At 38.8% G+C, this 115343-nt stretch carries 99 protein-coding genes, 2 pseudogenes, 1 CRISPR repeat array and 2 other annotated features (1 of these 104 running past the window's edge); of the genes and pseudogenes, 80 read left to right on the top strand and 21 right to left on the bottom strand.

Annotated elements, in window-relative coordinates; all coding sequences use genetic code 11:
• Positions 1-1354: the 5' portion of a PucR family transcriptional regulator gene (locus LI951_RS03925; protein WP_202065554.1), read on the bottom strand. The gene continues 281 nt to the left of window position 1, outside the view; only the first 1354 of its 1635 coding nucleotides appear in the window; its start codon is at positions 1352-1354; its stop codon lies beyond the left edge, outside the window.
• A gap of 119 nt (positions 1355-1473) precedes the next feature.
• On the opposite strand from LI951_RS03925, the gene LI951_RS03920 reads away from it, so the two are divergent.
• The 3 genes from LI951_RS03920 to LI951_RS03910 all read left to right on the top strand — a co-directional run bounded on the left by LI951_RS03920 (position 1474) and on the right by LI951_RS03910 (position 5986).
• Entirely contained in the window at positions 1474-2685 is a 1212-nt protein-coding gene (locus LI951_RS03920; protein WP_229441348.1) for a pyridoxal-phosphate-dependent aminotransferase family protein, read from the top strand.
• Positions 2686-2827: 142 nt separating this feature from the next.
• Entirely contained in the window at positions 2828-4072 is a 1245-nt protein-coding gene (locus tag LI951_RS03915; protein WP_229441347.1) for an MFS transporter, read from the top strand.
• Between the two features lie 642 nt (positions 4073-4714).
• Complete coding sequence (locus tag LI951_RS03910; RefSeq protein ID WP_202065551.1) at positions 4715-5986, top strand: dicarboxylate/amino acid:cation symporter; 1272 nt, start codon at positions 4715-4717, stop codon at positions 5984-5986.
• A 164-nt stretch (positions 5987-6150) separates the two neighbouring features.
• On the opposite strand, the gene LI951_RS03905 is transcribed toward LI951_RS03910, so the two are convergent.
• The 3 genes from LI951_RS03905 to LI951_RS03895 form a co-directional block, all read right to left on the bottom strand.
• Entirely contained in the window at positions 6151-6384 is a 234-nt protein-coding gene (locus LI951_RS03905) for a hypothetical protein (RefSeq protein WP_202065550.1), read from the bottom strand.
• Positions 6385-6457: 73 nt separating this feature from the next.
• Complete coding sequence (locus LI951_RS03900) at positions 6458-9094, bottom strand: YfhO family protein (protein ID WP_229441346.1); 2637 nt, start codon at positions 9092-9094, stop codon at positions 6458-6460.
• A 298-nt stretch (positions 9095-9392) separates the two neighbouring features.
• Positions 9393-10085: a PRD domain-containing protein gene (locus tag LI951_RS03895; RefSeq protein WP_229441345.1), complete on the bottom strand. Its 693-nt coding sequence runs from the start codon at positions 10083-10085 to the stop codon at positions 9393-9395.
• Between the two features lie 85 nt (positions 10086-10170).
• Between LI951_RS03895 and LI951_RS03890 the strand changes: the two genes are divergently transcribed.
• On the top strand, positions 10171-10983 hold the full coding sequence (locus tag LI951_RS03890; RefSeq protein WP_229441344.1) for a MerR family transcriptional regulator: 813 nt from the start codon (positions 10171-10173) through the stop codon (positions 10981-10983).
• A gap of 81 nt (positions 10984-11064) precedes the next feature.
• Positions 11065-11586 carry a GNAT family N-acetyltransferase gene (locus LI951_RS03885; RefSeq protein WP_229441343.1) on the top strand — a complete coding sequence of 174 codons (522 nt, stop codon included), beginning with the start codon at positions 11065-11067 and terminating at the stop codon, positions 11584-11586.
• 104 nt (positions 11587-11690) lie between these two features.
• On the opposite strand, the gene hisJ is transcribed toward LI951_RS03885, so the two are convergent.
• The 7 genes from hisJ to mscL form a co-directional block, all read right to left on the bottom strand.
• Entirely contained in the window at positions 11691-12521 is an 831-nt protein-coding gene (gene hisJ, locus LI951_RS03880) for a histidinol-phosphatase HisJ (RefSeq protein ID WP_229441342.1), read from the bottom strand.
• Between the two features lie 15 nt (positions 12522-12536).
• The gene (locus LI951_RS03875; RefSeq protein ID WP_229441341.1) at positions 12537-13784 is read right to left on the bottom strand and encodes a glutamate-5-semialdehyde dehydrogenase; all 1248 of its coding nucleotides are present in this window, start codon (positions 13782-13784) and stop codon (positions 12537-12539) included.
• The gene (proB, locus tag LI951_RS03870; RefSeq protein WP_202065521.1) at positions 13777-14592 is read right to left on the bottom strand and encodes a glutamate 5-kinase; all 816 of its coding nucleotides are present in this window, start codon (positions 14590-14592) and stop codon (positions 13777-13779) included. The genes LI951_RS03875 and proB overlap by 8 nt, the downstream gene beginning before the upstream one ends.
• A gap of 199 nt (positions 14593-14791) precedes the next feature.
• Positions 14792-16036 carry a DUF1015 domain-containing protein gene (locus tag LI951_RS03865; protein ID WP_229441340.1) on the bottom strand — a complete coding sequence of 415 codons (1245 nt, stop codon included), beginning with the start codon at positions 16034-16036 and terminating at the stop codon, positions 14792-14794.
• A complete protein-coding gene (locus LI951_RS03860) occupies positions 16036-17223 on the bottom strand; it encodes a phosphoglycerate dehydrogenase (protein ID WP_229441339.1) in 1188 nt (395 codons plus the stop codon). Before LI951_RS03860 ends, LI951_RS03865 begins: the two co-directional genes overlap by 1 nt.
• A 1-nt stretch (position 17224) precedes the next feature.
• Positions 17225-18316, bottom strand: a complete 1092-nt coding sequence (gene serC, locus LI951_RS03855) for a 3-phosphoserine/phosphohydroxythreonine transaminase (protein ID WP_229441338.1) — start codon at positions 18314-18316, stop codon at positions 17225-17227.
• Positions 18317-18901: 585 nt separating this feature from the next.
• Entirely contained in the window at positions 18902-19315 is a 414-nt protein-coding gene (gene mscL, locus LI951_RS03850) for a large conductance mechanosensitive channel protein MscL (protein ID WP_229441337.1), read from the bottom strand.
• 203 nt (positions 19316-19518) lie between these two features.
• Between mscL and yfmF the strand changes: the two genes are divergently transcribed.
• The 7 genes from yfmF to pgsA all read left to right on the top strand — a co-directional run bounded on the left by yfmF (position 19519) and on the right by pgsA (position 24978).
• On the top strand, positions 19519-20787 hold the full coding sequence (yfmF, locus tag LI951_RS03845) for an EF-P 5-aminopentanol modification-associated protein YfmF (RefSeq protein WP_202065503.1): 1269 nt from the start codon (positions 19519-19521) through the stop codon (positions 20785-20787).
• Complete coding sequence (gene yfmH, locus LI951_RS03840) at positions 20780-22075, top strand: EF-P 5-aminopentanol modification-associated protein YfmH (RefSeq protein ID WP_229441336.1); 1296 nt, start codon at positions 20780-20782, stop codon at positions 22073-22075. Before yfmF ends, yfmH begins: the two co-directional genes overlap by 8 nt.
• Positions 22076-22125: 50 nt before the next feature.
• On the top strand, positions 22126-22254 hold the full coding sequence (locus LI951_RS03835; protein ID WP_229441335.1) for an SDR family NAD(P)-dependent oxidoreductase: 129 nt from the start codon (positions 22126-22128) through the stop codon (positions 22252-22254).
• Between the two features lie 37 nt (positions 22255-22291).
• Positions 22292-22582 (top strand): SDR family NAD(P)-dependent oxidoreductase, encoded by a 291-nt coding sequence (locus tag LI951_RS03830; RefSeq protein WP_420705911.1) that lies wholly within the window; start codon positions 22292-22294, stop codon positions 22580-22582.
• Positions 22583-22678: 96 nt separating this feature from the next.
• The gene (locus tag LI951_RS03825; protein WP_229441333.1) at positions 22679-22846 is read left to right on the top strand and encodes an SDR family oxidoreductase; all 168 of its coding nucleotides are present in this window, start codon (positions 22679-22681) and stop codon (positions 22844-22846) included.
• A gap of 31 nt (positions 22847-22877) precedes the next feature.
• Positions 22878-23774 (top strand): helix-turn-helix domain-containing protein, encoded by an 897-nt coding sequence (locus tag LI951_RS03820; protein WP_202065492.1) that lies wholly within the window; start codon positions 22878-22880, stop codon positions 23772-23774.
• Between the two features lie 625 nt (positions 23775-24399).
• Entirely contained in the window at positions 24400-24978 is a 579-nt protein-coding gene (gene pgsA / locus LI951_RS03815) for a CDP-diacylglycerol--glycerol-3-phosphate 3-phosphatidyltransferase (protein WP_229441331.1), read from the top strand.
• A 73-nt stretch (positions 24979-25051) separates the two neighbouring features.
• Here pgsA and LI951_RS03810 read toward each other — a convergent pair whose 3' ends face one another.
• The gene (locus tag LI951_RS03810) at positions 25052-26593 is read right to left on the bottom strand and encodes a DUF1958 domain-containing protein (protein WP_229441330.1); all 1542 of its coding nucleotides are present in this window, start codon (positions 26591-26593) and stop codon (positions 25052-25054) included.
• A 953-nt stretch (positions 26594-27546) separates the two neighbouring features.
• On the opposite strand from LI951_RS03810, the gene LI951_RS03805 reads away from it, so the two are divergent.
• The 17 genes from LI951_RS03805 (at position 27547) to LI951_RS03725 (ending at position 45375) form a co-directional block, all read left to right on the top strand.
• Positions 27547-28413, top strand: coding sequence for a VOC family protein (locus LI951_RS03805; protein ID WP_229441329.1), 867 nt, complete (start codon positions 27547-27549; stop codon positions 28411-28413).
• Positions 28414-28686: 273 nt separating this feature from the next.
• Positions 28687-30375 carry a patatin-like phospholipase family protein gene (locus tag LI951_RS03800; protein WP_229441328.1) on the top strand — a complete coding sequence of 563 codons (1689 nt, stop codon included), beginning with the start codon at positions 28687-28689 and terminating at the stop codon, positions 30373-30375.
• Positions 30376-30378: 3 nt separating this feature from the next.
• Positions 30379-30594, top strand: a complete 216-nt coding sequence (locus LI951_RS03795) for a YdbC family protein (RefSeq protein WP_202065479.1) — start codon at positions 30379-30381, stop codon at positions 30592-30594.
• Positions 30595-30610: 16 nt separating this feature from the next.
• Complete coding sequence (locus LI951_RS03790; protein WP_229441327.1) at positions 30611-31495, top strand: YicC/YloC family endoribonuclease; 885 nt, start codon at positions 30611-30613, stop codon at positions 31493-31495.
• Between the two features lie 490 nt (positions 31496-31985).
• Positions 31986-32273 carry a hypothetical protein gene (locus LI951_RS03785; RefSeq protein WP_202065473.1) on the top strand — a complete coding sequence of 96 codons (288 nt, stop codon included), beginning with the start codon at positions 31986-31988 and terminating at the stop codon, positions 32271-32273.
• A 337-nt stretch (positions 32274-32610) separates the two neighbouring features.
• Positions 32611-33228, top strand: coding sequence for a guanylate kinase (gene gmk / locus LI951_RS03780; RefSeq protein WP_202065471.1), 618 nt, complete (start codon positions 32611-32613; stop codon positions 33226-33228).
• A gap of 5 nt (positions 33229-33233) precedes the next feature.
• Positions 33234-33539 (top strand): DNA-directed RNA polymerase subunit omega, encoded by a 306-nt coding sequence (gene rpoZ / locus LI951_RS03775; RefSeq protein WP_202065469.1) that lies wholly within the window; start codon positions 33234-33236, stop codon positions 33537-33539.
• Positions 33540-33915: 376 nt separating this feature from the next.
• Positions 33916-36342, top strand: coding sequence for a primosomal protein N' (priA, locus tag LI951_RS03770; RefSeq protein ID WP_229441326.1), 2427 nt, complete (start codon positions 33916-33918; stop codon positions 36340-36342).
• Between the two features lie 73 nt (positions 36343-36415).
• On the top strand, positions 36416-36910 hold the full coding sequence (gene def, locus LI951_RS03765) for a peptide deformylase (protein WP_202065464.1): 495 nt from the start codon (positions 36416-36418) through the stop codon (positions 36908-36910).
• The gene (gene fmt, locus LI951_RS03760) at positions 36903-37844 is read left to right on the top strand and encodes a methionyl-tRNA formyltransferase (RefSeq protein WP_229441325.1); all 942 of its coding nucleotides are present in this window, start codon (positions 36903-36905) and stop codon (positions 37842-37844) included. The genes def and fmt overlap by 8 nt, the downstream gene beginning before the upstream one ends.
• Entirely contained in the window at positions 37845-39209 is a 1365-nt protein-coding gene (rsmB, locus tag LI951_RS03755; RefSeq protein ID WP_229441324.1) for a 16S rRNA (cytosine(967)-C(5))-methyltransferase RsmB, read from the top strand.
• 14 nt (positions 39210-39223) lie between these two features.
• Positions 39224-39967 carry a Stp1/IreP family PP2C-type Ser/Thr phosphatase gene (locus tag LI951_RS03750; protein ID WP_229441323.1) on the top strand — a complete coding sequence of 248 codons (744 nt, stop codon included), beginning with the start codon at positions 39224-39226 and terminating at the stop codon, positions 39965-39967.
• A 3-nt stretch (positions 39968-39970) separates the two neighbouring features.
• A complete protein-coding gene (gene pknB, locus LI951_RS03745) occupies positions 39971-42148 on the top strand; it encodes a Stk1 family PASTA domain-containing Ser/Thr kinase (protein WP_229441322.1) in 2178 nt (725 codons plus the stop codon).
• A gap of 329 nt (positions 42149-42477) precedes the next feature.
• Entirely contained in the window at positions 42478-43377 is a 900-nt protein-coding gene (gene rsgA, locus LI951_RS03740) for a ribosome small subunit-dependent GTPase A (protein ID WP_229441321.1), read from the top strand.
• A gap of 120 nt (positions 43378-43497) precedes the next feature.
• Positions 43498-44151 carry a ribulose-phosphate 3-epimerase gene (gene rpe / locus LI951_RS03735; RefSeq protein ID WP_202065449.1) on the top strand — a complete coding sequence of 218 codons (654 nt, stop codon included), beginning with the start codon at positions 43498-43500 and terminating at the stop codon, positions 44149-44151.
• Positions 44148-44786 (top strand): thiamine diphosphokinase, encoded by a 639-nt coding sequence (locus tag LI951_RS03730; RefSeq protein WP_229441320.1) that lies wholly within the window; start codon positions 44148-44150, stop codon positions 44784-44786. Before rpe ends, LI951_RS03730 begins: the two co-directional genes overlap by 4 nt.
• A 319-nt stretch (positions 44787-45105) precedes the next feature.
• Entirely contained in the window at positions 45106-45375 is a 270-nt protein-coding gene (locus tag LI951_RS03725; protein ID WP_229441319.1) for a hypothetical protein, read from the top strand.
• 299 nt (positions 45376-45674) lie between these two features.
• Here the strand turns inward: LI951_RS03725 and rpmB are convergent, their stop codons facing one another.
• Entirely contained in the window at positions 45675-45863 is a 189-nt protein-coding gene (rpmB, locus tag LI951_RS03720; protein WP_202065437.1) for a 50S ribosomal protein L28, read from the bottom strand.
• Positions 45864-46147: 284 nt separating this feature from the next.
• Between rpmB and LI951_RS03715 the strand changes: the two genes are divergently transcribed.
• The 20 genes from LI951_RS03715 to cas2 all read left to right on the top strand — a co-directional run bounded on the left by LI951_RS03715 (position 46148) and on the right by cas2 (position 69697).
• Entirely contained in the window at positions 46148-46336 is a 189-nt protein-coding gene (locus tag LI951_RS03715) for a hypothetical protein (protein ID WP_229441318.1), read from the top strand.
• The gene (locus LI951_RS03710; RefSeq protein WP_229441317.1) at positions 46336-46515 is read left to right on the top strand and encodes a hypothetical protein; all 180 of its coding nucleotides are present in this window, start codon (positions 46336-46338) and stop codon (positions 46513-46515) included. The genes LI951_RS03715 and LI951_RS03710 overlap by 1 nt, the downstream gene beginning before the upstream one ends.
• Positions 46516-46554: 39 nt before the next feature.
• Positions 46555-46875: a LytTR family DNA-binding domain-containing protein gene (locus LI951_RS03705; RefSeq protein ID WP_229441316.1), complete on the top strand. Its 321-nt coding sequence runs from the start codon at positions 46555-46557 to the stop codon at positions 46873-46875.
• 226 nt (positions 46876-47101) lie between these two features.
• Positions 47102-47464, top strand: coding sequence for an Asp23/Gls24 family envelope stress response protein (locus LI951_RS03700; RefSeq protein ID WP_202065407.1), 363 nt, complete (start codon positions 47102-47104; stop codon positions 47462-47464).
• A gap of 72 nt (positions 47465-47536) precedes the next feature.
• Positions 47537-49216 (top strand): DAK2 domain-containing protein, encoded by a 1680-nt coding sequence (locus tag LI951_RS03695; RefSeq protein WP_202065405.1) that lies wholly within the window; start codon positions 47537-47539, stop codon positions 49214-49216.
• 455 nt (positions 49217-49671) lie between these two features.
• Entirely contained in the window at positions 49672-51711 is a 2040-nt protein-coding gene (gene recG, locus LI951_RS03690) for an ATP-dependent DNA helicase RecG (RefSeq protein ID WP_229441315.1), read from the top strand.
• Positions 51712-51974: 263 nt separating this feature from the next.
• A complete protein-coding gene (gene plsX, locus LI951_RS03685; RefSeq protein WP_229441314.1) occupies positions 51975-52970 on the top strand; it encodes a phosphate acyltransferase PlsX in 996 nt (331 codons plus the stop codon).
• 283 nt (positions 52971-53253) lie between these two features.
• Positions 53254-53493 (top strand): acyl carrier protein, encoded by a 240-nt coding sequence (acpP, locus tag LI951_RS03680; protein ID WP_202065398.1) that lies wholly within the window; start codon positions 53254-53256, stop codon positions 53491-53493.
• Between the two features lie 448 nt (positions 53494-53941).
• Complete coding sequence (gene rnc, locus LI951_RS03675; RefSeq protein ID WP_202065396.1) at positions 53942-54631, top strand: ribonuclease III; 690 nt, start codon at positions 53942-53944, stop codon at positions 54629-54631.
• 431 nt (positions 54632-55062) lie between these two features.
• Positions 55063-58641, top strand: coding sequence for a chromosome segregation protein SMC (gene smc, locus LI951_RS03670; protein WP_202065393.1), 3579 nt, complete (start codon positions 55063-55065; stop codon positions 58639-58641).
• Positions 58642-58658: 17 nt separating this feature from the next.
• On the top strand, positions 58659-59486 hold the full coding sequence (locus LI951_RS03665; protein WP_229441313.1) for a Cof-type HAD-IIB family hydrolase: 828 nt from the start codon (positions 58659-58661) through the stop codon (positions 59484-59486).
• Positions 59486-60667 carry a signal recognition particle-docking protein FtsY gene (ftsY, locus tag LI951_RS03660; protein WP_229441312.1) on the top strand — a complete coding sequence of 394 codons (1182 nt, stop codon included), beginning with the start codon at positions 59486-59488 and terminating at the stop codon, positions 60665-60667. The genes LI951_RS03665 and ftsY overlap by 1 nt, the downstream gene beginning before the upstream one ends.
• A 934-nt stretch (positions 60668-61601) precedes the next feature.
• Positions 61602-62324: a CRISPR-associated endoribonuclease Cas6 gene (gene cas6, locus LI951_RS03655; protein WP_229441311.1), complete on the top strand. Its 723-nt coding sequence runs from the start codon at positions 61602-61604 to the stop codon at positions 62322-62324.
• 16 nt (positions 62325-62340) lie between these two features.
• A complete protein-coding gene (gene cas8a1, locus LI951_RS03650; RefSeq protein ID WP_229441310.1) occupies positions 62341-64029 on the top strand; it encodes a type I-B CRISPR-associated protein Cas8b1/Cst1 in 1689 nt (562 codons plus the stop codon).
• Positions 64029-64901, top strand: coding sequence for a type I-B CRISPR-associated protein Cas7/Cst2/DevR (gene cas7i, locus LI951_RS03645; RefSeq protein WP_229441309.1), 873 nt, complete (start codon positions 64029-64031; stop codon positions 64899-64901). The genes cas8a1 and cas7i overlap by 1 nt, the downstream gene beginning before the upstream one ends.
• Positions 64888-65670, top strand: coding sequence for a CRISPR-associated protein Cas5 (gene cas5, locus LI951_RS03640; RefSeq protein WP_229441308.1), 783 nt, complete (start codon positions 64888-64890; stop codon positions 65668-65670). Before cas7i ends, cas5 begins: the two co-directional genes overlap by 14 nt.
• 11 nt (positions 65671-65681) lie before the next feature.
• On the top strand, positions 65682-67895 hold the full coding sequence (gene cas3, locus LI951_RS03635) for a CRISPR-associated helicase Cas3' (RefSeq protein WP_229441307.1): 2214 nt from the start codon (positions 65682-65684) through the stop codon (positions 67893-67895).
• A 17-nt stretch (positions 67896-67912) separates the two neighbouring features.
• Positions 67913-68401, top strand: a complete 489-nt coding sequence (cas4, locus tag LI951_RS03630) for a CRISPR-associated protein Cas4 (RefSeq protein ID WP_229441306.1) — start codon at positions 67913-67915, stop codon at positions 68399-68401.
• A 21-nt stretch (positions 68402-68422) separates the two neighbouring features.
• Positions 68423-69415 (top strand): type I-B CRISPR-associated endonuclease Cas1b, encoded by a 993-nt coding sequence (gene cas1b, locus LI951_RS03625; protein WP_229441305.1) that lies wholly within the window; start codon positions 68423-68425, stop codon positions 69413-69415.
• 3 nt (positions 69416-69418) lie between these two features.
• Positions 69419-69697, top strand: a complete 279-nt coding sequence (gene cas2 / locus LI951_RS03620; RefSeq protein WP_229441304.1) for a CRISPR-associated endonuclease Cas2 — start codon at positions 69419-69421, stop codon at positions 69695-69697.
• Between the two features lie 183 nt (positions 69698-69880).
• A CRISPR array of direct repeats spans positions 69881-71211; the repeat unit is 30 nt; unit sequence CTTTTAATCTAAACAGACTGTAATGTGAAT.
• 545 nt (positions 71212-71756) lie between these two features.
• On the opposite strand, the gene treP is transcribed toward cas2, so the two are convergent.
• Complete coding sequence (gene treP, locus LI951_RS03615; RefSeq protein ID WP_202065377.1) at positions 71757-73754, bottom strand: PTS system trehalose-specific EIIBC component; 1998 nt, start codon at positions 73752-73754, stop codon at positions 71757-71759.
• Positions 73755-74080: 326 nt separating this feature from the next.
• Between treP and LI951_RS03610 the strand changes: the two genes are divergently transcribed.
• The 4 genes from LI951_RS03610 (at position 74081) to gshAB (ending at position 81273) form a co-directional block, all read left to right on the top strand.
• Positions 74081-76756, top strand: coding sequence for a glycoside hydrolase family 65 protein (locus LI951_RS03610; protein ID WP_229441303.1), 2676 nt, complete (start codon positions 74081-74083; stop codon positions 76754-76756).
• The gene (pgmB, locus tag LI951_RS03605; protein WP_229441302.1) at positions 76753-77403 is read left to right on the top strand and encodes a beta-phosphoglucomutase; all 651 of its coding nucleotides are present in this window, start codon (positions 76753-76755) and stop codon (positions 77401-77403) included. The genes LI951_RS03610 and pgmB overlap by 4 nt, the downstream gene beginning before the upstream one ends.
• Positions 77404-77598: 195 nt before the next feature.
• Positions 77599-78312, top strand: coding sequence for a trehalose operon repressor (gene treR, locus LI951_RS03600; RefSeq protein WP_202065364.1), 714 nt, complete (start codon positions 77599-77601; stop codon positions 78310-78312).
• A 690-nt stretch (positions 78313-79002) separates the two neighbouring features.
• The gene (gene gshAB / locus LI951_RS03595; protein WP_202065362.1) at positions 79003-81273 is read left to right on the top strand and encodes a bifunctional glutamate--cysteine ligase GshA/glutathione synthetase GshB; all 2271 of its coding nucleotides are present in this window, start codon (positions 79003-79005) and stop codon (positions 81271-81273) included.
• Positions 81274-81448: 175 nt separating this feature from the next.
• Here gshAB and LI951_RS15355 read toward each other — a convergent pair.
• Positions 81449-81840, bottom strand: a pseudogene (locus LI951_RS15355) (transposase); the annotation flags it as partial.
• Positions 81841-82193: 353 nt separating this feature from the next.
• On the opposite strand from LI951_RS15355, the gene LI951_RS03590 reads away from it, so the two are divergent.
• From LI951_RS03590 to LI951_RS03565, 6 genes are all read left to right on the top strand, one after another.
• Positions 82194-83000 (top strand): carbonic anhydrase, encoded by an 807-nt coding sequence (locus LI951_RS03590; RefSeq protein ID WP_229441301.1) that lies wholly within the window; start codon positions 82194-82196, stop codon positions 82998-83000.
• Between the two features lie 444 nt (positions 83001-83444).
• A complete protein-coding gene (locus tag LI951_RS03585) occupies positions 83445-84122 on the top strand; it encodes a response regulator transcription factor (RefSeq protein WP_202065344.1) in 678 nt (225 codons plus the stop codon).
• Between the two features lies 1 nt (position 84123).
• Positions 84124-85116, top strand: a complete 993-nt coding sequence (locus LI951_RS03580; RefSeq protein ID WP_202065343.1) for a sensor histidine kinase — start codon at positions 84124-84126, stop codon at positions 85114-85116.
• Between the two features lie 117 nt (positions 85117-85233).
• On the top strand, positions 85234-85989 hold the full coding sequence (locus tag LI951_RS03575) for an ABC transporter ATP-binding protein (protein ID WP_202065342.1): 756 nt from the start codon (positions 85234-85236) through the stop codon (positions 85987-85989).
• Positions 85990-85994: 5 nt separating this feature from the next.
• Positions 85995-87980, top strand: coding sequence for an ABC transporter permease (locus LI951_RS03570; RefSeq protein ID WP_229441300.1), 1986 nt, complete (start codon positions 85995-85997; stop codon positions 87978-87980).
• Positions 87981-88150: 170 nt separating this feature from the next.
• Positions 88151-88843, top strand: a complete 693-nt coding sequence (locus tag LI951_RS03565; RefSeq protein ID WP_202065339.1) for a glucosamine-6-phosphate deaminase — start codon at positions 88151-88153, stop codon at positions 88841-88843.
• Positions 88844-89277: 434 nt separating this feature from the next.
• Here LI951_RS03565 and LI951_RS03560 read toward each other — a convergent pair whose 3' ends face one another.
• Entirely contained in the window at positions 89278-89727 is a 450-nt protein-coding gene (locus LI951_RS03560; RefSeq protein ID WP_202065337.1) for a YueI family protein, read from the bottom strand.
• Between the two features lie 349 nt (positions 89728-90076).
• Here LI951_RS03560 and LI951_RS03555 point away from each other — a divergent pair, with 349 nt between their 5' ends.
• The 15 genes from LI951_RS03555 to LI951_RS03490 all read left to right on the top strand — a co-directional run bounded on the left by LI951_RS03555 (position 90077) and on the right by LI951_RS03490 (position 107592).
• Positions 90077-91024, top strand: coding sequence for an ABC transporter permease (locus LI951_RS03555; RefSeq protein WP_202065333.1), 948 nt, complete (start codon positions 90077-90079; stop codon positions 91022-91024).
• Positions 91021-91989 carry an iron chelate uptake ABC transporter family permease subunit gene (locus LI951_RS03550; RefSeq protein ID WP_202065323.1) on the top strand — a complete coding sequence of 323 codons (969 nt, stop codon included), beginning with the start codon at positions 91021-91023 and terminating at the stop codon, positions 91987-91989. The genes LI951_RS03555 and LI951_RS03550 overlap by 4 nt, the downstream gene beginning before the upstream one ends.
• The gene (locus LI951_RS03545) at positions 91986-92744 is read left to right on the top strand and encodes an ABC transporter ATP-binding protein (protein WP_202065314.1); all 759 of its coding nucleotides are present in this window, start codon (positions 91986-91988) and stop codon (positions 92742-92744) included. Before LI951_RS03550 ends, LI951_RS03545 begins: the two co-directional genes overlap by 4 nt.
• A gap of 283 nt (positions 92745-93027) precedes the next feature.
• The gene (locus LI951_RS03540; protein WP_229441299.1) at positions 93028-93990 is read left to right on the top strand and encodes a siderophore ABC transporter substrate-binding protein; all 963 of its coding nucleotides are present in this window, start codon (positions 93028-93030) and stop codon (positions 93988-93990) included.
• 89 nt (positions 93991-94079) lie between these two features.
• Positions 94080-94309, top strand: a binding site (T-box leader).
• Between the two features lie 111 nt (positions 94310-94420).
• Positions 94421-96064 carry a peptide ABC transporter substrate-binding protein gene (locus LI951_RS03535; protein WP_236671768.1) on the top strand — a complete coding sequence of 548 codons (1644 nt, stop codon included), beginning with the start codon at positions 94421-94423 and terminating at the stop codon, positions 96062-96064.
• A 76-nt stretch (positions 96065-96140) separates the two neighbouring features.
• Positions 96141-97379, top strand: coding sequence for a peptidase T (gene pepT / locus LI951_RS03530; RefSeq protein ID WP_229441298.1), 1239 nt, complete (start codon positions 96141-96143; stop codon positions 97377-97379).
• 106 nt (positions 97380-97485) lie between these two features.
• Positions 97486-97716 (top strand) — a binding site (T-box leader).
• Between the two features lie 248 nt (positions 97717-97964).
• Positions 97965-99332, top strand: coding sequence for an anthranilate synthase component I (gene trpE, locus LI951_RS03525; RefSeq protein WP_229441297.1), 1368 nt, complete (start codon positions 97965-97967; stop codon positions 99330-99332).
• Entirely contained in the window at positions 99329-99919 is a 591-nt protein-coding gene (locus tag LI951_RS03520; RefSeq protein WP_229441296.1) for an anthranilate synthase component II, read from the top strand. Before trpE ends, LI951_RS03520 begins: the two co-directional genes overlap by 4 nt.
• Positions 99903-100916, top strand: a complete 1014-nt coding sequence (gene trpD, locus LI951_RS03515; RefSeq protein WP_229441295.1) for an anthranilate phosphoribosyltransferase — start codon at positions 99903-99905, stop codon at positions 100914-100916. Before LI951_RS03520 ends, trpD begins: the two co-directional genes overlap by 17 nt.
• Entirely contained in the window at positions 100913-101677 is a 765-nt protein-coding gene (trpC, locus tag LI951_RS03510; RefSeq protein ID WP_229441403.1) for an indole-3-glycerol phosphate synthase TrpC, read from the top strand. Before trpD ends, trpC begins: the two co-directional genes overlap by 4 nt.
• Positions 101674-102294 carry a phosphoribosylanthranilate isomerase gene (locus tag LI951_RS03505; RefSeq protein WP_229441294.1) on the top strand — a complete coding sequence of 207 codons (621 nt, stop codon included), beginning with the start codon at positions 101674-101676 and terminating at the stop codon, positions 102292-102294. The genes trpC and LI951_RS03505 overlap by 4 nt, the downstream gene beginning before the upstream one ends.
• The gene (gene trpB / locus LI951_RS03500) at positions 102276-103469 is read left to right on the top strand and encodes a tryptophan synthase subunit beta (protein ID WP_229441293.1); all 1194 of its coding nucleotides are present in this window, start codon (positions 102276-102278) and stop codon (positions 103467-103469) included. The genes LI951_RS03505 and trpB overlap by 19 nt, the downstream gene beginning before the upstream one ends.
• Positions 103466-104233 carry a tryptophan synthase subunit alpha gene (gene trpA, locus LI951_RS03495; RefSeq protein WP_229441292.1) on the top strand — a complete coding sequence of 256 codons (768 nt, stop codon included), beginning with the start codon at positions 103466-103468 and terminating at the stop codon, positions 104231-104233. The genes trpB and trpA overlap by 4 nt, the downstream gene beginning before the upstream one ends.
• A gap of 568 nt (positions 104234-104801) precedes the next feature.
• Positions 104802-104930, top strand: coding sequence for a hypothetical protein (locus LI951_RS15070; RefSeq protein ID WP_267491696.1), 129 nt, complete (start codon positions 104802-104804; stop codon positions 104928-104930).
• 286 nt (positions 104931-105216) lie between these two features.
• A complete protein-coding gene (locus LI951_RS03490; RefSeq protein ID WP_229441291.1) occupies positions 105217-107592 on the top strand; it encodes a tetratricopeptide repeat protein in 2376 nt (791 codons plus the stop codon).
• Here LI951_RS03490 and LI951_RS03485 read toward each other — a convergent pair.
• The 3 genes from LI951_RS03485 to LI951_RS03475 all read right to left on the bottom strand — a co-directional run bounded on the left by LI951_RS03485 (position 107589) and on the right by LI951_RS03475 (position 110649).
• Positions 107589-108626, bottom strand: a complete 1038-nt coding sequence (locus tag LI951_RS03485; RefSeq protein ID WP_267491695.1) for a KamA family radical SAM protein — start codon at positions 108624-108626, stop codon at positions 107589-107591. The genes LI951_RS03490 and LI951_RS03485 overlap by 4 nt on opposite strands.
• 11 nt (positions 108627-108637) lie before the next feature.
• Positions 108638-109567: a tyrosine-type recombinase/integrase gene (locus tag LI951_RS03480; protein ID WP_229441289.1), complete on the bottom strand. Its 930-nt coding sequence runs from the start codon at positions 109565-109567 to the stop codon at positions 108638-108640.
• Positions 109568-109701: 134 nt separating this feature from the next.
• Entirely contained in the window at positions 109702-110649 is a 948-nt protein-coding gene (locus LI951_RS03475) for an N-acetylmuramoyl-L-alanine amidase (protein ID WP_229441288.1), read from the bottom strand.
• 145 nt (positions 110650-110794) lie between these two features.
• Here LI951_RS03475 and LI951_RS03470 point away from each other — a divergent pair, with 145 nt between their 5' ends.
• The 3 genes from LI951_RS03470 (at position 110795) to rpsI (ending at position 112604) form a co-directional block, all read left to right on the top strand.
• Positions 110795-111376, top strand: a complete 582-nt coding sequence (locus LI951_RS03470; protein WP_202065276.1) for a GNAT family N-acetyltransferase — start codon at positions 110795-110797, stop codon at positions 111374-111376.
• A gap of 393 nt (positions 111377-111769) precedes the next feature.
• Positions 111770-112198, top strand: coding sequence for a 50S ribosomal protein L13 (gene rplM, locus LI951_RS03465; RefSeq protein WP_236671774.1), 429 nt, complete (start codon positions 111770-111772; stop codon positions 112196-112198).
• A gap of 13 nt (positions 112199-112211) precedes the next feature.
• Complete coding sequence (gene rpsI / locus LI951_RS03460) at positions 112212-112604, top strand: 30S ribosomal protein S9 (protein ID WP_202065265.1); 393 nt, start codon at positions 112212-112214, stop codon at positions 112602-112604.
• On the opposite strand, the pseudogene LI951_RS03455 reads toward rpsI, so the two are convergent.
• Positions 112593-112962 (bottom strand): annotated as a pseudogene (locus tag LI951_RS03455) (tyrosine-type recombinase/integrase); the annotation flags it as partial. The gene rpsI and the pseudogene LI951_RS03455 overlap by 12 nt on opposite strands.
• On the opposite strand from LI951_RS03455, the gene LI951_RS03450 reads away from it, so the two are divergent.
• Positions 112955-113305, top strand: a complete 351-nt coding sequence (locus LI951_RS03450) for a hypothetical protein (RefSeq protein WP_229441287.1) — start codon at positions 112955-112957, stop codon at positions 113303-113305. The pseudogene LI951_RS03455 and the gene LI951_RS03450 sit on opposite strands and share 8 nt — an antisense overlap.
• A 495-nt stretch (positions 113306-113800) precedes the next feature.
• Positions 113801-113932 (top strand): hypothetical protein, encoded by a 132-nt coding sequence (locus LI951_RS15065; protein ID WP_267491459.1) that lies wholly within the window; start codon positions 113801-113803, stop codon positions 113930-113932.
• A 59-nt stretch (positions 113933-113991) separates the two neighbouring features.
• Here LI951_RS15065 and LI951_RS03445 read toward each other — a convergent pair whose 3' ends face one another.
• Positions 113992-114096 (bottom strand): type I toxin-antitoxin system Fst family toxin, encoded by a 105-nt coding sequence (locus LI951_RS03445; RefSeq protein ID WP_420705910.1) that lies wholly within the window; start codon positions 114094-114096, stop codon positions 113992-113994.
• Between the two features lie 977 nt (positions 114097-115073).
• Between LI951_RS03445 and LI951_RS03440 the strand changes: the two genes are divergently transcribed.
• Positions 115074-115223, top strand: coding sequence for a listeriolysin S family TOMM bacteriocin (locus tag LI951_RS03440; protein WP_229441285.1), 150 nt, complete (start codon positions 115074-115076; stop codon positions 115221-115223).
• Positions 115224-115343 lie beyond the last annotated feature (120 nt).

Here is a 115343-nt window from a genome sequence, read left to right as displayed (position 1 = left end):
CAAAAAGACTCCGCATCCCTTTTTGGTGATAGAATGTGACAGACGAAGACGAGTTTTGCGATTTACGTTCTTCATAAGCAGTTTTTGCTTCGATAAACGAACTAGCTAAATCATTAATACTTTCATAGACTGTTCCGACCCCAAAGGTAATTTTAAAGGGCAGGCAAGCAGCCAAAGCATCAGCGGTTTCCGTTAAATCAGCCTCCAACTGTTCACATTTATGTTGGACTAAGATAGCAAAATGATTGCTGCCTTTTAGATTGAACAGGCAGGTGTCTTTGATTCGATGAGGAAGCTGTTCGGTAAACCATTGATAAGCCAATTCACTTTCTTCTTTTTGGTATTTGACTTTTGTTGCTTGTGTTATTTCTGTGGGCTGACAGGCAACATAGATCACCCGATAATGCCGGGCTTTAACTAAACCAAAGGTCTTCCCGAGGTCTAACCAATCTTTTTGTTGTTGTTTTGTTGACTGCTGGTATTCAATCATACGAGTTAGAAATTCAGTTTTCAAATCTTCTAAAGATTCTTGGACTTTTTGATTTTTATACAGCATGAAAGAAAGTACTAATGCAGCTTGTTCTATGGCAAACTCAGAAACAGGAAAAGGAATAGCTTCAGGATTCAAGACAACCAAATAATAAGGAAAGTAGCTGGATGTTTCAATCGCAAAATAAGAAATTTGAGATGTTTTTTGATTCAAGTCAGTAATAGGAATAGTACCACTTTTCTCGCCGGTGAAGACTCCTATTTTCTTGGTGAGTTCATGGATATAATACTCTGCAGGCTTAGACATTTTTGTAAAATGTTTGGAATGAGCGATCACCTTTTTAAAAGGATTTAAAAGAATAATTGGTGTATTTACAATTTGACCGAAGTCAGCAATAAAGCGGGCGATACTAACGTCATTAATTAAGGATGAAGAAAAACGTTTTTGAATGTCTAAGGCATAGCTCAACTGTTCGGTCTTGGTATTCCAGAGAACATTTAACAGCTGATGCATTAGTCTTCCCAAGGGGATAGTTGCAGGAATTTCAACAATAGGAAAGCCTAAAGTCTGTGCATAGGCAATCACTTCTATATCAACAGTATCTAAAAAGCGCCCTATTTTGATGCCGAGACCAGATGCATTTTTTGCAACGAGAGAGTCGATTAAAGGGAATAGCTCTTTTTGATTATCTTTATAAACCATTGCAGTGGTCAATATGAATGTCTTCTCTGGAATATAATGAGCAATATCCGGCGTTTCAGTGATTTCAATACTTTCAACTGGTTTTTGGGTACTAGTTTTATCTGTTAATAAGCGTAGTCCTGAAAAACGAGGAATAGCTAATAAGTCAGTTAATTTTTTCATAAGGAGACTCCTTTTGATTGGTTTTTGATCAAAATGCACAAAAAACGTGCAGAAGTTAGCTCTATTGTACAATAATGATGGAAGCGTTGACAAGCGAATATAGAAATGGGGAGAAAAAAATGTATAAAGAATTAGCAATACCACAACGAACGATTATGACACCTGGACCTGTGGAAGCTCATCCTGTAGTTTTAAAAGCGATGACTAGTCGAATTTTAGGTCAGTTTGATCCTATGTTTTTAACAATTATGGATGAAGTAAAGGAAATGATTAAACAGCCTTTTGGTACGAAAAATAAAGAGGCTTTTGCGGTAGATGGAACCTCAAGATCTGGACTGGAGGCAGCACTAATTGCTTTAATTGAGCCGGGAGATAAGGTATTGATTCCTGTCTATGGACGATTTGCTTATCTCTTAGGGGAAATTTGCGAGCGTGCGCAGGCAGAAGTCCGCTATATGGAGAAAGAATGGACGACCCCATTTGTGCCAAATACTGTCATAAAAGAGATTGATGATTTTCAGCCGAAAATTGTGGCGATGGTTCATGGTGAAACAGCAAATGGTCAGATGCAGCCGCTGCAAGAAATAGGGGCTTATTGTCGCCAAAAGGATGTCTTCTTTGTTGTCGATATGGTTGCGACCTATGGCGGGGTTCCTTTATTTGTGGATGAATGGTTTGTTGATCTGGCAATTGCAGGTACTCAGAAATGTCTCAGTGTCCCTTCAGGCTTATCCTTAGTTACATATAATGATCGGGTAGCGGAAGTTGTGAATGCTCGTTATCAGAAAGAACTGGGATTGAGTAAAACTGATCGCAACGAACGACACATTAGCAGTAATTATTTGGATTTAAGTCAGCTGCAAAGATATTGGAGTGAAGAAAGAATCAATCATCATACTGAGGCGACTAGTATGATTTATGGTTTACACGAAGGATTGAGAGTGCTGCTTGAGGAAGGGCTTGAAAATGCCTATGCACGCCATGAAAAAAATGATCGAGCGTTAATTGCAGGACTGAAGGCAATGGGTCTATCTTTTTATGGTGAAGTCGAAACAAAAATGCCAACGGTGACGCCTATTTTGATACCAAATGGAGTCGATGGTGAAGCTGTCAGAGAAGAAATGCTGACTTCTTTTGGTGTAGAGATTGCGAGTTCCTTTGGGGATTTAAAAGGGAAGGTTTGGCGAATCGGGAATATGGGTTATAGCAGTCGTAAAGAAAATATCCTTCATGTTCTTGCAGTTCTGGAAGGTGTCTTATTGTATTACGGTGCTGAAATTCAAGCAGGAAAAGCAGTAACCGCTGCACTTAACTATTATCAAGCGAATTAGCACTTATGCACAATAGAAATTAGTACTTTGTGAAAAATGTCAAATGAAAAATGTTAAAGGAAGACGTAAACTAAAAGCATGTTAAAGCGTTTTCTTGAAGAGGTGCACAAACTTTACAAGAGCTAATGATGGAGGAGAAAATATGGAGATCAACAAAGAACAAACAGGTTTTGCTTACTGGAAACAGATTATCGTCTTATTGTGTTCAGGTTGGGTAACAATCTGGATTTATCGGTCCGCATTATCACCAATTTATCCGCAAATAAATGAGTCACTTGGTGGTAATATCTCGGACACGGCATTAGGATCTATTGCAAGTTTTTATTTTTTAGGGTATGTAATTATGCAGATACCTGCAGGGTTTTTAGTTGATAAGATAGGAAAGAAAAAAGTCTTGATTCCCGGTTTTGTGGTGTTTGCTTTAGCAGCATTTTTGATTTCGCAAGCATCATCAATTACGATGATTTATACAGGGAGTTTTTTAGCTGGGATTGGCTGCGGCTCTTTTTACGGGTCAGCTTACTCACTGACTTCACAAAATATACCTAAAGAGAAGAAAAGCTTCTCAACAGCAATCGTAAATAGCGGTTCAGCTGTTGGATCTGGGTTTGGAATGATTCTATCGAGTTTTTTAGTTATTCAGATGAAAATGCCATGGCAAACAATGATGTATTTGTCTGCATTTCTGATTGTATGTATGACAATTGCTTTTTCCTTAATTATTCGCAGTAACAAAGATGATGTCGCCTTTTTGGAACGGGAAGCGATAGCTGAAGTCAGTGAAGCACCTAAGGAAAAAGTTTCTCTAACAACTTTGTTTTCTTTACGGATGCTGTTCACCTATGTGTTATATTTTGCGACATGCTATGCTTACTATATGACTGTGACTTGGCTGCCGAATTTCCTCGGAACAGAACGAGGATTTGAAGGGGTTGCAATTGGTTTTTCTTCTTCTCTAGTAGCTTTTGCATCTATTCCGGGTGCATTGTTCTTCAGTCGTTTGGCAGATAAATATATGCATAAAAAAGTGACATTTATTGTTATTTTAGAAATACTTGCTGCTTTAATGCTCTTAGTTACGGTTCAAGCAACGAACGCAACTTTCTTGATGATTGCCTTGATTTTATATGGATTTTTAGGAAAGCTGGCAGTTGAACCGATTATCATTTCATGGTTAGGTGAAAATGCACCTAAAGTAGGTGTTGGTACGACTCTAGGTGTCTTTAACTTTTTCGGTATGATGTCTTCGGTTATTGCACCAACACTGACAGGTTCTATTTCTGACGCTACAGGTTCTAAAGTTATGGGCTTTTATATAGCAATCATCCTATTAATTGGCGGAACATTCTTATTCTTATCATTCAATGCGAGGAAAGCAGCAGAATAAAAAGGCAACTCAAAAAAGTCTATGAAAAGCTTTTGATTTAATCATCTATATACTTGGCAGTAAGTGACTATCATTAAGTATTTTGATGACAAAGGGTGTAATAAGCAAGTGTGTTAAAAGACTTGCTTGCAGCAGTGGTGATACTATTGTAAAGTGTTCGCTTCGCTGCCTCAGACAACAATATTGATCTAATGTCAATATCTTGTCCACCCATTCATTGGATGAATAATTACACATTCAAAGATTGTTGTTCGCATACGATCCCACTAGTGTGTTGGCTAAATTAAAACTAAGAGATGCTTTTAATCCAAGAAACGTGCAGCTAGCACGGGAGCAACTCGGCAAAAAACGCCGATTTCATCCCTAACTGGAGTCAAACTAGCCGTAAAAATTATAGAAATAGCTAGTAATTCTCCAGCTGCTTTTGAAGCTGCTCGTTCTTGTTATTGAAGCATACACGTTGATATGTTCTATCAGTGAACATCATTTATAAACGATCTTTTATTATAATTTATAATTTGGTCAGAGCATTAGGTAGAGGCAGAAAAGATAAAAGCAGCTATAAAGCTCTGGGTATTCAAGCTTTATAAGTGTTTTGTAGAATAGGATTTGAATGACTAATAAAAAAGTGGGGAGCTTCACATGAAAAAAAGAAACAGAAAAATCAGTTTAATCAATCAAATAATGATTGCTACTGTTTTAGGGGTACTATGCGGGTTTCTTTTTCAAGGAGCAGTAAGTGATTTGAAAATTGTAGGTGAACTTTTTCTGCGATTAATTCAAATGTCTGTGGTTGTATTGATTATGGGCGCAGTCATTGAAGCAGTTGGTGGATTAGAAGCAAAAGAATTAGGAAAAATTGGGCTTAAGGTATTTCTATGGTTTATGGGCTCAACAATTCTAGCTGCTATTATAGGTATTCTTTTTGGACTTCTCTTCAAACCAGGTGTCGGTCTAACGACTGCAGCTTTACAAGAAGAAGTTGTGGGGATGGCAGATGCAAGCTTGCAAGAAATTATTCTTGGGTTCATTCCCTTGAATATTATTGAAGCAATGGCAGAAGCAAACATGATTCAAGTAATTATTTTTTCTTTACTGTTCGGATTGGCCTTAAGTTTAATTAAAGAAGAAAAAACCAATCAGCTTATTCTGGAGTGGATTATCGCTTTTAACAATGTAATCTTAAAAATGGTTACTTTGATTATGAAGGCAGCTCCAATTGGAATCTTCTGTCTAATCGCTTCGGTGGTTGGTGAAGCAGGGATTCAAGTTTTAGGTACCCTAGTTCGATTTTTAGTAACTTTAGGTATTGCTTCACTCATCTTTTTAGTCATTTGGCTATTGATCACTGCTTGGTATTGTAAAGTAGGAGTTTTTCGTTTGGTAAAAAACATGTGGCGTATGTCCGTGATTTCTTTTACGACAACTTCTTCTGCAGTTTCGCTACCCGTCCAAATTGAAGACAGCCGAGAAAAATTGGGGATTAGTGATCGGATATCCAAGCTGGTTGTTCCATTAGGAATGAGTTTAAACAGCAATGGTTTGGCAATGTTCCTGTCTCTTTCCGTAATTACCTTTACACAGTTTTATAATGTTGAATTAAGCGTCGGCAAGCTTATCCAAATAGTTCTTTTGTCTACTTTGGCTTGTTTAGGAACGATTGTTGTTCCGGGAGGAGGCTTGGTTGCATTAGCCACTGTTATGCCAATGCTGGGATTACCAACAGAAAGCATCGCCTTGTTGGCAGGAATAGACTGGTTTTCCGGAATGTTCCGAACTTTGTTGAATGTGGATGCAGATGTTACTGTGGCAATGATCATTGCTTGTGACGAAAATGAATTAGACTACGCAATATTCAATGGAGAAAAAAGATTTTCAGATGATGCCAAGGAATTTAAGATAGGAGATATATAAAAAAATACTGTAGACTGCCCATCAAAAAAAGATGGGTGGTTTTTTGATGATGTTTGGTTAATTTAAGCAGCTTTGTAATAGCGATAATGAAACTTCATAGGTGTCATTATTTGCATATTTTCATTGATATCGTTCATTGTTATAATATTCGATGCATTGAATAATCATAGTGATAAGCGCTTTACGGTCTGTAAACTCATGGATATAATACTTTTCCCGCTTAAGCCCTCAAACAAGCCTTCTAATTTCTGATTTGAAGTTTTTGTGAGTAGTATACAGCTTGAGCCGGTTTGATAATCACTTTGGGCTGCTCCATTTAAACTGATTTTATGACTAAGATAGCTCTCTACAATTTTTAAGTGCTCTTCTGGCGCGTACTTCATTTGTATCTTTCCCATATAAAATACCCCTATCTAGGGTTTAATTATTTCTTTGTCCTAGATAAGGATAATACACTATAATGTTCTGTTATTATTTCACCCGTCTATTTCGCTGTCTTCTGCGTGCTCTCTTTCTTTTTGGTTTTTCAATGGTGGTTACAAAAAGGATAAAGGCGCCTGTACAGAATACAAAGAATAAAGCACCTGTTTTGAAGCCTTCTGGAAGATAGACCAGTTTAAGGGTATGCTTGCCGGCACTGACAGGAACACTGATAAACGCATTTTTAAATACTTCTATTGGTACTTTTTTTCCATCAATATAAGCTGTCCATCCTTTATCATAAGGGATGGTTGTAAGAACCATTTGATCTTCTTCTGCTGAAAAAGTACCGGTTGCTTTTCGGCCGCTGACTGTTAAATTCACACTATTGTCTTGAATCTCCTTCACAGCAGATTCAAAAGCAGCCGTATCAAGACCAACAACTTTTGGTTCCATAAAACTGACTGCTTCAGTTCCATAAAAACTGACAGTAAATGTGACAGTTGTTGGAACTTCATAGTAGCCGATATTGTAATATTGACCGGTGATATTAATCTGTGATTTCTGGGTGGTGCCGTTGACCATCATTGTAGCAGTGGAACTTTGCAGCTGACCGAAATCTGTTGGAAACAGGCTAAGATAAGCTTGAGTATTAGCAGGAACATTAACGGTCCAGGTAATTTCTTTTGCAACATTGCTTTGTGTTTCACGATACGTTACAGAAGAAGCATTTTCTTCGATTTTTACATTTTGCTGATTTGTAATTGTCGGTGTATAAAATGTGAAAAAGTTCTGCTGTTGTTGAGAAAGAGCATTAATCAGATTTGATTGACTAGTCAGGTTATCCGTTTCTGGCTGCTCTATGTCATAGATTGATTCATTTGCCAGAAAACCTAAAGGCAGAGCATAACTGTTTTCATACAAGCCATATTCTCCAGAACGGGCTGTTTCCGTATAGCCGAATTTTAATGGATTGTCCTTGGATAGATTGTATTGTATACCCATCAGCGCATCCATGAGCAGAGTATTATTTGGATAGCGCGTATTCAAGCTGGTTCCTCTTGAGCGAAATCCAAGTGTATTCAAATAGGCTGATGAATTTCGGTTACGTATGGAAGAAAACAGGCTGATTCCGCTGTAGCCGTAATTAATACTGTCATTTGAAGAAACGGGGTTCAAATTTTCCAGTCGATAAAACGAATCATTTTCCTCTTTTGTCTGATCTACCAGTTTTTTGATATCCGGATAAGGTTCGGTGTACAAGCTTCTGGAAGCATAGTTCCAATCATCCAGCACGCCGTTAATCATGGCGCTTGTGTTAATAAACGCCTCTGCACAGACGACCAGCAGCAACAGAATGGATAAGTAGCGGCCAGGTATTTTCTTCAACTGATAAAACGCAATTCCTGCTGTATAAAGAATCAAAAATAAAACAGTGATAACAAACGTAGTGAGTGAGATATAATCATAACTTCCAGTGGGTGCTGAACCTTCTGCGAGTGCAAAAAGGGCAATAACCAAAATGGCTGTCCCGGTGAAAATTCCCAGATCGTCTGTTTTAAATTTTTCCCAGCCATAGCCGGCCAGTAGGACAATCAGAAATGAAAACAGGAAGCTGTAACGAAATAGGAACATATTTGGTGCGTGCATTCCGTGCCAGAAAAGATTCAGCGGGACAATGTAAAAGCTGGCAATCAGCACAACAAACAAGCTACCAAAAAGCAGTTTATTTTTTAATGGTGTCTGCCGGGTGACAAAGTAAAAAATACAAAACAGCAAAGGAAGAAGCCCTGCGTAAATAAAAGGGATAGAACCATATTTTGTCGTATCATAAACACCGACCATGTTTTTCATGACAATATCCCAGAAGGCTGTTGCTTCTGTTTTAAATTTAGTTACTTCCGTCAGCGTTTCACCATTAAAACGTAAATCAAAAATTGTTGGCAGTATGATAATCATAGACGCTCCGCCGGCAAGTAATGAAGTGATTCCATAAGGCAGAATGGACTGTTTATATTGTTTCCAGTTAGTAAACAACCGAACAATGAAATAAAGGAACGAAAAAATACCAATCATAAAGCCCATATAGAAATTTGAAATAAACAGCAGCAGATAGCTGACAAACAGAAGTGTGATTTTTTTCTGATCCATAACACGGTGGATGCCCCAAATAATCAGCGGCAAATAGACAAATGCATCCAGCCACATGATCAGCTCAGAATGAGCTGTGGCAAACGACATCAATGCATATGGGACACTTAGTGTGACATGTGCCCACTTTTTAATGTCAAATGTATGAGAAGCCAGAAACCAGAAAGACAGTCCTGCAGATCCTATTTTTAACAGAGTAATCAGATACAAGGCATCAGGCATATTTTGATTGCTGAAGAAAAAGACAAGCGGAGTAAACAGCCCGCCCAGATAATAAGAAATCAAAGATAAATAGTTCAGCCCTAAAGAGGCATTCCAGGTATAAAAAATACTTTGTTTTCCATGAAGCATGTTGTTGAAGCTCGCATGAAAATTTGAGAACTGAGAAAAAGCATCACTGGCAAGAACACTTCGGCTGCTGCCGGGATAAATACCGATACTTAGATATACAAAGACCATTATAAAAAAAGGGATAAAGAAGCTGGCAGCCATATAACGCCAATTTTCCTTAATAAAATTCTGTAGTTTATTTTTCATTAAAAGACCTCACAGCACAATTAGTATTCGTATCATCTAGTTTAGCATATTCAAATAAAATATAGCTAATAGAAGGAAAATTTCATAAAATATTCAAGAATTTTAAGCTGTATATGAAAATACTAGAATCCAAAGTTAAGTAAATCTTGAGAAACGAAGATCAAGATCCATTTTTTCTTGGCTTTCTGTTTGAAGAGATCAAGTGAAAGAAAATTAACAGCCGCAGAGTCAGTCTATATGTCCACAGCTGTTTGTTTATAATTGATGAGGAAGTTCAATGAGTCAGGTAACAGAGTTTTCATACTGTCAATGCACCTAAAGATTTTATAAGATGCAGGACTAGATAGGCGATGTCATTATTCGATAAATCAAAATCATAGGTTTCAGTAATAAATTTTCGAATATTTTCAGCAATACTGAATGCTTCCCGATGATTTTCCTCTAAAAAAAAATAAAGGTCATTATCTGATGTACTGTAGTCTATTTCTTTTTGTTGGATTTTGAGGGCTAGAAACTTAATATGATGAAGGAAGCTGGTGCGGCTGGATTCAAAAAACTGCGTTGAAACCTTAAGGCGGCAACTAATAATTTCCAGAAGGGAATGAATCAGTTCAATAAAGGACAGAATGTTTTCCGGCTGATTGGAATATTGCCAATTAGTGCGCAATACTGCTTCCAAAAGGCGAAGAAAATCATGATTGGCTAAAGAGCATTCAGAAATTAAATTGATTTCTGCAAAAGCCTCTTTTGTAAACAAATACTCTTCGTTGAATAAAAGTCGGATTATTTTTAGATAAGGCTCAGGGAATTGAAAATGGTTGTCAGCTTTATAATATGTATAAGCGCACAGTTCCCTTTTCAGAATATCACTTCTGTGCAACAAATATTTTTTCTCATAAAGAGTTACTAACCTCTCAATCATAGTTGCCTTCATTCTATCAGATTGTATGTTGGAAGGATTCATCTCAACTTTTTTTAATTGTTTTTGCATAATCGAAACCCCTTTCATATTAAATAGTGTAAACTGTATAGTAACCAGACAGTCAAGAGATGAATTTGAACAGGAGAGTAAATAAATGCAGAAAGAGGAAAAAGGCAATTATTTATCTATCGGAGAATTTGCCAAACGGTCCGGAATAAAAAGGAAAACATTAATTTATTATGATCAGATTGATTTGTTAAAACCAAGAGTTGTCCACAGCAACGGTTATCGCTATTACCATTATCATCAATTGTATACAGTGAATATGATTCATTTTTTTAAGGAAATTGGTATGTCGCTGGAAGAAATCAAAGAATATAATAAAATGAAAGCTGCCAGTCAGATTAGCGATCTGATTCAAAGACAGAGGGAAGAAGCCAGACAGAAACAAATGTTTTACCGTCGAATGGAACAAATGCTTGATTTGCAGCTTCAAACTCTGGAAGAAACGGAAATGTTTGAAGAGAAAAAGATATCTGTAAAGTATTCTGATGAGGTTCCTTTATTTTTCAGCAGTCATGTAAAATGTTTTTATGAAGGGGCAAGATCAAGATTTTCAGTTTCTTTAAATGATTTTTATCAGGAATGTATTGCAGCTGGTTATGAATTTCCTTATCCTTCAGGAATGCTTGTCATGTCAGAAGGAAAACAGGAGATAAGAGCTTCTGAGACCAAATACTATATCAAAATTCCAGAATCTGCTGATTTTCGACCAGAAGGAAATTATTTAACATGTTATTCCAGAGGGGTCTTTGATTACGAAGAAGGGTACAGAAAATTACTTGCTTTTGCTGCAGAACGTAATCTCTCACTTAAAGGAAATCTCTATGTGGATTTTATTCAAAACGAGCTGGTAGCTCCAAATTTTGATGATTTCATTCTTAAAATGATGATAAAGGTAAAATGATGGAAATTTTTTAAAGTCAAAATAGTACATATTAAAATAACAGGCTGTGCTATACTATTTTGAAAAAAGGATGGGATGGTTATGGGAAAGATTCAATTGGTTGCTCCTTCTATGGAGTATGAAGAACAAATCAGAGAGTATAGAAATGAGTTTTTAGCGAATGGCGATAGTATGGATGGGACTTCATTTTTACGTGAATATGAAGATATTCAGGACTGGCTGGACTTTATTGAACGCAATACCCGAGAAGAAACGGTGACAGAAGGTTTAGTACCGGCAACTGAATTTTTAGCCGTTCGAGTGAGTGATAATAAATTGGTCGGAATGATTGACATTCGTCATACATTAAATGATTTTCTGCTGAAATTTGGCGGTCATATCGGGTACAGCGTTCGCAGAAGCGAATGGAATCAGGGCTATGCCAAAGAAATGTTGAAACAAGCGCTGTTTTTTACTCAGAAACTCGGACTGGAAAAGGTTTTGGTAACTTGTAACAAAACGAATATCGCTTCTGCAAAAGTGATTCAGGCGAATGGTGGATTATTGGAAAATGAACTGCTGGAAGACGGTGAACCTGTGCAAAGATATTGGATTGATCTTTAAAAAGAAAAACTGAAAGTTTTTTTACGTGAATGAAAAAAGAGACAAACAAAGAGCTGCTCCCCAAACGATTGAAATTTTGGAAGCAGCTCTTTCCTGATTTTTCATTAATTCAGCCATTGTTCGACTTTTGCATAACCTTGACCCACAGTCTCCAAAGAATGGGTGTCAGAACCATAAATAAAAGGAATGCCCAAAATAGAAGCTTTTTCAAGAATCCATGCCTGTGGATAACTTTGTTGATAACCTGTTTTAATGAAGCCGGCAGTGTTTAAATCAAGCTGATAATTCTCCTTTTTGACTGCTGCCAAAAGCTTGTCGAGAACGGTCAGACTTTTTACCGAATAATCAGTTGCTTCATCAAAGAAATGTTCGAATTTTTGGCATAGAGAGATGTGTCCGAGTCGAGTGGGCTTCCACTTTCCGAGATCTGCCTGCAATGATGCAAGAACCCTTTGATAGTAAAGGGTTTGCGCTTTTTGGAATGATCCGTAAAAGTCACAAATTCCGTCCTGATATTCTTCAAAAGTATAATCGATGCCTCTTAAGCCGTTTTTCCCTGGAAGGAAATGAACAGAGAGGATACCGTCGTCTGTCAAAGGACCATATTCATTTAAAAAGTCGGTCGTCCATGCTTCATACTCGGAGAAATAATCCAGTTCGAAGCCAATGTGGATAACTATTTCAGAAGCATATTTTTTTCTTAATTTTTCCATTTTTTTAAAATAGTTATCCACATCATTTAAAGCCATAGAAGCAGTTGTCCACATTTCCGGTTCGCCGGCAGCAATTTCTGTAATTGAAGGAGGCAGAGGAGCATGTTCTGTTATGCTGTATTCTTTAAAGCCAAGTTGTATGGCTTTTTGAATAAGCTGTTCCGTATCTTCAACTATTCCGTGTGGACAGTATTCTGTATGGGTATGTCCATCGTACTTCATTTTTGCCCTCCGTTCTTAGTGACGGTATTGACCATCTCCGTAAACAATATATTTTGTGGATGTCAGCTCTTCCAGTCCCATTGGACCTCTTGCGTGAAGCTTTTGGGTGCTGATTCCTATTTCTGCTCCGAAGCCAAAGACAAAGCCGTCTGTGAAACGGGTCGAAGCATTGGCATAAACAGCAGCAGCATCTACCTGCTTCAAAAACTGCTGAGTTGCAAAATAGTTGTCACTGACAATACTTTCTGAATGTTTGGTATTGTATTTATTGATGTGCTCAATCGCTTCATCAAGAGAATTTACCACTTTTACAGCAAGAATATAGTCTAAAAACTCGGTTGCCCAGTCTTCTTCAGTTGCCGGCACAGATTGCTTAAAGATAGCGAGTGCTTGTTCATCGGCCCGCAGTTCCACACTATACTCATTCAATGCTTTTTCAATAACTGGTAAAAAGTCTGCAGCAACATCCTTGTGAATTAGTAGTGTCTCCGCTGCATTACAGACGGAAGGACGCTGGCATTTAGCGTTGACAATAATATCTGTGGCCATTTTGAGCTGAGCATCTTTGTCAATGTAGATATGACAGTTGCCTGTCCCAGTTTCAATGACAGGAACTGTAGCTGTTTTCAGGACAGCATTAATGAGACTTGCTCCTCCGCGAGGAATCAATACATCCAGATAGCCGTTTAAAGTCATCAATTTTTGAGCTGTTTTTCTGGAAGTATCATCGACAAATTGAATGGCGAAAGGAGAAAATTTCTGAGCTTCCAAGGCTTTCTGAAGAATATTCACCAGAATTTGATTGGAATGGAACGCTTCTTTTCCTCCTCTGAGGATCACCGCATTACCGGACTTGAAGCACAAGCTGGCGGCATCCGTTGTCACATTAGGTCGTGATTCATAAATGATACCGATAACGCCAAGTGGAACACGTTGTTTGCCAATCATTAATCCATCTTCATTTTTCCACATTTTCTCCACTTCACCAATTGGGTCATCAAGTGCGGCAACCTGACGGATTCCATCTGCCATATCTGAAATACGTTCCTCTGTCAGACGCAGGCGGTCCTGCATGGTTTCAGTAATGCTGTTTTCTTCTGCCTGAGCCAGATCTTTTTGGTTTGCTTCCAAGATAACAGCAGTCTTTTTTTCTATTTGATCTGCCATAAACAGCAATAATTCATTTTTTCGTTTTGTGTCCAGCTGTCCCAGCTGATAGGCTGCCTGTTTTGCCTGTTTTCCAAGTTGAATCAAATCAGTCATTCTTTTTTCTCCTTTCGATAAATAACGTGCCAATTGTTTCTCCTGCTAAAATATCAAAAATTATTTTGGGCTGCTTTCCATTTGCCAAAACCATCATACTGTTGTGCTCAAGTACCCGTTCTGCCGCTTTCAATTTACTGTACATACCGCCTGTGCCGAAACGGCTGCCTTTTCCTCCTGCCTGTTCCAGCAGCGTGTTATTAATCTGATTGATTTCAGAATAGAGTATGGCAGATTTATTTGTTACAGGATTATCAGAAAAGAAGCCGTCAATATCTGAGAGCATTACCAGTGCATCTGCATTAATCAGCTGTGTTACGATGGCAGAGAGCTGATCGTTGTCGCCAAATTTTGTCAGGTGATCCAGTTCATCAATTGCAACGGTGTCATTTTCGTTGATGACTGGAATAATGTTCATATGAAGCAGCTGCTCCATGGTATTCACAACATTTCGTCGACTTTCCGGGAATTCAATCACATCTCTAGTCAATAACAACTGTGCAATCTGCTGACTGTAGGTAGAAAAGCGCCGGTTATAAATATTCATCAGCTCAGCCTGTCCGACAGCTGCAACCGCTTGCTGTTCCGGAATGGTTGGCGGGCGCTGGTCCATATTCAGTTTGTGCAGCCCTACTCCAATCGCTCCAGAAGAAACCAGAATGATTTCTTTCCCCTGATTTTTTAAATCGGTCAGTGTAAATGCCAGCTGATCGATGGCACTTAGATTGATTGTTCCGTTGGGATAGATTAATGTACTGGTTCCCACTTTAATAACGATTCGATTTGCTTTTTTTAATTGTCTGCGCATAATAATCCTCCGCTGTTTTTGATAAACCAGCTGTATTCTGACAACGACTGCGGCTGATAACATTAAGTGAATGATGGGGCCTCTCTGAGTTAATTTTCCGACAGTTTTCTTATGTATTTGCTGTTTATCTTTTAGATGGTAAGAAAGCCGGGACTATAAATTACAGGCCCAGCTTCCAGTTGTCTTCTATTTTACTGCTTTATTGCTGTTTTGTCTCTAGATCATGTAAAAATAGTCCGCTTAATAGTTTTGGTTCGAACCACGTTGATTTTGGCGGCATAATTTTTCCCGCATCTGCAACATTTAAAAGGTCATCCATCGTGGTCGGGTATACGGCAAATGCAGCTGTCCACTGCTTGCTGTCCACCAGTCTTTCAAGCTCAGTCATCCCGCGAATTCCGCCGACAAAGTCGATACGTTTATCGGTACGGACATCCTGAATGTCAAAAATATCAGCAAATACATACTTTTGAAGCAGTGAAACATCCAGTCCATCTACCGGATCCTCTGATAATATCTGAGGTTTGGCTTTCAGTTCATACCACTGCCCATTTAAATAAAGCCCAAAATGTTTTGGCTGAGCAGGTTTCCCTTTATCAGTAGTGCTAACGGTAAAGTTTTCTTCAAGCTGTTCCATAAAATTTTCAGGAATCGGAGCATTCACAATCCGATTGTAATCTAAAATTTCCAGTTCTTCTTTTGGAAAAATGACTGACAGGAAATAATTTACTTCGTCTTCATCGCCAATTTCAGGATGAGCTTCCTTAATTTTCTTCCCAACCTTTACAGCTGATTCTGTCCGATGATGCCCATCTGCAATATACAGTGCCGGTACTTCCGTTTCAAAGGTTGTAACAAATGTTTGAATGACTGCCTCGTCATTGATTACCCAAACTTTATGAGTCACGTCATGAAAGCTGGTGAAGTCGTAAACAGGTGAATGATTCTGCTTCCAGTTGTCCATGGTTTGTTGAATGTTCTGGTGAGCCCGGTAGGTAAGGAAAATCGGGCTGGTATTTGCATCACAGGCTTCGATATGTCTAATTCTGTCTATTTCTTTTTCCGGACGGGTAAATTCATGTTTCTTAATTTTTCCCTCTTCGTACTCCTCAATGGAAGTACAAGTGACGAGACCTGTTTGAGAACGTCCATTCATAATCAATTCATAAAGATATAAGGCAGGCTGTTTTTCTTCAATCAGCCATTGCTCAGATAAAAATTTCCTCAGATTTTCTGCTGCTTTTGCATAAACCTGATCATCGTAAGGAGACAGAGTATCAGGCAAATCAATTTCTGCTTTATCAATATGAAGATAAGAATAGGGATTATCTTTTCCAAGTTCACGTGCTTCTGCAGAATTTAATACGTCGTAAGGCAATGTGGCGATCTGTTCGCCATGTTCTGCAGAAGGACGAATACTCTTAAATGGATGAATTCGGACCATTAATAGCTCACCGCCTCAATATTTTTAATCGTTCTGACTTTTATGATATGCTCTGCCTGTTGAATTTTTTGAGCGGCATCATGAATTTTCTGTTCGTCTGTTTCAGCAATATCAACCAGCGTATAAGCATAGTCATCACGGCTTCGGTTAATCATTGTATCAATGTTAATACCTAAGTCTGCGATTCCTGTTGAAATCTGTCCCAGCATATTTGGTACATTTTTATGAATAATAGTGAAACGGTAAGGTGAATTAAATGCCATTTCCACTGTAGGAAAATTGACAGAACGCTTAATATTTCCAGTCTCAAGGAATTTTTTTAACGTACGGGCTGCCATTTTTGCGCAGTTGATTTCCGCTTCCTCTGTAGAAGCACCCAAGTGCGGCAGCACCATGATTTTTTCGTTAGCCAGCAGTCTTTCATCGGCAAAATCAGTGACGAAATTATTGATCTCGCCTGTGTTAACTGCATCAAGCACAGCCTCTGTATCAACCAGCTCGCCACGTGCAAAATTCAGAAGCACCGCAGTCTTCTTCATTTTTGCCAACTCGTCTTTTCCAATTAGATGATGGGTATTTTCAGTTAACGGTACATGAATGGTGATGAAATCACAATTATTGAAAATTTCATCCATATTCTGAGCACGTTTCACCCGACGTGAAATACTCCAGGCAGTGTCTACAGAAACAAAAGGATCATAGCCGGTAACATCCATTCCCAGACGATAAGCATCATTTGCAACCATAGCGCCAATAGCACCAAGTCCGATGACGCCCAGTTTTTTACCCTCCAGCTCTGTTCCTGCAAATTGTTTTTTCTCGGCTTCTGCCTGACTTTCGATATCCGGACCTGAAAGCGTCTGAACCCAATTTGCGCCTTTGAGAACAGGGCGAACAGACAGCAGCAGGCAGGCAATAACCAGTTCTTTTACTGCATTAGCATTGGCGCCAGGTGTATTGAATACAACGATACCGTTTTCAGTACATTTTTGTACAGGAATGTTGTTTGTACCGGCACCGGCTCTAGCGACACCGAGAATAGAGTTCGGAAAATCGTAATTATGAAGTTTCTGGCTGCGCAGGATTACTCCAGCAGGTTGCTCTGTTTGATTGACTGTAAACAGAGGGTCTTCAAAACGAGCTAATCCTTCCGGGGCGATGGCATTGAATGTTTTAATATCGAACATCTTAGTTGTTTCCTCCATTTTCTGCTTCAAATTTTTTCATAAATGCTGTGAGAGCTTCTACACCTTTTTTTGGAAAAGCGTTGTACAGACTGGCACGCATGCCTCCTACGGAACGGTGTCCTTTTAGGTTTTCAAATCCTTCAGTGACTGCTTCCTGATTGAATTTTTTATCTAAATCATCACTTCCGGTAATAAACGGAATATTATTGATAGATCGATCTTTCGGATTTACAGGGGAAGAAAACAAGGCAGAAGCATCAATTTCATTATATAAAAGAGCTGCCTTTTCTTTGTTTCGTTTCTCCATTTGTGAAACGCCGCCGTTTTCTTTGATCCATTCAAAGACCAGCTTTGCCATATAAATTGCATAGGTCGGCGGTGTATTGTACAGGGAATCATTTTTGGACTGAATATTATAGTCCAGCATGGCACTCAAAACCTCGGACTGACCAATCAGATCTTCTCTGACAATGACCACGGTTAAGCCGGCAGGTCCGATGTTTTTCTGTGCTCCTGCGTAGATTAGTCCGAAGTCGGCAACATTGTAGTCAATGGACAAAATGTTGGAAGACATATCCGCAACAATCGGCACATCACCAGTATCGGGCAACCTATAATAGGCAGTCCCTTCAATGGTGTTGTTTGTTGTGATATGAACATAGGCTGCATCCTGCGGCACATCTTCTTTTTTGATCTCAGGTATATAAGAAAAGTTTTTATCTTCGCTTGAAGCAATGACTTCAACGTTCACATTTCCAATTTTTTTTGCTTCACTTATCGCTTTTTTAGACCATGAACCGGTATTAACATAGATCGCTTTTTTATTTTGAGCAAGATTTAGCGGAACCATTGTAAACTGCAGACTGGCTCCTCCCTGTAAAAACAGAACTTTGTAGTTGTCAGGGATATTCATCAATTCTCTTAACAGTGCTTCTGCCTGCTGAATAATGGTCTCAAACAAGGAGGAACGATGGCTCAACTCCATAACGGACATTCCGCTGTTTTGATAGTTTACCAATTCGGATTGTGCTTTTTCCAAAACACTTTTTGGTAAAACTGCTGGGCCTGCTGAAAAATTATAAATTGTTTTCATACATTTCTCTCCTTCTTCTTACCGTTTGGACGATAATAAATGTGAAAATCATTATAACAGAAAGCTAACATTAAAAAAAGATTAAAAACGATTGTTTTTTTGTAATTTTCGAAAAATGTTCGGTTAAATACTGAAAACAATCTGAAAATGCAATAAAACCAATTTCTGTATGCTAATGTATAGGATTCATTTTTAGAGAAAAGCTAGTCATAATGGTGAAAAATAGAGGCAGTTCATTCGAATTAAGGTGAGTAATTTTTTTATCAGTCCTTTTATTATCTGAACTTGAAACAGATAATAAAGTCTTTGAATTATTCAATATCTCAACAGAATAAATGTAAATTTATCTAGAAAAGCGGTTGATTTTACAGAAGTTAAAGTTTCGTTTCAGAAAAATCCTTAATTCCAAAAAAAATCATCACAATTTTTTCACAAATAGAATCTATACTGGGAAGTGTTAGAAAGACAAAATAATTTTTAAGTGTATAACTCCTAAATTAAACAGCTGACGACCGGTGGGTTGTCAGCTGTGTGTGTTTTAAGCTGGAAGACCGCCTGTTCGCGTAATGAACGGACGGTCTCTTTCTATTTCTCATCACTATTATTATTTTGATTTTGTGCAGCCAGCAAATCACGAATTTCCTGTAGATAGTCTTCTGCTGTAGGAGAATCGATTTCTTCTTTATTCTGTCTATTCATTTTATTTGCTGCTTTAACAATCAGGAATAGTACAAAAGCTGTGATAACAAAGGTAATAATGGCACTAATGACATCACCAATATAAAAAGGTACACCTCTAATTTTAAAGATCATGGAACCGAAGGCATCATCTGCACTGCTCTTGCCGGTTATTAATAAGATAATTAAATTGACAATAGGGGTAATCAGCCCCTCAACGATCTTAGTGACAATAGCAGTAAATGCACTCCCTATCACAACCCCAACAGCTAAATCAAGAACACTGCCTCTCATCATAAATTCTTTGAATTCTTTGAACATTCTATCTCCTCCTCTGTGACATTAGTATACCCAAGTTTAGAAAATTTTTAAATGAATAAAGTCTGGAGCCTTCAAAGAGCCGGAAGCTATGCTATAATTGAGAGTAGACACAGGAAGTTAAAAAAGTATTTAATTCCCTTGTTATTCTTGAATTTAGGATAGAATTTGATTAAGATAAAACAACAAAAGAAAGGTCTGAAATAATGACAGTTAAACTAGCTAAAGGTGTGAACCTTCATGTTCTTCCAACTGAAAAATATAAAACGATACGCATTTTTATGCGTTTTAATACAAAATTAGATCGTAAAACCATTACTAAACGTACATTGTTGTCCAGTTTGATGGAAACAAACAGTCTCAATTACCCAGATCAGACTCTGATGAGTGAAAAGCTGGCCGAATTATATGGAGCCGGCTTTGGATTGAACGTAAATAAAAAAGGAAATCTGCACTGGCTGAATCTTTCCATGAGTATCGTCAATGATAAATATCTAAATGATACAGATGTATTGGGAGAGGCTGTTTCCTTTATTAAAGAAATTGTGTTTTTTCCACATATTATTGAAGATCATTTTGATCAGGAAACATTCGACAGGGAAAAAGAGAATACCGCTGCTTATTTGAAGAGTGTGAATGAAGACAAACAAACCTATGCGGCATTGTCACTGCAGAATCTTTACTTCAGTGACTCAGAAGATCAGCGAATTCCGAGCTTTGGAACACTGGAAGATCTTGAAAAAGAAACTGCGCAAAGTATGGCTGCCTATTATAGTCAAATGATTCGTGAGGATCAGGTGGATATTTTTGTTCTTGGTGATGTGGAAGAGAAACAGATTCATCAATTGTTTTCAGCACTGCCTTTTACTGACCGAGAAGAAGGGATAGGTGAAATTTACTATCATCATTCCATTAGCAATGTTATTAAAGAACGTTCAGATCAGGAAGAGTTGGCACAATCCAAATTGAATATCGGTTATGATACGAATATTTTTTACGGAGATCAGGATTATTTTTCCCTGCAGATTTTTAACGGTGTTTTTGGCGGATTTCCGCATTCCAAACTGTTTATGAATGTTCGGGAAAAAGAAAATTTGGCCTACTATGCATCCAGCAGTTTAGACACCTTTCGTGGGATGCTGACTGTTCAGACAGGGATAGATGGCAGAAATCGCGAGAAGGTATTGCGTCTGGTGGCGACGGAGCTGGAAAATATGCGTCGAGGACAGATCACGGAAGAAGAACTATCTCAAACAAAAGCTATGCTGAAAAATCAGTACCTGCTTTCACTGGACAACGGGGCTGCAGTTTTGGAATCGGCCTACATGGATTTCCTTCTGCCTGAAACACAATTATCAGCGGAAGAGTGGATTCGTCGGATGGAGGCTGTCACGATTAAAGACATACAGAAGATTGCTGAAGGAATAAGCATGCAGGCAATTTTCTTTTTGGAAGGGGAGCAGAAGAATGGATAAAAAAGTCTATCCGCAGATTAACGAAGTTCTTTATACAGAACGTCTGGATAACGGCTTAACGGTATATTTGCTGCCTAAAAATGACTATCATAAAACATATGGACTGTTTACGACGAATTATGGTTCGATTGACAATGAATTTGTTCCTCTCGGAGAAAATAAATTCACTCGTGTTCCTGATGGTATCGCTCATTTTCTGGAGCATAAGATGTTTGAGAAAGAAACCGGGGATGTCTTTCAGGACTTTGGCAGACAGGGAGCTTCTGCTAACGCATTCACAAGCTTTACTAAAACCAGCTACCTATTTTCAACAACAGATCAGGTGAAAAAGAATTTGGAAACACTGCTTGATTTTGTTCAGGAGCCTTATTTTACTGAAGAAACAGTAGAAAAAGAAAAAGGAATTATCGGACAGGAAATTCAAATGTATCAGGATGATCCAAACTGGCGGTTGTTTTTTGGTATTCTTGGCAATCTTTATCCCAAGCATCCGCTGCATATTGATATTGCAGGAACTGTTGAAAGCATCGATAAAATTACGGCGGAAGATTTGTATACATGCTATCATACCTTCTATCATCCTAGTAACATGACACTGTTTATTGTAGGGAAAATGAATCCGGATGAAATGATGTCCTTTATCAGAGCAAATCAGGGAAAAAAGAGCTTTGCGAAAGCTGTGCCGATCAAGCGCCATTTTCCTCAGGAAACAGCTGCGGACATTGTTCGGGAAAGCTCCATTGAAATGCCGATACAGCGTACAAAAATACTGGTAGGTTTAAAAGGGCTGGAAGATCTTCCAACAGACGGTCTGCAGTTGATAAAGTATAAAACATCTGTGAATCTGCTGCTTCAGCTGCTGTTTGGAAATACATCAAAAAATTATCTTTCTCTTTATAATGAAGGTCTGCTTGATGACAGCTTCAGCTATGAATTTAATTTGGATAGAAGCTTTCATTTCGCTGACATTGGCGGAGACAGCGATCGTCCGGATGAACTGGCTGAAGCGATTGAAAAGATTTTACTGACTTATGGAGAAAGTGCTGAATTAACGGAAGAGAATCTGAATCTTTTAAAGAAAAAAATGATCGGAAAATACTTCCAGTCACTGAATTCACTGGAGTATATTGCCAACCAGTTTTCTCAGTCTTTGTTTGGTGATGTAACACTATTTGATATGCTATCTGTGATTGACCAAATTCAGCTGTCAGATATTAAAGAAGCGGCAGAGACTTTTATCAGAGAAGATGGGCTAAGCAGATTTTACATATATCCTAAGGAGCAGTAACTTTTTAATTGCAAAAGGATTGTAAAATATAAAAAATCGGAGCGATACTGATGAAAAATGTATTGATTATGGGTGCAAGCGGAGGCATTGGAGCAGCTGTTGCAAAGAAACTGGCGGCAGAAGGCTGGTCTCTGTGTTGTCACTACAATAAAAATAAAAAAAATAGAAAATTTGATTGAAAACTTTCAAAATTGTTATCCTCAGCAAGATTTTTTTGTGTTATCCTTAGATATGTTGGATGAGCAGCAGCTGCCGTCTTTTTTTAACGGTCTGTTTCAAGTGGATGCCATTGTTTTTGCAGGTGGATTTACCTGTTATGGTCTATTAACAGATCCGGCAGAGACGGAAATTTCGAGCTTGCTGAACATTCATTTAAAAGTACCCATTTTGATTTGCCGAAAGCTGCAGAATAAATTGAGCCAAAGCGGTCACGGACGAATTGTGTTTATAGGTTCTGTCTATGGTCAGTTAGGCAGCAGTATGGAAGCTGTTTACAAGCTGTGTTAAGGGTGAGCAGGAAGCGTTTGTCCAAGCTTACAGCAAGGAAATTACAAGTCTGGAATTACTGTGAATGCAGTAGCTCCCGACGCAGTGGAGCCAGCAATGAATCAACAATGGACAGATGAAGAAATAAAAGAAATAGAAGAGAATATAGCATTGGAGAGAATGGCCCGGCCGGAAGAAATTGCTGGAGCTGCAGCATTTTTACTCTCTGATCAAGCTGATTATATAACTAGAGCGACTATTCCTGTCAACGGCGGATGGTATTGAGGAATTTAGAAAGACTGGAGAAGATGAACGAGTGGCCAGCGTTAACATAGGACAAAAATTAAGAGAAGCACGACTACAAATGAATATGTCGTTAGATGAGCTGCAGCAAATTACCAAGATTCAAAAGCGCTATCTAATGGAAATTGAAGAAAATAATTTCGATTCTATGCCCGGAACTTTTTATGTCCGTGCGTTTATTCGTCAATATGCCAGTGCTGTAAACCTTGATGGTGAAGAGCTCATTAATCATTTTGATGGCAAGGATCTTCCAGAAGAAACTGAAGCTGCGACGGAATATCAGACACTGGAAGAATCGAGATTGCAAATTTACGAAGAAGAGCATGATAATCGTCTGCTTAAGAGTTTGCCGGCAATTATTCTGTCGCTATTTGGGTTGGCAATTGCCATTGTTGTTTTTTATATTATGTGGCAGGATCAAAAAGCAAATCCGATTATTGAACCGCCTGCTTCCAGCATTGTGGTGGAACGATCTTCAGAGGAAAGCTCGTCTGTTGAAAGTACCAGTACGGAGCCGCCGGAAAGTAGTTCATCTGAACCGGAGCAGAGCTCAACAACAGAAAGCTCTAAAGAGAAGCAGGCAGTTGTAACCTATCAGAATGAAGCAAACAGAATTGTGAATATGACTGCGACAGATGTACCTAAGCCAGGTAAATTTTCATTTACAGCTACTACAGGTAATTGCTGGGTTGGGGTGATTATTAATGGCGCCTATATGTTCCAGTCAACAATTCCAGCCGGACAGACACAGGAATATGAGATTCCTGCGGATGTAACCAGTCTGACAATTGCATTGGGTGCTTCAGAGTACATTGATATGAAGCTGAATGGACAATCAATCCTATTTAATCCTAACAATACCGGAATCGGTGAAAGAAATATTATTTTGACTCTTGCGTATCAGCAATAAGAAATTTAATCATGGAGAGGTTGTTCCAAAAGCATTCAGCTCCGAGAACCAAGGGCAGAAACGCTCACTACTTGTAAGCTATAAACTGTAACGAGTGTTTATGCAAGAAAACATCAAATAGTAGGATGGTATGCGAAGCGACTCTCTGATGAATGTGCAGAGATTGAAACACTGGAACACACTTATTTGTTTTAGGGGGGACTGTGACAGAAGTGTTCTGTCTCAAGAAATAAGTCGAACTATACGAAAATAGCTACTCATATTTTCAGTATAGTTCGACTTATTTCCGAATAAACGGTGTTCCAGTCTTTGTATGATTCGAGCATTCGAAGAAGCGTAGGAGCAAGTTCCTCCATGCTTCGAGGATCGAAACGAAGTCCTTCAATTCTTAATGGCTCTGCCGTTTAGAAAGTGATGAGATCGAAACGAAGTGTAGTGTAGTGAGCACCGCAGACGCAGAAAAATGTATACAGCTTAACGTTTTGTCTCGAGAATCGTTAGACTCGTAGAGACAGCAGTTCTTCTACGCTCCGCATACTGTTCTACTATCATAGGATAAAAAGGGTTTATCGTGACAGTGAAGAGTGAATAACGTAAAATAGAAATGGAAAGTGAGGGGAAAAATTTGAATTTGCCAAATAAATTAACAGTACTTAGAATCTGTATGATTCCAGTATTTATTTTAGTCGTCAGTCTGCCATTAGATTGGGGAACACTGACAGTCGGAGATACGACTCTTGAAATCACACAATTGACAGCTGCAATTATTTTTGCTGTTGCCAGCGTAACAGACTGGTTGGACGGAAAGATTGCCAGAGCTCGGGGATTAGTAACGAATTTTGGGAAATTTGCAGATCCTTTGGCTGATAAAATGCTGGTTATGACCGCGTTTATTGTCTTGGTTGGACAGGGCAAAGCAGCTGCATGGATTGTTGCAGTTATTGTCTGCCGGGAACTTGCAGTAACAGGACTTCGTTTGCTTTTAGTTGAAGATGGTGAAGTGATGGCTGCAGCTTGGCCGGGAAAAGTAAAAACAGCTACACAAATGGTTGCCATTATTCTGTTGTTTATCAACAATATTCCATTTAATCTGATTGGAATTCCGGTAGATGTACTTATGCTTTATCTATGTCTGATATTTACTATCTATTCCGGAGTTGACTATTTTATAAAGAATTCAAAAGTGTTTAAAGGATCAATGTAGGAAAATATGCAATAAAAAAGAAGTGTTCGTCTGATTAGAGACGGAGCACTTCTTTTTTTAATCTCTTATTGTTTTAAAATGGCAGCCATTGTCCGGCAACAAAGGTGAATGTTGCAGCAGCTACAGCAATCAGCAGGCAAGTAACTCCAAGTATAAAAGCTGTTTGTTTTCTAGCTGTTGCCCGTTTGCGTGTTTGTTTTAATTTGCTGCTCTTCGTTTGAGAATATATCAACAACAGAATGGATAGAATGAGAAAGACTATACTGATTGCATACTCTTTCCATCTTTGCCTTATTTTACCAACAAAAGAGGTTGGAGAGGCAGCATTCTTTCCCTCCTTATCAGCACCAGTGTCAGCTGCGTCTGTATCAGTGTTTTCAGTTTTCTTTTCCTGATAAGAGATACTTGGCGCAGGCAAACTTGGAGAAACCTTCTCCAGCTGGTTTGACAAAAGCAGCTGCTGATTGTCAGAAAGTATAAATTCGGGCTGTGTCCCTTTTCGCAGCAGTCCATAAAAATCCTGTTCTAAAATAATTTCTTTATTATTAACGGTCTGAGTGCCAGCGGGTAGAACTATTTTATATTCAAAGTTGTTGAAGCCATAGTCAAACAAAGCATTCCCAAATATATGCCGATAGTTTTCACTTTCAGGATCTTCCCAGCTGCCAACGCCAAGAACCACTTCAATCAGCCGCATATCCCCTCTTTTTGCTGTTGCCGCATAGTTAAATGCAGCTTCCGGGCTTGCCCCTGTTTTTAACCCGTCTTCCCCTTCATAACCATAACTGCTGCCGGGAATAGAACGGTTTGAGTTTTCCAAAACTTCTGCGTACTCTGTATTTTCCATAACTGTTACTTGAAATTTATTTGTATATTCCAGAACCTCTGGGTGGTCTTTTAATAAATGATAGAACATCAAAGCAAGGTCTCTTGCAGTGGATGTATTATCTGCCTCAGGATCAATTCCTTCTGGGACATAGTAACCGTTAAATGCACTGGCGGCAGCTCCACTTGGGTTATAAAAGGTAGTGTTGGTCATTCCTAGTGTTGTGGCTTTTTCGTTCATCATTGTGATGAATGCTGCGGCATCGTTGCTTGTTATCAAGTTGGCGAGCATCACAGTTGCAGCATTGGATGAAGCCAGCGTTGTCATGTAGAGCAGGTCAGTAACTGGATAGGCTACTCCTGCGACAATTGTTGTGTTGCTTAGTTCATAAATTTGTGAAATTGCGGCATCACTTTCTGTTGCTGTCACTTGGGTATCCAAAGTCAGTTTGCCTTCTTTAATTGCATCAAGCACCAGATAGACAGTCATCATCTTGGCAATACTTGCAGGATACCAAGCTAAATCTGCCTGATCTGCCCAAATAACTTGCCCGGAATTTGCTTCAATCACAATGGAGGCAGCAGGACGATAAACATCATCCACTGTATACCCGGCATTGCGGGCGATAGACATAATATCCTCAGCAATACTCTCTTGCTGAGTGGTGGTGGTTTCTGTTTCTGGAGCAGTTCCATCTTCAGCAAAGCTGACTAGGGGAAACAGCGCCGTAATTGATAGAATAAATAAACTAGATAATACCATCAAATGACTCAATTTACTTTTATGCATAATAACTCCTTTTCTTATTTGAAACCAGCTCATCATTAATACTTAAAAATGAACTGCTTCTATTTTTCAGGTCCGATGACCGTTATTTCTAAGCGATAGAATCGCTAAAAACTAAAGGCACTCCTTTTCTTATTTGAAACCAGTTCATCATTAATACTTGAAAATGAACTGCTTCTATTTTTCAGGTCCGATGACCGTTATTTCTAAGCGATAGAATCGCCAAAAACTAAAGGCACTCCTTTTCCTATTTGAAACCAGCTCATCATTAATACTTGAAAATGAACTGCTTCTATTTTTCAGGTCCGATGACCGTTATTTCTAAGCGATAGAATCGCTAAAAACTAAAGGCACTCCTTTTCCTATTTGAAACCAGCTCATCATTAATACTTGAAAATGAACTGTTTTTATTTTGCAGAATCGTGAGGTCCTACATTCTTTTTTTACTCTAAAAAGTATTTTTATTGGGCTAAACTCCTATGATTTATTGTTCTGCTTGTCATGCTATTTCATTTTATATTCGTCAAAACACAAAATTTTTTAAATCGTACTGTAAGGAAGTCTATACCATTATAATGCATTCCAGTCTTATAAAACCAGTTATTTTAGAAAAAAATGAACGATCAACTGATTAAATTTTCTAAATACATCGCAGATAAAAAGACTGTCTTCTATTTACTCTAATAAGTTGAAGAGGATGGATGTATCTTCTAAAAACTTCTTTTCACTTCCCTTAAAGGAAACAGCTATAACTAGAGACTGATTATTTCACTGCTTCTGCTTATCTGAACATCTATAGTTCTATTTTAAATGAAAATAGAAGAAAATTGGGTACTTTTTTGCAATTAATCTAATTAAGGTACAAAAAATTTGTAGAAGCCGGAAGCAAAAAGTTTTAACTTACTAAAAGTAAGTGATATAATTAAGTTAAGTTAGAGATATTAGGAGGCGGTCTCATGATGGCACAAACATTTACAATTAACAATGCAGCCCATATAGGAACTGTTGGGCTGAAAGTAGCCAATCTATCAAAGCAAGTGGCTTTTTATACAGAGATTATCGGTTTGGATATACTGGGAAAAGATGATGACAGTGCAGTATTGGGTATTAAAGGCAATAGTACAGAATTGCTGAAGTTAAAAGAAGTACAGAATCCCAATATGAAAGCAAAAAAGGCTGGTCTATATCACACAGCTTTTCTTCTGCCGACAAGAAAAGATTTGGGCAATACACTTTTTTCCCTGTTGAAAAACAATACTGCAATTATTGGGGCGTCTGATCATGGTTATAGCGAGGCTGTCTATCTGGAAGATCCGGAAGGTAACGGGATCGAAATTTATAGCGATAAACCGGAAACAGAATGGGATGTTCGCCCAGACGGACAAATTATCGGTATCACAGTCGAAATGGATGCAGAAGGTGTTTTGGCAAGTCGTGATGAAAAAACAGATAAATTCCCTGTAGGTACAAAAATAGGGCACATTCATCTTTCTGTTTCAGATCTGGAGCAAACTGAAAATTTCTATATGAACACATTAGGCATGGGGTTGAAAGATCACTTTGGTCAATATGCCAGCTTTTTTGCAGCAGGAAGCTATCATCACCACATTGGAACAAATGTCTGGACAGGAAGAGGATTGCCAGCTCCTGATGAAAAAGATCTTGGACTCGATTTCTTTACGATACTTGTTCCGGATAAAGCCGCTTTGACTAAGGTAAAAAGGAATGTGGAAAAGAATGGAGAAATAATCATCAGTGAGACGGAAGCTTCTATTTTGCTGCCGGACCCAAGCGGAATTAACGTACGAATTGAAATAGAGTAACAAGCAGGTAAAAGTATGTAATTCAGGAACTGTTATCCAAGAGAGGGCAGTTCCTTTTTCATAATCTAAAGAAGCGTCTATCTAATTTATTTATTTTCATAATTAAGATATGCTAATTGAAAAATAAATTTATTTTCAGAAATAAATTTTACAAGTTAAATAATAATGTAAATAACTGCAGGTCGAATACTCTGGATTTTATAAAGAATAATAGGGTGCAAAAAGAGTAATTCCTTTTTTTCTGCTATACTTTAGTGGAGGAGGTGTGTCATCGTGAATGTACTAAAACTGGTTCCTTCTGATAAGTATGATATTGCTTCAGCTATTCAGGTCAGCACTTTGCCATTACCTTTCTATAAAGAACATTCTGCTGCGCATCAGCAGTTTTTGGAACAGTTGGAAATAATGGAGGCAGATCATTATGTCGTGCTGAAAAACAGTCAGCCTGTGCTGTTTGCGACAATATCAGGAGAAAGTATTGTCAACTTAATGACGAGAGATATTTCCTGGATGAATTGGAAACTGATTTTCGATGGATTGGAACTCATCGGTAAAACAAGGTTTCAATCTGAAATACGAATGACATTTGCGCAGCCGTTATCACATATGGAACAAGCTGTATTGGAGAAGCATGAGTATATTTTTACTGATGACGGGACAGCAAGCAGGAAACTTCATTACCATACGGCACTGGTTTTGGGTGGCGGTGGAGCAAGAGGCGCGTATCAGATCGGGGTCTGGCAGGCACTAAAAGAACTTGAAATTCCATTTGAGCTGATTACCGGAACATCAGTCGGTGCATTAAACGGGGCTTTGATTATTCAGGATGATTTTGAACGGGCCAAAGAAATGTGGGAAAAAATTGAGACTAAGAAAATCCTTTCTTTTCCAATGAAGGTGTTATCGAAAAATACATTGTCTGAATTATTGGGACAAATCGCTTCCTTCACTTTGGCAGCCATACAATCAAAGGGAGTTTCAACTCAACCTTTACAGCAGTTGCTGGATGATACTTTTTCAGAAGAAAAGCTCAAATCGGCAAAACAGGAATTTTATATAGTAACAACAGAGCTGCCTGGTGTGACCGAGCGGGTAATTCATTTCAATTCTTGTAAGAATAACCAGCAGAAACAATGGCTTTTGGCATCATCTTCTTTTTTTCCGGCAATGGCTGCTGCAGTGATTGATGAAAAATTTTATATTGATGGCGGTTATAGAAATAATGTTCCGATAGATGTTGCTTTTCAAAATGGAGCTACAGAATATATTGTAGCAGATGTAAAGGGACCGGGCTTTTCAAAACGAACGGAACTGCCGGACTCGCAACCGAAAATTGTGCTGAAAACCCCATGGACATTGGGGAATGTGCTGTTGTTTGATGGGATACGTTCAAAGGTAAATATCCAGCTGGGCTATTTGGAAACCATGAAAGCATTTCAAAAATATAGCGGTTATTGGTATACTTTTGATGAAGATTTAAAAAAAGCAGTCTCCATTCAGAAAAGCTTTTTCCGCTATATAAAAAAGAATTATTCACTGTCTTTGTGGAAAAACGGGGAATCCCGAAAGAGAATCTATCAGAAATTGCGTAGATATTATAAAGACAGGGTGTATGAGGAAAATATCAGTCTTGTTTTACTGGAGCTTCTTGGAAAACAAAGAGATATTCCTCCAAATAAGCTTTATACAGTTACTGAATTTATTCAACTGCTGGAAAAAGACGGAGAAGAAAGCCTGCCGGAAAATTCTTTTGACGGGATGATTTCTGTTCAGGAATGGCTGGGAAGATATTATGATGAATTTTTTCTTTTATCGGATAAGAGACAATTTCAGTTGATGACAAATTTTTTAAATGTAGAAGCTGAAGAGAAACAACGGCGTTTGTCAGTCTTGTTTGAACGACTGCCGGCTATGGTGCTGGAAGTATTGATGAACGAATATATACAAAAAGGGAGAAGATAACTATTGGCTGAATTTTCATATGAAATCGTAGAAGAAATTGCAGTACTTTCCGAAAATGCGAAAGGCTGGCGGAAAGAACTGAACTTGGTGAGCTGGAATGAACGTCCGCCTAAATTTGATCTGCGTGACTGGGCGCCTGGTCATGAAAAGATGGGTAAGGGCATTACACTGACAAATGAGGAATTTGAAACCTTGCGTGAAACACTGAAATCCATGTAGAAAGGACACCCTGTCAATGAAAAGTATGACTGGATTTGGGAAAGAAAAAACAGAATGTGAACACTATGAAATTGATGTAGAAATAAAAACCGTTAATCACCGTTTTTTGGATATGCAGCTTAGAATGCCGAAAGAGGCCAATTCTTTTGAACTGGCAATCCGACAAAAAATTAAAGAACGGCTTCAAAGAGGACGGGTAGAAGTCTTTATCAATCTGAAAAAAATAGGGGAAGGCAGTAAAGCAGTTCATGTTCACTGGTCATTAATCCATCAGCTGCTGCAGGAAATTAAAGAAGAAATATACACTCAATACGGAGAAAATACATTTGATCCGTCAGCAAGTCTGAATCAGCTGTTGAATAATTCCGACTATGTTGAAATAGTCGAAGGAAAAGAAACAGATGCAGAGCTTGAGTCTTGTTTACTGGTTGCTGTTGAAGCAGCTATTAATAAAGTGGACAGCAGCCGATATCAAGAAGGTGAAAAGATTAAACAAATTTTGTTTGAGTATTCAAATGATTTTTCCAATCTGGTTGCTCGGCTTGGAGAGTTTACAGAATTATATGAATCTGATTATCGTGATAAATTTGAACAAAAGCTGCGTGACTGGCTGGAAACATCTGTGGATGAAACCAGACTTCTGACTGAGATGGCTATCCTTCTGGAAAAAGGAGATATTCATGAAGAGCTGGACCGGCTGGCAATTCATATTAATAAATTAGAAGAATTGTTAGAGCAGGAAGAGCCTGTTGGAAGGGAACTGGATTTTCTTATTCAGGAGATCAACAGGGAAGTAAATACGATTGGTTCAAAATCCAGTCCGATAGAAATCAAAAATTATGTGGTACAGTTGAAAACAATTTTGGAAAAGATCCGTGAACAGATTCAAAATATCGAATAGGAGTGAGGGTGTGACAAAGCTTCTCCATGCGACGAGTAATCGCAGGAGCACATGCATGAACTTAACTGTGACGAGTAACCGTAGGAGCACGTGTATGAACTTAACTGCGACGAGTAATCGCAGGAGCACGTGTATGAACTTAACTGCGACGAGTAATCGCAGGAGCACGTGTATGAACTTAACTGCGACGAGTAACCGCAGGAGCACGTGCACGAACTTAACTGCGACGAGTAATCGCAGGAGCATCAAGAACCAGTCAGGTATTATCTACTCTGACAGGTCAATCGTAGTGATTTATGACAATAAGGCGGAATATCCGAAAATTGTCAAAGAACACTATTCATAGAATGAATAACTGAGAATAGATACACTCCGCTGCGCTTCGATCATATCAACTGATTTGGTTTTAGGGGACTCAGACATACTTATGTTACAGTCCTTTTCCTTTAACGCTATAATTAAAGAGCAGAATGATAATGAGGTGAGAAGAATGACAAAATATTATGATATAACATTTCATGAATTGAGCGGAAAGTCAGTAATTAAAAGAGAGGTTCTGACTGAGAAAGAACCCTTTGAAGCATGGCAGGATGCCTGTGTTTCTTATACAGATCAGGTGTTGAATATTCAAGTCAATGAGGATAAGTTTATAACGATGGACCGACGTTACATCGTTCGAGTGGATGCAGAGGAAGTTGACGGACCCGCTGAAAAACAAATGAAACGCCGCGATGAATTGATGGGTGTGGTCAATATATTGTCCAATATGGGGATTTAGTTTGAGGAAGAAATGGCTGGAACAGCTGTGAGCCGAGCAGGTCAAACAGTGCTTCAGCTGTTTTAAACTGAGTTTCATTTCTTTGAATAAACTTTCTCATTTAGTTGGAAATTTTTTCACTCAGTGCTTCAGCAGGTACCGGAATTTGTACATAGTTGTTTAGCACGGATTCTATTTTTTTCATGTATATTTCGATGGAATGGTTATGGGTGGAATGCGTGGTTTGTATGAAAGAAATGATTTTCTTAGAAAACCTTAATAAGAAAGCCTTGAAAATTGTTGAAAAAAAGTGCATTATAGAAATAATGACAAAGAAACCATTTGAAAGGAAGTCATCATGACAGAGCGTGGGTTACTAATAGTATTGTCTGGACCTTCTGGTGTTGGCAAAGGCACGGTTCGAAAAGCAATTTTTGAAAGTGAAGAACATGATTTTCAGTATTCTGTTTCCATGACAACTCGGGCAATGCGTGAGGGAGAAGTGGAAGGTGTGGACTACTATTTCCGTACGAGGGAAGAGTTTGAAGCAATGATTGAAGCCGGAGAGATGCTGGAATATGCGGAATATGTTGGTAATTATTATGGCACACCGCTCTCCTATGTAAACCAGACATTGGATGAAGGGAAAGATGTCTTTCTTGAAATTGAAGTGCAGGGAGCTAAACAGGTAAGAGATAAAGTTGGCAAAGCCGGTGTGTTCATTTTTTTAACGCCTCCAGACTTGGCTGAATTGAAATCCCGTATTGTCAATCGCGGTACAGATGATCTGTCTGTAATTGAGAAACGAATGCAGGTCGCAAGAGAAGAGATTGAAATGATGGCATTGTATGACTATGCTGTAGTAAATGATGAAGTATCACTTGCTGTGGAACGAATCAAACGGATTATTGCAAGTGAACACTTCAGAGTAGACCGAGTGATCGGCAAATATATTAATATGTTAAAGGAGATGTAGCCAAAATGATGCTAAAACCGTCTATTGATTCATTATTGGAAGAAGTTCCGTCGAAATACTCTTTGGTTATTCTGGCAAGTAAACGTGCTCATGAATTGGAAGCCGGAGCGCAGCCGACCATTGAAAGCTTTGAATCTGTAAAAAGTGTTGGTCGTGCATTGGAAGAAATTGATGCTGCAATGGTTATCAATGATCCAAATCCTGAAGAAAAACGCGAGCGTATCCGTGCAGCGAAAGAAGAGCAGCGAATGGCGAAAGATCAGGAACAGAGAGAACTGGAAGAGCGCATTCGGGAAGAAAGCAAGTTATAAAATAGAACTAGTTGGCTGGGGCAATTACTGACTCCCAGCCGTTTTTTTTATTTAAACTAATTCAGTGAGAATACCTAGGACATGTCTGAAAATTCAAGCGGCGAATAGTTTGATGATTTTTATCGAACTCATCGTCATAAATACCCGCTTATGAACCACATAAGCTGTGTTTTCTTCCTTGATTTCAACAAAAATCACTGAAAAATTCGAATGCCATTAACTTTTCAGACACGCCCTAAAACTAATTGGAATTAGGCTGCAGCTGCATAAAGCACTGTGTCTTTTTATTAAGAAACGGCGGAGCAGCAAGACAAAAGTCGGATTCTTTAGTACAATAAGCAAAGAGATTTTCAGTACATAGAAAGGAAGGATCAGAATGAAGAACGCTGCACAAATAATTGTAGACATTCCGGCGATGCAGACAGATCAGCCGTTTACCTATCTGATTCCTTCAAACTTAAGCAGTCAGATAGTTGTGGGCATGAGAGTGGAGGTTCCCTTTGGTCGGGGAGATCGTCATGTTCAGGGCTTTATAGTTGGTCTTGGACAGCTTTCTGATGAACAGCTCTCTGAGTATGAATGGAAAGAGATTATTTCAATCCTCGATTTAAAGCCCGTTTTGGATGAAGAAATGCTGGAACTGGCAGAATATATGAAAACTAAAACATTTTCCTTTAAAATTACATGTTTACAGACGATGCTGCCAAGTGTTATGCGTGCAGCCTATCATAAATATATTTATCTGACTGATGAAATTGCGGAAGAACTTCAAGATGAGCTGTTTTATGGTCTTGATGAAATTCCATGGGAAGAAGCAGTTGAGAGAAACATTCTGCCGAAACTGATGCAGCTGCGTGCAGAGCAAAAAGTTGATATTCGCTATGAAGTCCAAACGAAAAATAAAGTAAAAACAGTTCGGTATATTCAGGCAGCGATGGATTTTGAACGGCTTCAAGAGGAAAAGGAAGCATTGCGCAAAGGAGCCAAAAAAAAAGAAGAGCTGTTATATTATTTACAAAGCCTGGGACAGGAGCGGACAGTCGCTGTAAAAGAAATGAAGGATCTGGGATTCAGCACGGCTGTATTAAACGATGCGCAGAAAAAAGGCTGGCTGCGGTTTATAGAAAAAGAAACTTACAGAGATCCCTTTGCTGACCGGGAATTTGAAAAGACAGAAGCACTGCTGTTGAATGAAGAACAGCGGACAGCAGTAGAAGAAATCACGTATTCCATGAAAACAGAATCATCTGATACATATTTACTGGAAGGAATCACCGGAAGCGGGAAGACGGAAGTTTACCTTCAGGTGATTGCTGAAGTGCTTGAACAGAAGAAAACAGCGATTATGCTGGTACCGGAGATTTCATTAACACCTCAAATGGTTCAGAGATTTAAAAGTCGTTTTGGGGAACAAGTAGCAGTGCTGCACAGTGGATTGTCTCATGGTGAACGTTATGATGAATGGCGGAAAATTGAGCGGGGAGAAGCACAGGTAGTGGTTGGTGCGCGTTCGGCAATATTTGCCCCGTTATCTGATCTAGGGGTCATCATCATTGATGAAGAACATGAAGCCAGCTATAAACAGGAAGAAACGCCCAGATATCACGCCAGAGATTTAGCTATTTGGCGGGGAGCATATCATCATTGTCCTGTCATCCTGGGAAGTGCCACTCCTTCACTTGAATCCAGAGCTCGTGCACAGAAAAAAGTCTATAGGCATTTGCTGTTGACCCAACGTGCAAACAGTGCAGCGTCACTGCCTCAGATTGATGTGATTGATATGCGCTCAGAGGTCAGACAAAAGAATATTTCAACCTTTTCTCAGCTGCTTCAGAATAAGCTTCAAGAGAGATTGGAGCGTAAAGAACAAAGTGTGCTGCTGCTCAATCGGAGAGGATATTCATCCTTTGTTATGTGCAGGGACTGCGGCTTTGTTGTGCCTTGTCCAAACTGTGATATCTCACTGACGCTGCACATGGATACAAAAACAATGAAATGCCATTACTGTGGACATGAGGAAGGGATTCCCCATCAATGTCCAAACTGCAGCAGTGATAAAATCCGCTACTATGGTACGGGTACGCAGAAAGTAGAAGAAGAACTGCAGCAGCTTTTACCCGGGGCACGAATTTTGAGAATGGATGTTGATACGACGCGTCGTAAAGGAGCACATGAACGGATTCTTTCTGCTTTTGAGAATCAGGAGGCGGACATACTACTTGGTACGCAGATGATTGCAAAAGGGTTAGACTTCCCTAATGTCACACTGGTAGGGGTTTTAAATGCAGATACCGCGTTGAATCTGCCTGATTTTCGTTCAAGTGAACGAACGTTTCAACTTCTTACACAGGTCAGCGGCAGAGCAGGGCGGGCAGAAAAACCCGGTGAAGTAGTGATTCAGTCCTTTAATCCGGACCACTATGCGATTCAGCTGGCAAGAATCCAGAATTATGAAGCCTTTTATCAAAAGGAAATGCAGATTCGTCATCGAGGCGATTATCCGCCGTTTTATTTTACAGTTCAGATTACAGCCAGCCATCCGGAAGAAAATGTTGCTGCCAAGCAAATGTTTTCGATTATGAAAGAGCTTCAGGAAGGACTTTCAGATCAAAGTCTTTTGTTGGGGCCGACACCTAAAGCAATTATGAGGATAAATAATCGCTATTACTATCAAATGATTATCAAATATAAAAAAGAGGCTCGGCTTCAGGAGCTGCTGGAGAAAATCTTAACGGATACGCAGGCAGGAGCAGCCAAAGGGTTGAAAGTATCGATTGATGCAGAGCCGATGAATTTTATTTAAGTTTTCATAAGAAGTGCAAAAGCAGGAAATATTCAATTAATGACGAAATAGATGTTAGAAAAGAGGAAAGCGAATGCGTTATCCAATCGTGCTTTACCCTGATAACAAGTTGACCGCAAAAGCAAAACCAGTGACACTGATTACAGATGAGATTATACAGCTGTTAGATGATATGTATGACACCATGACAGCCCATGACGGCATCGGGATTGCAGCTCCGCAGATAGGAAAGAACCTTCAACTTGCAGTCATTGAAATCGATGAAGAAACTGGACGTTTTGAGCTGATCAATCCTGAAATTATTGAAAGAAACGGGGTAGATATTGATGTGGAAGGCTGTCTCAGTATCCCCAATAGATATGGGACTGTTGAACGTTCTGAAGAGATAACGGTTCGTTACTTTGATCGGGAAGGCGAAGAAATTGAAGTGACTGCCTATGGTTATTTGGCGCGTGCATTTCAGCATGAAATTGATCATTTGAATGGGAAAGTGTTCATTGATAAGATCATTGAAGAAATTGCTCCAGAAGATCTGGATGCATATATGGAGGAGAAGTTGGATGACTAAAATTATTTTTATGGGAACGCCCACATTTTCAGTTCCCATTTTAGAAGGTCTTTTAGAAGCCGGGTATGAAGTAGCAGCAGTAGTAACACAACCAGATCGTCCTGTCGGAAGAAAAAGAATTTTGACAGCTCCTCCTGTAAAAGAGGCAGCATTAAAGCACGGTCTGAAGGTACTGCAGCCGGAAAAAATATCTGGCTCCGAGGAAATGGAAACAGTAATTGCTCTTAAGCCGGATATTATTGTAACCGCAGCATTTGGTCAGTTCTTGCCGGAACGCCTGCTGCAGGCACCTGTATTGGGGGCGGTGAATGTACATGCATCCCTTTTACCAAAATATCGCGGTGGTGCACCTGTCCACTATTCCATTATAAATGGGGAAAAAGAAACAGGTGTAACCATTATGGAAATGATCAAAAAAATGGATGCAGGAGGGATCTATGCTCAACGAAGTATTCCTATTTCGACACAGGATGATGTAGGAACAATGTTTGACAAGTTGAGTGTTGTAGGAAAAGAACTGCTTTTGGAAGTATTGCCTGAAATCCTGTCTGGAGCGCTTAAGCCTGTTCCTCAGGACGAGTCACAGGCAACATTCTCTCCGAATATTACCAGAGAGCAGGAAAAAATCGACTGGCAAAAAACTGCGGAACAGATTGATTGTCAGGTCAGAGGAATGAGACCTTGGCCGACTGCTTTCACGACCTATCAGGGAATAAACTGGAAATTATGGGAGGTTTCTCCGTTATTGGAAACTACTGAAGCAGAACCAAGGACGATTATTAAACGAACTAAAAAAGAGTTGTGGATTGCCTGCGGGGAAGGTACAGTTCTTTCTTTGAATAGTCTTCAACCTTCCGGAAAAGGCAGACTGTCTATTCAAGAATTTTTAAACGGCTCAGGTCAGACAGTGAAAGAAATGGAGAAGGTGGACTAGATGGGAAAGAAAATCTCGGCGAAGATCAGACACTCTGTCCGTTATGCTGCGCTGGAAACAATTGAACGTGTTGATACAGGCGGTGCGTACTCCAATCTGCTGTTAAGTGAAATGATTGAAAAATCAAAGCTTTCTGCTCAGGACGGCCGCTTGTTTACTGAACTGGTATATGGTACACTCAGCAGAAAATTATTGTTGGAGTATTATTTGTCTCCATTCATAAAAAAAGCAAAAAAAGTAGATAACTGGGTAAAAAATCTGCTGATTCTTTCGATTTATCAATCTGTTTATCTGGATAAAGTTCCGGATCATGCGATTATCAATGAAGCAGTTGAGATTGCCAAAGAAAGAGGCAACAGCGGTATCGGCAAGTTTGTAAACGGTGTTCTGCGAACGATTCAAAGAGAAGGTCTTCCAGAAGTGGAAAAAATCAGCGATCCTATGGAACGGCTCTCTGCAGAGATCAGTATGCCTTTGTGGCTGACAGAAAAATTAGTGAGTCAAATTGGAATAGACGAAACAAAAAAGCTGGGTTTGTCATTGTTTGAACGAAGTCATGCCAGTGCACGGGTGGATGTACAGCGTTTGGATCGCACCACAGTGATTGAAGAATTATCTGAAGATGGAATTGAAGCTGTTCCAAGTGAGATTTCGCCTTATGGAATTGTCGCAGAAAAAGGATTTTTGGCTGGCAGTCAGTTGTTTAAAGCCGGAGAAATTACTATTCAGGATGAAAGCTCCATGCTGGCAGCCCCAGCATTACAGGTGGAAGCACAGCATCGGGTTTTGGATGCCTGTGCAGCTCCGGGGGGTAAAACAACTCACATTGCCGCTTTTCTAGATGCAGCAAAAGGCGGGAAAGTTACGGCACTGGATATTCATCCCCATAAAATAAAGCTGATTAAAGAAAATGCAGCAAGATTGGGACTGACTGGACTGGTAGAAACGAAAGAGCTGGATGCCAGAAAAGTAAATGAACACTTTCCGGCAGAAACGTTTGATCGTATTTTAGTAGATGCGCCATGCTCAGGACTTGGACTAATGAGAAGAAAACCGGATATTAAATACCATAAGACCGCTGGGGATTTTGAACAGCTGCCGAAAATTCAGTTGGAAATCCTTGAAAATACTGCGCAGACCTTAAAGCAATGGGGTATAATGGTCTATAGCACATGCACGATCGCGAAAGAAGAGAATCAGGAAGTGGTGGCAGCATTTTTATCGAAGCATCCCGAGTTTAAAAAAATTGATGTGCAGGTTAGTGAGATTCTTGAAACTTCAATAGAAGATCAAATGCTGACAATTTATCCGCACCAGTTTTTAACAGACGGTTTCTTTATTTGCTGCATGCAGAAAGTTTCTTAAATGAGGTGGAACAAGTGAAAATCAATTTTCAAACAGATATTGGGCGTAAACGAAATACAAATCAGGATTATGCAGGCGTATTTGAGAATAAAGCCGGCATTTCGCTGGCACTTCTTGCTGACGGAATGGGTGGGCATCAGGCCGGTGATGTTGCCAGTCAGATGGCAGTCAATTACCTGGGAGAACGGTGGACAGAAAACGATATTGATTCAGCTGATAAAGCCGCACAATGGCTGATTCAAATGATTCAGGAAGAAAATGAAAAAATCTATGAAAAAGGCCAGTCTGTTCCGGAATATTCAGGAATGGGCACAACAATCGTCAGTGCAGTTTTACTGGGTGAGACATTTGTTTTGGCTAATATCGGAGACAGCCGCGCATATTTAGTACGGAATCAGCAGATGATGCAGTTGACTGAGGACCATTCTCTTGTCAATGAATTGGTGAAGTCCGGAGAAATTACGCAGGAAATGGCGTTCAATCATCCTCGAAAAAATGTACTGACCCGTTCGCTGGGAATGCCGAAAACCGTTGAAGTGGATGTTGCCAACCATGGCAGTGCAGAAGGCGATTACCTGCTGCTGTGTTCGGATGGTCTGACAAACATGGTTTCTGAAGAAATGATCTTAACTGTTCTTATTTCTGGAATTTCGCTGGAAGAAAAAGTGGCAATGCTGATTTCTTTGGCAAATGAAGCAGGAGGCGTTGATAATATCACCGTTCTCGTAATACACTTTGACAAGAGTGAGGAGGAGTAACCGATGATAGAAATCGGCAGAAAATTAAACGGCCGCTATCAGATTATCGGTAATATCGGCAGCGGCGGAATGGCCAATGTCTTTTTAGCCCATGATTTGATTTTGGATCGGGATGTTGCAGTGAAAGTCCTGCGGTTTGACTTCCAAAATGATCAAGCGGCCATTCGGCGTTTTCAAAGAGAAGCATTGGCTGCATCCGAGTTGGTTCATCCTAATATTGTCAGTGTATATGATGTCGACGAGGAAGATGGACTGCAGTATCTGGTAATGGAATATGTTAAAGGAATGGACCTTAAACGATACATCCATACCTATTATCCAATTATGTATGCGCAAGTTGTTGATATTATGGAACAAATTTTATCAGCTGTTTCCCTTGCACATGAACACCGCATTATTCACCGGGATCTGAAGCCGCAAAATATTTTGATTGATGAAAATGGTGTTGTTAAAATTACAGATTTTGGTATTGCAATTGCGCTGTCTGAGACATCAATTACTCAAACCAATACAATGCTGGGCTCTGTTCATTACCTTTCTCCAGAACAGGCCAGAGGCAGCATGGCGACAAACCAGTCAGATATTTATGCAGTAGGTGTTATTTTGTATGAAATGCTGACAGGAACTGTTCCGTTTGATGGAGAATCAGCGGTAACTATTGCTTTGAAACACTTTCAGGAGGAAATGCCGTCTGTTCGCTCATTTGACTCCAATGTTCCTCAATCGCTGGAAAATATCGTTTTGCATGCGACAGCCAAGGATCCTGCCGACCGCTATAAATCAGCGGAGGAAATGTCAAGAGACCTTTATACTGTCTTGAATGTGGACCGGCTAAATGAGTCCAGATGGGAACCAACAGCATTGAACGGCGAAACAATGGTTTTGACCCCTTTGGATGAAACTCAGGCGGCAGAAGCTCTTGCTGCTTCAGAAACTCTGGGAGATGAAACAGAAGGAGCCTCTGTTGAAGAAAAACCGGAAGAGAAAACAAAGCCGAAAAAGAGACGAAAGAAATTTATTATAATTTTCTTTGTTCTGTTATTTATAGCGTTGGCAGTCGGAGCTGTTCTATTTTTTGCCGGTGGAGGCAAGAACGAGGTGATGGTTCCTGATGTTAGAAACAAAACACAGGAAGAGGCTCGAAAAGAGCTGGAAGCCGCAGATCTTGAAGTAACAGATGAAGTAAAAAAACTTCCGGATGATGAGATTGAAGAAGGAAAAGTGGTTAAGACAGATCCTGCTGCAGGTGCCAGCGTGAAGAAGAAGAAGTCTGTTGTTCTTTATATTAGTACCGGCAACAAAAAAATCAAGATAGATGATTACACAGACTGGACACAAAAAGATGCGATTGAAGCGATGAAGAAGCTGGGCTTCCTTGAGAGCAATATAAAAATTGAAAAAGAAAATAGTCTGGAAGTCGATGCAGATAAAGTTATCCGTCAGACACCGGAAGAGGGAACAGAAGTTGATCCTAAGAATGATCAGGTGACTCTGGTAGTCAGTACCGGCCCGAAAAATGTTTCTTTGGATAATTATGTTGACTATTCTTACGAGAATGCAGTAGCCGCTTTACTGGCTTTGGGTATTAAAGAAGAAAATATTTTATATGAAGAAGAAGCAAGTGATACAGTAACAGAAGGCTATGTTATCCGCCAAAATCCGGGAGCCGGAACTTCTTTTGATCCGGTGAATGATGAAATCACACTGACAGTCAGCAGCGGATCGGATAATACGACACTGATCAATTATAAAGACTACAGCTATGACAATGCTGTAAATGCACTGGTTGCTTTAGGGGTGAGTCAGGATCGTATTTCTAAAGAAGAAAAATCCAGCAGTACTGTAGCCAAGGGCAATGTGATTTCTCAAAGCCCGGGAGCTGGTTCAACGTTTAACCCGAAGACAGGAAAAATCACTTTGGTAGTCAGCTCCGGTGCTGAAATGGTGGAAGTACCTGATGTAGTGAGGATGTCACGATCAGAAGCTAAGTCTGAGCTGGAGAAAAAAGGATTTAAGGTATCTGAACAGGTGGAAACTTCGAATGAAACAAAAGATTCAGTAATCAGAACAAATCCGTCCTCCGGTACAAGTCTTGAAAAAGGAGAAACGGTTACGATCTATTATTCCAGCGGACCGACACAGAATGAATCTCCTTCATCAGAAGATTCCGAAGGTGAATAGAAAGACCACAGCTGTTTGTTTTTACAAGTAAACTTAAATGCAGCATCGGAGCATGTCAGAAATTGGCGGTTCCGGTGCTTTTTCAATTATCAGAGGGGGAGAACAGCAATCAATTTAGGTGAAAGGATTTTTTTATCAAAGAGGTAAGAGTGCAGCGACTTTCCGAAAAAACGGCTCTTTCGGGTTGTTTTATATGTTTAAAGAGTTTCAATTATAATTGCTTATTCAAAATTTTTAATGAATGATATGTTCAATTCGGTAAAAAACATGGACAGTCCTTGCATCTTCTCGATTTTTCTTGTATATTCGGATTGGTTAGGAGGGATACATTGAACGGTCAAATTAGAAAAGCATTGAGCGGGTTTTATTATGTTTATGCAGAAGGTGAAACATTTCAAACAAGAGCCAGAGGGAATTTTCGCAATCGAAACATTACTCCCATGGTTGGAGACGATGTAATTTTTGAAAGCGATAACTTGACAGATGGTTACCTGCTGGAGATTTTACCGAGAAAAAATGAATTAGTTCGTCCGTCAGTTGCCAATGTCGACATTGGTGTTGTCGTGATGAGTGTAGTAGAACCGAATTTTTCCTATAACCTGTTGGATCGCTTTTTAGTGACATTGGAATACAAGGAGATCGAACCGGTCATTTATTTAACAAAAATCGATTTGTTTAGTGAAGAAGAAAAAGAACTGCTGAAGGAAATCAAAAAGGTGTATCAGCCATCCTATCCTATTATTTTTGGAGACGATTCTATCGATGATCAGGCATCGATTCGAGAACTGGAGCAATATTTTCCGGACCGTCTGACCGTTTTTATGGGGCAGTCCGGTGCAGGGAAATCCACCTTATTAAACAAAATTTCACCGGAGCTTCAATTGGCAACTGGAGAGATTTCCGAATCTCTTGGGCGCGGGAAGCATACAACTAGACATGTGGAGCTTATTCCTCTGTACGAAGGTCTGGTTGCAGATACTCCTGGGTTTAGTTCGATTGATTTTCTTGAAATGAATGCAGTCGAATTACCCAAACAGTTTCCTGAATTTGTAAAAGCTGCGCCCCATTGTAAGTTTCGAGAGTGCATGCACAGAAAAGAACCTGGCTGCGAGGTCAAAAAGCAAGTTGAAACAGGAGAAATTGCTCAGACAAGGTATGATAATTATTTGCAGTTTCTTTCAGAAATTGAAGACCGCCGACCCATTTACAAGAAGAAAAAAGGAAACTGATTTATTTAATGGAGACGGTCTTATTAAAAATAATAGCAAGTAGCTGAAGAAGAAATCCACTCATCCTTCATGGATTGAAAGAGCGGGCGGATATCAATAAAATCAAAGGAGATACATACTATGAAAATAGCCCCATCAATTTTGAGCGCAGATTTTGCAAATTTGGAAAGAGATATTCAGTTAGTAGAGAAGCTGGGTGCCGATTATATCCATGTGGATGTAATGGACGGACAATTTGTTCCGAATATTACGCTGGGTCCAAATGTTGTTTCAGCGATTCGTCCGACAACTAAGCTGCCTTTAGATGTACATTTGATGATTCAGCAGCCGGAAAACTATATTAAGGCATTCGCAGAAGCAGGTGCAGATATTATTACTGTACACCAAGAATCCACGCCGCATATTCACCGGGCAATGCAGATGATTAAACAGGCTGATGTCAAAGCCGGCGTAGTAGTTAATCCAGGTACACCTCTTTCCGCTATTGAAGAGGTATTGGATTTAGCAGACCTTGTTTTAATTATGACTGTAAATCCGGGCTTTGGCGGACAAAGCTTTATTGAAAGCCAGCTGAGTAAGATTGCTCAGTTAAAAGAGTGGAGAGAAACAAAGGGGTATACTTATGAGATTGAAGTAGATGGAGGGATTGTTCCTGAAACAGCTCAAAAATGTAAAGATGCAGGTGCAGACGTATTTGTAGCAGGTTCTTATATTTATAGTGCAGAGGATCCAAAAGAGCGGATTGATGCATTACGGGCTGTGTTGAATCAATGAATTTATTAATCGTTGCTGGCGGCTCAAATGAAGAATGGCCGGCGATTCATTCTTCTGAATTTGATTATTTTGCCGGTGTTGACCGTGGAAGTCTGTTTATCTTGGAACAGGGCTGGCCTTTGGATTTAGCTGTAGGTGATTTTGATTCTTTGAGTGCCAATGAAAAAGCTTATGTAGAAAAGGAAGCAGTCGAGGTTATCACGTCCAAGCCTGAAAAAGACGATACAGATACGCAGCTGGCTCTTGATCAGGTTTTTAAACGGTTTCCGAAAGCAACAGTGACAATTATTGGTGCAACGGGCGGACGTTTAGATCATTTTCTCGCGAATCTCTGGCTGCCGCTGGAGGAGCGTTTTCGTTCATATACTCAACAAATTGGTTTAAGGGATCGACAGAATAGCATCCGATATTTTTTGCCGGGAGAATATACAGTTGGAAGAGAAGTCGGAATGAATTATCTGGCTTACTGCTGTCTGACACCAGTGAATGATCTGACACTTAAGGACAGTAAGTATCTGCTGAATCAGCATCAGGTTCCAGTTCCAACTTCATATGCAAGTAATGAATTTGTTGGACAGACAGCATCTTTCTCCTTTACCTCTGGAGTGATTGCAGTCATCCAAAGCAGGGACTAAACTTTGTTTAAAAAAAGTGTACCGAGAGTACATCAAAACAGAAATAATTGAATAAGCAAACAGAGCAGCTGGTCAAATAAAATCCAGCTGTTCTTTTATTATCTATTTTGTTCAATACATTCGCTTGAGTTTCAATTATGATAGAAGGAAAATGAGAAGGACTGTGGAACAAAGAATTACGACGTTTGATAGCAGGCGGTCAATCTAAGTCTATCAGTTTAAGGGGATTAAACAAAAATTTTCCAATCACTTTCATGAGCTCTATGTACTGAGCTTTGAAAGTAGGTGAGTTTTTCTTTCCTGCAGATGGCAAGAGTATGTGGCTGTAAGGGTCAATTTTCTTCTGATTAATCCATATGACAATCACTATTGTGAGCAGATCAGTGATGAGCTGATGGATTACAGAAGAATTCATGCTGCACCGAATATAATGCAGCAATTGACGAAACAAGTTACCGGAGAAAAGGAGCTTCTCTTCTTCTCTCAGACTGCGGTCTCGGACTATCAGGGATTGGGTTTGCTGTCAGAGCTTTATTCGTTGATAAATAATGCAGGAGATTATCTAAAAAAGGTGGAGCAGCCTTATTAGTCTCTGAATGAGATTTTAATGGATTATTCAAGTTATAAGGCAGAAACACACAGGAGACAATCACTGTATTGAGCTGATACTTAGTGAGTTGAGTCATAAGAATCAGTTCATGCTGATACAGCATTTTACAAAGCTGAAGGGGGACATTTTTTGTCAATATCTGTCAGTATATTGGGAGTTTTTTTTCTTTCTGAAAGATATTCTGAATCATAGGCGTAGCTAGTGGTTTTCAAAATATACAATAAAAAAATCCTGTTTTCTCATGTAAGAAAACAGGATTTTGATTTGTATATATTCTATTAAACACGCTCGATTTTACCAGATTTCAAAGCACGAGTTGACACCCAAACTTTTTTTGGTTTACCGTCTACAAGTACACGAACTTTTTGCAGATTTGGTTTAACAGTACGCTTTGTCGCATTCAGAGCATGAGAACGGTTGTTTCCGCTGCTTGTTTTACGACCAGTGAAATAACATACTTTTGCCATTGTGAATTTCCTCCTTTGCTTTGATCTTGGAGCGATGGTTTTCTGCTCATACCTGATTAATTTATCATATTTGGAAGGGATTAGCAAGAAAATTTTAAGAATTATAAAAAATCCGCTCTTTTTTACGTTCAGGAATTCCTAAACGTTTATATGGGAGAAAAAGAAAGGAAATAGACAGTTTAAGAGAATATCACCTGATACTGAAAGAATTAGCTAGAATATAAGTAACCTATTTATTTGATTGCTTTAGTGTAATCATAAATGAGAAGAAGGTGATGATAAGAATGAATGTGGAGAAAGAGGTGTTGGAGGAAGTAACAGAAGATAGAGATAATTTATTGACACTTATTAAAAAGGGACAGCATAGGCTTCCGATGATTCCCTATGAAACATTGGAAATGATCCAAGAGGCAAATGGAAAGAAATTACCTTTACTTAGACTTTTTGATTGTTTAGAAGAGCAGGAACCTTGATGAGCTACTATAATCAAAAAATCAGCGACTTGGATTCAGGGAAAAATCTAGAAAATATGACGGGTTATTTCTGGAATTTGATCAATTCAGTTTCCGGTCTGTTTCAGAAATTTTATTTTAAGATCAATATTAGTTATGTTGTTGTTTTGACTGTTATTCTGGCAAATATTTCTAGTTAGCTGGCATTGGCCTTACTATTTTGGAGTAGTGTCTACACATTGTATTTACAGAAAAATATACAAACAATTCGAAATAATGAGTATGGAGATGCGATTCGATCAGTAGACATCAATGATATTATTTTCTTTGAGTTTTCCATTTCTTCTCATAAAGTAATTATGCACTTGGAAAATGGAGAAGAAGAGTTCTATGGTGCTTTAAAAGATATTGAAGATCAATACGAAGATTTTTACCGTTGCCATAAATCATTTCTGATCAATAAAAATCATGTAGAGAAGATTCAGAAAAAAGAACGTATCGTTGAAATGAGTAATGGAGAGAGTTGTCTGGTTTCAGTTCGTGCAATGAAAAATTTATAATCAAAAGATGAGCTGTGGATGTCAAAATGAATCTCGGCTTTTTTTATTTAGGGCGGAGCGTCTTGGAGCAAGGAAATCTCAGCTCATGATAAAAACAGTCATTTATTAAGAAGTGTACAAAATTCATCGGCTACTTTGATTTCCTTTCTTTTCATTAATCCTCAGCTATGATAGAATATTAAGGAAGAAAATAGGGCAAATCTGCTCTTTAAGGAGGCTTTCATCAATGGCTGTAAAAATCAAAACGTCAGCAGGTACCATTGAGATTACCAATGAAGTCATTGCCACTGTAGTCGGCGGCGCTGCTACAGATATTTACGGAATCGTCGGCATGGCTAGCAAGAAGCAAATTAAAGATAATCTGAATGAGATTTTACGTAGAGAAAATTATTCAAAAGGTGTGGTGGTACGTCAAGAAGAGAATGGCGTAGCAGTAGATGTTTATACAATTGTCAGCTATGGAACAAAAATTTCTGAAGTTTCCCGTAATGTTCAGGAAAAAGTAATGTATAATCTTGAAACATTACTTGGTGTGACTGCAAATTCTGTCAATGTATTTGTACAAGGTGTTCGTGTGCTGCCTGATTAGAAGGACAGTCCGCTGTTGAAAAAGAGCAGGGCTCTGAATGAATCAGCAGTGATCTAAAGGAGGATATTTTAGGTGAATGTAACAGAAATCAGCGCAGGTCAGTTTCAGGAAATGGTCCAGGCCGGCGCCTCTCGTCTGCATGTAAATGCAGAGTATGTCAACTCGTTGAATGTTTTCCCTGTACCCGATGGGGATACAGGAACAAATATGAATTTATCCATGACCAGCGGAGCAAAAGCAGTAGCAGATTCTCGATCTGAAAAGGTGGGAGAGTTGGCAACAGCGTTGTCTAAAGGTTTATTAATGGGTGCCAGAGGAAATTCCGGCGTTATTCTTTCACAATTGTTCAGAGGTTTCTCCAAGCATATTCCTGATGTTGTGACACTAAATGCTGCAGACTTGGCAGCGGCATTTACTCACGGAGTGGAAACGGCTTATAAAGCAGTGATGAAGCCGGTAGAAGGAACCATTTTAACTGTTTCCCGTGAAGCGGCCCGTTCAGGTGAACGCAAAGCAAAAGAAACAGATGATTGTATTGAAGTAATGGAAGCTGTTGTAAAAGGAGCAAAACGTGCGTTGGCTAAAACACCTGATCTTCTTCCTGTCTTGAAAGAAGTCGGTGTGGTGGACAGCGGCGGTCAAGGGCTTCTGTTTATTTATGAAGGCTTTTTAGAGTCGCTATCTGGGAAATATGATCCGGAAGCAGTGTATGAGCCAACACCTGCTGAAATGGATGAAATGGTGAATGCTGAGCACCATCGAAGTGTGCAGGGACAAATGGCCACTGAAGACATTCACTTTGGCTACTGTACAGAAATCATGGTTCAAATCGGCGAAGGTCCGACCGTGGACAGCGACTTTGATTATGAAACATTCCGAAACTATCTAAATGAACTGGGTGATTCTCTGCTTGTCGTAAATGATGATGAGATTATCAAAGTTCACGTGCATACTGAACATCCTGGTGAAGTGATGAATTATGGACAGAAATTCGGTTCACTGGTTAAAGTAAAAGTGGATAATATGCGTTTGCAGCATGAAACCATTTTAGAGCATGATCAACAGGGTGTTGCAGCTCCTGCCAAGAAAGAACGTGTACCCTATGCAGTCATTGCGATTGCTGCTGGAAAAGGCGTGCAGGAGCTATTCAGAAGCTTGGGTGTCAGCTATATTATCAGCGGTGGGCAAACAATGAATCCGAGTACGGAAGATATTCTGAAAGCAGTCAAAGAGGTTAACGCAGATCAGGTTATCATTTTACCAAATAACAAAAATATCTTTATGGCAGCAGATCAGGCAGCAGAAGTAGCTGAGGTTCCTGTAGCAGTAGTGCCGTCTAAAACAATTTCACAGGGAATGACAGCGATGCTTGCATTCAATGATCAGCAGAAGCTGGAGGAAAATAAAGCCAGCATGACAGACATGTTGGAAAGTGTTGTCAGCGGTCAGGTGACAACAGCTGTTCGTGATACAACGATTGATAATGTGGAAATTAAAAAAGATGATTATCTTGGAATGATTGACGGAAAAATCGTCATTTCTGAACCAGATATGTTTAAGGCATCTTTAGATACATTGAATCGTATGATAGACGAAGACACAGAGATCATCACAATTATTGTCGGTGAAGACGGTACATTGGCAGAGGCGGAGAAACTGTCTGAAGCAATTACCTCTGAACATGAAGACTTGGAAACTGAGATTCATGAAGGCGATCAGCCGGTGTATCCGTATCTGTTTTCTGCTGAATAAATCAGCAGCAGGTAAAAGAAATAATTGTTGAAAGAACGGTTCTTTTAACTGACGCCATTTTATAAGAGTCTGAACAGTATTCTAACTGAATATTCGTCGGACTCTTTTCTTTAGATAGATTTATTATTTATTGCGTACATGTATATATGGACAGAAATATGGATAGGTAACTCAAAAGAATCTATGAAAAACTGACTGATCAAATAATCATCGCATTTTATAAAATGTCTCAAATATAAATCATTTCGGCGATAAAAGATGCAGAAAAAGCGCATCAGAACGACTATCGCAGTTTAAGGCTGCTTATTGTAAAGTGTTTATTTCGTTATCTGTGATAACATAATTAAATGGTTGCAAGTGGGGAGAACACAGGTTATGAATCCTTGCATATCAAGGATTTGAAGGATTTAGGTGAATATATTTCGAATTGTCCACGGTTGAAGGGAGGGAAATAAATGAAAAAATTGACGGACCCTTTATATACACTTTCCGGCGTGGGGCCAAAAAGGGCAGAGGCGTTTGGAGAACTGGGTATTGACACAGTAAAAGATTTACTGACCTATTATCCCTTCCGGTATGAGGATATTCAGGAAAAGGAAATAGAGGATATCCAGGATCAGGAAAAAGTTACATTAAAAGGAACAGTTGTTTCTGAGGCTGTTCTTAACAGATTTGGTTATAAAAAAAGCAGACTTAATTTTAGAATTATGCAAGGACATGCGGTCATCAATGTGTCTTTTTTTAATCAGCCTTATTTAAAGGATAAGGTTGTTTTATCTGAAGATATAGCGGTCTATGGAAAATGGGATGCAAAAAGAAAGTCCTTAAACGGAATGAAAATTCTGGGAGCCAAAAATGATGGCGAGGAATTCGCTCCTATTTATCATGTCAATAAACGGGTCCGACAAAGCAGTCTGGTTCAGCTGATCCGTACAGGATTTGAAGAATATGGTTGTTTGGTAGAGGAAAACCTGCCGCAGGAGCTTCTGGAAAAATATCGCCTGATGGATCGTCCGACGGCGATGTTTGCCATGCATTTTCCTAAAAACCCGGAGGAAAGCCATCAGGCAAAACGCAGAGTTGTTTTTGAGGAATTTTTGCTTTTTCAGCTGAAAATACAAGGGCTGAAAAGACAGGAAAAAGCTGAAAAGAATGGGATAGCCATTCAGTACGATGTACAGAGATTGAAGGGATTCACCAAGAAACTGCCATTCGAGCTTACTCAGGCACAGAAGAAAGTCACTAATGAGATCTGTCGGGATCTTATGAGCCCGCAGCATATGCAGCGTCTGCTGCAGGGCGATGTTGGGAGCGGGAAGACAGTTGTGGCAGCAATTGCTTTGTATGCAGTAATGACTGCAGGATTTCAGGGCGCATTGATGGTGCCTACAGAAATACTGGCTCAGCAGCACATGGAAAGTTTGCAGCTGCTGTTCGATCCTCTGGAAGTACAAACAGCTCTTCTGACCGGATCAACGAAAGCTAAAGAACGTCGAGAAATATTGGAACAACTGGCCTCGGGTGAAATTGATGTGGTTATAGGAACCCATGCACTGATTCAGGAAGATGTTGTGTTTAAGCGGCTTGGACTTGTAATCACAGATGAGCAGCATCGCTTTGGTGTGAACCAGCGAAGGATTTTGAGAGAGAAGGGGCAGCATCCTGATGTACTTTTCATGACAGCTACACCCATTCCCAGAACATTGGCGATTACTGCTTTTGGAGAAATGGATGTATCCATTATTGATGAAATGCCAGCCGGAAGAATTCCAATAGAGACACGATGGATTCGACCGCCGCAGCTTGATACCGTATTGGAATGGATGCAGAAGGAGCTTGCACGAGGACATCAAGCCTATGTCATTTGTCCGCTGATTGAAGAATCAGAAGCACTGGATGTCAAGAATGCGACAGAAATTTTTGAGCATATGCAGGATGTTTTCAGTCCAGCTTACCAAGTGGGGCTGCTTCATGGAAAGATGAAAAATCTGGAAAAAGATGAGATTATGCAGCGCTTTAAAGAGAATGAGCTGCAGCTGCTGGTTTCTACGACTGTTATTGAGGTGGGTGTCAATGTTCCAAATGCAACAATTATGCTGATTATGGATGCAGATCGATTTGGTCTGGCTCAGCTGCACCAGCTTCGGGGACGTGTCGGTCGAGGCTCTGAGGCATCTTATTGTATATTAGTTGCCAATCCTAAAAATGAAATGGGGATTGAGCGAATGAAGATCATGACAGAGACTAATAATGGGTTTATTCTGAGCGAAAAAGACTTGGAGCTTCGAGGCTCGGGAGAGGTTTTTGGTGTTCGACAATCCGGACTTCCTGAATTTGTTGTTGGAGATATTATTACAGACTTCAATGTTCTGGAAGTTGCTCGGGAAGAGGCTTCCACAATTTGGAAGAAGAAGCAATGGTGGGTTCTCCCTGATTATCAGGGACTGGCGGAAGAAATTCAGCCGGAAGATGGGAAACATCAGTATTTTGATTAAGTAAAATATGCTATACTGATTCTTGTCTGGAAACTTCGGAGAGCTTGTAGGAATTCGATGCGGAGGATATGCACAGCGCTGACAAGTATAAAATTTTCAGAACTTATTCTGGTAGTAGAATAAGTTATACGAAAGTGCAATCAGTACTCCTTGAATGAGAGCAATCCAGTTAATTAAATGGAAAAATAACAAAAATATTATTTAATGGAGTTTCGGTCGTGTCTTAATTAAACGTTGATAAATTAAAATAGGAGGAAACATTTATGAGAATCGCCGTTGATGCCATGGGTGGCGATAATGCCCCTCAAGCTATAGTAAAAGGGGTCGTTCTGGCTAGAAACGATTTTCCGGATATTGAGTTTTTACTTTACGGAAAAGAGGAAGAGATCAGAGAATATATAACAGATGAAAAAAACATAAAGATTATTCATACAGATGAAAAAATAACAAGTAATGATGAGCCGGTAAAGGCTATTCGTCGAAAGAAAAATTCTTCTATGGTTCTCGCTGCTCAGGCAGTAAAAAATGGAGAAGCAGATGCTGTTTTTTCAGCAGGGAATACGGGAGCACTGTTGGCTGCAGGGTTATTCATTGTTGGCCGGATCAAACATGTTGAACGGCCGGGTCTGATGTCAACTATGCCGGTAATTGGTCAAAAGAATGGCGGATTTGATATGCTTGATTTAGGTGCAAATGCAGACAACAAGCCGGAACATCTTGTCCAATACGCAATCTTAGGTTCTTTTTATGCGAATCGAGTACGTGGAATTAACAAACCTAGAGTGGGCTTGTTGAATAATGGAACAGAAGAAAATAAAGGCAGCGAACTTACGAAGAAAACATTTGAGCTGCTGTCGGAAAATAAAACAGTGAACTTCATTGGGAACGTAGAAGCAAGAGAGCTGCTGAATGGACCTGCGGATGTTGTTGTAACAGATGGCTTTACTGGAAATGCAGTATTGAAATCCATTGAGGGAACGGCTATGAACATGATGTCATTGTTGAAATCCTCTATTTTAGCTGAAGGGTTCAAAGGTAAAATCGGTGCTGCCATGCTAAAAAATGCATTAAAGGGTATGAAATCAGAAATGGATTACTCAAAACATGGGGGGGCCGTACTATTCGGACTGAAAGCACCTGTTGTAAAAACTCATGGAGCTACTGGTCCTGAAGCAGTTCGTTATACGATTCGCCAGATTCGAACGATGTTGATTACTGATGTAGTGGGTCAATTGGTAGAATACTACGAAGGAAGATAAATGTGAATAGAGCATGAATTTCTTTCGTTTATATATTTTTCTAAAAACATAGGGCTTTTTCTTGAAAATTTAGTGCTGGAGTTCTCAGAAACAGCCTCAATAATTACTCTGATCTTTCTCATTTCTTCAATAAAAAACATAGCATTTTTGCCTGTTTGTTGCAGCTTGTCTGTAACAAATTTGAAAAAATTGTAGACAAATGACAGATTTCTGAGTAAAATGTACCATAGTGCTTAAGACTTTTGGTGATTAATGTTTTTAAAAGCAGTGGAGGTGAAGACAGTTGACTCGTGAAGAAGTATTAAAAAAAGTAGCGAATATTATCTCAAATCACTTTGAGGTTGATACTGAGAATGTGACTGATCAACTGAACATTAAAGATGACCTGAATGCTGATTCAATCAGCGTGATGGAATTTGTTTTAGAGTTGGAAGACGAATTTGGAACTGAGATTTCTGATGAAGATGCAGAGCAGATTGAAACTGTGGGTGCTGCTGTAGATTATATCGTAAATCATTTATAGTAGACAAAACATAGTAAAAATAAAGGGTGGATTTCTTTGAAAGAAGGGTCTGCTCTTTTTTATTTTGAAATTGAAGATATTTCACGTTGTCAATAATTACTGGGAAAATACATGACATGCTTAAAAATAAATTTTAACAGCTTTGGGCGTGTTAAGTACTTGAGGCGTAATACTATTTATTTCATTGATTTTCTTTATGAACAGAGCCCTGTCTAGTCGGTAAAAGGACTGCGGAATGAAATAATCTTAACTGCTTGAAACTATTTTTAGGATAATAAAACTGAATCTGTGAAAGAAATCTCAGTTTTGTGTCTGTAGGCCTGATGATTTCGAGAAAAGGAGTTCTTTTCTTATATTTGGCGCGACTTGTTCAGGTCAAACCTTTTAAAATCTCTGTAAAAAAAGTATAATGGAGAAGGTCGTAAATAAATCTAAAGGAATGTGGAGAATGAACAATCAGTTAACACTTGAACTGAAAGAACGCTACGGCATTGTTTTCCATGATGTCAATTTATTAGAACAGGCTTTTACGCATTCATCCTATGTGAATGAGCATCGGTATCTAAAACTGTCTGACAATGAACGTTTGGAATTTTTGGGAGATGCAGTGTTGGAACTGTTAGTTTCACGTTATCTGTATCGTCATTTTCCTGATTTATCAGAAGGAAAGCTGACTAAAATGCGGGCAGCAATTGTCAGAGAAGACAGTTTATCAAAATTTGCCAAAGAATGTCATTTTGATCAGTATATCCTTTTAGGAAAAGGGGAAGAAAATTCTAGTGGTCGGGAACGTCCGGCGCTGCTTTGTGATGTGTTTGAAGCATTTTTAGGCGCACTCTATCTGGATCAGCAATTAGAAACAGTCAGAGAATTTGTAGCAAAAGTAATCTTTCCGAAGATTGATGCAGGTGCTTTTTCACATGAGATGGATCATAAGACACGATTGCAGGAGGTTCTGCAGCGCCAAGGTGATGTGTCGATTGATTATCGGCTAGTGAAAGAAGAGGGACCGGCTCACGACCGGGTTTTCTATATAGAAGTATTTTTGAATGAGGAATTGATTGGAACAGGTCAAGGAAAGTCCAAAAAACTGGCAGAACAGGATGCAGCTGAAAAAGCCCTAAAGAAATTTTCATAGACCTGCATCTGTTATAATGCTTGGACGAAAAAGATCAAGTATTGTTGACTTGTTATTGGAATTGTGCTTATCAATAATAAGTAAAGCGAAGCTATGAGTCCAAGGGTGATTCATTAGTTCCCTCACTCTTATTGCTTATGAGCTACTCGGCTTTTACAGCTTTTATATTATCCAGCTTCACGAACCAACCTTTTCGGTAAATAGATGAATTGGAATAAGTCGATTGTAAGCGACTCATCCAATTCCCTAATTTACTCAAAGCCTGATCAGGTTCGTTCAGCTTTTACACTTATCTAGCTTCAAAAGCCAGCTCACTACGGCAATAAGATAAACTGCCTCCTGCGACAAAAAGCATCGCATAGTCAGTTTCCTATATTGCTTATGAGCTGCCTAGCTTTTACAGCTTTTATTATCGGAAGGAGATTTTTTTCTTGTTTTTAAAACGTATTGAGATCGCAGGATTCAAGTCTTTTGCCGATCGAACAGTAATTGAATTTGAAAATGGTGTGACAGCTGTTGTTGGACCTAACGGCAGCGGTAAGAGCAACATTACTGAGGCTGTCCGCTGGGTACTGGGCGAACAGTCTGCCAAGAGTTTGCGTGGAGGCAAGATGCCGGACATTATTTTTGCCGGCTCAGAAGGGCGTAAACCGTTGAATATCGCGGAGGTAACTGTGGTGCTGGATAATAAAGACAATTATCTGCCGCTTGATTTTTCAGAGATCAGTGTCACGCGCCGCTATCGAAGAACTGGCGAGAGTGATTTCTTCATTAATAAACAAGCCTGCCGCCTAAAAGATATTCAGGATTTATTTATGGATTCCGGTTTGGGAAAAGAATCTTTTTCAATTATCTCACAGGGGAAAGTAGAAGCAATTTTCAATAGTAAACCGGAGGACCGCCGCGGGATCTTTGAAGAGGCTGCCGGCGTTTTAAAATATAAACAACGGAAGAAAAAAGCGGAACAGAAATTATTTGAAACAGAAGATAATTTAAATCGTGTACAGGATATTATTTACGAGCTGGAGGATCAGCTCACCCCTCTGGCAGCTCAGAGCGAAGCAGCTAAGCAATTTTTGAAATTGAAAGAGACATTAACAGAAATTGACGTGAGCCTGACTGTATCTGAAATAGAAGTAACCAAGCAGGTGTGGGAAGAGAAGTCGAAAGAACTGCAATCTGTGGAGGCGTTACTTACAGAACTTAGTCAGAAAATTTATCACTCGGAAGATCAGTTGCTTCAATTGAGAAGCCAGAGAAATAAACTGGATGAACAGCTTGATCAGCAGCAGCAGCAGTTACTGAAAATAACAGAAGCTCTGAAGCAGGCGGAAGGTCAGAAACAGGTGCTTATTGAGCGATCCAAGCATACACTGCAGACGACCTCTGAATATCAGGAAAATCTAAAAGAAACAGATGAAAAAATTCAACTGTATCGGACAGAGCTTCAAGAACTGCGAGAAAAGAACAGCTTGAAGCGTCAGGAGCAGGAACAGCTTGCAGTCGAAATAAAAAAAGCAGAGCAGGAAGTTGAAAAATACAGTAAATCTTCAAAAGAACTTTTGGAAGAGCTGCGCAGTGAGTATGTAGAAGTTATGCAGGAACAGGCGAATACAGCCAATGAACTGAAATATCTGGAGCGTCAGTATCAGCAGGAAACGGCAAAAAATCAACAGGCTGTGGAAAAGCATCAGACAATAGAAACACAGCTTGCTTCTGCTCAGCTTGAACAAGAAGAATTGACAGCTTTTTTGAAAGAGACAGAGTCTCAGTTGGAGCAACAGCGAATTGATTATACTGCTGCGAAACATACTTTGGATAAGCAACAGGAGGAACTTGCGGTCTCTCAGAAAAAAATGTATCAGATAATGAATCAGGTACAGCAGGTAAAAGCACGAAGTAAAAGTCTGCAGGAAATTCAGGAGAATTATTCAGGCTTCTATCAGGGAGTCAGAGCGGTTCTAAAACAGAAAAAACAGCTGAGCGGGATTGTGGGCGCAGTTGCTGAACTGATTGAAGTGCCCAAGGACTACACTTTAGCTGTAGAAACTGCACTGGGCGGCGCCGCACAGCATGTGATCGTAGAGAATGAATCAGATGGTCGGGCAGCAATCACATTTTTGAAACAGCAGCATAGTGGTCGAGCAACCTTTTTGCCTTTAACGGCGATTAAGCCCAGACAATTGTCTGCAGCAGTCAGGGAAAAAGTGAAAATAGTAGATGGTTATCTGGGTATAGCCAGCGAACTGGTTCGTTATCCGGAAAAAATCACAACAGTAGTACAAAACATTCTGGGTGTCACAATCATTGCAGCCAACCTGGAGAGCGCTAACCGTTTGGCAAAGACCATCAATTATCAATATCGGGTAGTATCTCTGGATGGAGACGTGATGAATCCTGGCGGTTCAATGACGGGCGGAGCTACAAAAAAAGGAAATCAGGGTAGTCTATTTTCTCAGACTCAAGAGCTTCAGACGCTGACAGACCAGTTAAAGCGATTGGAAACACAGCTGACAGATGATGAAAAACAGGTTCGATTTCTGACTGAACAGGTAAAAGAAACAACAGAGCAATTGGAACAGCTGCGTTCAAAAGGAGAACAAAGCCGTTTGAAGCAGCAGGAGTTGGAAAATAAATGTCTGAATAAAGAAGAAACAGTCAACCGCTTATTGAAAGAAAAAAGACTGTTTGAATATGAAAGTCAGGAGCTTCACCAATTCCTAGAAGAATATCAAAGTAAAAAGCTGGTACTTGAAGAACAGCAGCAGCAGCAGCAGCAGTCAAAAGACCGTCTGGATCAGGAAATGCGACAGATTGATCAAGAAGCCAGTCAGATGGAAACTTATAAAGATAAGGCCCAAGAAGAATTAAATCGAACTCGGGCAGAGCAGGGAGTTATTGCTGAGCAGCTGACACATCTTGAACAGCAGAGTAACAGCAAACAAGATCAGCTGGATGAAATGCTCTTGAAGGAAAGCGGACTAAAGCAGCAGCTGCAGCAGCTAAGCAATCATTCAAGTGATCATCAGGTAACAGAAGAGAGTCTTTCTATTCAGCTGGAACAGATGGCAGAGAAGAGAGCAGAGCTTGAAGAAGCCATCCAGCAGGGAAAGCGTAAACGACACAATCTGCAGGAACAGGTAGACATTCTGGATAACAATCTGGCGGAAGAGCACCGACAACAGAAACAGACCCAGACTGAACAAACTCAGATCGAAGTAATAAAAAATCGAGCAGAAATTAAACTGGACAATTCATTGCAGTATTTGCAGGAAGAATACAACTTAACTTACGAGAAGGCTGTAATGGATTATCAGAAGGAAGTTGAACCGGAGGAAGCAGGAACAGAAGTCAAACGTCTAAAACGAGAGATTGAACGTTTGGGACCGGTTAATATCAATGCAATTGAACAGTATGAACAAGTGAATGAACGGCATGAGTTTCTGACAACACAGCGTGATGATCTGCTGAATGCGAAAGATCAGCTATTTGAAACAATGGATGAAATGGATCAGGAAGTTAAATTACGTTTCAGCGAAGTATTTGAAGCAATTCGCGGGCAGTTTAAAACAGTATTTCCTAATATGTTTGGTGGCGGACGTGCAGAACTGATTTTGACAGATCCGGATGATTTACTGAATACGGGAATTGAGATTGAAGCACAGCCTCCAGGTAAAAAGCTTCAAAGTCTGAGTTTGCTTTCCGGCGGGGAACGAGCGTTAACAGCTATTGCCTTACTGTTTTCAATTATCCGGGTTCGTCCGGTACCATTCTGTATTCTTGATGAGGTGGAAGCTGCATTGGATGATGCGAATGTATCTCGCTTCGGTCACTACCTCAGTGATTTTGAAGATGAAACGCAGTTTATTGTTGTTACACATCGTAAAGGAACAATGGAGGCAGCAGATGTGCTGTATGGTGTTACCATGCAGGAATCCGGTGTATCCAAAATTGTTTCTGTTCGTTTGGATGATGTGAAGGAAGGCGGCGCTATTTCTACCAGTGCATAGATTATAGGAGGAGCGAAATGATAAAATTAATTGCCATAGATTTGGATGGAACCTTGCTGGACAGTCAAAAGCAAATTAGCAAGGAAGATCAGCGTGTACTGAGGCAGGCAAAAAAAGAAGGAATCAAAGTAGTTATTTGTACAGGTCGACCATTAGCTGCAATTCAAGGATACTTGGATGAATTGGATTTGAAAGAACCGGGAGATTATAGTATTACGTTTAATGGCGGATTAGTGCAGAAGAATGATACAGGTGAAATTATTGAAAAAGCACTGATGCCTGTTGAACATATTCATGAACTCTTTGGATTGGCGTCTTCTCTGGATGTACCTATGGATATTTTATCAGAGGGAACGGTGCTGCAGCTGCCGACTTCTCAAAATTATTTATCAATCTATGGACAGCTGAATAATCTTTTAACCTTTAAACGCGCGCAGTTGAATCATTTGTCTGTAGACCAAATTTATAATAAGGCAGTGGTAGCGATTGATGCGGACTATTTAGATGAACAGATAAAGAAGATACCTGCGGATTTTTATGAACGCTATGAGATTATTAAAACACGCAGCAATCTTTTGGAATTCATGCCTAAGGGAATTACAAAAGCTTACGGAATTTCCCTGTTGGCCAAAGACTTGGGCATCAGTCAGGAAGAAGTAATGGGCATCGGTGACGAAGAAAATGATCTGCCGATGATTCAATATGCCGGCATTGGTGTAGCCATGGCCAATGCTGTTCCCCTGGTTAAAGCAGCAGCAGATGTCGTGACAAAAAATAATGATCAAAATGGTGTTGCCCATGCGGTAACAGAGTACGCACTGAAATCTTTGAAAGGGGCAAACTGATGGGATTTTTTGATAAGATAAAAAAGGCCTTTAGGGCAGATAAGGAAGCAGGAAAAGAAGAACTGCTGAATGAAGAACTTCCAACAGAAGAAAATGAATCTGAAAAGCTGGAAGGGCAGGACAACGAACAGCCGCAGGAAGAACTGAGTGCTGTAGATAATGAATCAGACGAGACATCAGCTGAAGATATTAAAATAGGTGAAGTTATTGAATCATCTGAAAATGAACTTGAAGAAGAGATTCAGACGCAACAAAAATACGAAAAAGGGCTGGAAAAAACCAGAAAAACTTTCTCACAGCGTTTCAATGAATTGATGGCCAACTTCCGAAGTGTAGATGAAGACTTTTTTGAAGAGCTGGAAGAAACATTGATTGGCGCTGATGTCGGCTTTGAAACAGCTATCAAAATCACGGAAGAGTTGAGACAGGAAGTGAAGCTGCGCAATGCCAAGAAAACAGCAGAAGTTCAAAATACCATCATTGAAAAAATGGTTAACTTGTACGAAGCAGAAGGAGTGGATGAAAATAATTCACTGAATATTCAGCCTGACGGACTGACAATCATGCTTTTCGTAGGCGTAAACGGTGTTGGAAAGACGACCAGTATTGGTAAGCTCGCACATGAGTTCAAACAAAATGGGAAGAAAGTGATGCTGGCAGCGGCAGATACGTTTAGAGCTGGAGCGATTGATCAGCTCGTTGTGTGGGGAGACCGTGCGGGAGTTGAAGTGGTTCGCGGCAATGCTGGAGGAGACCCGGCAGCAGTGGTATTTGATGCTGTTGAACGGGCAAAAATAGAACAGGCAGATATTTTGCTGGTAGACACTGCCGGACGTCTGCAGAATAAAGTAAATCTGATGAATGAACTGGAAAAAATCAAACGGGTAATTCAACGGGAAATTCCTGATGCGCCACATGAAGTTTTGCTGGTAGTGGATGCGACAACCGGACAAAACGCTATGTCACAGGCAAAACAATTTAAAGAAACCACAGATGTGACAGGACTGGTATTGACAAAGCTGGATGGAACAGCCAAGGGCGGAATTGTCCTGGCTATTCGGAATGAACTCCATTTGCCTGTGAAATTAGTTGGTCTGGGGGAAGGAATCAAGGACCTTGAACCATTCGATGCAAACGACTTTGCACTTGGATTGTTTAAAGGGCTGTTGAAGGAAGAGTAGAAAATAAAAGCGGCTAGAATGAAAATCCAGCTGCTTTTTTTATATCTGACATTAATGGCGGAGCTGCTAAATCATAAAACTTACTTTTAATTTGAAAATGGAAAAAGTAGGAGGTGGACAGCAAAGCTGCTATAAATCCTTTTGTATCAACGGTTAAATTAGCACGGCTTTTAATCTAAACAGACTGTAGCGTGAATAACCATAGGTGAAGTATTTGTACTTCCTACTCGGAAATTTAAACTAACCGAACTAAACTATAGATTCAGTTGGTTTGCCAGATAGCAGAAACTTAATCTGAAAAATACATTATTGAAGTTATCACGTTTAGTAAGTTAATTTTTTCTATAAAAACAAATTAGTTGTCTCTTTTGCGGACTTTTTAACAGAAAATTAGATTGTTATGAAAAATGATATACTGGTTTTTAGTGTAAATTAATGATAAAATAATCAGAGTTAATTTAAGCAATATGTAATGTAAATATACTAATTAATTGTTTTTAAAGTGTAATTTAATCTAAGCAATGTGTATTTAAAAAGGCCTATGTATCTTGATTTTTTCAGGATGCATAGATCTTTTTTTATTTTTTGTAATAAAACATTTACTTCAAAGAGGTTATAGTGTATAATTTTTTGTATGATATCCATGTTATTTAGAAACATTAATCAGTATGGGTGTTTGATTTTTTTAAGGAGGCGAATTATTTGAGATTCAAGTATGTGAATAAGAAAAAGCATATTGAAATTGAACTGTTCTTAAGTCTAGCTACTTTACTTCAATTTATTATGCTTTAAAAAAATTAGGTTCTGTGTAACATAGGAGAATATAAGAATACTACTATTGCCGTAGTAGTATTCTCTACTCTTACGGTTATTGTATCTAATTATTCACTACTTGTATATATTAAATTTTATTTTTAGTGAAGGAGGAGTTTATTTGCGTTTTAAAGTTATCTGCAATGTTTCGGGTCAGTCAATACCCATAGACTACCATCGGAAAGTGATTTCCATGTTAAAACAGGGGTTTCAACAATCTGCACTGGAAAAGTACAAAGAGTTGTTTGAGAATAATACATTAAAGGAATATACGTTTTCAGTCTATTTTGGACAAGCTGATTTTACCAGTAAGGAAATTTTTATTAAGAATGATCAGATTATTTTAAATGTTTCAACGGCAAGTGCAGAACTAGGAATGTATTTGTATAATGGGCTGACCAGTTTAAAAAATAAGAATATCCAGTGGTCTGCACAAAGTATTGTCACAGTTCAAAGTATTGTCACAGTTCATCAGCCATTAATTACAGAGGAGAAAGTTTTGTTGAAAACGCTATCTCCAATCGTTGTAAGGAATCATAATCAAGAAACGAATAAAGACTGGTTCTATTCTTTTGAAGCCCCAGAATTTATAGAGGTATTAAAACGAAATATGATATTCAAATTGGTTCCTGTTTTGGGTGAGTATATTCGCTATGATATTGAAGCGTTGGAGTTAAAGCCTATCCATATGAAAAAGACGGTTGTGCGTTTTTATGAACGGCAAATGGAATGTTCAATCGGACAGTTCAGTTTAAGCGGGAAGCCGCATTTATTGAATTATTTAATGCAATCTGGGCTTGGATCCCTTACCGGTAGCGGCTTTGGTATGTGTGAGGTTATTTGAAGATGGGAGTGGGAAAATGACACAAGAAACCATACAGAAAATTCGTGTTCCTTTAAATGACTGGCAAATAAACAGTGGTATCGTCGGATTTCTAAATATTTTGGGGAATGCGGAAAAACTGGATAAAGTTGATTTCTCGGCACAGGAAATCCGATTTGACCCAGCTATATTGGAAGGCTTTGAAAACGACTATTTCAATTATTTTATTCGGTTATATGAAAAGACTACATCATGGTATAAGATCACATCATTTAAGGAAAAAATAGAAAAATATGAAGCTGAGGATTTCCAAAGTTTTGATGAAAAAGCCTTAGAGGATTTAAATGAGTATATCACTAAAATAGCCAAATACTACATTAAAGCGAACAGTTATAAATCTGTCTATCCGTTGGTTGCGAATGAAACAGATATAGAAACAATAGGTAAAGAGTTGAAAACTATTTCTAAATTAAAAGCTAAAGAAACATTTGAAGCTAGAAGAGGCGAGCTTATAGCCGAAGTGAAGGAACGGTTTCAAGTGATTAAAGCGATTATTGCCTACTTTGAAGATGAGGAAGTAAAACGGCATATCTGTGCAAAAAATGTTTTATACACGGTTATCCGAAATGGTTGGGACGGTGTTTCTGCATTGAATCCGCAAACGAAGGAAAAAGATGTGTATAAAGATTTTTATGCCTATTATGTCGCACCATGCATAGAGTATCTTGAAGCAGAAAAAGGAAAATATAAATTTTCCTGTTCTACGTGCAATGAGCCAATAAAAAATATGGATAATACTTTTAGCTTTTTAGTAGCCACTGGTTTCGACACGAAACGAAAGAACTCTCATGCTTGGAATCATTTAAATGATTTAGCGTTATGTCCTATTTGTAAATTGATCTATGCATGTGTTCCGGCTGGATTTCTCTATGTGTACAGTCAAGGGATATTTGTAAATGCAAACGCTTCTGTAGATGAGCTGCAAAGAATAAGGGAACAATTGGAGATTGAAATGTTCCAATTAAATGAAATAGGACAACGGGAAGTAAATGTGTATGTTGCGTTGATTCGAACCCTGAATGAAGAAAAAAATCGATTGGTGAACCATGAATTAGCAGATATACAAGTGGTTCGCTTTGAAAATGAAAGCTATCGCTTTACTTTACTGCCAAAGCGGATACTTCAGGTGTTAGCTGTTTCACGAAATCATTTGAATGCCTTAATCAAAACGGGGTTTAAAGAAGGCAATGTGCAAGTTAATCTCTACCAAACGGTATTGCAAAAGCTGTTTAACAGTGAAAATCTGTTTACGTTCATTCATAAATTATTGTTATACAAAGCAACCCATGTATTGACTCTCTATTATGGTGTCGTTCATGTTGAAAAAATAATTCAAATCAATCAGGAATTTTTAGGAGGGGTTAAACCGATGGAAAAGCTCAGTCAGGATGAGTTAGGAAAAATCAGAGGTGCCGGCTGGCATTTCAAGCAAGCTTATAAAAACAGTAGGAAAGTTGATGGGATTGTGTATAAGTTGCTCAATGCCTTAAAAATCAATAACCGTGATGGATTTATGGATATATTATTAAATTGCTATTCTTATCAAGGTAGACAGGTACCAAAGTGGTTTATTCAAATATTTGAAGATGAGGAAACCTTTAAAACAATCGGTTATAGCTTTGTCGCAGGGATTATTGGAGAAGAATATAAAGGAGAGAATGAATAATGAAGGCAAAAGGACTGACAATGACAATTATTTTTCAGGCAGAAAGTGCAAACTATGGAGAAAGCTTGGGAAATATTGCTTCACTAAAGAAAATTTCCAGAGATACGGGCGAGCAGTATACGTATATTTCAAGACAGGCATTACGATATAATATTATTGAGCAGCTGGGCGAGCCAGAAGCAACTGTAAGCGCAGAGGGCAGTGGAGACAAAAAGGTAATCCAATTTAAAAATGATACAACAATCCGAGAATTTCCGGAGCTAGACTTCTTTGGTTATTTAAAAACAGAGAAGGGAACCGGTGGGAAGAAACGCTCTGCTAAGGTTCGTTTATCAAATGCAATTTCTTTGGAAACATACAAAGGAGATACTGATTTTTTGACAAATAAAGGATTGGCAGATCGCTTGGAAGAAAACATGAACATTGCACAGTCTGAAATCCATCGTTCTTACTACCGCTATACAATAGCAGTTGATTTGGATCAAATCGGTGTGGATACAGTGGACAGTATTGAGATAGATGCGGGAGAAAAAGCCCGTAGAATTCATAAATTACTAGACACAGTTGCTTTCTTATATCGAGATATTCGCGGTCGACGTGAAGATTTAAAACCATTGTTTGTTATCGGTGGTGTTTATGACATCAAAAATCCTGTGTTTGAAAATGTTGTAGATGTGAAGGAAAATAAAATTTTGGTGAACAAGATCAAAGGTGTCCTGTATCCAAATATCAAAGAAGAAACGAAATGTGGTCTGGTAGAAGAACAATTTGACAATGACAATGAGATTAAATCAGATTTAAGTGCAGGAACAATGCCGGAATTCTTTGAAGCCTTGAAATCGGAAGTGACCAGCTATTATGAAAGCAATTAAACTAAAACTATACCAAAATATGGTGAACTACAAGAAAGCGACTAGTTTCCAGTTGAAAGAAACTTATCCATTACCACCATATAGTACAGTCATTGGGATGGTTCATTCTCTTTGCGGCTTTACTGAATATCAGCCAATGGATATTAGCATTCAGGGGAAATATTTTTCAAAAGTGAATGATTTATATACTCGCTATGAATTTAACAATGGGATGAAATATGATAAAGCCCGTCATCAAATCCAAGTGGGTGATTATGGTGTAGGTCAGGGGATTGCAACAGCAGAATTGTTGGTAGATGTAGAGATGGTTATTCATATAATACCTGAAGATCAAACATTAATCGAGCAAATTGAGCAGGCATTTCTGTTCCCAAAAGAATATCCAAGTTTGGGAAGACGAGAAGATTTGTTAGTAATCGATAGGGTAAAAGTTGTGAATATACAGGAAGAAAAATTAAGTAAAAGATGGACACTTCCGAATGATTATGCGGCGTATGTTCCAGTTTCTTGGATTGAAGAAAAGAAAACAAGTGAGAAGGTAAAGAAAATTGCTGGTGTTCAGCTAAAGGGAACGCGATATTTTCTGACTAAAGATTATGAGTTGTTTAATCATGGTACACTCAAATCACCTAAAGTATTTCGTCGATGGAAAGCTAAAAAAGAAGTAATTTATATGTCAGATGTCTCTCTCTGGAAAAAATCAACAATTACAATTGATGACGATGTAGAGGATGATGTTAATAACAGACATGTTGTATTTGCCAACTAGGAGGAAAGTGAATGAATAACTATTTGGCAAAATCAGATGGAGAAACAATTATAGAACATACTTTGGAGTTGCTGCAAAATTTGAAAAAGCTGCAACAATTATATCCTACTATTCATGTTGATTGGAAATTACTTGAAATTGCTTGTTTGTACCATGATTTGGGGAAAATGAATGCCAAATTTCAAGAAAAAGTCAAAAAGAATCGTTCGACAATTAACGGAGAAGTACCTCACGGACTGTTAAGCGCTAGTCTGCTTCCCGAAGATAGACTGGAGGAGAATTATCCGGTATCAGATATTCAGGCCCTTGCCTATGCTGTGGCTTACCATCATGAAAGAGATTTTTCCAAGATTACGGATGAGCAATATGAAGATGAAGTTGAAGCCTTGGAAGATGAAGTGGTGGAATTTCCATTTCATCTTCTGAAGTTGGAAAAGTATGTCCCAGAAGAATTGAGAGAAGAGTATTTTGAATTGGGCGCACGTCTTACTGCTGCATATGATGCGGAAGCCTATCCGAAATATGTCATGCTTAAAGGTCTACTCAATCGAATCGATCATGCAGCAAGTGCGCATGAACAGGTTGAATACCCGAATGATTTTTTAGAAGAGAGTATGGCTAAATTAGGCTACACTTGGAACCCTTTACAAGAGTATATGCTGAAGCATCAAGAGGAAAATGTTGTTGTCATCGCACAAACTGGTATGGGGAAAACAGAAGCTGGTTTGTTGTGGCTGGGAAATAACAAAGGTTTTTTTACGTTGCCTTTGCGAGCAGCAATCAATGCGATCTATGATAGAGTTTATAAAGGTATCGTAAACGAGGAACAGACTAAGCGAATTGGCTTGCTTCATGCCGAAACATTCAATCAATATTTAAGCTTAGATGAAGAAGAATTAGAGATTGGAATTGGAGAATATGAAAACCGTACAAAACAGTGGGCATTACCGTTGACAATTTGCACAATGGATCAGGTATTTGATTTTGTTTACCGATATGGGGGGTATGAACAGAAACTGGCAACATTATCTTATTCAAAAGTGATTATCGATGAAATTCAAATGTATTCTGCTGATTTACTGGCCTATTTAATTAAGGGCTTGAAGTATATTACAGATTATGGTGGGAAATTTGCTATACTAACAGCAACATTACCGCCATTTATTGTTGATTTACTGAAGGAGAACGATATTGTATTTGAGCTGCCGGAAAAACCATTTATTGATGAAAAATTGCCTTTGCGGCATTCGATTGAAGTCATTCATGATGAAATTACTGTTAATCCAATCCTTTCAAAGTATTCTCAAAATAGAGTATTGGTCATCTGCAACACGATAAAACGAGCAAAAGAAATTTATCAACAGCTGCAGGAGGAGTTGAGCTCTGAGGAAGTTCATCTTCTTCACAGTCAGTTTATAAAACAGGATCGAAGGAATAAAGAAGAGCAGATTTTTAAATTTGGGCAAGTTCCTGATAAGGCAGAAAAGAAAGCTGGAATTTGGGTGGCAACTCAAGTGGTTGAAGCATCACTGGATATTGATTTTGATATTTTACTAACAGAATTGACTGATTTGAACGGACTTTTTCAGCGAATGGGACGCTGTTATCGTAAACGATCATTAGACAACAGCGGTACAAATGTTTTTGTATTTGATGAAAAATGTTCAGGAGTTGGATTCGTTGTCGACAAGAAACTTCATGAACTTTCAAAAGAAGCGTTGAGCGATGCTTATGGTCCTTTATCTGAGGAACAAAAAATGCAGAGGATAAAAGAAACCTACACCACTGAGAGAGTTGCATCATCAGAGTATTATACAAATACAAAAAATTATATAAAGTATTTGGATGTTCTTTATGAAGGTGAAAAGAGTAAGTTAAAAGTCAGAAAAATATTCCGTAATATTCATAATACCAGTGTAATTCCTCAGTCTGTCTATAAAGAAAATCAAGAAAAAATTGATAATTTAGTCGCACTTTTACAGCAGAAAAATAAAAAAGAGACAACAAAAAAAGAGCGAGAACATTTAAAAGCAGCTAAGAAAAAGGCTTGGGCAAAATTGAGTGCTTTTAAAGTGGACTTGCCTGATTATGTTTTAGAATGGAAGATGTTTGCTGCTCCACTTGAAGTCAGCAGATACGAGTCTATTCCAATACTTAAATGCAAGTATGATAAAGAAATTGGTGTAACATTAATTAAGCCGGAAAAAGAAGACTGTTTCTTTTAAGACTAGGGAGGGTCGTTATGAAAATAACAGGTACAATGTTCTCCTATTACTATATCTGTCAGAGAAAACTGTGGCTGTTTGCTAACCATATCCAGTTTGAATCAGAAAATGAAAATGTTCAACTTGGAAAAATATTAGACCAAACCAGCTACTCCAGAGAGGAAAAGCATATTTTAATTGATGAAACAATTCAAGTGGACTTTATTCAAAACTGGCAGATACTTCATGAAGTAAAAAAGAGTACCGCCATGGAAGAAGCTGCTGAATGGCAGGTGAAATACTATCTTTACTATTTAGAACAAAAGGGTGTAGAAATTGAAAAAGGAGTTTTAGATTACCCAAAACTAAAAATCCGTAAAGACGTTTTTCTAACAGAAGAGGATAGAAAAGAAATACCTGAGATTCTTTGCAGTATTCATGAAATTGCTGAATCGTCTATACCGGCTCCTTTGTCTGGAAATAGAATATGTAAAAAGTGTGCGTACTATGAATATTGCTTTATATGAAAAGACAGAGAGGAGTAAGCTATGCCAGAAAGCTATTTTCTATTTTCAAGTGGAAACTTAAGACGCAAGGATAATGTAGTCCGATTAACTGCGGAAGATCAGCGATTCAAGGATATAAAAATAGAAACAACCAGAGATATCTATTTATTCGGAGAAGTGAATACAAATACGAAGTGTTTGAACTATTTGTCAGAGAAGAAAATCCCGGTACATTTATTTAACTACTATGGATATTATACGGGAACCTTCTATCCGAGAGAACAGCATGTTTCCGGAAACTTACTGATCCAGCAAGTAACCCATTACACGGACGAAGAAAAACGATTGCTGATTGCTCAAAAAATCATTGAGGCAGCAAGTCATAATATCCTTAGAAATTTACGCTATTACCTACAACGAGGGAAAGAGCTGGGAGATTATATTGATGAGATAAAATCTTTGCAAAGACAAATTTCTCAAACTCTGAAAGTAGAAGAATTAATGGGAATTGAAGGAAATATACGCAAAGTTTATTATTCAAGCTGGCCAATCATTATTAACCAGAAGATTGAATTTGAAAAGCGAGTAAAGAGACCACCGGATAATATGATTAATGCATTGATTTCTTACGGAAATACATTTATGTATACTGTTTGTTTGAGTGAACTGTATGTTACACAGCTGAATCCAACAATCAGCTATTTGCATAGTGCTGGTAATCGAAGATTTTCTTTGTCATTGGATACTGCGGAAGTCTTCAAGCCGCTGTTGGTTGATCGGCTGATATTTTCTCTACTGAATAAAAATATGATTACTGAGAAAGATTTTGATAAAGAATCAAATTTCTGTTATATGAAGCCTGCAGGGCAGCAAAAGTTTCTCAGAGCCTTTCAAGATCGACTGGAAGAGACGGTTAAGCATCGCTCACTTGGAAGAAATGTCAGTTATCGCCGCCTTGTGCGATTAGAAGGCTATAAACTGATTAAGCATTTGATGGGAGAAAAAGAATACGAAGGGTTTAAAATCTGGTGGTAATTTATGTATGTAATCTTAATTTACGATATTCCGCTTGAAGAAAAAGGGTCAAGGGTATCACGCAATGTATTTAAAATTTGTAAGAAGTACTTATCACATGTACAAAAATCTGTTTTTGAAGGAGAGCTTAGCTTAGGCTTGTTAAAGCAGCTGGAAGCGGAATTGTCAGAATGGATTCGAGAAGACATGGATTCAATTATTGTATTCAAGAGTCGAAATAAGCGATGGCTGGAAAAAGATTTTTGGGGAGTAGAGGATGATCGAACATCAAATTTTTTCTAAATTTCATATCTGTCGACCGTCAATAATGCACAAAACACGGGAGATCGACAGACGTTGAAAATCCTGTTGCTATTGACTTTTCAATAATTTCTTGTTTAAAATAGAAGAAATAAAGGGGAAAAGTAGGAGGTCGACAGAAAAGCTCCTATAAATCCTTCTATATCAACGGTTAAATTAGCACGGCTTTTAATCTAAACAGACTGTAATGTGAATTAAGGTTGGTGAAGATGTTCGTATGATACGTGGTACTTTTAATCTAAACAGACTGTAATGTGAATTAGATGTCTTCGTCGATACTTTCCTCAGTTATGAGGCTTTTAATCTAAACAGACTGTAATGTGAATGCTTTTATCAGGTAGATACTTTCTGTCTGATAATCCTTTTAATCTAAACAGACTGTAATGTGAATGTCGATACAAGCTTCAAGGGGTTCTCTATCTGTAGACTTTTAATCTAAACAGACTGTAATGTGAATAAAGAAGCGTAAAAAAACGCTAAGAAGAACGAACAACTTTTAATCTAAACAGACTGTAATGTGAATGCTGATGTGTCAGAAGCCTTCTCAGACAGCGACTTCTTTTAATCTAAACAGACTGTAATGTGAATTTACCAAACTTAATTTCTTCAGCTGACTTCAACTCGCTTTTAATCTAAACAGACTGTAATGTGAATATTACTGAATATGGTAATGTGAAAGAATTTGATATGCTTTTAATCTAAACAGACTGTAATGTGAATGTCAATCGGATTCGAAAGAATCAGGTGATCTGTTTGACTTTTAATCTAAACAGACTGTAATGTGAATTTTTATAGAGGTGGTTTAAACTTCTATAATACTAAACTTTTAATCTAAACAGACTGTAATGTGAATGTTCGAAATCTCTGCTTAAATACCAAGAGCATTCTTCTTTTAATCTAAACAGACTGTAATGTGAATGCCGATGTCCCCTAAATAGGATTCCGCTGTCTCGTCTTTTAATCTAAACAGACTGTAATGTGAATAGAATAGACATCTTTCCAGTCATCGAACCGACTCAACTTTTAATCTAAACAGACTGTAATGTGAATACGTAAACATTTACTAATGCTTCCTGAGTCTTCACTTTTAATCTAAACAGACTGTAATGTGAATCCTTGAAGATTAGATTCTACGGTTGATACTAGATTTCTTTTAATCTAAACAGACTGTAATGTGAATGTTCGATCTCTTGATCGAATAAATCAGCCAAGCTTTCTTTTAATCTAAACAGACTGTAATGTGAATCTGTTAGTAATATTTGAGTTAAATTGCTTTGATCAACTTTTAATCTAAACAGACTGTAATGTGAATCCACAACAGATCAGTGGTAGACAACTTGCAGACTGGCTTTTAATCTAAACAGACTGTAATGTGAATATCAAAGGGTCTTATAAAAAGGCTTTTAATCTAAACAGACTGTAATGTGAATTGTTTTACTATAGAGTCTTTGTACGGGTCATCTTTTCTTTTAATCTAAACAGACTGTAATGTGAATGCTGATTATACCCTATCGATTCTTTTTTAATGCTTCTAGATGAGCTGTCTGCAGCTGAACTTGGAGAGTACGGGGATAAAATTACCTTTACAGGTATTCTCGTAGATGGTTCCAATGAGAAAAATTTCAATACACCTCTATCTTATCCAGTAATTAAACTGTGAGCTTCATTTTCTTTACAGTTATTTTTTGTGATTTAGATCAATAAGAAATTATTGGAAAAGCTGTTTCTTTAGACAGTTCTATAAGCATCGGTATTTCTATTTGCACCTCAAAGCCCCCTGATTACCATGGTATCTATTCGACCGAACAGAGAGATTCTCCCTATTTTCCTGCTTAATTACTACAATGGACAGTGACGGTAAATTTGTTATTCTCTGTGAAGAAGATTTTTCTTTTGTATTGTTACATGCAGTAACAGGTGATTATTCAACAGTTGAAAAGCTTAACAAGTGTAAGAAGTCCTTTTCAAAAGTAGAAAAAAGAGATGGTTCTCTGCTGACCGAGCAAAGAACCACCTCTTTTAATTTTCCCTTTAACAGCAATTATTTAACTGTAACGATGCCAATTTCTGTATTTTCTGAAACAGCGCCCTTTTTAGCCAAAGTGATGCCGGAGACAGCTTCTCTATTTGTCATGACAACAACGATATCTGTTCCTTTTCCAGCTGCTTTAATCTGGTCCCAATCGACGTCAGCCAGCAATGTGTCAGAAGTGACTCTTTGTCCTTCTCTAACGTGTACAGTAAAAGGTTCGCCGTTTAATTCAACTGTATCCAATCCGATGTGAACGAGTACTTCCAGACCGGTATCTGTTAATATTCCGATGGCATGTTTAGTTTCAAAAATAGTTGTAATTGTTCCTGCAACCGGTGCAAATATTTTCCCGTTTACAGGTTTTACTGCAAAGCCGTCACCCATCATTTTTTGTGAAAATACAGGATCATTTACTTCAGTAATAGCAATAACTTCTCCTTCAGCAGGAGAGAACAGTGTTTCTTCTTTCAGTACAGCAGTTGCAGTAGTTTCTGCAGCTGCTAAATCAGCAGCGAAGCTCTGCGGTACATTACCGGCCATAGCCAGTTCATCTACGTATAGTTCACCTGTTTCTTCATCTGCCGGCTCCACTTTATTAAAAATTCCCTGGCGACGGAAGAGAATAGTCAGAAAGAACGGAAGGACAATGGCAATTGCCATAGAAATAATGAATGGCAGCCAATCTTGAACACGGATAGCAAGTATACCCGGAAGCCCTCCGACGCCAATCGCATTTGCCCGAACGCCCATAAGGGTAGCGAACATCCCCGCCAATCCTGAGCCAATCATTGCTGCAACAAATGGATATACGTATTTTAAGTTAATCCCGAACATCGCCGGCTCTGTGACACCAAGGTAACAGGAAATCATAGATGGGATAGAAATTTGCTCTTCTTTTTTATTGCCGCGGTGCAGGAAGATAATTCCCAAAACCGCTGATCCTTGAGCGATATTTGACAATGCGATCATTGGCCAAAGGTTCGTTGACTGGAAGTCGGCAATCAGCTGTGTATCGATGGCATTACTCATATGGTGAAGTCCTGTAATAACCAAAGGCGCATATAAGAAGCCGAAGACTGCTCCGAACAGCCAGTTAAGGGCAGACGTCAGCCCGGTGTTCACGACATTTGAAATAACGTTACCGATAGCCCAGCCGATGGGTCCCAAGATAACATGGGCTGCCAGAATAGTTGGGACTAAGGCAAAGAGCGGTACGAAAATCATTGAAATAGCTTGCGGGATAACTTTCCGGAAGAAAATTTCCAGATAAGCAAGCATAAATCCTGCCAGCATTGCCGGAATAACCTGTGCCTGATAACCAATCATCTGTACTTGTGCAAAACCAAAGTCCCAAAATGGAATATCGGCAGCAGCAGCACCCGCTACGCCATACGCATTCAAAAGCTGTGGTGAAACCAGTGTAATCCCCAAAACAATTCCCAGTATCTGTGTAGTTCCCATTTTTTTCGCAATACTCCAGGTAATTCCTACAGGAAGAAAATGGAAGATTGCTTCACCGGGAAGCCATAAAAATGAGTTGACACCATTCCAGAATGTGGAAGCTTCAGCAATGGTTTGTCCGCCCAAACCGCTGAATTGAATGCCTTCCAAAACATTTCTGAATCCAAGAATTAATCCCCCAACAATAATTGCTGGAATAATTGGAGTGAAAATCTCAGCTAATACACCTATTGCACGTTGAATCGGATTTAGATTTTGTTTTGCCGCTGCTTTTCCCTGTTCCTTGGAAACACCGTCAATACCTGAAACTGCAGAAAAATCGTTAAAAAATAATGGCACATCGTTTCCAATAATGACTTGAAATTGTCCGGCATTGGTAAACATTCCTTTGACACTTGGAATATTTTCAATTGCTTTTTCATCTGCCAGCGAAGGATCGTTTAAAACGAAACGCATACGAGTGGCACAATGACTGACAGCTGCAATATTTTCTTTCCCGCCAATATCCTTTAATAGCTGTTCAGCATCTGCTGAGTATTTACCCATCAGAAAAACTCCTTCCGTTAACTTGTATACACAAGTTGATTTATTTCGTTTTAATCATAACTGCTTATGCAGGAAAATGCAAGCGTTTTACTTTAAAAGGAATATAGATTTTTTTTTTGGAGGAAATATCCCTTTTCTGTAAGATTTGTGACAGATGAAATAAATAATATTGATAATACTGATATATCAAGGGAAATTGTAGTTGTATAAATGGACTGAAGAGCCTCAAGTACAAAAATAAATAAGATAATAACGCTTGAAAAAGAAAGAATGGAATTGTATAATTGTTGATGAACATGTATAGACAAGTTTCGGAGGGGTATCTTATGAATTATATAGAAATACACAAAGAAAATGAACAGCTGATGGTGTTAGTCGAAGGAAGGCAATTGACATTCTCAGGTCAACTGACGGTAGAAAACGCAGCAAACATTCGTGAAGAATTGAAAGGCGGTATTTTTGATGGGGGTATAATTAATTGGTCTGAAACTGAGTCTTTCATGGAATTTCAAGAAGTAGATAAATTTCGCCTGATATTAGAAGAAACATTGAATAAACCGATTATTTTTGCGTCAGCAGTTAAGGATTCTGTAGAGGCTTCACTGAAAGAGGAAGCAGAATATTGCAGCTGGAATTTAGTCTATCATGATTTTCGTACGGGAAAAGATGAGTATGCTGCCGAATCCTTGTTAACCACTGGAAACGGATTTATTGGGTTAAGGGGCACAGTACCGGAAATGCGAATTACAAAAGATACCTATCCGGCGACATATCTTGCAGGGCTGTATAATACAGCCGAGTCACAGATAGAGGGTCAGATAATTAAAAATGAGGATTTTGTCAATGCGCCAAATCTGCAGTATATTTCGCTGGAAATTGATGGAGAAATAGTGAACTTCACGCAGGAAACAGTGAAATTTTTTAAACGAAGTTTGGATTTGCGAACCGGTTTGTTTGAAGCAGTAAGTATTCTGGAAACCTCTGCCGGAAGTCAGCTAAAAGTCACGGTGAAGCGTGTAGTCAGTATGGCCAATATGCATGAATACAGCTTGTCTTATGAAGTCATGCCCCTTAATTTCAATGGAAAAGTAACAATTACTACTGAAGCAGATGGAACAGTTTTTAACTATAACGTGGCTCGTTACCGCAGCCTGACAAAGCAGCATTTAAAAGTTACTGAGACTGCAGCAGAGGCAATGAGGAGCCGTTTACAGGTAAAAACACTGGAGTCCGCGTTTACAATTGTTCAGGAAGCACAGCTTTTCAGCTCAACAATGGACCTGTCTGAACTGATCTCTGAAACAACGGACGAAAAGGTAATTCAATCAATGTCCGTCGAAATGGTGGAGGGTCAAAAGTACACACTTGAAAAAAGTGTAGCTGTCCATCTTTATAAAAAAGGGGAAGAACAAAAAAGCCATGAGTTTGAGGCTTTCGAAATTCCTGATTTTGAAAGTATGTATAAAGCGTCTTCTAAAGTGTGGAAAGACTATTGGCAGGAAACAGCCATTATGGTTGAAGGGGATATGATGTCTGAAAAAATGCTGCATCTTCACACCTACCATATATTAGTTTCAGGTTCTCCAACAGCTAATCCAACTTTGGATGCTTCAATTACTGCTCGCGGACTGCATGGAGAAGCCTATCGAGGACATATTTTCTGGGATGAACTGTTTATTCTTCCGTTCTATATTATTCATTTTCCGGAAACAGCACAGCAGTTGTTGATGTATCGCTACAATCGTTTGCCTGCCGCCAAAAGCAGTGCTGCCAAAGCCGGTTATCGGGGAGCAATGTTCCCGTGGCAGTCCGGTCTGGATGGAACAGAGCAGTCACAGGAGCTGCATCTAAACCCGATCAGCGGTGAATGGGGAGAAGATCACAGCCGTCTGCAGCGTCATGTATCTTTGGCAATTGCCTATAATGTCTGGCTGTATAATAACAATACTGAAGATAAAGAATTCATGATTCATCATGGTATTGAATTGTTGATGGAAATTGCAAAATTCTGGTTGAGTATTGCAGCGTATAACGACAAAACTGAGCGCTATTCAATTTCTGGAGTGATGGGTCCGGATGAATTCCATGAGGCGTATCCGGGAAGCACTAAGGGTGGATTGACGGATAATGCCTATACTAATATGATGGTCGTTTGGCTGTTTGAAGAAATCGAAGCATTGTATCTGAATTATTCTGCTGATGATTTAGCAACAGCGCAGAAAAAAGCGGAAATGACCAGAGAGGATCTGGCTCAAATGAATCGTATCCGACATGACTTGAATCTGGAAATTAATTCGGAAGGGGTTATTGCTCAATTTGCCGGTTATTTTGATTTGAAAGAAATAGACTGGACTTACTATAAAGAAAAGTATGGAAATATCTATCGAATGGATCGTATTTTAAGTGCGGAAGGATGTTCGGCTGATGAATATAAGGTAGCTAAACAAGCTGATTCGTTGATGATTTTCTATAATTTCCGCAAAGATAAGGTGGATCAGATTTTAGCGGATATGGGCTATCAGCTGCCGGAGGATTATCTTGAGAAGAACTTGAATTATTATCTGGCCAGAACTTCTCATGGCTCAACGTTATCCAGAATAGTGCATTCTCAACTGGCCTCCATTGTTGAGGATAAAGAGCTTGCCTGGAACTTGTATCAGGAGGCGCTGTATTCAGATTATCAGGATATACAGGGTGGAACGACAGCGGAAGGCATTCATGCCGGAGTGATGGCTGCCACATTGTTTATTACACTAACAACTTTTGCCGGGATTGATATTCGTCAAAAGGAAGTTGCAATCCAACCGCAGCTGCCGGAAACATGGGAGAAATTGAAGTTCCGTTTAAATATTCGAGGGGTCCATTATCAACTGGTCATAGATAAAGAGAAGATTCAAATTGAAGCGGATCAGTCGGTAAGAGTCACTATTGAAGGAGAAACTGTTTCTCTGGAAAGTGGGCAATCGCAGCAACTTTTTTATGAAGGAGTCAGTGCCAAATGAGAAGAGGATTCATTTTTGATCTTGACGGGGTCATCACCGATACAGCAAAATACCACTATATAGCCTGGAAGGATTTGGGGGCAACCTTGGGCATTACCATTGACCCAGTATTCAATGAACAGCTGAAGGGAATCAGCAGGATGGACTCACTGGATCGGATTCTAGCTTATGGCGGAAAAGAAACTGTCTATTCCAAAGAAGAGAAAGAGCAGCTGGCGGAAAAGAAAAACAACCACTATGTAGAGTTGTTACAAACGTTATCTCCGGCAGATTTATTGCCGGGAGTGAAGGAGTTTATCAGTCAGGCAAAGGAAAGAAAAATCCCTTGTGCGATTGCTTCAGCTTCGAAAAATGCCCCGGTAATTTTAGAAAAGCTGGGAGTAACCGGATATTTCAGCTATATTGTAGATCCAGATACTCTAAATCGTGGGAAGCCTGATCCGGAGATATTTCTAAAAGCAGCAGCAGCATTAGCTATACAGCCTCAGGAAGCTGTTGGTTTTGAGGATGCTCAGGCAGGCATTGACGGAATCAATGCCGCAGGGATGTATGCGGTGGGTATTGTCGAAAATGAAAAACTTTTAGGCGCTGATCAGCTGGTTTATCGGCTGGATGAATTGGCTATCGATGAGTTGCTGAAGAAATAAGCTGGAGCTAATGATTTCAGACCTTTTACAATGACAAGATTTGGAAAATTCTATCATTGTGAAAGGTTTTTCTTTTTAAATTATTTGGGAAATATTTTTTGAAACGGCTCTCATAGCTGTAATAAAAGGATATACAAGGGTTGCAGTTTAATTTCAGAGACATTATAATAACTATCGACGGAGGTAGGAGATAGTATGAATAAGTTTAATGAGATTTTCCTTGATCTGGAAAAGAAAATTTTGGCAGATGAGTATCCTGCACATTCCCTTTTACCAAGTGAGAATCAGTTAATACAAATTTACGGTGTTTCGAGAGAGACGATTCGTAAAGCGTTGAATTTGTTATTGAATGCCGGATATATTCAAAAAAAACAGGGGAAAGGCTCTATTGTTTTGGACTTGAATCGTTTTGATTTTCCGATTGCCGGTCTGACTAGTTATAAAGAGCTGAAAGAAGCACAGCGAATCCCCAGTGAAACGATTGTTCGTGTGTTGGAAGAGGTTCCTGTGACGGAGAAGTTAAATGAAAAAACCGGCTGGCCGGTGGGAGATCCCGTTTGGAAATTGATTCGACAGCGAAAAATTGATGGTGAAGTAGTTATTTTGGATAAGGATTATTTGTTAAAATCTGTGATTCCGGATTTGCCTGAAGACAGAGCGGAAGATTCAATCTATGACTATTTTGAGAATGATCTGTCACTGGATATTTCCTATGCGCAAAAAGAGATCACTGCTGAACCGGTGACACAGGAAATGCAGGAGCTGATGACACTCCATGGCGACAGTCATGTGGTTGTTGTCCGCAGCCTAGTGTATCTGGAAAATACTAATTGTTTTGAGTATACTGAATCTATTCACCGACTGGATAAATTCCGTTTTATAGAATTTGCCCGACGCAGAAAAGGTTAGAATCTGTCTGAAAATTTTAGTGGCGACTCTGTTCAGAAAACTAGATATGGGCTGGTGTATGGATCGAATTAAAACTAAGTGATTCTTCTAATCCAAGAAATGTGAAGCATATCCAATAGTGTTACATATGAGAATGCTGAATATGCGACGAGCATTTGTCAAAAGTGCAGGAGTAAGTTATGCAAACGAGCCTTAGATATGCGCCACTATAAATTAACAGTGATTGTCATGCATTTAGCATTCTGCTGGATCAAGGGTCAGATGCCGTTTAAAGGTTGAATGTTGACACATTCAAAGCTTGTCGTTCGCATACAGCTATCTCTTTACATATGGAATAAATTTTGACCAATTAATCCCCATCAGAGCTGCGTATACCATCTTACTAGATTATTTATCTTAGTGAGACTGGCAATTCTGCTAACTGACTTTCTACTACAGAAAAATCTTGTATTTACGAGTCTCACACTGCTTAATTCTCGATACAAACGTATTTTCTCAATAATTTTCAGACAGACCCTAGCCAACAAAGAGAGGCGAACTCCGAAACTTTTTTCGGAGTTTTTGTGCTGAATGAGTACAAAGAATTAATTATTTAATTCTATTTAAGGGGTCAGAAAGATTCTCTTTTAGATCAATTTTCTATATAATAGTAAGTAATGTAAAAAGTTATATAGACAGAAAGGCGAAAAGATGAATTTTAAAGAGATACTAAATAAAGACAGCGTTCGTCCTTATGCGCTGACAGCACGTTTTGGCATTGAAAAAGAGAGTCAGAGAGTGACATTGGACGGTCAGCTGGCTCAAACAGATCATCCTTCAGTACTAGGCAATCGTTCCTATCATCCGTATATTCAAACGGATTTCAGTGAAACACAGGTGGAACTGATTACCCCTGTTGCAGATTCGATTACTGAGGTTATGCGTTATCTTGCAGCGATTCATGATGTGACCATTCGTTCGATGAATAGAGAGGAAATGCTGTGGCCAATGAGTATGCCGCCGAAACTTCCGGAAAATGAGCGGGACATCAAAATTGCAAAGCTGGATCAGTATGAAGGGATTCTTTACAGACGCTATTTGGCTAGAGAGTATGGAAAAAGAAAACAAATGGTCAGCGGGATTCACTTTAATTTTGAATATGCAGAAAGCTTAATTTTTCAAATGTATCATGTACAGGAAGAGGCTAAGTCAATTGAAGAGTTTAAAAACATTCTTTATATGAAGGCGTCACGTAATTATCTTCGTTACCGCTGGCTGATTACGTATTTATTTGGTGCCTCGGTTGTTAGTGAGCCGGGGTACTTTACGGCTAAAGAAGAGCATCCCGCAGAGCCGGTAAGAAGTCTGCGTAACAGTTCTTTTGGCTATCGGAATAGGGAGAATGTCCGTGTGTCCTATGAAACGCTGGAAGGGTATATTGATGATATTCAAACGATGGTGGAAAATGGGATTCTGTCCGAAGAGAAGGAGTTTTACGCTCCAGTCCGGTTGAGAGGCGGAAAATCCATGGCAGATTTGCCGCAGACCGGCATTCGTTATATTGAATTGAGGAATATTGATTTAAATCCGTTCGCACCCTTTGGTATCGACGAAGAAATGCTTGAATTTATGCATTTATTTATGCTGTTTTTACTATGGACAGATGAAAAAGAAAGTGCAGATGAATGGGTAGCAACCGGTGAGTTGTTGAATGAACAGGTAGCGCTGGGGCATCCTTTTTCAACAGTGAATATATTGGCTGAGGGTGACAGGCTTTTCTCTGAAATGATTGAAATGGTTACTGAATTAGGAATTTACGGTAAAAAAGAAATGCTGACAACCTATCATGAACAGCTAAGAATGCCTGAAATGACTATTTCAGGTAAAATGTGGACAATCATTGAAGCAAATTCTAACCATGAACTGGGAATTGTTTATGGAAAAGAATACCATTTACTAGCTTTTGAGCGTCCCTATCAGCTTGCCGGGTTCAGAAATATGGAGTTATCCACACAGCTGTTTCTTTTTGATGCAATTCAGAAGGGGCTGGAAATAGATATTCTTGATGAGCAGGAACAGTTCCTGAAATTGAAGCATGGAAAGCATATTGAGTATGTGAAGAATGCGAATATGACCAGTAAAGACAGTTATATTGTTCCCTTGATTATGGAAAATAAAACAGTCACAAAAAAGGTGTTGGAACAGGCTGGCTTTCGTGTGCCAGGCGGGGAGGAGTTTTCTTCAATTGAAGAAGCAGAACGGGCATATTTAAGATATGAGAAGCAGGCATTTGTTGTAAAACCAAAATCGACAAATTATGGGCTTGGGATATCTATCTTTAAAGACGGTGCTTCAGGGAAAGACTATGTGGAAGCCTTGAACATTGCGTTTAAGGAAGACGACTCTGTTCTCGTTGAAGAATTTATGCCGGGAACAGAATATCGATTTTTTGTGTTGGATAATGAAGTAAAAGCTATTTTGCTGCGCATTCCTGCTAATGTTGTGGGAGACGGTGTCCGGTCAATAGAAGAGCTGGTTGCAGAAAAGAACCTTCATCCTTTAAGAGGCAGCAACCATCGGGCGCCTTTAGAGCTGATCCAGCTAGGTGAATTGGAGCGGCTGATGCTGAAGGAACAGAATCTGGTGGTGAATGCTGTACCTGAAAAGGGAAGAGTGGTTTATCTGAGAGAAAATTCTAATATCAGTACTGGCGGCGATTCCATTGATGTGACGGATCAGTTTGATGAAAGTTATAAGAAGCTTGCTGTAGAAGCTGTGGCAGCATTAGGGGCTAAAATATGCGGAATTGATTTAATCATTCCCGATAAATCCATTCCGGCTGATAAAAAAAGCAATACTTATGGAATTATCGAAGCTAATTTCAATCCGGCAATGCATATGCATATATACCCTTATTCTGGAGTGGGTCGTCATTTGACAATGGATGTGTTGAAATTATTGTATCCAGAGTTGTTTGAGTGAATAAGTCAACCTCAAAAAAACAGAAATCTGTTTAAATAGGTCTTCAGTAAAATAGAAGGAGGTCGGTACAAACACTCATGAGGGCTAACGCCCTCACCAAACAGAATGAAAAGAAAAAAACGATCGACCTACACGCTATTTCCTGTCATACTAAAGAGGACAGAAGAGCTTGTAGGTCGATTTTTTTGAATCGCTTCATTATTTGAATTCTGTGTTGTAGCCCCATGTGTTGGCTGATATGAAAGCGACCAGCGACAATGGAAGCATTAGGAAACAGCTCCTTTACTAACGTACGATAGGGACTGTAAAAATCAGTAATGACTAAACAAACGTGTGCATGCTCTTTCCTAGAATAACGGGAAAAGTAAGTGCGTAATGAAAGCAATCCTTACAGAAAAAGCGCTGCTTTTTAAGAGAGAGCAGGGTTTTGCAGTTACTGGCATCATTGAGTAAGAGAGTGACTTTTTTTCAGCCCCATTTGATAATGGTCTGCTTGTTCTTCGCTTGACAGTGAGAGCAGCACTGATGTCGGTAAGTTACAAAAGTATTGAACTGAAAGCAGAGCTGTCCTTTGATGGAAACTTTTCAAAAATAATTCTCTTCGAAAAAAGGTTAGGGTCTGCAATATTAAGGAAATCTTTGATAGGCTCGGATAGAGACATCTTGAAACACTTCTTTAGGTTGGTTTTGGTTGACTTTAATTCTAACGGATTTCAAGATGTCTTTTCTGTTTTTTTCAAAAAGAAAAAGTACAGTGAATGGGACCTCACCAATACTAGATAGTATAGAGCCTTTTTTTGATGTACTGCAATGTAACGAAGGAGTTTTCTTTTGCTTCTTTTGTCAATTTTTCCTAAAAGAAATAGTTGATAAAATCTAAAAAGTGCTTTATTTTTTTTAAAAAGAGAGTATAGTAAGCAATGGATAATTTACAGAAAGAAGATGAAATGATGAAGAAAAAGATTTTAGCAATGACCGTATTAATTGGAGTGAGTGTTTCTATCACAGGCTGTGGAACAGAAAAAACAACCGCTTCACAATCAGAATCAGGCACTGCAGCTGTTACAGAAAGCAGTGAGAAAAAGGAAGCCGAAGAGCACCTTGACTATGATGATCAGGAAAATTGGGAGTTTACAGCAGGAGATATGCAGTCCCCAATCGATATTCCAAGCAGCAAGGCAGAAGCAATGATGCCGGATAAAGGAACAATTGAGCTGGATTATGGAATAGATATCACCAAAGCAGAGAATAACGGTCACAGTATTCAATTTACTGCTGGTGGTGAAGCAGTGATAAATGGTCGTAATTTTGCTCTGACACAATTTCATTTTCATGCAGAAAGTGAACATACAGTTGACGGAGAGCATTATCCTTTAGAAGCACACTTTGTTAACATTGCCCAAGATGGGCGTATTGCTGTAATTGGCGTGTTCTTTAAAGAAGGAGCTGAAAACAAAGGATTTCAGGAAGCTCTTGACGATGTTAATAATGAAAAAACAGATCCTATCACTGATTTGGAGGATATGATTCCGGCAAATAAAAGCTACTACCATTACCTTGGTTCTTTAACTACTCCGCCATTAAATGAAAATGTAGAATGGTATGTAATGAAGAATCCTGTAGAAGTATCAGCAGAGCAGATTGAATCGTTTAAAAAATTGTATTCTCACAACAATAGAAAAACACAGCCGCTGAATGAACGGGTGATACTTGAATATACAGAATAAATAAGACAGCATTATTGAAACAGCTGGTTTCTCTGGGATTTTGTAAGAGGAACTAAGCTGTTTTTTTATTTTTAATGTTGATTAGAGTCTAAATCATCCATCTCTTTGAAGGTAAAAAAAGAAAGTATTAAAACAGATGGGGAACGATGAATACAAGGAAATTAGGCTGCAGGAAGAAAATTATTTGTGAGAGACATACACTTGAAAAGTGGGAAAAAAGCTAAAAGCGGCGTTTTCGTACCAACTGATTTCCTCCCTCGGTCCCATTATATTCTCTATAATTTATGGTACACTAAAAAAGATTTAGCTGATGAGCTGAAGAAAATTTTGTTGGCAGAGCTGCAGATTTAGAAGTAAGCTTGTGATAAGAACAGGCTGAAGAAACAGCTTTGGAAGAAACGTGAAGCTGAGACTATCGGATGCGTTGAGTGGAGGGAAAAGCTTATGAAAAAGATATTTATTGTTGAAGATGAAAGACAGATTGTTGAAACATTGTCTGCTTATCTGAAAAAATGGAACTTTGAGGTACTCGCAGTTGAAAATTTTCAATATGTACTGGCTGAGTTTGAGGCTTTCCAGCCGGATTTGGTAATTTTGGATATTTCATTGCCTTTTTATAATGGTTATCATTGGTGCACAGAAATTCGCAAACAGTCAGCTGTTCCAATCGTTTTCCTGTCTTCTGCCAGTGATAATATGAATATTGTTATGGCAATGAATATGGGTGGGGATGACTTTATTGCAAAACCCTTTGACCTGGAAGTGCTTGTCGCAAAAATTCAGGCAATTATGCGAAGAAATGTTGTGATGGTAGAAGTTCGGACATTGAACTATGGCGACTATATCCTGAATCTTGAGGATTTTGAAGTTTGCTGTAGAGAACAATGTGTTCCCGTGACAATGAATGAGACAAAAATTTTAGATATGCTGTTTCGACAGCCGGAAAAAGTAGTGCCGAAAGAGCTGATTATGGAGAAGCTTTGGGAAAATGAAGCGTTTGTCGACAGCAACACGCTTTCGGTGAACATAGCGCGACTTAGAAAGAAAGTCAGTGATATAGGACTAGATGTATTTATTCAAACGCAAAAGGGGAAAGGGTACTATCTCGGAAAGGAAGAATGACATGAGAGTGTTTATTCGTTATCTGTTGGATCAGAAGATTGCACTTTTGACATACATGGGATTTATTTTAATTTTTGGCGTAACGTTTTTCCTTCATGATATTTCTTTTGAAGCGTATAGTGATGCGCTGCTGTTTTCCTTTTTTCTGCTGGCAGTCATTGCCGCAGTACAATTCTATCGATATTATTCAAAACATCAGCAGCTGGACGGCAGAAAGAAAGCTGTAAAGCTTCATGTGCTGGATAGGAAACGCGGCAGTACATTGCTTGAAGAGGATTATGAAGAAATGCTGCACAGTCTAGATAAAGAATACCGGCAGGAGATTGGGGAATCTAAGCGAGTTAACCACAAGCTGATGGACTATTACAGCTTGTGGAGTCACCAGATTAAAACACCATTGGCTGTTTTGAATTTAAAAATGCAGGAAAATCAGCTGGATCATACAGTGTTAAAACAGGAATTGTTTAAAATTGATCAGTATTTGGACATGATGCTTCAGTATTTGCGTCTAAATCATACAGAGACTGATTTTGTTTTTGAGACGATAGACATTGATCGTCTCATTAAAGAGACGGTAAAAAAGTATGCAACGTTTTTTATTTATCAGAATCTATCGTTTTCTTTTCAGGAGACCAAGCAGTCGGTTATCAGTGATAAAAAGTGGCTGCAGTTTGTAGTGGAGCAGATTTTGATAAATGCAATTAAGTATACCAAACGCGGCGGTATTCGTATTTATGCCAATCCCGAGAATTCAAAGGAGCTTATTATTGCAGATAGCGGTATCGGAATTTTGCCTGAGGATAGACAGCGAATATTTGAAAAAGGGTATACAGGGTATAACGGACATAATCATCAAAAAGCATCGGGACTTGGATTGTATATGAGTGACGAAGTAATGAGAAGTCTGGGTCATACTATCCATATTACGTCGGAGGTTGGTAAAGGGACAAAGGTCTGGCTGGATTTGAGCCAGCATCTCTATCAAATTGAATGAACCTTACAGCATTGTAAGTATGGCAGCTAAAGTGTAAGTAGTCTTTGGCTGCTGTTTTGTTTAATATGGGAAATGAGAAACAGCCGATTACTCAAATGAGGCAGAGGAGGACATACTATGGCAATACTTGAAGTGACACACTTACAAAAAATTTATCAGACCCGCTTTGGCGGAAATCAGGTAACTGCGCTGAAAGATATTTCTTTTCAAGTAGAAGAAGGAGAATACATAGCAATTATGGGGGAATCAGGATCAGGGAAGAGTACCCTGCTTAACATCCTGGCAACATTGGATATACCGACACAAGGATCGGTATTATTGAAGGGAAAAGATATTACAGAAATTCCTGAAGGGAATTTGGCAGCGTTTCGGAGGGAGAACCTCGGCTTTGTTTTTCAAAACTTTAATTTGCTGGATAATTTTTCTGTGAAGGATAATATCTTTTTGCCGTTGGTACTGTCGAAAGCAGCAGTCAGTGAGATGGAGAGACGCTTATTTCCTTTAGCTGAGATTCTGGGAATTGGAGAGCTTCTGGAAAAATATCCCTATGAAATTTCAGGAGGACAGCAGCAGCGGGTGGCAGTAGCAAGGGCATTGATCACGAAGCCGCAGGTTGTTTTAGCAGATGAGCCTACAGGAGCCTTGGATTCTAAAAGTTCAGAAAACCTGCTGACGCTTTTTCAGGAGATTAACCAGCAGAATCAGACGATTTTAATGGTAACCCACAGTGCACTTGCTGCCAGTAGAGCAAATCGAATTCTATTTGTGAAAGACGGCCAGATTTTCCATCAGGTGTACAGAGGGCAGAAGACAAATGAACAATTGCTGGATGAAATATCTAAAACAATGACGACACTGTTGGCGAAGGGGTGATGGAGATGCTGTACCTACGTTTAGCATACAATAATTTAAAGAAGAACCGAACTGTCTATCTTCCTTTTATTCTGGCGACGGTGTTTACAGTTATTTTAAATATTATCATGCAGGTGATGCTTCATAATGAAGGAATGAATACTCTCCCGCAGGCAATGTCTGTAAAAATGATGTTTAGTCTGGGAAGCAAAATCATCATGATTTTTTCGGTGATTTTTACTTTCTACACGCATAGTTTTCTGATTAAACGAAGAAAGAAGGAACTGGGACTCTATAACATTCTGGGAATGGATAAAAAAAATCTGACAGTGATGATGCTGTTTGAAAATTTCTATGTATTTTTACTTGTTATGGTTGGGGGAATAGTCTCAGGAATTATTTTTTCTAAATTAACGTTTTTAATATTAAAAAAGATAACAGCATTTGGGGACGAATTTGACTTTGATTTATCTTTTTCCTCTGTACTAAGAGTTCTGCTGTTGTTTACCGGAATTTTCTTAAGTACCTTTCTTTATGATATGTGGCAGGTAAGGAAAACAAAGCCGATTGAATTGTTGGAGCAGGCGAAATCGGGAGAGAAGGAGCCGAAAGCTAAATGGCTGTTTGCTCTGATAGGGATTATTTGTTTAGGCAGCGGATATGCTATTTCGTTGACTATTCAATCCCCTTTGGAAGCGTTGACGCAATTTTTTATCGCAGTAATTCTGGTCATTATCGGGACATACAGCTTATTTGTAACCGGCAGTATTACTATTTTGAAATTGCTGAAGCGGAACAATTCGTTCTATTATAAACCGTCTAATTTTATTTCTGTTTCAGGAATGATTTTTCGAATGAAGCAAAATGGTGCAGGACTGGCAAGTATTTGTATCCTTTGTACAATGGCGCTGGTAACCATTTCTTCAACAGTTTCTCTTTATGTGGGGCGGGAGGACATCATTCGCAACAGAAATCCATTTCAAAATACAATAGAGACCGCACTGCCTATAGAGGAAGTAAAAGAATCATTGTATGCTGCTGCTGAAGCTCATAACCTTTCTGTGGAGGATTTGCAATATGTTCATTCATCACAGGGAATCATTATGTTCAAGGCTAAGGAAGATACATTTGTTCCGGCTAAAGAAACACTCAGCAACTATAAAGATATGAGAGGATTCCAATTACTTAAACTAAGCGAGTATAACCGCGTGGAAGGAGAGAACATTGAACTAACCGGAAAAGACATTCTGCTATATCCTCTCTACGGAGACTATACGTCACAAGAGTTTAAAATCGGAACGCAGGTCTTTCTTGTGAATGAGGTGTTGGATAATTTCAGTATGGCGCCTAAAACAGAGGACGAAAGCTCAAACTCTTTTCTAATGTTTGTTTCAGACGAAAGATATGACGAGATCCTCGCAAAAATTATTGAAGATTTTCAGGACAGTTCTTATACTGTTACTGCTGATTCAGAGAGTACTATTAGCTTTCAACTGGATGGTTCCTTGGAGCAGCGGCTGAAAATGACAGAGGCTTTAAGAACAGAGTTGAGAGCAAAAGCCGGAGAAGAAGAGGATGTGACTGTTTCTTCTATAGATGAGGACAGAGAAGAGAACCGCATTGTATTAGGGGGATTTCTGTTTATTGGAGTGATTTTTGGGCTGAGCTTTATCATCGCGACAACTCTGATTATCTTCTATAAACAAATTTCAGAAGGAAATGATGATCACGATCGTTTTGAAATTATGCAGAAGGTTGGGCTTAGCCGCAAAGAAGTTCATAAAACAATTCAGTATCAGATCTTGCTGGTTTTCTTCCTGCCAATTACAGTTGCAGTCATTCATCTGACTTTTGCTTTTCCGATGATCAGGAAACTGCTTGTTCTGTTTGGTCTGACGAATACGTCATTACTGCTGTTGACGACGGCAGTCTGTATTGCAGTCTTTGCTCTGAGCTATTTCATTATCTACTGGCGAACTTCTAAGGTTTATTATCGACTGGTAGAACGATGAGAGGCAGATTTAAATTGAGTTCGAAAGAAATCGAGGGGATTTCTTTCGGACTTTTTTGTATGCTAGCTATGGAGGGGGGTGTCATCTCCATTGTCTAATTTTTCATCTTGACATGGGAATATTCCCATAGTCTACAATTATCTTATATAAGACAGAAATGGAGTGTTTACATGAAGATTATCGTTGAAAGCGATTTCAATTCGATGAGTGAAACAGCAAAAAATATTTTATTGGGTCATATGGCAAAAACCGGGCGAGTGAATCTGTCTATTACTGGAGGAAATACACCAGTGAAGGTCTATAAAAAAATGGTTAAGGTGGTCAAAGGAAGTTCCAATTATGATAATGTTCACTACTATAATTTTGATGAGATTCCTGTAGAGGGTCAAAAAGAAGGAATAACTATGAGTGATTTAAGAAGGCTGTACTTAACACCTGCAGGAATTGATGAAAAAAACATCCATCCTTTGACACTTGAAAATTACGAAACACAGGACCGCTCAATAGAAGAAGCTGGCGGATTGGACGCAATGCTGATTGGTTTGGGTAAAGATGGACATTTCTGCGGCAATATGCCGGGAACAACCACCTTTAACACTCTTACGCACAAAGTAACTGTTACAGGAGAAGAGTCTTGGTTTGTTCCGGAGATGATGGAAAAAGGCTTGGAATTTGTAACGATGGGACCAGTCAGTGTCATGCGAGTGAAGCATCTTGTATTGATTGTTAATGGTGCAGAGAAAGCTGAGATGGTTAGTCGAGTACTAACAGGCCCGATAGGAGAAGATCGACCAGCTTCTATTTTGCAGCTGCATCCTAATTTAACTGTTATTCTGGATAAGGAGGCAGCAGGAGCATTGTAAGTGTTAATAAAAGAATCTATTATATAAATAACGAGGTTGTGACAGAAGTGTTCTGTCTCAAGAACCAGGTAGGTAACATGCATCATCTACTCTGACGAGTCAATCGTAGTGATTTATGTCAATAAGTCGGACTATACGAAAATAGCTACTCATATTTTCAGTATAGTTCGACTTATTTCCAGAACTGCTGTCTCTACGAGTCTAACGATTCTCGAGACAAAACATTACGCTGTATCCGTTTTTCTGCGTCTACGGTTCTCACTTCGTTCCGATCCTCGAAGCATGGAGGGGCTTTGGAACACCGTTTATTCGGTTTTAGAGATCTCAGACATACTTATGTCACAGTCCCGTTATTTATGTATATGTTGCTAAGCTCTATTCTTTTTTTGGGAAGAATAGAGCTTTTGCCGGAAATCTTTCCTGACTGCTGCAGCCTATTTAAACAAATTCTTCCAAAAGCTTTTTTTCTGTTCGGCTTCTTTTGTATCCTGTTTGTCGTCAGACTGCGGATATTTCTTTTCAATATCGATTTCTTCTTCATCTACTGCTTCTGAAGCGGCAATAATCAGACCTAATGACTGATTTCCGCTGTTTTCTGCTTCACTCACAATTGTAAAGCGATTTCCCTGTGCTTTAATTAGTTTTATATAGGTAGTTTGTAGGGAGATGTCCATTTTTCCGTTCAATAGGACAGTACCGTCAGAATACTTTTTCAGCTCTGTCAGAAAGTTTTTTCTATCGGTTTGATTTTTCATTTGAGCGATAGTCATCGTGACATAGCAGCGTTCTTTAAAAGTTCCCATGTATTTTTTTTGTTCATCTGGCTTGATCCTGGGTGTGCCGTAAAGGGAACTGTCCAGGTGTTTTTGCAGTTCATCTGTCATAAAAAAGCTCCTTTCGTTTATTACCCGTATTGGACTCTATTATGGAAGCAGAGTACACAAGTCCTCAATAAGCTTTTCTTTTTCGGTTTCTTTCAGTCCTTTTGTCATGGTTATACAAATAGTAAAATGATGAAAATACTTATGTAAAATCTACTCAAACATAGAATCATTCTCTTGAAGTATAGCATAAAAAGTTTATATATTGGGATTTATGTACTACTATCCGAAGTAGGTCAATTGATTACTAAAAATAAGAATATACCGAAAAATAGTTGCTTTTCCAAAAAATATCACATAAACTAGTTGTTAAGAATGAAAATCATTCTCAATTAGAAAAAGGAGCTCATGCATGAAAAAAGTAGGTCTATTTCTGTTTATACTCCTTTTAGCATTGCTATCGATTTTTGTTGGTGTGAAGGATATTTCTTTTACCCAGCTTTTCCAATGGGATTCTGAACAGAAGCTGGTGTTGCTGACCACTCGGATTCCCAGAACAGTCAGTTTAATGATTGCAGGAAGTACGATTAGTGTTTCTGGATTGATTATGCAGCATTTAACGCAGAACAAATTTGTTTCGCCAAGTACAGCGGGAACAATGGATAGTGCACGACTCGGGATACTGGTTGTCATGATTTTCTTCCCCACGGCACCGCTGCTGTTTCGTTCATTAATCGCTTTTTTGTTTGCTTTTGGCGGTACATTGATTTTTCTTTCGCTGACACGGTTCTTACCACCGAAGAATCAGGTGATGATTCCGTTGATTGGTGTGATGTTCGGAAATATCGTCGGTTCGATTGCGACTTTTTTTGCCTATCAGTTTCAATTGGTTCAAAATATGTCTTCCTGGCTGCAGGGAAATTTTTCCACAGTTATGAAGGGCAGCTATGAGCTGATTTATCTAACCCTTCCGTTGTTAGTCATCGTATATTTTTTTGCCTATCGCTTTACGATTGCTGGTATGGGGGAAGACATGTCACATAGTGTTGGTTTGAATTATCGGCAGACACAGCTTCTAGGTTTGAGTATTGTGGCATTGTCAAGTGCAGTTGTTCTGATTATGGTGGGAAGCATTCCTTTTCTGGGTGTTATTATTCCGAATCTGGTATCGATGCGTTATGGAGATCATATGAAGAATACTTTGTGGATTACGGCAGTTGGCGGCAGTATTTTTCTGCTGATTTGTGACGTAGCAGCACGTATTGTTATTGCGCCTTATGAAATCCCAGTTAGTGTCGTTGTTGGTGTTATTGGCAGTCTGATCTTTATCTTCCTTTTATTAAGGAGGAGGACAGCTTGAAAAAAATAGTGAAGTCTCCCATTACGACATTCGTATTATTGGGAATCGGAGTCGTTCTTATCTGTTTCTTTTATTTAACCTATAAAACCTATGGGAACTGGTCGTTTGCGCTTGCCTTACGAGGGAAAAAACTAGCGGCATTTGCTTTGGTGGGTATCGGCTCAGCGTTTGGAACCATCAGCTTTCAGACAATGACACAGAATCATTTTCTGACTCCGAATATTTTAGGTCTGGATTCGTTGTATGTCTTCATTCAAACCACACTGTTTTTCTTTTTAGGAGGGCAGGCAATATTAGGGAAAGAATCATTGCCTCAATTTTTGGGAAATATTCTGTTGATGATGAGTATCAGCGTACTGCTTTCAAAATTTCTGCTTGGCAGAGGGAAAAATGATCTTTTTCTGTTGCTGATGATTGGGATGATTGCCGGAACGTTTTTCAGCAGTATCAGTACCTTTCTTCAAGTAGTGATGGACCCGAATGAATATGATTTGCTGCAGGGGAAACTTTTTGCCAGCTTCGGCAATGTAAATAGTCATTATCTGCTGATTGCAGCTGGTTTAATGGTCATTTTTGCGGGATTTTTGTGGAGTCAAAGTCATTCACTGGATGTTCTTCATCTGGGAAATGATCAGGCAACAAATCTGGGAATTGATATTTCAAGGTTTCAATTGCTGATTTTGATTGCAGTCAGCGGGATTGTGGGTCTTTCGACTGCTTTAGTTGGACCGGTGACTTTTTTAGGATTTATTGTTGCGAATATGAGCTATCAGCTGATGGGCACATATCGTCACAGAGAGCTGTTTATCTGCGGCAGCCTGCTGTCGATCTTCCTGCTGGTATCCGGTCAGTTTTTGGTTGAACAGGTTTTTGCATTAAATACAACACTGAGTATTGTCATTGAATTTGGCGGCGGTGTTTACTTTATCGGGAAAATAATTCATGAAAGGAAGCAGCAGAAATGATTGAAATAAAAAATGTTTCAAAGAAGTATGGCGATACGTTCGTTGTTTCAGAAATTAAATTGCCCGTTGAGGAGCAAAAACTGACGGCTTTTATTGGACCAAATGGAGCGGGCAAAAGTACATTGCTTTCCATGATGAGCCGATTGATTCCGAAAGATACAGGAGAAATTTACCTGGATCATAATGAAGTAAAGACATGGAAACAGAATGAACTGTCTCGAAAACTGTCGATTCTGAAACAGGCAAATAGTATCAATTTAAAGCTTTCAGTCAGAGAGCTGGTCAGTTTCGGGCGTTTTCCTTATTCAAAAGGACGGCTGAACAAAGAAGACCATCTAAAAGTGGATGAAGCAATGGCGCATCTCGGTCTGACTGATCTGGCGGATACGATGATTGATACATTATCCGGCGGTCAGCTGCAGCGAGCATACATTGCTATGGTGATTGCTCAGGATACCAACTATATTTTGCTGGATGAGCCGTTAAATAATTTGGATATGAATTATGCGGTGCAGATGATGCAGATTTTGCGGCGGCTGGTTGATGAGTTTGGGAAAACAGTTATCATCGTACTTCACGATATCAATTTTGCGGCCAGCTATGCAGATGAAATTGTCGCAATGAAAGACGGAAAGTTATTCGCTCACGGTACGACGGAGGAAATGATTCAATCGGAAACGCTCAATCAGTTATATGATATGACTATTCGTATCTGTGAAATAGAGGGAAAACGATTCTGTATGTATTTTAGCTAAGCAACGATTAATAACACTGTTTGATAGAGGGTCTGTGACAAAAGTCTGTTTGAGTCCCCTAAGACTGAATAAACGGCGTTCCAGAAGTAAGCACTAGGCAGGTATTGATCATCACTTATATGACCTAAACTGTGACGAGTGTCTCATGAGGAAACATCTATTTTATATAAAATAGTAATTCTCAATAATTTCGGCTTATTGTCAAAGAAGCTGCTTTTGAAACACTGTGTATCAGGTTTTAAGAGACCGTAATAAAAGAAAATACAAAGTTGGAGGAAACGAAATGAAGAAGAGAATTTTAGCATTTGCAGTATTTTCAGTTGCTGCAGTATTGATATTAGGAGCATGCGGAAATGGCCAGGAATCAGGCTCGACAGATTCTTCAACAGCTGTGAGCAGTGAAAAAGCAACAACCCTTACTGTGAAGGATTCGGACGGCACTGTTGAAGTACCGAAAAATCCAACAAAAGTCGTTGTATTTGATAATGGTTCACTGGATACATTGGATGCGCTGGGTGTCGGTGATATGGTTATTGGTGCACCAACTTCAAGTCTTCCCAAATATCTTGATAAATATGCAGATGTAGAATCTACAGGCGGCATCAAAGAACCTGATTTGGAAAAAATCAATGAACTACAGCCGGAGCTGATTATTATTTCCGGTCGCCAAAGTGATTTCAAAGAGGACCTGAGCAAAATTGCGCCAACGGTCTATCTTTCAGTAGATGCGTCTGATACATGGAATTCAACAAAACAAAATATCAAAACACTTGCAGAGATTTTTGATAAACAGGATGAAGCTGAAAAAGAAATCAGCTCACTGGAAACTGAGAGTGCAGAGTTGAAAGAAAAAGCGGAAGCATCCGGTGAGAAAGCACTGGTTGTTCTGTTGAATGAAGGTCAGTTGTCTGCATATGGTGAAGGATCTCGTTTTGGTATTGTTCATGATACATTTGGTTTTGCCCAGGCAGATGATGCGATCGAAGCTTCTACTCATGGTCAAAGCGTTTCTTATGAATATGTACTGGAAAAAAATCCTGATATTCTGTTTGTTGTGGATCGGACACAGGCGATTGGCGGAGATGAAACAAACAATAATATTACTGAAAATGAACTCATCAAGCAAACAAATGCAGGTAAAAACGGAAAAGTAATCACATTGCAGCCGGATGTCTGGTATCTAAGCGGCGGCGGACTTGAGTCTACGCATTTAATGATCGAAGATGTCACGAAAGCATTTGACTAATCCATTAAAATTTTTAATGAAATAATGGTTTAAAATGAATTGACTGTTAAAAAATTATCTGTTAATATTCTCAGTAACATGTTATCTATAGAAATGTGATGAGAAGGAAAGTATTTTTCAGACAGCTTAAAGAGAGTCTCGACTGGTGGAAAGAGATAGTGATGCTGAGGAAGAAAATGGCCTTTGAACAGATTGGTTGAATATTTAAGCCAATACAGGAGTGCCTGTTACAGCACCTCAGTATGTTTGTACTGATAGAGTGGACTTTTTTACAGTCAATGAAGGTGGTACCGCGATAGCTTAAGCTCTCGTCCTTTTTACAAGGATGAGGGCTTTTTTGTTACATTTTTGGATGAAAATACGATTCGCATCGCAGCAGGGAACAGAATTTTAAGTATGGGTAGCATAGTTAATGAAGGAGGAAATAAGTATGAAAAAACGAGTGATTGCAACAGGGTTGGCTGCTTTAGCACTACTATTGAGTGCGTGCGGCGGAACAGCATCAGAATCAACAAAAGCGACAGATAAGGAAGCAAGCAGTGTGGAACAGAAAATTAAAATCAGTTCTCCTGCTCCGATTTCAACACTGGATACAACGCAGGCAATGGACAAAAATACATTTACAATGATTCAGCATCTGTTTGAAGGACTTTATCGTTTTGATGATGACAGCACACCAATTCCAGGATTGGCGGAAAAACTAGATATTAGTGAGGATGGTCTGATTTATACATTTACACTGAGAGACGATATTAAGTGGAGCAACGGGGAACCAATTACTGCTGAAGATTTTGAGTACTCCTGGAAACGTCTGGTCACTCCTGAAACAATCGGACCTAATGCGTATTTGCTGGATAACGTGAAGAACAGCAAAGCGATTCGTACAGGTGAAAAATCGGTTGATGAAATGGGTATTGAAGCGAAGGACAATCAATTTATTGTGACCTTGGATCAGGCACAGCCGTCATTCCTTTCAGTGGTCTCCATTGGTTGGCTGGCACCTCAAAATGAAGCATACGTTACAGAACAGGGCGAAGATTATGGGATTGACAGTGAGCATCTGATTTACAGCGGACCGTTTACAATTGCCGACTGGACAATTTCTTCTGATACCTGGACACTGAAAAAGAATCCTGAGTATTATGCAGCTGACGAAGTGAGGCTGGAAGAAGTAGATGTTACAACCGTTAAGGAAGAAAATACAGGGATTAATCTGTATCAGACCGGTGAGCTGGATCTAACCAGAATCAGTGGACAGTATGTTGCACAGTACAGCGATGATCCGGGCTATATCAGCTATTCAGATGTGGCCAATTATTTTCTTGATTTTAACAAAAAAGAAGGTACGCCTTTAGCGAATCTGCACTTGAGAAAAGCAATTGCACAGGCGATTGATAAAGAAGCACTGACAACCAATGTGTTAAATGACGGTTCAAAACCGTTAAATGGGTTAATCCCGGCGAACCTTTACACAAATCCGGATACTTCAGAAGATTTCAGAGCTTACAGCGGTGATCATCTGGTTTATGATGTAGAGAAAGCAAGAGAAGAATGGAAAAAGGCTCAGTCTGATCTTGGTAAAACAGTGAAATTAACATTACTGGCATCCGATGATGAACAGGGTAAGAAAATTTCTGAATATGTTCAAAGTCAGCTGCAGGAAAATCTTGAGGGCTTGGAAGTTACGATTTCTGCACAGCCCAAAAATAATGTTACTCAATCCCGTAAAGACAAAGAGTACGAATTGTCTCTGTCAGGCTGGATTGCCGGCAGCAGTGATCTGGATTCGTATTTCAACTTGTATGAAGGCAGCTCTGCATACAATTACGGAGGATATAAAGATGCTGAGTATGACAAACTGGTGAATCAGGCGAAAACGACAGATGCTAATTCTCCAAATGTACAATTTGAGGATTATAAAAAAGCAGAAGATATTTTACTGGATGAAGATGCAGCGCAGGTTCCTATTTACCAAAGCGCCTCCAACTATCTGATCAATCCAACAGTGAAGGGGATCAGTTATCATTTATATGGAGATTATTTTAATCTGCGCACAGCCTACATTGAAGAATAGAAAATAATAAGCAGAGCATGTCTGGAAATTTCGTTTTTGGAGTTTTCAGACATGTTCTGATGAACGGAGGAAAACAGTGAGTCAATTAGTGGATCGTTTTATCAGATATGTAAAAGTAAATACACGTTCCGATGCAGCCAGTCAGACGATTCCGACAACACCGGGTCAGATCGAGCTGGCAAGGGTGATTGAAAAGGAACTGTCAGAGCTGGGCTTATCAGATATCCATTATAATGAGAAGAATGGTTTCTTGACTGCACGACTGCCTAAAAATACAACGACAGATATTCCGGCAATTGGGTTTATTGCGCATTTGGATACGGCAGATTTTGAAGCAGAGGGGATTACACCTCAGATTTTTCCTGAGTATGATGGTCAGGATGTGTTGTTGAACAGAGAATTGGGTCTTACAATGAAGGTGGAAGAATTCCCCAATTTAAAAGACTACAAGGGACAGACATTGATTACGACCGATGGTACAACACTGCTGGGTGCTGATGACAAGGCAGGAGTTGCGGAAATCATAGAAGCTGTGATCTATCTGCTTGAGCATCCTGAGATCAGTCGTGGAGATGTCTGGATTGCATTTGGTCCGGACGAAGAAATCGGCAGAGGGGCTGACCGCTTCGAGGTGGCTGCTTTCCCGGCAACGTTTGCTTATACGGTGGACAGCGGGAGAGTCGGCAGCTTTGAGTATGAAACATTTAATGCCGCTCAAGCTGTGATTGAAATTGAAGGAACCAGTGTGCATCCGGGAACAGCATACGGTCTTATGGTTAACGCAATTAAAGTTGGAGAACAGATCGATGCATTGCTGCCGGCTGATGAAGTACCTGAAAAAACAAGGGGTTATGAAGGATTTTACCTGTTGAATCGCTTCTCAGGAACCTTGGATCATGCAGAGCTGACCTATATTATTCGTGATCATGACAAGGAGAAATTTGCTGCACGGAAACAATTTCTTCAGGAAAGAGTCGAAGAAGTGAATGGGCAGCTGGATCGTCCAAGATGTACTATTACGTTTGTCGATCAGTACTACAACATGAAGGAGATTATTGAAAAGGACATGCGGCCTGTCGAGCTGGCTGTGAAAGCAATGAATAATCTGGGGATCAAACCGCTGATTGCTCCATTTCGCGGTGGAACGGACGGCTCGAAAATCTCTTATTTGGGCTTGCCTACGCCTAATTTATTTGCCGGAGGAGAAAATTTTCATGGACAGTATGAGTTTATCACAGCGGAGGCGATGGAGGCTGCTGTGAAAACAATTGTGGAAATCATCAAAGAGAATGCAGCAGGTGGGGTACACAGTTAATCTGTGGTCTTTCTAAAACCTGTTGTATCTGAGGTTTTTCCTGATTCATCTGTTTAATGGAAAAATGTTGACACAGCAGATAAATGAGAATATAATGAGGAACAATAGTGAAGCTTTGAGAAAGAGGAGTAGCAATATCCGGTACTTTACAGCGAGCTGATGGTGGTGAAAATCAGCAGGGAAGGAATTGTGAATGGACTTTCGAGCGAAATGTTGAACCAGAGTAGGCATTTCCGGGGACTCCCGTTACAGAGAAAGGTCGTTGATAGACGACTGATAGAGAGGAAAGAATGATTCTTTCAATATTGAGGTGGCACCGTGACTTTTCACCCTCAAACCATAGCTTTTTTATGGTTTGGGGGTTTTTTGTTTTTTTCGGGTCGTTCACAGGATTGATAAAATTCTTTTCAGTGAGGTGGTACCGTGGATGAATATTATTCGCCCTCAGAAAACAGCAGGTTTGTTTTCTGAGGGCTTTTTGCATTGTTCGGTACAGATACTGTGAAACCTTTGAAGCGATTGAATATCCCAGGAAGCATTCAGTTTGGATCGAATAGATGAACGGAAAGAAGGAGGAAAAAGAAGATGCAGAAAACTAAAAAATTACAGGCGGATCATTTAACAGCTGTTTCAGCGTTTCTACGAATTCAGGGAAAGAATAAGTGTATGCTGGAAAGTATTCCCAGAGATAAAGAGCAGGGGCGGCACACGATTATTGCGTGGAATCCGGTTAAAGAAATGACGGTCAGCGGTCAGCAATTTTCCATTACTGGTAGTTCTCCATATCAGGTGACGGACCCGCTGAAAGAATTAGAGAAGTACATTCTGATATCAGAGGATGAAGATGAAAAGCTTCCGTTCCACGGCGGTGGCTTGGGCTATGTCGGCTACGATGTCGTTACCAATTATGAGGAGTTGGGGCGAATTCCCACGGATGAACTAGGACTTCCAGATGTTCATTTTTATCTGTTTGATTCTTTTCTGATCTTTGATCATTTGAATGAGTGTCTGTGTCTAGTTGAGTCAGATAGTTACTCTCAAAGAACACCTGAGCAACTGGAGGCGGCACTTGAACAAATAGTGAAAGACCTGCAACTTCCGAGTGAGGCAGAAACGAAAGAAGTTCAATTACAGAAGATGAGCTATACTAGTAATTTTACAAAAGAGGCCTTTCAAGAGACGGTCAAAAAAGTCAAAGGATACATTACAAAAGGAGATATGTTTCAGATGGTTCCTTCTCAGCGGCTGACAGCAATGTGTCACAATGAACCCTTTGATTATTATCGGCGGCTGCGAGTTGAAAACCCCTCCTCGTATCTTTACTTTATTGATTTTGGGGAAACCTTTATTATCGGCTCTTCACCGGAACGGCTGGTCAGCGCCAGGAATGGTACAGCTACAACGAATCCGATTGCCGGAACACGCAAAAGAGGCGACACCGTCGAAGAAGACAAACGATTGGAAATGGAGCTTCTTCAAGATGAGAAGGAGCGGGCAGAGCATTTAATGCTGATTGATCTGGGCAGAAATGATATCGGCAAGATCAGCGAACAGGGAACGGTGGAAGTCCCTCTTTATATGACGGTTGAAAAATACCGGTTTGTGATGCATATCGTATCCGTAGTCACTGGAAAAATGAAGCAGGGTGTGACAGCGATGGATGCTTTGAAAGCGACACTGCCGGCTGGAACAGTCAGCGGGGCACCGAAGATCCGGGCTATGAAAAGGATTTATGAATTAGAGCCTGTCAAAAGAGGAATCTATGCCGGGGCAGTCGGTTATCTATCTAAAAATGATCAGGCTGATTTTGCCATAGCGATTCGAACTATGGTGATCCATAAGAGAAAGGCCTATGTACAAGCAGGAGCCGGAATTGTGTATGATTCGGAGCCGGAAAAAGAATATGAAGAAACACTGCAAAAAGCTAAAGCATTATTGGAGGTGGGCAAGTGATTTTACTGATTGACAACTATGACTCATTTACATACAACCTCGTTCAGTTGGCAGGGCAGTCGGCTGAGATAAAAATTCTCAGGAATGATCATCCAACCTTGATGGAAGAGGCAGCTCTTGCTGACGGTATTATTATTTCCCCGGGGCCGGGAACACCGGAGGAGGCTGGCGAAAGTGTCGCTGTAATTCAGCGTTTTTATAAAGAAAAACCGATCTTGGGTATTTGTTTGGGGCATCAGGCGATTGGCTTTGCTTTTGGTGAAACCATCCAGCAGGCTCAGGAAATCTATCATGGAAAAGCTTCTATAGTAAATCAAGAGGGCGGGCAGCTGTTTCGTGGATTATCCGACTCGTTTGAAGTGATTCGCTACCATTCGCTGGTTATCAAGCAGCAAATGGTTTCAGAAGCGTTTGAAATCACTGCTTATTCAGAGGAAGATGGAGAAATTATGGGCATTGAGCATAGAAAATATCCGGTGTTCGGACTTCAATTTCATCCGGAGTCGATAGGAACAAAAGAAGGCAGTCTCATGGTACAAAAATTTATTCAATTATGTGGAGGAAACGAAAATGAACGAATTATTTGAAAAAATATATCAGAAACAGCATTTAACAAAGAGTGAGATGAAAACTGTTGCAGAGGAAATTTTTGAAGGACGATTGACAGACAGCCAACTGGCGGCATTTTTAACTGCCTTGAAGTGTAAAGGTGAAACAGCAGAAGAAATGGCTGGGATCGCTGAAACAATTCAAAGCAAAGCACGTAAAATTCAAAGTCAGAAAGAAAATGTGATGGATAACTGCGGAACTGGCGGTGATCAGTCAGGGAGTTTTAATATCAGCACGACAGCTGCTTTCGTACTGGCTGCCGGAGGAGTAACCGTGGCGAAGCACGGCAATCGAAGTATTTCCAGTTGTTCGGGCAGTGCAGATATTTTTGAATGTCTGGGTGTGGATATTGCTCTTTCGTCGGAGAAAATTAGTTTTTTATTGGATGAAGTGGGACTGGCTTTCTTATTTGCACCGAATATGCATCCGAATATGCGCTATGTGATGAAGGTTCGTAAAGAGCTTGGAACACCAACTATTTTGAATTTAATCGGTCCATTAACAAATCCAGTGGCACTTGAGACACAGCTGATGGGAACGTATCGACTGGACCTGCTCGAAGAAACAGCAAAAACATTGGGTTCTCTGGGAAGAAAGCGGGCAGTGGTAGTGAATGGCGGCGGGCGGCTGGATGAAGCCTCATTGGCTGGGACCACTCATTATGCGCTGCTGGAAAATGGTCAGATTCAGCTTCGGAGAATTGAACCGGAGGAACTGGGGTTCAAGCGTGTTCCACTTGAAGGAATACAAGGCGGGGATGCTCAGAAAAATACAGAAATTCTATATAGGGTCTTGAAAAATCAGTCCAGTGCCTATCTGGATACAGTGATTCTAAATGCTGGACTGGGCTTTTTCAGCAATGGGAAAACAGGAACAATTGAAAAAGGAATCGAATTGGCAAAACAATGCATTCAGTCTGGTGCGGCAATGGACAAGCTGCAGGAATTTATTCGTGTACAGAAGGAGGTCGCATAAATATGGATTTTTTGGAAAAGATTTTGCTGGAAAAAGAGAAAGAAGTTTCCGGGATGGAGCTGGAAAATTTGCAGCCTCTTAGAGTGACAGAGTCGTTTGGTGCACGAGTCAAAAACCACCCGGAGCATATACATGTGATTGGCGAAATCAAACGGGCATCTCCATCTAAAGGTACAATCAATCTGAATGTAGATAGTGTGAAGCAGGCAAAAGACTATGAAAAAGCAGGAGTTTCAGCGATTTCTGTTCTGACGGATGAGGTATTTTTTAAGGGCTCAATTGATATATTGAGGGAAGTTGCCGAGGCAGTGAGCGTTCCTGTTCTCTGCAAGGATTTTATTATTGATGAAAAGCAGCTGATTCGAGCGAGAAATGCCGGAGCGACGATGGTGCTGTTGATTGTGGCAGCTTTAACGGAAGAGCATCTGAAGCAATTACTTGAAAAGGCACAGAAGTTGGGTCTGGAAGTGCTGGTGGAAGTACATAATTTGGAGGAGCTGGCGATTGCTGAAAAACTTGGGGTACCATTGATCGGTGTGAATAATCGGAATTTAAAAACCTTTGAGGTGTCTGTTGGGACCAGTATTGAGCTTGGAAAAAAGCAGACAACAAAAGCAGTTTATATCAGTGAATCCGGTTTTGAAACAGGTGAACAAGTAGAAAAAATCGCTCAGCATTATCAAGGGATTTTAGTTGGAGAAACATTAATGAAGGCAGCTGACTCTCAGGAGAAGGTCAGAGAACTGCAGGTGATAAGATGAAAGTAAAAATCTGCGGATTGAAAACAAAGGAAGCAGTGATGGCAGCAGTAGATGGAGGAGCAGATTATATCGGATTTGTATTTGCTGAAAGTAAGCGACGGGTCTCGGCTGAACAGGTGCGGCAGATAACAATGGGTGTGCCGCACAGGGTTCGAAAAGTCGGCGTTTTTGTTTCTCCGAAAATAGAAGAGGTAGAGGAAACAATTAAAACTGCCGGATTGGATATAATGCAAATTCATGGAGAGTATCCAGAAGGAACGTTTTCTGTTCCCTGTATTTTGGCGGGCTCTGTCGGCAGAGAAACAGAGCCGCAAGTCTTCGAGCAAATGTGTCGTGGCGATTACCTGCTGTTTGATGCACCGACAAAACAATATGCGGGGGGCAACGGTGAAACTTTTAACTGGGAAGAATTGGACCTTGCATTATTTTCAGATAAGAAGGTTTTTATTGCCGGCGGTCTGACAAGTGAGAATGTTCAGCAGGCAAAAGCCTATTTTAGTCCTTACGCGGTCGATGTTTCCAGCGGTGTGGAGACGGACGGGAAAAAGGATATAGCAAAAATTAGAGAATTTTTGAAAAAAGCGAAGGAGGATGCACTATGTATCAACAACCGGTAAAAGGATTTTATGGAAATTACGGCGGCCAGTTTGTGCCGGAAACGTTAATGTATGCAATGAATGAGCTGGAGGAAGTTTACGAAGCTTCAAAGAAAGATGAGGCGTTTCAGAAGGAGCTGGACTATTACTTAAAGCAGTATGTGGGCAGAGAGAATCCGCTCTATTATGCACAGCGGCTGACGGAGCATGTTGGGGGAGCCAAAATCTATTTAAAGCGTGAGGATCTAAATCATACGGGAGCGCATAAAATTAATAATACGATCGGGCAGATTTTGCTGGCGAAAAAGATGGGGAAAAATAGGATTGTGGCAGAGACCGGTGCCGGACAGCATGGGGTGGCGACTGCAACGGTTGCGGCATTGTTCGGTATGGAGTGTACGGTGTTTATGGGGGCAGTGGATGCAGCTCGTCAGTCATTAAATGTGTTTAGGATGGAGCTTCTGGGAACTAAAGTGGAGAGTGTAACCTCTGGAAGTAAGACGCTGAAGGATGCGGTGAATGAAGCGCTTCGCTACTGGGTGGCAAATGTGGAGGATACGCATTATGTGATGGGCTCGGTTCTGGGACCGCATCCGTTTCCGGAGATTGTCCGAGATTATCAAAGCGTGATTGGTCAGGAGGCCCGACGCCAGATTCTAGATGCGGAAGGAAAATTGCCGGATGCAGTGGTTGCTTGTGTCGGGGGCGGAAGTAATGCAATGGGGATTTTCTATCCGTTTATCGATGATGAGGTTCGGCTGATCGGTGTTGAAGCAGCTGGTCTGGGGCTGGAAACCGGCGCACATGCAGCGACGATTACAAGGGGACGGACAGGTATTCTTCATGGTGCGATGATGAAGCTTTTGCAGGATGAAGCTGGGCAGGTTCAAGAGGCTTTTTCAATTTCAGCTGGACTTGATTATCCGGGTCTGGGACCGGAGCATTGTTATCTTGATGAATCTGGTCGGGCAGAATATGCTTTTGCAACTGATGAAGAAGCGTTGGAGGCTTTCCATTTGCTTTGTCGTACCGAAGGAATTATTCCAGCACTGGAAAGCTCTCATGCAATCAGCCATGCGGTAAAGGTTGCGAAAGAACTTGGACCGGATAAGCAAATTATCGTCTGTCTGTCTGGACGGGGTGATAAGGATGTTCAGCAGATCAAGGAACTGATGGAGAAAGGGGCGGAACAATGAAAACGTTGACTAAAGTATTGAAAGAAAAGCAGGAGAACAATCAGACGATTGTCGTTCCCTATATAATGGCAGGCGCACAGGGACTGGAAAACCTGGCTGGGGAAATCAAAATGCTGGAGAAAGCAGGAGCCAGTGCAATTGAGCTGGGTATCCCATTTTCTGATCCGGTCGCAGATGGTCCGGTAATCCAGGAGGCAGGACTGGAAGCGTTGAGGCGGCAAGTAACGCTGCGGGACATTTTGCAGCTGCTTAAAACGGTTGAAACAGAGATTCCTTTAGTCATTATGAGTTATTTTAATCCATTGTATTCATTAGGATTGGAACAATTTGTTGAAGAGCTAAAGGAAACGCCTGTCAAAGGACTGATTATTCCTGATCTGCCATTTGAACATAGCGATTATCTGACGCCTTTACTGACAGACACTGACATTTCGCTGATTCCTCTGGTAGCCTTGACAACGCCGAGGGACCGCATTAAGTTGCTGACCGATGAAGGAGAAGGATTTATCTATGCTGTGGCAGTAAATGGTGTGACAGGAGTCGGCCGGAATTATCAGGAAGAGCTGGATGAGCATTTGGCCTATATTCAAAGTGTCAGCGATAAGCCGGTTCTGGCGGGTTTTGGTGTTTCTTCTGCAGAACATGTCCAACGCTTTAGAAAAAGCTGTGCGGGCGTGATTGTCGGCAGTAAAATTGTTAAGCTGCTGCAGGAAGGAAAACAGGCAGAAGTCTCTGCCTTTGTTGAAGAGCTTTCGACAGTTTAGGCTTACTTCGAATAAGTAAGGCAGAAGTATTAGTCGGTTCTTTTGTATAGAAATGAAACTATTTTGATTTTAATGAAAGACTAAATATTATTTTAATTACAGGGAAAGGTTTTCCACTCTGAAATCTAAGCATTATAATACATTTAGTTAAACAACAGGATAGTGATCGTTTGAGACAAGCTAAACCTAACCTAATTACGCTGATTTTTCTGAAATCAGTGCAATTAGGTTTTTATTTTTTTGAAGGAAGACATAGGCATACTTCATTGCCGGTTGTTGACAAAACAGTTGAGGTAGTTCAAAAGAATCTATGAAAAGAACCAGCTAAAGAACTGGTGCACTTGATAACGAACCTCCATCATTGAGCGTTCTGACGTTAAAAAGTGCAGGAAGAAAGCGTATCAGAACAGCAGCTTTAGCTCAATGATGCTCATTATAAAGTGTTCGCTTCACCCACTAAGATAACAGGGGAGAGAGACAAAAAGTGCCGAAAACCCCAGTAACATCAGGGAGTTGGTTCATTTTAGTTAGTAACTTTTGAACTACCACAGTTGAAGAGGGGAAAAAAATGAAATTGAAAAAATATTTTATAAGGATGGCAGCAGCAGCTTTATTTTTAACAGGGTATTCAGGAATAACCGATAAGGCAACGAAAGCAACAGATGCGAATGATATGACACAGATGGAGAATGAGTGAGAAAGCGAAGTAATCCTGGGAGTTAGGAGGGGATAAAGTGAATAAAGTATCTATCCCAAGTTAAAGCGAAAATCTAACTTTTTGGCTAGGAGTTACTACAGAATAACCAGCTGTTTTTATCGAAGATTTATTCTAAAAGAAATAGAATTTGGTTTTGTTGTAGATATGAATTTTTAAAAGGAAATTATTTTCTTTTTATATGTTAAAAATTACTGTTTTTAAACTGCCGATTCTCAGGTATAATAATATACAAATAACTATAAATTATTTGGAGGTTAATAAAATAATGGATAAGTTTATTTATGACAAAAAAGGATTTTACGATGAAGTGAAATCCTTAGTTTATAATCCAGATTTAAAAGAAAAATATTTATTATTGACTGGAACGGATCAAATGGGGAAAACATATACTCTCGAACACTTAAAAAATAATCTTCTAAAAAATAATTTTACTATTTATTTGTCTTTGGATAATAATGATATATCCAATCATTTACTATTAAGAAATTCGATTATTAGAGGTATTGAAGAAGCAACAAAAAATCAGAAAATCAAAAAAAGAGTAGAAATTATTCCTATACTAACTGAATTTATAAAAGGATTGAATATTAGTTTAGAAATCCCTGGCGCTCCAGTTGGAGTTGAGTACTCTCCTGAAAAGCTACTCAATCAGTTAGAGGAATCTTTTAAAAGTTATAAAAAAGAAATCCAAGATCTTCCTGGACCGGAAAAAATGTATCTCGAAAAATTAACGGTTATAATAGAAAAAATCTCTAAAATAAGTGATGAAATGATATATATACTTATTGATGATTGCCAATTCATGGATGATGAGATACGAAGTTTTCTAAGCTTGTTACTTGCGAAAAATATTCAACTGGCGTTATTTATTACCTATGATCATAGTACTGGGGATAGAAAAAATATTGATTGGGTTTTGAAAAAACTGATCCAAAAAGGAAATGCCATTAACCTTAAACCATTCTCTAAAGAAATAATTTCTCAATATATTCAAAAGAAATTGCCGGATAAAGACATCCCAATAGATGATACGACAGAACAAGTTTATCAACTAACATCAGGAGTTCCTGGCTATGTTTCCTTATTGACTAATGATATTGATGCGATTTATGATCTCGATAAAGATAGTACTTTTAAGTTTGTGATGATGAATCAATTTGAAAGTTTTTCTTCAACTGAACAGAGGCTTATTGAAATGATACATCTCAGTAATGATAAACTTCCATTTCCTCTTTTCAGTAATATTGAAGAATTTAATGATTACTCTTTTGAAGAGGCACTTGAAGCTTTGGTTAAAAAAAACATTATTAAAGAAACAGAAAGATTTTATAAATTAAATTTCCCTGCAATGGTTCCGTACATTTCAAAAGTAAAAGAAAGAAGACTGAACAAGCAGTTATATGAAGCTTATCTTTTAAGTAAGAACGAGTTGAACAATGAAATGATTTTTTTGAAGGCTTGTACAGATTTAACTAAAAAGTTAAACTTGGATGAAGAGTATGTCAAATTTTCTCTTAAATTTGCTGCTTTATCGAGAGAAAACTATGATTATTTTGGTGCAATTAAGATAGTCGACAATTGTTTAGTTTATGATAAAACAGATAAAATAAAAAAATTACACTTGAAATTAGAATTGATTGAAAATCTATATCTAGCATCTGAAATGGATAGAATCAAATTCCTATATGAAACCATGAGCGAAGAAGAAATGGGAGTACTGAGTAATAATAACTACAAACATCATTTAATCACGATAGCAAAAGCTTATTATTATCTAAATGAATCTCAAAGATCAATTGAACTATTATCGCCCATTACATTCGAAAACGAGGTAGACAAACTAGAAAAGGCTAAAATTCTTTGTTCATCCTATGATTTAGAGGGATGCTACTTAGAATCAAGAGAAATATATTTTAATTTTTTAAATGATCCCAATTTTGATGAAGAAGCAAAAAAAATGTTGTGTGTTTCCATTCAAATGATTGAAAATGATTTTGATAGATGTGTAGAAATATTAGAAAGTAGCATTAATTATTTTCTAAATCATCCTAAAAAGAGTTTTAGAGTATCTAGATATTTGGCTACTGCGTATAATAATATTGGAATAGAATATCTAATGAATGGAGATTTCATTAATAGTAAGCCAGTTTTTGAAAAATCTATTAAAATTTTTGAACAAAACCACCTATTAGAGATACATTTCCCTTTGAATAATTTAGGACTATGGTATCTGCTAAAGGGAGATGAGGAAGGGGCATTGACTACCTTTGAAAAAGCATTAAGTTTTGCTATCTCACCATTGCAATATTGTTACATTTATCAAAATATGTCTATTGCTTCAAATTTGGCTAATGATGTAGTAAATACTGAAAAATATATTAAAATGGCGATAAAATATGCTAAAAGTTGTCCTGACCCTATTGTTCAAAATTATTTGAAATTTAATATAGCTTTTCTTAGCTATCCGCAAGAAAAAATAGTAGATAAGATGGCTTATCTTTCAAAAGACCAATTAGATTGTTTAAATAGAAAAAGAGCAAAATATAATAATGAGCCATTTCTGGAAAGAAACAACTCAAATAGACGGTCTTTATTTGCTTCCCAAACCTTTGAACCATGTGAATTAATGTTTTACAATTAGTCATACGGTATGATACGATTTTTAAAATCTTTCAAAAATAAACTATCGGAATTACTCGGTTGTGGTAAGACTCCATAATGGCAGACAGGAACCTTCACACCTGTACTTTCAGGTATTAGAATGTATCTGGGAATCCACCAACCGCCAATTTCTCCTATTAGTTTATCCAATAATTGTTTTCCTAGTAGAGGATGTGTTCGGAAATGTTGAACACCTTTAACTTTAAAACAGTGAAATAAGTAATAAGGAATAACTCTATTACTAGCGCAACAAGTTAATAGGGATCTTAATGTAGTGATATCGTCATTTATTCCTTTTAAAAGTACAGATTGATTCAGAATAGGAATCCCAGTTTTTTGTATTTTTCTTATTGATGAGATACATTCATTTGTAAATTCCTCTGGGTGGTTAAACTGCGTAGATATAACAAGCTTTTTGTATTTTTCAAGAGTAATGCATAACTTATCAGTTATTCTTGATGGATGCATTGTGAATGCGCGTGTTCCTAGTCGGATTATTTTTATATGATCAATTTCAGATAAGCTATTTATCATATACTCTAAGTTTGTATCAGTAATAGTTAATGCATCTCCTCCAGTCAACAAGACTTCTTCAATTTGAGGGGATCTACGAATGTCTTTTACAGTAAAATCGAAATCTGTTTTTGAAAATGGAATATTCTTTTTCCAATTTTCCTTCCTACTACAAAATCGACAATGAGCAAAACACGTGGATGATGTATATATAATACATCTATTTGGGTATTTTTGATAAGTATTTTTACTCACTTCTATTTCATCAGAAAAAAATGCTCCAACCCCATCTTTATCAACTAATTCTAGAGAGTCAGGTAAAAATTGTTTTGCTATACCTGAACTACTTTTTTGCTCAATAATTTTTGATAAATAGCTAGATATTTTCACTGGGAATATCTCATTTATCTCTTCTATTTTTTCAAGTGTATCGTTACTATTGTCTGAATATTTTTTTATTAAATCATGTTCTTTGTTAGTCAACATACTAAAAACCTCCAAATAATTTATAGTTATTTGGAGGTTTTTATGTTCATTGAATTTCGGTAATTGTAGGTATCCAGCACATGTCGTTTTCGTTTTAGCGATACTTCTGTATAAATCTGAGTGGTTACGATGCTGGAGTGCCCCAGCAGCTCCTGTACTTCTCTTATGTTGGCACCATTGTTTAATAGTTCGGTTGCAAAAGTGTGTCGCAGATAATGAGGTGTTGCGGTACTTTCGATATTTGCCAGCCTTAAGTATTTTGAAAAAATATCTTCAATGCCATAGATAGAAAGCTGCTTTCCATATTTATTGACGAAAAGACTGTTGTCTTTAGGATGGAACCTGTCTCTGATTTTTAAATAGGCTGCGATGGCTTCTGCTGCTTCGTTGCTGGAAAGGTAGATTAACCGCTCTTTTCGATTTTTTCCATGGATTAAAAGTGAGTGATCAGATTGATCGTAATCATTTAGCTGGATATTGCTGGCTTCGCTGATGCGAATACCTGTTGAAATCAGCAGTTCTAAGAGTGCAGTATCCCGTATGCAGTTCCCTTTTTGATAAGAGCTGACTGTCGGGTTATGTATTCGCTCATACATTGTTGATAAAAGATGATTGATTTCTGTAATTTTTAGAGTTTTTGGCATCTTTTTTGGAATAGGATAACTTAAACGTGCTCCTTCAAACTGCTGGTTTTTCACAACTACTTGATTATTTAATAAATATCTATAGAACATGCGGTAAGTGATTAATTTCCTTTTTAAGGAGGTTGCTTTTAGTTTTTTCTCATGATTGAGCTCATTGATAAAGGGGAGGATACCGTCCGTCAATTTGATATTTTGCAGGGTACAGTAGTCATTTAAAAGATAAAGATCTGATTTATATGCTTTGATTGTTCGTGAAGACAGATTGTGATATGTTCCTTTGTATGTTAAAAATTTTGAAATCCATTGTTCCATAAAAAAACCTCCATAACTTTTTATTGATAAGTATAATCAAAAGTCATGGAGAAATACTGTATATGAAATGTGTCTTACCTTTATTTTTCAAATTAAAGGGGAAGGGTAGCATAATTTTAATTGTTTTGTCTAGGTTATGCCGCTTGGATATACTCTGTTAGAGCTTCCAATAAAGCCTCAGCTACCTGCTGTTGATAGCTTTCTGTCATAAAGGTCCACTGATCGTAGTCATTGTTCATGTAACCCAGCTCTAAAAGCAGTGATGGACGGGTATTTTCACGTAGAACCTGATAATTTCCGACTTCAACGCCGCGATTTTCCAGTGGAAGTGTAGAAGCTAAGGCGTCATTTACTATTTCTGCCAGTTCTTTATAGGTATTGTAATAGTAGTAGGTTGTAGTTCCAGAAGCATCATTCATATATTCCGTTGAATCATAGTGAAGACTGATAAAAAAATCAGCCTGATTATCAATACTGTCCGCACAAATATCATCCAGTGATTCGGTAATATCTGAATCTCTAGTCAAAATGACCGTAAATCCGGCTGTCTCAAGTGTTTCCTGAATCGCCTGAGCGGTAGAAAGGGTAACGTCTTTTTCATAATAATACTCATCGTTACTAAGCGCACCAGTATCCTCACCACCGTGGCCGGGATTCAGAACAACAACGGCATCTTCCAGAGAAGTAGGTGTGACTGGTACATCTATTGAACATTTTTCGCTGTATAAGCTGGAAACATAGCCTTCATATTCATTGTTGACAATCACGTGATACCAGCCGTTTTCAGTATCCAAGTATTCCATATACTCGCCTCGAGTAACTAGAGCAATTTCTTCACTGCTGCTGTCGGGCTGGCTGTATAATGGACTATCCTCAGGTCCCATCTGCACAGCGGTGATCATCGTTTGATTAGCAGAAGTTTTGGCAGCGGCCAGTTGAGTTTGTGTTACCTCAAAAGCTGTTTCCTGACTGGCAGCGCTGCCTTTTATTATCGGGGACTGTAATCTCAGATAGTAGAAAGCAGAACTGACACTCAATAAAACTACTAGTAAGAATAAGATATTTAGGTATTTTTTCTTCATCGATGGAACCTCTTCATTCTGTGGGATAAATTAAAGATACTTGGTTAAGCTTAAAGATGACTTAAAATAATGGAGAACAACGCTTGAGGTTTAGCACTCATTTCGCTAAAGTAGACATAAAACAAATGAAAGTTGGGAAGATGAAATGGAAGCGACATTAGAGTATAAATTGATTTTAGCTGAAAATCAGCAGTTGGAAAGTAAACGGTTATTGTTGCGCCCGCTTTCCATGAGCGATGCGGGAGATATGCATGAATATGCGTCAGACGAAGAAAATACCAAGTATGTTTTTCCTACCCATAGAGATTTTACAGAAACAAAAGTAGTCATTGCAAATTATTTTATTGCTGATCCATTAGGCAAGTATGCGATTGAGTTGAAGAAAAATAGAAAAATGATCGGCTCAATTGATCTGCGGGTAGATATGCTGAACAAGAATGCGGAAATTGGTTATACATTAAATAAAAAGTTCTGGGGACAGGGACTGGTGCCGGAAGCTTGTATTCTTTTAATGGCATTTGGTTTTGAAAAACTGCAGCTTCAACGAATCTTTGCTAAATATGATGAAACAAATCACAACTCAGGGCGAGTGTTGGATAAAATCGGGATGAAAAAAGAAGGACGATTACCAAAATCCAGAATTGATAAAGATAAAATAGTGACGGATATTATTAAAGGATTAACAATTGAAGACTGGGAAAAGAACAAAGAATCAGGGAAATATTGATAGTAATAAATTGAAAATAGCTGTTTAAATGACAAAAAATATTTGTGGTTTTCAGCTCAGGAAGCCTGCTGACATTAAGAAAAGGACTGTTATAATAATAAAAGAAAAGTAAGCAATGTCGGAATAATCGGAGATGTAAAAATTCTGTTGATAGATGGATCATTAGTTTCTTTTTAGAAAAGTCAGAATAGATAGGAAAACTTGTAAAACAGTGAAAATTGGGCAAAAAATCATTGAAAAAAGGTGAGAAAACTGCATAAATTCATTGACATTGCAGGGAATAGAAGGTATTATGTTAAATGGTATTGTTTGCCCCACAAGAGCCCCGGAAACTCAAGTGTATGTCAAACATCGAAACGAAAATTGGAGGAAAGAAACGTGCGTACAACATATATGGCCAAAGCTGGCGAAGTAGAACGTAAATGGTATGTAGTAGACGCAACTGATGTTCCTATGGGACGCCTTTCAACAGTTGTAGCATCTATACTACGTGGAAAAAATAAACCAACATTCACACCACATGTGGATACTGGAGATTTTGTAATTGTCATCAATGCTGACAAAATTAAATTAACTGGTAATAAAGCTTCTGATAAAATTTACTATCGTCACAGCCAATACCCAGGCGGTTTGAAATCTGTTACTGCTGGAGAACTGCGTGAGAAAAATTCTCGTCGCTTGATCGAAAATTCAGTAAAAGGCATGCTTCCTAAAAACACTTTAGGCCGCAAGCAACTTACTAAGTTACACGTATACGGCGAAGCTGAGCATCCACATGCTGCACAACAACCAGAAGTATTAGATATTACAAACCTAATTTAAGGAGGGAAATTCATTGGCACAAGTTCAATATATCGGCACTGGCCGTCGTAAAAATGCAGTTGCCCGCGTACGTTTAGTACCAGGAACTGGTAAAATTACTGTAAACAAAAAAGATGTTGAAGAATATATTCCACACGCTGACTTGCGTGAAGTAATCAATCAGCCATTCGGCGTTACTGAAACAAAAGGCGCTTACGATGTAATCGTAAACGTAAACGGTGGAGGATACGCTGGACAATCAGGTGCGATCCGTCACGGAATCGCTCGTGCATTGTTGGAGGTAGATCCTGACTTCCGTTCAGCTCTGAAACGCGCTGGGTTACTTACTCGTGACGCACGTATGGTTGAACGTAAGAAACCAGGTCTTAAGAAAGCTCGTAAAGCTTCACAATTCTCAAAACGTTAATATTCGCTTTATATCAACGATTTGGACGTTTCGCAACTTAGTTTGTGAAGCGTCTTTTTTCATTGTTGACACCATTTAGGGCAGTATCCTTTTGAATTAACTTACGATAGGCTATTTCCCCAACAGGCATTTTAATGACATTCGGTGTGTTCACATAAGTTTTTGTGATTGTAGTATCGCTATGGGTTAGGGCTTTTGAAATCAGTTCTAAAGAAGTGCCGGACTGTCTAGCTAAGGTTGCCCCAGTATGTCTTAATTTATGAGGTGTAGCATGAGCTAACTGTTGATGTCTACGCTTAACGGAATTGATACGATAATTGAGATAATCAATGTGAACAGGAACGTTGACATTGTCTTTTCTAAAAGAAATTTTAATTGAGTCTTTTGGAGAGCTACAATGTTTTGTAGATAAAAATTTTGAAGAATGTAAATTAGTAAGTTACCATTCTGGACTTTTTAAACTTCGGGATCTTATATCAGAAAGTGAAAATCTTCCTAGTATAGCTCTTAAAGGTCTAGATATTTTTGGGAGAGGATTAATAAGGATAGATAATAATTCTTTAGAGACAAACTCCTTTTCAAATGATATCGAAAAGCTTCTTAAAGAGGCTCGTATAAGAGAAGAAGTAAGGGGTCATGGACTTACTAAAAAAAAGCGCATAAAAAATATATCAATGAAGAATTTACAGAGAAAATTGTAAGTATTTATGGGACTTTATCGGATTCAATACCTGGTAAAGATGAAACTATTGCTAATCTATCTCAATATATTGAAAGTAGTTTAGCTTTTTCTGGTAATCAGGATGCAAAAATATTTAATGAGGTTATTGAAGTTGCTGACAAAGTAATCCAATCATTATTATCAATAGTCATTTTTATGAATTATAACAATCTAGATAATAGAATGAATACTTACAAATTAAATTTGATTATAGACTCACTAGGAGAACCCTTCAAGAGTTATAAATTCAAATATTTAAGTGATGTTATCTTAAATATTTGAAAATTTTCATAGCTCCATCTCTCTCACTATATTTTTTACCATCTTTTTAACTTTCTGGTTGTATATTTTTAATCCATCAAATAGAGAAGAACGTAAAGGCGAGTACCGGCAAAGAACATTCTCTATCTTGTATAGGTTAGTAATAAAGTTGAATACTATCAAGAAAAAATTATCCATTTTTTGAGGTTTTATCATGTTGCTGTTTATGGATACTGACTATTTTAATATGGACAATTTGATTTTTGGTATTATTTTTGATATGATGGTTGTGCGAAGCGATATTAATTTTTACAATGGAACACAAAAACCACTCTACTGCGAATAGAGTGGTTTTCTTTTACAATCGTTGCGACTTCGAATGTGTGGGTTAGAAGCAACTTGCTTTTAGTCTTTGTCTTTCTCATCTAACCAGTGAGAAATTAGTTGAATAACTAAACCTACAAAAATAGGCGCAATGACTAGCGATATTAATTTTTCCAATGGAATCACCCCCTTGGGGGCAAGTTGCCAAAATGAGTATAGCATATTATGTATTAGAAAGTGAATTTAAATTTTATGGGTGAGGAATGGTTATAGAAATAGTCGTGTTCTGATTCACGTGTATTCTTGGGTACGAGAGCTTTAAAATGTGTTGAAGTTCATTAAAACCCTACCTGTTGAAATATTGTTTAACTCATTGATATTAAAGGATTTTTCAACTGTTTCAAAATATCTGACATGCAACCAGGTCTTAAGAAAGCCCGTAAAACTTCTCAGTTCTCAAAACGTTAAAAATACCTATATATCAGTATTTTCAAGAGGTGCCAAGAAATTGGTGTCTCTTGTTTTTTTTGAAAATAGAGAACACTTTACAGAATTGTACTTCTTTAAAAGTGGAAGGAACGTTAAAATTAATTGGTTCCCTCCATAGTTTAGTGCTATTTTATTTAGCTTCTCGTGCTTCGTTTAGTCGTCTTTCGAATGTTTCATGAGTAGAAAGATTGACAACATTTGATGTGTTTCCATTGTAAAGCGTATGTTTCACTTTTGCGATCTCCTAAGTTAATTGTAAGAAGTAACAGTAAAATGTATTAAGTTCATATGATCAAAGTTTGAAAATAGTTGATCTCCTTAGTGAAGAATTGACGAGGTATCCAACTTCTGGATTTTCTGGACGTGAATTTAATAATGAACGAATCACTATTTTTCAGTCTATGTGCTCCAAATTAATTGAATTGTATCAAAAACTAGATCAAGATGATTATTATGATTGGTTTGAAAAATAAATTTTAAAGAATTATATATATTATTTATTATTGTATATTAAGGATTAAAAGAATGTATAATAACCTATTTTGTTTTTTTTAAATGAACAAAAATTGGATATAAACAACTAATCGATAGGAAAATATTGGTTCTTGTTAATTAGTTATGATAAACTTATTTTAGTGTTGACATAACACAATTTTGAGTAAAGAGGTATTTATATGAATATCAAGTCTCAATCCATGAATGGTTATAGTAACACAGGTGTTGGTGCTGAAGCCATCAACTATGCTGCTGGATGTTGTTCATGCTCATGTTCAACATGTACATGTACGTGTTCCGCTTCAACTGCTACTGAAACAAAAGAATAGGGTTAGAAATGAAAGGGGATTCATTCCCCTTTTTTAATAGGTGGTGTATACAAATGGATTCCATTTTAACGATAAACAAATTGAAAATAGAAAAGAGCAACAAAGTAATATTGGATATAG

The sequence above is a fragment of the Enterococcus sp. BWT-B8 genome (assembly GCF_020567625.1).
In the GTDB taxonomy this organism is placed as follows: domain Bacteria; phylum Bacillota; class Bacilli; order Lactobacillales; family Enterococcaceae; genus Enterococcus_L.
This window is presented reverse-complemented; position numbering and strand designations above follow the sequence as displayed.

Excerpts from the sequence above, each read along its gene's own strand:
- LI951_RS03915 (WP_229441347.1), top strand. The coding sequence starts at position 2,828 with ATGGAGATCAACAAAGAACAAACAGGTTTTGCTTACTGGAAACAGATT.
- LI951_RS03470 (WP_202065276.1), top strand. The coding sequence starts at position 110,795 with ATGGAAGCGACATTAGAGTATAAATTGATTTTAGCTGAAAATCAGCAG.
- priA (WP_229441326.1), top strand. The coding sequence starts at position 33,916 with ATGAAGAACGCTGCACAAATAATTGTAGACATTCCGGCGATGCAGACA.
- ftsY (WP_229441312.1), top strand. The coding sequence starts at position 59,486 with ATGGGATTTTTTGATAAGATAAAAAAGGCCTTTAGGGCAGATAAGGAA.
- LI951_RS03665 (WP_229441313.1), top strand. The coding sequence starts at position 58,659 with ATGATAAAATTAATTGCCATAGATTTGGATGGAACCTTGCTGGACAGT.
- LI951_RS03565 (WP_202065339.1), top strand. The coding sequence starts at position 88,151 with ATGAAGATTATCGTTGAAAGCGATTTCAATTCGATGAGTGAAACAGCA.
- trpD (WP_229441295.1), top strand. The coding sequence starts at position 99,903 with ATGAACGAATTATTTGAAAAAATATATCAGAAACAGCATTTAACAAAG.
- cas8a1 (WP_229441310.1), top strand. The coding sequence starts at position 62,341 with ATGACACAAGAAACCATACAGAAAATTCGTGTTCCTTTAAATGACTGG.
- LI951_RS03590 (WP_229441301.1), top strand. The coding sequence starts at position 82,194 with ATGGATAATTTACAGAAAGAAGATGAAATGATGAAGAAAAAGATTTTA.
- LI951_RS03895 (WP_229441345.1), bottom strand. The coding sequence starts at position 10,085 with ATGCAAAAACAATTAAAAAAAGTTGAGATGAATCCTTCCAACATACAA.
- LI951_RS03810 (WP_229441330.1), bottom strand. The coding sequence starts at position 26,593 with ATGCATAAAAGTAAATTGAGTCATTTGATGGTATTATCTAGTTTATTT.
- plsX (WP_229441314.1), top strand. The coding sequence starts at position 51,975 with ATGAGAATCGCCGTTGATGCCATGGGTGGCGATAATGCCCCTCAAGCT.
- cas5 (WP_229441308.1), top strand. The coding sequence starts at position 64,888 with ATGAAAGCAATTAAACTAAAACTATACCAAAATATGGTGAACTACAAG.
- rpmB (WP_202065437.1), bottom strand. The coding sequence starts at position 45,863 with ATGGCAAAAGTATGTTATTTCACTGGTCGTAAAACAAGCAGCGGAAAC.
- LI951_RS03440 (WP_229441285.1), top strand. The coding sequence starts at position 115,074 with ATGAATATCAAGTCTCAATCCATGAATGGTTATAGTAACACAGGTGTT.
- LI951_RS03900 (WP_229441346.1), bottom strand. The coding sequence starts at position 9,094 with ATGAAAAATAAACTACAGAATTTTATTAAGGAAAATTGGCGTTATATG.
- cas3 (WP_229441307.1), top strand. The coding sequence starts at position 65,682 with ATGAATAACTATTTGGCAAAATCAGATGGAGAAACAATTATAGAACAT.
- pknB (WP_229441322.1), top strand. The coding sequence starts at position 39,971 with ATGATAGAAATCGGCAGAAAATTAAACGGCCGCTATCAGATTATCGGT.
- LI951_RS03505 (WP_229441294.1), top strand. The coding sequence starts at position 101,674 with ATGAAAGTAAAAATCTGCGGATTGAAAACAAAGGAAGCAGTGATGGCA.
- pgmB (WP_229441302.1), top strand. The coding sequence starts at position 76,753 with ATGAGAAGAGGATTCATTTTTGATCTTGACGGGGTCATCACCGATACA.
- gmk (WP_202065471.1), top strand. The coding sequence starts at position 32,611 with ATGACAGAGCGTGGGTTACTAATAGTATTGTCTGGACCTTCTGGTGTT.
- LI951_RS03490 (WP_229441291.1), top strand. The coding sequence starts at position 105,217 with ATGGATAAGTTTATTTATGACAAAAAAGGATTTTACGATGAAGTGAAA.
- LI951_RS03920 (WP_229441348.1), top strand. The coding sequence starts at position 1,474 with ATGTATAAAGAATTAGCAATACCACAACGAACGATTATGACACCTGGA.
- LI951_RS03875 (WP_229441341.1), bottom strand. The coding sequence starts at position 13,784 with ATGACTGATTTGATTCAACTTGGAAAACAGGCAAAACAGGCAGCCTAT.
- trpE (WP_229441297.1), top strand. The coding sequence starts at position 97,965 with ATGCAGAAAACTAAAAAATTACAGGCGGATCATTTAACAGCTGTTTCA.
- LI951_RS03580 (WP_202065343.1), top strand. The coding sequence starts at position 84,124 with ATGAGAGTGTTTATTCGTTATCTGTTGGATCAGAAGATTGCACTTTTG.
- serC (WP_229441338.1), bottom strand. The coding sequence starts at position 18,316 with ATGAAAACAATTTATAATTTTTCAGCAGGCCCAGCAGTTTTACCAAAA.
- LI951_RS03715 (WP_229441318.1), top strand. The coding sequence starts at position 46,148 with ATGAATGTGGAGAAAGAGGTGTTGGAGGAAGTAACAGAAGATAGAGAT.
- rpoZ (WP_202065469.1), top strand. The coding sequence starts at position 33,234 with ATGATGCTAAAACCGTCTATTGATTCATTATTGGAAGAAGTTCCGTCG.
- LI951_RS03700 (WP_202065407.1), top strand. The coding sequence starts at position 47,102 with ATGGCTGTAAAAATCAAAACGTCAGCAGGTACCATTGAGATTACCAAT.
- LI951_RS03570 (WP_229441300.1), top strand. The coding sequence starts at position 85,995 with ATGCTGTACCTACGTTTAGCATACAATAATTTAAAGAAGAACCGAACT.
- LI951_RS03480 (WP_229441289.1), bottom strand. The coding sequence starts at position 109,567 with ATGGAACAATGGATTTCAAAATTTTTAACATACAAAGGAACATATCAC.
- proB (WP_202065521.1), bottom strand. The coding sequence starts at position 14,592 with ATGCGCAGACAATTAAAAAAAGCAAATCGAATCGTTATTAAAGTGGGA.
- rnc (WP_202065396.1), top strand. The coding sequence starts at position 53,942 with ATGAACAATCAGTTAACACTTGAACTGAAAGAACGCTACGGCATTGTT.
- LI951_RS03890 (WP_229441344.1), top strand. The coding sequence starts at position 10,171 with ATGCAGAAAGAGGAAAAAGGCAATTATTTATCTATCGGAGAATTTGCC.
- yfmH (WP_229441336.1), top strand. The coding sequence starts at position 20,780 with ATGGATAAAAAAGTCTATCCGCAGATTAACGAAGTTCTTTATACAGAA.
- fmt (WP_229441325.1), top strand. The coding sequence starts at position 36,903 with ATGACTAAAATTATTTTTATGGGAACGCCCACATTTTCAGTTCCCATT.
- yfmF (WP_202065503.1), top strand. The coding sequence starts at position 19,519 with ATGACAGTTAAACTAGCTAAAGGTGTGAACCTTCATGTTCTTCCAACT.
- hisJ (WP_229441342.1), bottom strand. The coding sequence starts at position 12,521 with ATGAAGTACGATGGACATACCCATACAGAATACTGTCCACACGGAATA.
- cas4 (WP_229441306.1), top strand. The coding sequence starts at position 67,913 with ATGAAAATAACAGGTACAATGTTCTCCTATTACTATATCTGTCAGAGA.
- treR (WP_202065364.1), top strand. The coding sequence starts at position 77,599 with ATGAATAAGTTTAATGAGATTTTCCTTGATCTGGAAAAGAAAATTTTG.
- rpe (WP_202065449.1), top strand. The coding sequence starts at position 43,498 with ATGAAAATAGCCCCATCAATTTTGAGCGCAGATTTTGCAAATTTGGAA.
- LI951_RS03540 (WP_229441299.1), top strand. The coding sequence starts at position 93,028 with ATGAAGAAGAGAATTTTAGCATTTGCAGTATTTTCAGTTGCTGCAGTA.
- rplM (WP_236671774.1), top strand. The coding sequence starts at position 111,770 with ATGGCCAAAGCTGGCGAAGTAGAACGTAAATGGTATGTAGTAGACGCA.
- LI951_RS03585 (WP_202065344.1), top strand. The coding sequence starts at position 83,445 with ATGAAAAAGATATTTATTGTTGAAGATGAAAGACAGATTGTTGAAACA.
- LI951_RS03790 (WP_229441327.1), top strand. The coding sequence starts at position 30,611 with ATGAAAAGTATGACTGGATTTGGGAAAGAAAAAACAGAATGTGAACAC.
- LI951_RS03575 (WP_202065342.1), top strand. The coding sequence starts at position 85,234 with ATGGCAATACTTGAAGTGACACACTTACAAAAAATTTATCAGACCCGC.
- LI951_RS03610 (WP_229441303.1), top strand. The coding sequence starts at position 74,081 with ATGAATTATATAGAAATACACAAAGAAAATGAACAGCTGATGGTGTTA.
- mscL (WP_229441337.1), bottom strand. The coding sequence starts at position 19,315 with ATGTTCAAAGAATTCAAAGAATTTATGATGAGAGGCAGTGTTCTTGAT.
- LI951_RS03545 (WP_202065314.1), top strand. The coding sequence starts at position 91,986 with ATGATTGAAATAAAAAATGTTTCAAAGAAGTATGGCGATACGTTCGTT.
- LI951_RS03885 (WP_229441343.1), top strand. The coding sequence starts at position 11,065 with ATGGGAAAGATTCAATTGGTTGCTCCTTCTATGGAGTATGAAGAACAA.
- trpB (WP_229441293.1), top strand. The coding sequence starts at position 102,276 with ATGTATCAACAACCGGTAAAAGGATTTTATGGAAATTACGGCGGCCAG.
- LI951_RS03825 (WP_229441333.1), top strand. The coding sequence starts at position 22,679 with ATGAATCAACAATGGACAGATGAAGAAATAAAAGAAATAGAAGAGAAT.
- LI951_RS03835 (WP_229441335.1), top strand. The coding sequence starts at position 22,126 with ATGAAAAATGTATTGATTATGGGTGCAAGCGGAGGCATTGGAGCAGCT.
- LI951_RS15070 (WP_267491696.1), top strand. The coding sequence starts at position 104,802 with ATGAAATTGAAAAAATATTTTATAAGGATGGCAGCAGCAGCTTTATTT.
- cas7i (WP_229441309.1), top strand. The coding sequence starts at position 64,029 with ATGAAGGCAAAAGGACTGACAATGACAATTATTTTTCAGGCAGAAAGT.
- LI951_RS03905 (WP_202065550.1), bottom strand. The coding sequence starts at position 6,384 with ATGGGAAAGATACAAATGAAGTACGCGCCAGAAGAGCACTTAAAAATT.
- LI951_RS03535 (WP_236671768.1), top strand. The coding sequence starts at position 94,421 with ATGAAAAAACGAGTGATTGCAACAGGGTTGGCTGCTTTAGCACTACTA.
- LI951_RS03860 (WP_229441339.1), bottom strand. The coding sequence starts at position 17,223 with ATGTTCGATATTAAAACATTCAATGCCATCGCCCCGGAAGGATTAGCT.
- trpA (WP_229441292.1), top strand. The coding sequence starts at position 103,466 with ATGAAAACGTTGACTAAAGTATTGAAAGAAAAGCAGGAGAACAATCAG.
- LI951_RS15065 (WP_267491459.1), top strand. The coding sequence starts at position 113,801 with ATGTTGCTGTTTATGGATACTGACTATTTTAATATGGACAATTTGATT.
- LI951_RS03730 (WP_229441320.1), top strand. The coding sequence starts at position 44,148 with ATGAATTTATTAATCGTTGCTGGCGGCTCAAATGAAGAATGGCCGGCG.
- recG (WP_229441315.1), top strand. The coding sequence starts at position 49,672 with ATGAAAAAATTGACGGACCCTTTATATACACTTTCCGGCGTGGGGCCA.
- treP (WP_202065377.1), bottom strand. The coding sequence starts at position 73,754 with ATGGGTAAATACTCAGCAGATGCTGAACAGCTATTAAAGGATATTGGC.
- LI951_RS03865 (WP_229441340.1), bottom strand. The coding sequence starts at position 16,036 with ATGGTCCGAATTCATCCATTTAAGAGTATTCGTCCTTCTGCAGAACAT.
- cas1b (WP_229441305.1), top strand. The coding sequence starts at position 68,423 with ATGCCAGAAAGCTATTTTCTATTTTCAAGTGGAAACTTAAGACGCAAG.
- LI951_RS03910 (WP_202065551.1), top strand. The coding sequence starts at position 4,715 with ATGAAAAAAAGAAACAGAAAAATCAGTTTAATCAATCAAATAATGATT.
- LI951_RS03805 (WP_229441329.1), top strand. The coding sequence starts at position 27,547 with ATGATGGCACAAACATTTACAATTAACAATGCAGCCCATATAGGAACT.
- LI951_RS03475 (WP_229441288.1), bottom strand. The coding sequence starts at position 110,649 with ATGAAGAAAAAATACCTAAATATCTTATTCTTACTAGTAGTTTTATTG.
- def (WP_202065464.1), top strand. The coding sequence starts at position 36,416 with ATGCGTTATCCAATCGTGCTTTACCCTGATAACAAGTTGACCGCAAAA.
- LI951_RS03785 (WP_202065473.1), top strand. The coding sequence starts at position 31,986 with ATGACAAAATATTATGATATAACATTTCATGAATTGAGCGGAAAGTCA.
- rsmB (WP_229441324.1), top strand. The coding sequence starts at position 37,845 with ATGGGAAAGAAAATCTCGGCGAAGATCAGACACTCTGTCCGTTATGCT.
- LI951_RS03560 (WP_202065337.1), bottom strand. The coding sequence starts at position 89,727 with ATGACAGATGAACTGCAAAAACACCTGGACAGTTCCCTTTACGGCACA.
- LI951_RS03710 (WP_229441317.1), top strand. The coding sequence starts at position 46,336 with ATGAGCTACTATAATCAAAAAATCAGCGACTTGGATTCAGGGAAAAAT.
- gshAB (WP_202065362.1), top strand. The coding sequence starts at position 79,003 with ATGAATTTTAAAGAGATACTAAATAAAGACAGCGTTCGTCCTTATGCG.
- cas2 (WP_229441304.1), top strand. The coding sequence starts at position 69,419 with ATGTATGTAATCTTAATTTACGATATTCCGCTTGAAGAAAAAGGGTCA.
- LI951_RS03555 (WP_202065333.1), top strand. The coding sequence starts at position 90,077 with ATGAAAAAAGTAGGTCTATTTCTGTTTATACTCCTTTTAGCATTGCTA.